At 67.4% G+C, this 112,449-nt stretch carries 107 protein-coding genes and 1 tRNA gene (2 of these 108 cut by a window edge); 54 read left to right on the top strand and 54 right to left on the bottom strand.

Annotation, left to right across the window (positions count from 1 at the left end; all coding sequences use genetic code 11):
- Positions 1-27: the end of a S1 family peptidase gene (locus E2F49_RS03060; RefSeq protein ID WP_165971103.1), read on the top strand. It extends 1,149 nt beyond the left edge of the window; 27 of the gene's 1,176 nt are visible here — the last part of the coding sequence; its start codon lies off the left edge, out of view; its stop codon occupies positions 25-27.
- 63 nt (positions 28-90) lie between these two features.
- Here E2F49_RS03060 and E2F49_RS03055 read toward each other — a convergent pair whose 3' ends face one another.
- From E2F49_RS03055 to E2F49_RS03010, 10 genes are all read right to left on the bottom strand, one after another.
- A complete protein-coding gene (locus E2F49_RS03055; protein WP_133392552.1) occupies positions 91-1,005 on the bottom strand; it encodes an alpha/beta hydrolase family protein in 915 nt (304 codons plus the stop codon).
- Positions 1,006-1,241: 236 nt separating this feature from the next.
- Positions 1,242-3,344, bottom strand: a complete 2,103-nt coding sequence (locus tag E2F49_RS03050) for a CHASE2 domain-containing protein (protein WP_208004786.1) — start codon at positions 3,342-3,344, stop codon at positions 1,242-1,244.
- 43 nt (positions 3,345-3,387) lie between these two features.
- Complete coding sequence (locus E2F49_RS03045) at positions 3,388-3,993, bottom strand: OmpA family protein (RefSeq protein WP_133392551.1); 606 nt, start codon at positions 3,991-3,993, stop codon at positions 3,388-3,390.
- 1 nt (position 3,994) lies between these two features.
- Positions 3,995-4,438, bottom strand: coding sequence for a FecR family protein (locus E2F49_RS03040; protein WP_133392550.1), 444 nt, complete (start codon positions 4,436-4,438; stop codon positions 3,995-3,997).
- Between the two features lie 233 nt (positions 4,439-4,671).
- Positions 4,672-5,430, bottom strand: coding sequence for a class I SAM-dependent methyltransferase (locus tag E2F49_RS03035; RefSeq protein ID WP_208004784.1), 759 nt, complete (start codon positions 5,428-5,430; stop codon positions 4,672-4,674).
- 83 nt (positions 5,431-5,513) lie between these two features.
- Entirely contained in the window at positions 5,514-6,356 is an 843-nt protein-coding gene (locus E2F49_RS03030; protein ID WP_133392549.1) for an amidohydrolase family protein, read from the bottom strand.
- 379 nt (positions 6,357-6,735) lie between these two features.
- A complete protein-coding gene (locus E2F49_RS03025; protein WP_133392548.1) occupies positions 6,736-8,358 on the bottom strand; it encodes a diguanylate cyclase domain-containing protein in 1,623 nt (540 codons plus the stop codon).
- 121 nt (positions 8,359-8,479) lie between these two features.
- Positions 8,480-9,289, bottom strand: a complete 810-nt coding sequence (locus tag E2F49_RS03020; RefSeq protein ID WP_133392547.1) for a DUF5694 domain-containing protein — start codon at positions 9,287-9,289, stop codon at positions 8,480-8,482.
- Positions 9,290-9,458: 169 nt separating this feature from the next.
- Positions 9,459-9,737, bottom strand: coding sequence for a hypothetical protein (locus tag E2F49_RS03015; protein WP_133392546.1), 279 nt, complete (start codon positions 9,735-9,737; stop codon positions 9,459-9,461).
- Between the two features lie 118 nt (positions 9,738-9,855).
- Positions 9,856-10,227 carry a YajD family HNH nuclease gene (locus tag E2F49_RS03010; protein WP_133392545.1) on the bottom strand — a complete coding sequence of 124 codons (372 nt, stop codon included), beginning with the start codon at positions 10,225-10,227 and terminating at the stop codon, positions 9,856-9,858.
- Between the two features lie 236 nt (positions 10,228-10,463).
- Between E2F49_RS03010 and E2F49_RS03005 the strand changes: the two genes are divergently transcribed.
- The 3 genes from E2F49_RS03005 to E2F49_RS03000 all read left to right on the top strand — a co-directional run bounded on the left by E2F49_RS03005 (position 10,464) and on the right by E2F49_RS03000 (position 12,762).
- A complete protein-coding gene (locus E2F49_RS03005; protein WP_133392544.1) occupies positions 10,464-11,897 on the top strand; it encodes a hypothetical protein in 1,434 nt (477 codons plus the stop codon).
- 220 nt (positions 11,898-12,117) lie between these two features.
- Complete coding sequence (locus E2F49_RS16850) at positions 12,118-12,204, top strand: small membrane protein YohP (RefSeq protein WP_484496907.1); 87 nt, start codon at positions 12,118-12,120, stop codon at positions 12,202-12,204.
- A 207-nt stretch (positions 12,205-12,411) separates the two neighbouring features.
- Entirely contained in the window at positions 12,412-12,762 is a 351-nt protein-coding gene (locus E2F49_RS03000; RefSeq protein ID WP_133392543.1) for a nuclear transport factor 2 family protein, read from the top strand.
- 53 nt (positions 12,763-12,815) lie between these two features.
- Here E2F49_RS03000 and E2F49_RS02995 read toward each other — a convergent pair whose 3' ends face one another.
- The 3 genes from E2F49_RS02995 to sigJ form a co-directional block, all read right to left on the bottom strand.
- Positions 12,816-13,436 (bottom strand): hypothetical protein, encoded by a 621-nt coding sequence (locus E2F49_RS02995; protein WP_133393428.1) that lies wholly within the window; start codon positions 13,434-13,436, stop codon positions 12,816-12,818.
- Positions 13,437-13,597: 161 nt separating this feature from the next.
- Positions 13,598-13,867 carry a hypothetical protein gene (locus E2F49_RS02990; RefSeq protein ID WP_133392542.1) on the bottom strand — a complete coding sequence of 90 codons (270 nt, stop codon included), beginning with the start codon at positions 13,865-13,867 and terminating at the stop codon, positions 13,598-13,600.
- Positions 13,868-14,194: 327 nt separating this feature from the next.
- Positions 14,195-15,091: an RNA polymerase sigma factor SigJ gene (sigJ, locus tag E2F49_RS02985; protein ID WP_133392541.1), complete on the bottom strand. Its 897-nt coding sequence runs from the start codon at positions 15,089-15,091 to the stop codon at positions 14,195-14,197.
- A 242-nt stretch (positions 15,092-15,333) separates the two neighbouring features.
- Between sigJ and E2F49_RS02980 the strand changes: the two genes are divergently transcribed.
- Positions 15,334-15,789 carry a carboxymuconolactone decarboxylase family protein gene (locus E2F49_RS02980; protein ID WP_133392540.1) on the top strand — a complete coding sequence of 152 codons (456 nt, stop codon included), beginning with the start codon at positions 15,334-15,336 and terminating at the stop codon, positions 15,787-15,789.
- A 290-nt stretch (positions 15,790-16,079) separates the two neighbouring features.
- On the opposite strand, the gene E2F49_RS16295 is transcribed toward E2F49_RS02980, so the two are convergent.
- The 6 genes from E2F49_RS16295 to E2F49_RS02950 form a co-directional block, all read right to left on the bottom strand.
- Positions 16,080-16,424 carry a ribonuclease E inhibitor RraB gene (locus E2F49_RS16295; RefSeq protein WP_165971102.1) on the bottom strand — a complete coding sequence of 115 codons (345 nt, stop codon included), beginning with the start codon at positions 16,422-16,424 and terminating at the stop codon, positions 16,080-16,082.
- Between the two features lie 339 nt (positions 16,425-16,763).
- Positions 16,764-17,090: a hypothetical protein gene (locus tag E2F49_RS02970; RefSeq protein WP_133392538.1), complete on the bottom strand. Its 327-nt coding sequence runs from the start codon at positions 17,088-17,090 to the stop codon at positions 16,764-16,766.
- Between the two features lie 60 nt (positions 17,091-17,150).
- Positions 17,151-17,996 (bottom strand): restriction endonuclease, encoded by an 846-nt coding sequence (locus E2F49_RS02965; RefSeq protein WP_165971101.1) that lies wholly within the window; start codon positions 17,994-17,996, stop codon positions 17,151-17,153.
- Between the two features lie 184 nt (positions 17,997-18,180).
- Positions 18,181-18,780: a hypothetical protein gene (locus tag E2F49_RS02960; RefSeq protein ID WP_133392536.1), complete on the bottom strand. Its 600-nt coding sequence runs from the start codon at positions 18,778-18,780 to the stop codon at positions 18,181-18,183.
- 252 nt (positions 18,781-19,032) lie between these two features.
- Entirely contained in the window at positions 19,033-21,993 is a 2,961-nt protein-coding gene (locus E2F49_RS02955) for an RNA-directed DNA polymerase (protein WP_165971100.1), read from the bottom strand.
- A gap of 107 nt (positions 21,994-22,100) precedes the next feature.
- Positions 22,101-25,754, bottom strand: coding sequence for a methylmalonyl-CoA mutase family protein (locus tag E2F49_RS02950; RefSeq protein WP_133392534.1), 3,654 nt, complete (start codon positions 25,752-25,754; stop codon positions 22,101-22,103).
- Between the two features lie 620 nt (positions 25,755-26,374).
- On the opposite strand from E2F49_RS02950, the gene E2F49_RS02945 reads away from it, so the two are divergent.
- The gene (locus E2F49_RS02945; protein ID WP_133392533.1) at positions 26,375-26,569 is read left to right on the top strand and encodes a hypothetical protein; all 195 of its coding nucleotides are present in this window, start codon (positions 26,375-26,377) and stop codon (positions 26,567-26,569) included.
- A 3-nt stretch (positions 26,570-26,572) separates the two neighbouring features.
- On the opposite strand, the gene E2F49_RS02940 is transcribed toward E2F49_RS02945, so the two are convergent.
- Together E2F49_RS02940 and E2F49_RS02935 are read right to left on the bottom strand one after the other, a co-directional pair.
- A complete protein-coding gene (locus E2F49_RS02940; protein WP_133392532.1) occupies positions 26,573-27,163 on the bottom strand; it encodes a DUF488 domain-containing protein in 591 nt (196 codons plus the stop codon).
- Between the two features lie 475 nt (positions 27,164-27,638).
- Positions 27,639-29,717: a C1 family peptidase gene (locus tag E2F49_RS02935; RefSeq protein WP_133392531.1), complete on the bottom strand. Its 2,079-nt coding sequence runs from the start codon at positions 29,715-29,717 to the stop codon at positions 27,639-27,641.
- Between the two features lie 438 nt (positions 29,718-30,155).
- On the opposite strand from E2F49_RS02935, the gene E2F49_RS02930 reads away from it, so the two are divergent.
- The 3 genes from E2F49_RS02930 (at position 30,156) to E2F49_RS02920 (ending at position 34,291) form a co-directional block, all read left to right on the top strand.
- Positions 30,156-31,718: a phospholipase D family protein gene (locus E2F49_RS02930; protein WP_243713390.1), complete on the top strand. Its 1,563-nt coding sequence runs from the start codon at positions 30,156-30,158 to the stop codon at positions 31,716-31,718.
- 597 nt (positions 31,719-32,315) lie between these two features.
- The gene (locus E2F49_RS02925) at positions 32,316-33,416 is read left to right on the top strand and encodes a Glu/Leu/Phe/Val dehydrogenase dimerization domain-containing protein (RefSeq protein WP_055247796.1); all 1,101 of its coding nucleotides are present in this window, start codon (positions 32,316-32,318) and stop codon (positions 33,414-33,416) included.
- A 158-nt stretch (positions 33,417-33,574) separates the two neighbouring features.
- Positions 33,575-34,291: a carbonic anhydrase family protein gene (locus E2F49_RS02920; RefSeq protein WP_055247794.1), complete on the top strand. Its 717-nt coding sequence runs from the start codon at positions 33,575-33,577 to the stop codon at positions 34,289-34,291.
- A 119-nt stretch (positions 34,292-34,410) separates the two neighbouring features.
- Here the strand turns inward: E2F49_RS02920 and E2F49_RS02915 are convergent, their stop codons facing one another.
- Positions 34,411-37,242: an autotransporter serine protease gene (locus tag E2F49_RS02915; protein WP_243713389.1), complete on the bottom strand. Its 2,832-nt coding sequence runs from the start codon at positions 37,240-37,242 to the stop codon at positions 34,411-34,413.
- Positions 37,243-37,428: 186 nt separating this feature from the next.
- Here E2F49_RS02915 and E2F49_RS02910 point away from each other — a divergent pair, with 186 nt between their 5' ends.
- From E2F49_RS02910 to yeiP, 9 genes are all read left to right on the top strand, one after another.
- Positions 37,429-38,604, top strand: coding sequence for a thiolase family protein (locus tag E2F49_RS02910; protein WP_133392529.1), 1,176 nt, complete (start codon positions 37,429-37,431; stop codon positions 38,602-38,604).
- 126 nt (positions 38,605-38,730) lie between these two features.
- Entirely contained in the window at positions 38,731-39,066 is a 336-nt protein-coding gene (locus E2F49_RS02905; RefSeq protein WP_055247787.1) for a hypothetical protein, read from the top strand.
- Between the two features lie 225 nt (positions 39,067-39,291).
- Complete coding sequence (locus E2F49_RS02900; protein WP_055247785.1) at positions 39,292-39,651, top strand: hypothetical protein; 360 nt, start codon at positions 39,292-39,294, stop codon at positions 39,649-39,651.
- A 474-nt stretch (positions 39,652-40,125) separates the two neighbouring features.
- Entirely contained in the window at positions 40,126-40,710 is a 585-nt protein-coding gene (locus tag E2F49_RS02895; protein ID WP_055247783.1) for a bactofilin family protein, read from the top strand.
- Positions 40,711-40,712: 2 nt separating this feature from the next.
- The gene (locus E2F49_RS02890; RefSeq protein ID WP_055247782.1) at positions 40,713-41,117 is read left to right on the top strand and encodes a hypothetical protein; all 405 of its coding nucleotides are present in this window, start codon (positions 40,713-40,715) and stop codon (positions 41,115-41,117) included.
- A 285-nt stretch (positions 41,118-41,402) separates the two neighbouring features.
- Positions 41,403-43,979 (top strand): sensor domain-containing protein, encoded by a 2,577-nt coding sequence (locus E2F49_RS02885; RefSeq protein WP_133392528.1) that lies wholly within the window; start codon positions 41,403-41,405, stop codon positions 43,977-43,979.
- 79 nt (positions 43,980-44,058) lie between these two features.
- Complete coding sequence (locus E2F49_RS02880; RefSeq protein WP_133392527.1) at positions 44,059-44,829, top strand: SDR family oxidoreductase; 771 nt, start codon at positions 44,059-44,061, stop codon at positions 44,827-44,829.
- A gap of 120 nt (positions 44,830-44,949) precedes the next feature.
- Positions 44,950-45,618, top strand: coding sequence for a retropepsin-like aspartic protease (locus tag E2F49_RS02875; RefSeq protein ID WP_165971099.1), 669 nt, complete (start codon positions 44,950-44,952; stop codon positions 45,616-45,618).
- Positions 45,615-46,181, top strand: a complete 567-nt coding sequence (gene yeiP / locus E2F49_RS02870) for an elongation factor P-like protein YeiP (RefSeq protein ID WP_055247774.1) — start codon at positions 45,615-45,617, stop codon at positions 46,179-46,181. The genes E2F49_RS02875 and yeiP overlap by 4 nt, the downstream gene beginning before the upstream one ends.
- 147 nt (positions 46,182-46,328) lie before the next feature.
- Here yeiP and E2F49_RS02865 read toward each other — a convergent pair whose 3' ends face one another.
- The 3 genes from E2F49_RS02865 to E2F49_RS02855 form a co-directional block, all read right to left on the bottom strand.
- Positions 46,329-48,128, bottom strand: a complete 1,800-nt coding sequence (locus E2F49_RS02865; RefSeq protein ID WP_425481350.1) for a DUF7844 domain-containing protein — start codon at positions 48,126-48,128, stop codon at positions 46,329-46,331.
- A gap of 20 nt (positions 48,129-48,148) precedes the next feature.
- Positions 48,149-48,448, bottom strand: a complete 300-nt coding sequence (locus E2F49_RS02860; protein ID WP_133393425.1) for a DUF2388 domain-containing protein — start codon at positions 48,446-48,448, stop codon at positions 48,149-48,151.
- Between the two features lie 77 nt (positions 48,449-48,525).
- A complete protein-coding gene (locus E2F49_RS02855) occupies positions 48,526-49,911 on the bottom strand; it encodes an FAD-binding oxidoreductase (protein ID WP_133392525.1) in 1,386 nt (461 codons plus the stop codon).
- A 130-nt stretch (positions 49,912-50,041) separates the two neighbouring features.
- Here E2F49_RS02855 and serA point away from each other — a divergent pair, with 130 nt between their 5' ends.
- Entirely contained in the window at positions 50,042-51,274 is a 1,233-nt protein-coding gene (gene serA, locus E2F49_RS02850; RefSeq protein ID WP_133392524.1) for a phosphoglycerate dehydrogenase, read from the top strand.
- Between the two features lie 172 nt (positions 51,275-51,446).
- Here the strand turns inward: serA and E2F49_RS02845 are convergent, their stop codons facing one another.
- The gene (locus tag E2F49_RS02845) at positions 51,447-52,043 is read right to left on the bottom strand and encodes an NUDIX hydrolase (protein ID WP_133392523.1); all 597 of its coding nucleotides are present in this window, start codon (positions 52,041-52,043) and stop codon (positions 51,447-51,449) included.
- Between the two features lie 197 nt (positions 52,044-52,240).
- Between E2F49_RS02845 and E2F49_RS02840 the strand changes: the two genes are divergently transcribed.
- The 7 genes from E2F49_RS02840 (at position 52,241) to E2F49_RS02810 (ending at position 58,517) form a co-directional block, all read left to right on the top strand.
- Complete coding sequence (locus E2F49_RS02840; RefSeq protein ID WP_133392522.1) at positions 52,241-53,713, top strand: amino acid permease; 1,473 nt, start codon at positions 52,241-52,243, stop codon at positions 53,711-53,713.
- Between the two features lie 87 nt (positions 53,714-53,800).
- Positions 53,801-55,105 carry an amino acid permease gene (locus E2F49_RS02835; RefSeq protein WP_133392521.1) on the top strand — a complete coding sequence of 435 codons (1,305 nt, stop codon included), beginning with the start codon at positions 53,801-53,803 and terminating at the stop codon, positions 55,103-55,105.
- Positions 55,102-55,347 carry a hypothetical protein gene (locus E2F49_RS02830; protein WP_133392520.1) on the top strand — a complete coding sequence of 82 codons (246 nt, stop codon included), beginning with the start codon at positions 55,102-55,104 and terminating at the stop codon, positions 55,345-55,347. Before E2F49_RS02835 ends, E2F49_RS02830 begins: the two co-directional genes overlap by 4 nt.
- Positions 55,348-55,376: 29 nt before the next feature.
- A complete protein-coding gene (locus tag E2F49_RS02825; protein ID WP_133392519.1) occupies positions 55,377-56,024 on the top strand; it encodes a methylthioribulose 1-phosphate dehydratase in 648 nt (215 codons plus the stop codon).
- Positions 56,025-56,138: 114 nt separating this feature from the next.
- Positions 56,139-56,693 carry a 1,2-dihydroxy-3-keto-5-methylthiopentene dioxygenase gene (locus tag E2F49_RS02820; protein WP_133392518.1) on the top strand — a complete coding sequence of 185 codons (555 nt, stop codon included), beginning with the start codon at positions 56,139-56,141 and terminating at the stop codon, positions 56,691-56,693.
- Positions 56,694-56,926: 233 nt separating this feature from the next.
- Positions 56,927-57,616, top strand: a complete 690-nt coding sequence (mtnC, locus tag E2F49_RS02815; RefSeq protein ID WP_133392517.1) for an acireductone synthase — start codon at positions 56,927-56,929, stop codon at positions 57,614-57,616.
- A 1-nt stretch (position 57,617) separates the two neighbouring features.
- On the top strand, positions 57,618-58,517 hold the full coding sequence (locus tag E2F49_RS02810; protein WP_133392516.1) for a C13 family peptidase: 900 nt from the start codon (positions 57,618-57,620) through the stop codon (positions 58,515-58,517).
- Between the two features lie 316 nt (positions 58,518-58,833).
- Here E2F49_RS02810 and E2F49_RS02805 read toward each other — a convergent pair whose 3' ends face one another.
- Positions 58,834-59,394 (bottom strand): YdeI/OmpD-associated family protein, encoded by a 561-nt coding sequence (locus E2F49_RS02805; protein WP_208004782.1) that lies wholly within the window; start codon positions 59,392-59,394, stop codon positions 58,834-58,836.
- A 29-nt stretch (positions 59,395-59,423) separates the two neighbouring features.
- Positions 59,424-60,977, bottom strand: coding sequence for a calcineurin-like phosphoesterase family protein (locus E2F49_RS02800; RefSeq protein WP_133392514.1), 1,554 nt, complete (start codon positions 60,975-60,977; stop codon positions 59,424-59,426).
- Between the two features lie 132 nt (positions 60,978-61,109).
- On the opposite strand from E2F49_RS02800, the gene E2F49_RS02795 reads away from it, so the two are divergent.
- The 7 genes from E2F49_RS02795 (at position 61,110) to E2F49_RS02765 (ending at position 68,443) form a co-directional block, all read left to right on the top strand.
- The gene (locus E2F49_RS02795) at positions 61,110-62,942 is read left to right on the top strand and encodes a sensor domain-containing diguanylate cyclase (protein ID WP_165971098.1); all 1,833 of its coding nucleotides are present in this window, start codon (positions 61,110-61,112) and stop codon (positions 62,940-62,942) included.
- Positions 62,943-63,099: 157 nt separating this feature from the next.
- Positions 63,100-63,176 (top strand) — tRNA-Arg (locus tag E2F49_RS02790).
- Between the two features lie 93 nt (positions 63,177-63,269).
- Complete coding sequence (gene amaB / locus E2F49_RS02785) at positions 63,270-64,805, top strand: L-piperidine-6-carboxylate dehydrogenase (protein WP_133392512.1); 1,536 nt, start codon at positions 63,270-63,272, stop codon at positions 64,803-64,805.
- A 336-nt stretch (positions 64,806-65,141) separates the two neighbouring features.
- Positions 65,142-65,432, top strand: coding sequence for a DUF4190 domain-containing protein (locus E2F49_RS02780; RefSeq protein WP_133392511.1), 291 nt, complete (start codon positions 65,142-65,144; stop codon positions 65,430-65,432).
- Positions 65,432-66,484 carry a quinone-dependent dihydroorotate dehydrogenase gene (locus E2F49_RS02775; protein ID WP_133392510.1) on the top strand — a complete coding sequence of 351 codons (1,053 nt, stop codon included), beginning with the start codon at positions 65,432-65,434 and terminating at the stop codon, positions 66,482-66,484. Before E2F49_RS02780 ends, E2F49_RS02775 begins: the two co-directional genes overlap by 1 nt.
- Before the next feature lie 7 nt (positions 66,485-66,491).
- Positions 66,492-67,520 carry a UDP-N-acetylmuramate dehydrogenase gene (gene murB / locus E2F49_RS02770; protein ID WP_133392509.1) on the top strand — a complete coding sequence of 343 codons (1,029 nt, stop codon included), beginning with the start codon at positions 66,492-66,494 and terminating at the stop codon, positions 67,518-67,520.
- Between the two features lie 56 nt (positions 67,521-67,576).
- Complete coding sequence (locus tag E2F49_RS02765; RefSeq protein WP_133393424.1) at positions 67,577-68,443, top strand: DMT family transporter; 867 nt, start codon at positions 67,577-67,579, stop codon at positions 68,441-68,443.
- A gap of 31 nt (positions 68,444-68,474) precedes the next feature.
- Here E2F49_RS02765 and lolD read toward each other — a convergent pair whose 3' ends face one another.
- From lolD to E2F49_RS02720, 9 genes are all read right to left on the bottom strand, one after another.
- Complete coding sequence (gene lolD / locus E2F49_RS02760) at positions 68,475-69,194, bottom strand: lipoprotein-releasing ABC transporter ATP-binding protein LolD (RefSeq protein ID WP_133392508.1); 720 nt, start codon at positions 69,192-69,194, stop codon at positions 68,475-68,477.
- On the bottom strand, positions 69,187-70,428 hold the full coding sequence (locus tag E2F49_RS02755; RefSeq protein ID WP_055247735.1) for a lipoprotein-releasing ABC transporter permease subunit: 1,242 nt from the start codon (positions 70,426-70,428) through the stop codon (positions 69,187-69,189). Before E2F49_RS02755 ends, lolD begins: the two co-directional genes overlap by 8 nt.
- 66 nt (positions 70,429-70,494) lie before the next feature.
- Entirely contained in the window at positions 70,495-70,968 is a 474-nt protein-coding gene (locus E2F49_RS02750) for a protein YgfX (protein ID WP_165971097.1), read from the bottom strand.
- Positions 70,913-71,170, bottom strand: coding sequence for an FAD assembly factor SdhE (locus tag E2F49_RS02745; protein ID WP_055247732.1), 258 nt, complete (start codon positions 71,168-71,170; stop codon positions 70,913-70,915). The genes E2F49_RS02750 and E2F49_RS02745 overlap by 56 nt, the downstream gene beginning before the upstream one ends.
- A 183-nt stretch (positions 71,171-71,353) precedes the next feature.
- A complete protein-coding gene (locus E2F49_RS02740; protein WP_055247731.1) occupies positions 71,354-72,136 on the bottom strand; it encodes a succinate dehydrogenase iron-sulfur subunit in 783 nt (260 codons plus the stop codon).
- 15 nt (positions 72,137-72,151) lie between these two features.
- A complete protein-coding gene (gene sdhA, locus E2F49_RS02735) occupies positions 72,152-73,942 on the bottom strand; it encodes a succinate dehydrogenase flavoprotein subunit (protein WP_133392506.1) in 1,791 nt (596 codons plus the stop codon).
- Between the two features lie 7 nt (positions 73,943-73,949).
- On the bottom strand, positions 73,950-74,369 hold the full coding sequence (sdhD, locus tag E2F49_RS02730) for a succinate dehydrogenase, hydrophobic membrane anchor protein (RefSeq protein WP_055247728.1): 420 nt from the start codon (positions 74,367-74,369) through the stop codon (positions 73,950-73,952).
- The gene (sdhC, locus tag E2F49_RS02725) at positions 74,366-74,740 is read right to left on the bottom strand and encodes a succinate dehydrogenase, cytochrome b556 subunit (protein WP_243713531.1); all 375 of its coding nucleotides are present in this window, start codon (positions 74,738-74,740) and stop codon (positions 74,366-74,368) included. The genes sdhD and sdhC overlap by 4 nt, the downstream gene beginning before the upstream one ends.
- A gap of 102 nt (positions 74,741-74,842) precedes the next feature.
- Positions 74,843-74,950 carry a DUF1674 domain-containing protein gene (locus tag E2F49_RS02720; RefSeq protein ID WP_133393423.1) on the bottom strand — a complete coding sequence of 36 codons (108 nt, stop codon included), beginning with the start codon at positions 74,948-74,950 and terminating at the stop codon, positions 74,843-74,845.
- Between the two features lie 40 nt (positions 74,951-74,990).
- Here E2F49_RS02720 and ygfZ point away from each other — a divergent pair, with 40 nt between their 5' ends.
- Together ygfZ and E2F49_RS02710 are read left to right on the top strand one after the other, a co-directional pair.
- A complete protein-coding gene (gene ygfZ / locus E2F49_RS02715) occupies positions 74,991-75,896 on the top strand; it encodes a CAF17-like 4Fe-4S cluster assembly/insertion protein YgfZ (protein ID WP_341777500.1) in 906 nt (301 codons plus the stop codon).
- Positions 75,897-76,125: 229 nt separating this feature from the next.
- Positions 76,126-76,548, top strand: coding sequence for an OmpA family protein (locus E2F49_RS02710; RefSeq protein WP_165971096.1), 423 nt, complete (start codon positions 76,126-76,128; stop codon positions 76,546-76,548).
- 204 nt (positions 76,549-76,752) lie between these two features.
- Here E2F49_RS02710 and E2F49_RS02705 read toward each other — a convergent pair whose 3' ends face one another.
- The 5 genes from E2F49_RS02705 to E2F49_RS02685 form a co-directional block, all read right to left on the bottom strand.
- A complete protein-coding gene (locus E2F49_RS02705) occupies positions 76,753-79,023 on the bottom strand; it encodes a thiamine pyrophosphate-dependent enzyme (protein ID WP_133392502.1) in 2,271 nt (756 codons plus the stop codon).
- Positions 79,024-79,036: 13 nt separating this feature from the next.
- A complete protein-coding gene (locus tag E2F49_RS02700) occupies positions 79,037-79,681 on the bottom strand; it encodes a glutathione S-transferase family protein (RefSeq protein WP_055249797.1) in 645 nt (214 codons plus the stop codon).
- Positions 79,678-80,232 carry a GNAT family N-acetyltransferase gene (locus E2F49_RS02695; protein WP_133392501.1) on the bottom strand — a complete coding sequence of 185 codons (555 nt, stop codon included), beginning with the start codon at positions 80,230-80,232 and terminating at the stop codon, positions 79,678-79,680. Before E2F49_RS02695 ends, E2F49_RS02700 begins: the two co-directional genes overlap by 4 nt.
- A gap of 37 nt (positions 80,233-80,269) precedes the next feature.
- Positions 80,270-81,433 (bottom strand): acyl-CoA dehydrogenase family protein, encoded by a 1,164-nt coding sequence (locus E2F49_RS02690; RefSeq protein ID WP_133392500.1) that lies wholly within the window; start codon positions 81,431-81,433, stop codon positions 80,270-80,272.
- Positions 81,434-81,558: 125 nt separating this feature from the next.
- Positions 81,559-82,356 (bottom strand): glycine zipper 2TM domain-containing protein, encoded by a 798-nt coding sequence (locus E2F49_RS02685; RefSeq protein ID WP_133392499.1) that lies wholly within the window; start codon positions 82,354-82,356, stop codon positions 81,559-81,561.
- A 180-nt stretch (positions 82,357-82,536) separates the two neighbouring features.
- Here E2F49_RS02685 and E2F49_RS02680 point away from each other — a divergent pair, with 180 nt between their 5' ends.
- Both E2F49_RS02680 and E2F49_RS02675 read left to right on the top strand, forming a co-directional pair.
- Complete coding sequence (locus E2F49_RS02680) at positions 82,537-82,782, top strand: DUF6116 family protein (RefSeq protein WP_133392498.1); 246 nt, start codon at positions 82,537-82,539, stop codon at positions 82,780-82,782.
- An 11-nt stretch (positions 82,783-82,793) separates the two neighbouring features.
- Complete coding sequence (locus E2F49_RS02675; protein ID WP_133393422.1) at positions 82,794-83,558, top strand: TatD family hydrolase; 765 nt, start codon at positions 82,794-82,796, stop codon at positions 83,556-83,558.
- A 9-nt stretch (positions 83,559-83,567) separates the two neighbouring features.
- On the opposite strand, the gene E2F49_RS02670 is transcribed toward E2F49_RS02675, so the two are convergent.
- The gene (locus tag E2F49_RS02670; protein ID WP_133392497.1) at positions 83,568-84,371 is read right to left on the bottom strand and encodes a tRNA threonylcarbamoyladenosine dehydratase; all 804 of its coding nucleotides are present in this window, start codon (positions 84,369-84,371) and stop codon (positions 83,568-83,570) included.
- A gap of 69 nt (positions 84,372-84,440) precedes the next feature.
- Here E2F49_RS02670 and E2F49_RS02665 point away from each other — a divergent pair, with 69 nt between their 5' ends.
- Both E2F49_RS02665 and E2F49_RS02660 read left to right on the top strand, forming a co-directional pair.
- On the top strand, positions 84,441-84,905 hold the full coding sequence (locus E2F49_RS02665) for a hypothetical protein (RefSeq protein WP_133392496.1): 465 nt from the start codon (positions 84,441-84,443) through the stop codon (positions 84,903-84,905).
- Between the two features lie 160 nt (positions 84,906-85,065).
- On the top strand, positions 85,066-85,563 hold the full coding sequence (locus tag E2F49_RS02660) for a peptidoglycan-associated outer membrane lipoprotein precursor (RefSeq protein WP_133392495.1): 498 nt from the start codon (positions 85,066-85,068) through the stop codon (positions 85,561-85,563).
- Positions 85,564-85,635: 72 nt separating this feature from the next.
- On the opposite strand, the gene E2F49_RS02655 is transcribed toward E2F49_RS02660, so the two are convergent.
- Positions 85,636-85,845, bottom strand: a complete 210-nt coding sequence (locus E2F49_RS02655; RefSeq protein WP_055247705.1) for a cold-shock protein — start codon at positions 85,843-85,845, stop codon at positions 85,636-85,638.
- Positions 85,846-86,118: 273 nt separating this feature from the next.
- Here E2F49_RS02655 and E2F49_RS02650 point away from each other — a divergent pair, with 273 nt between their 5' ends.
- The 5 genes from E2F49_RS02650 to E2F49_RS02630 all read left to right on the top strand — a co-directional run bounded on the left by E2F49_RS02650 (position 86,119) and on the right by E2F49_RS02630 (position 90,585).
- Positions 86,119-86,619 (top strand): DUF456 domain-containing protein, encoded by a 501-nt coding sequence (locus E2F49_RS02650; protein WP_133392494.1) that lies wholly within the window; start codon positions 86,119-86,121, stop codon positions 86,617-86,619.
- Positions 86,620-86,664: 45 nt separating this feature from the next.
- On the top strand, positions 86,665-87,843 hold the full coding sequence (locus tag E2F49_RS02645) for a mechanosensitive ion channel family protein (RefSeq protein ID WP_133392493.1): 1,179 nt from the start codon (positions 86,665-86,667) through the stop codon (positions 87,841-87,843).
- 1 nt (position 87,844) lies between these two features.
- Positions 87,845-88,999 carry a phospholipase A gene (locus E2F49_RS02640; RefSeq protein WP_133392492.1) on the top strand — a complete coding sequence of 385 codons (1,155 nt, stop codon included), beginning with the start codon at positions 87,845-87,847 and terminating at the stop codon, positions 88,997-88,999.
- 86 nt (positions 89,000-89,085) lie between these two features.
- A complete protein-coding gene (locus tag E2F49_RS02635) occupies positions 89,086-90,207 on the top strand; it encodes a sterol desaturase family protein (protein ID WP_208004779.1) in 1,122 nt (373 codons plus the stop codon).
- A gap of 12 nt (positions 90,208-90,219) precedes the next feature.
- Entirely contained in the window at positions 90,220-90,585 is a 366-nt protein-coding gene (locus tag E2F49_RS02630; protein WP_165971095.1) for a hypothetical protein, read from the top strand.
- A gap of 49 nt (positions 90,586-90,634) precedes the next feature.
- On the opposite strand, the gene E2F49_RS02625 is transcribed toward E2F49_RS02630, so the two are convergent.
- Entirely contained in the window at positions 90,635-92,152 is a 1,518-nt protein-coding gene (locus tag E2F49_RS02625; RefSeq protein ID WP_133393421.1) for a fumarate hydratase, read from the bottom strand.
- Positions 92,153-92,313: 161 nt separating this feature from the next.
- On the opposite strand from E2F49_RS02625, the gene E2F49_RS02620 reads away from it, so the two are divergent.
- From E2F49_RS02620 to E2F49_RS02605, 4 genes are all read left to right on the top strand, one after another.
- Entirely contained in the window at positions 92,314-92,958 is a 645-nt protein-coding gene (locus E2F49_RS02620) for a trimeric intracellular cation channel family protein (RefSeq protein WP_133392489.1), read from the top strand.
- Positions 92,959-92,988: 30 nt separating this feature from the next.
- Positions 92,989-94,860, top strand: a complete 1,872-nt coding sequence (locus E2F49_RS02615) for an ABC transporter ATP-binding protein (RefSeq protein ID WP_133392488.1) — start codon at positions 92,989-92,991, stop codon at positions 94,858-94,860.
- A gap of 86 nt (positions 94,861-94,946) precedes the next feature.
- Positions 94,947-96,623 carry an ABC1 kinase family protein gene (locus E2F49_RS02610; protein WP_133392487.1) on the top strand — a complete coding sequence of 559 codons (1,677 nt, stop codon included), beginning with the start codon at positions 94,947-94,949 and terminating at the stop codon, positions 96,621-96,623.
- Between the two features lie 116 nt (positions 96,624-96,739).
- A complete protein-coding gene (locus E2F49_RS02605; RefSeq protein WP_133392486.1) occupies positions 96,740-97,534 on the top strand; it encodes a ferredoxin--NADP reductase in 795 nt (264 codons plus the stop codon).
- A 163-nt stretch (positions 97,535-97,697) separates the two neighbouring features.
- Here E2F49_RS02605 and E2F49_RS02600 read toward each other — a convergent pair whose 3' ends face one another.
- Positions 97,698-98,180, bottom strand: a complete 483-nt coding sequence (locus E2F49_RS02600) for a glutathione peroxidase (RefSeq protein WP_133392485.1) — start codon at positions 98,178-98,180, stop codon at positions 97,698-97,700.
- A gap of 209 nt (positions 98,181-98,389) precedes the next feature.
- Between E2F49_RS02600 and E2F49_RS02595 the strand changes: the two genes are divergently transcribed.
- Together E2F49_RS02595 and E2F49_RS02590 are read left to right on the top strand one after the other, a co-directional pair.
- Positions 98,390-100,588 (top strand): M3 family metallopeptidase, encoded by a 2,199-nt coding sequence (locus tag E2F49_RS02595; RefSeq protein WP_133392484.1) that lies wholly within the window; start codon positions 98,390-98,392, stop codon positions 100,586-100,588.
- Positions 100,589-100,813: 225 nt separating this feature from the next.
- Positions 100,814-101,650: an NAD-dependent protein deacetylase gene (locus tag E2F49_RS02590; RefSeq protein ID WP_133392483.1), complete on the top strand. Its 837-nt coding sequence runs from the start codon at positions 100,814-100,816 to the stop codon at positions 101,648-101,650.
- Between the two features lie 9 nt (positions 101,651-101,659).
- Here E2F49_RS02590 and E2F49_RS02585 read toward each other — a convergent pair whose 3' ends face one another.
- The 3 genes from E2F49_RS02585 to E2F49_RS02575 all read right to left on the bottom strand — a co-directional run bounded on the left by E2F49_RS02585 (position 101,660) and on the right by E2F49_RS02575 (position 103,372).
- Positions 101,660-102,493 carry a DUF3298 and DUF4163 domain-containing protein gene (locus tag E2F49_RS02585; protein WP_133392482.1) on the bottom strand — a complete coding sequence of 278 codons (834 nt, stop codon included), beginning with the start codon at positions 102,491-102,493 and terminating at the stop codon, positions 101,660-101,662.
- Positions 102,494-102,634: 141 nt separating this feature from the next.
- The gene (locus E2F49_RS02580) at positions 102,635-102,844 is read right to left on the bottom strand and encodes a cold-shock protein (protein ID WP_055247679.1); all 210 of its coding nucleotides are present in this window, start codon (positions 102,842-102,844) and stop codon (positions 102,635-102,637) included.
- Between the two features lie 243 nt (positions 102,845-103,087).
- Positions 103,088-103,372, bottom strand: coding sequence for a GNAT family N-acetyltransferase (locus E2F49_RS02575; protein WP_133392481.1), 285 nt, complete (start codon positions 103,370-103,372; stop codon positions 103,088-103,090).
- 227 nt (positions 103,373-103,599) lie between these two features.
- Here E2F49_RS02575 and E2F49_RS16290 point away from each other — a divergent pair, with 227 nt between their 5' ends.
- Positions 103,600-103,770 carry a hypothetical protein gene (locus tag E2F49_RS16290; RefSeq protein ID WP_165971094.1) on the top strand — a complete coding sequence of 57 codons (171 nt, stop codon included), beginning with the start codon at positions 103,600-103,602 and terminating at the stop codon, positions 103,768-103,770.
- A 39-nt stretch (positions 103,771-103,809) separates the two neighbouring features.
- Here the strand turns inward: E2F49_RS16290 and E2F49_RS02570 are convergent, their stop codons facing one another.
- The 3 genes from E2F49_RS02570 to E2F49_RS02560 form a co-directional block, all read right to left on the bottom strand.
- Entirely contained in the window at positions 103,810-104,778 is a 969-nt protein-coding gene (locus tag E2F49_RS02570) for a hypothetical protein (RefSeq protein ID WP_133392480.1), read from the bottom strand.
- Between the two features lie 90 nt (positions 104,779-104,868).
- Entirely contained in the window at positions 104,869-105,483 is a 615-nt protein-coding gene (locus E2F49_RS02565) for a rhomboid family intramembrane serine protease (protein WP_133392479.1), read from the bottom strand.
- 15 nt (positions 105,484-105,498) lie between these two features.
- Positions 105,499-107,121: a POT-type proton-dependent oligopeptide transporter gene (locus tag E2F49_RS02560; RefSeq protein WP_133392478.1), complete on the bottom strand. Its 1,623-nt coding sequence runs from the start codon at positions 107,119-107,121 to the stop codon at positions 105,499-105,501.
- 180 nt (positions 107,122-107,301) lie between these two features.
- Here E2F49_RS02560 and E2F49_RS02555 point away from each other — a divergent pair, with 180 nt between their 5' ends.
- Genes E2F49_RS02555 through E2F49_RS02545 form a run of 3 tightly spaced genes read left to right on the top strand, consistent with a single transcriptional unit; the run spans position 107,302 to position 110,434 of the window.
- Positions 107,302-109,089, top strand: a complete 1,788-nt coding sequence (locus E2F49_RS02555; RefSeq protein WP_133392477.1) for a M14 family metallopeptidase — start codon at positions 107,302-107,304, stop codon at positions 109,087-109,089.
- Positions 109,086-109,922: an endonuclease/exonuclease/phosphatase family protein gene (locus E2F49_RS02550; RefSeq protein ID WP_133392476.1), complete on the top strand. Its 837-nt coding sequence runs from the start codon at positions 109,086-109,088 to the stop codon at positions 109,920-109,922. The genes E2F49_RS02555 and E2F49_RS02550 overlap by 4 nt, the downstream gene beginning before the upstream one ends.
- Positions 109,923-109,978: 56 nt before the next feature.
- Positions 109,979-110,434 carry a YbaY family lipoprotein gene (locus E2F49_RS02545; RefSeq protein WP_082387407.1) on the top strand — a complete coding sequence of 152 codons (456 nt, stop codon included), beginning with the start codon at positions 109,979-109,981 and terminating at the stop codon, positions 110,432-110,434.
- Positions 110,435-110,437: 3 nt separating this feature from the next.
- On the opposite strand, the gene alr is transcribed toward E2F49_RS02545, so the two are convergent.
- Positions 110,438-111,526, bottom strand: coding sequence for an alanine racemase (alr, locus tag E2F49_RS02540; protein WP_133392475.1), 1,089 nt, complete (start codon positions 111,524-111,526; stop codon positions 110,438-110,440).
- Between the two features lie 81 nt (positions 111,527-111,607).
- Positions 111,608-112,449, bottom strand: the 3' portion of a protein-coding gene (locus tag E2F49_RS02535) for a replicative DNA helicase (protein WP_133392474.1). 580 nt of this gene lie beyond the right edge of the window; the window shows 842 of its 1,422 coding nt (coding positions 581-1,422); its start codon lies beyond the right edge, outside the window; its stop codon occupies positions 111,608-111,610.

The following is a 112,449-nucleotide window of genomic DNA, read 5'->3' as shown; positions in this document are numbered from 1 at the left end:
TACGGCGTCAACCTGGTCACCAACTGACCGGAGCGGCGTCCACGCGTGCGCGCCGTCCCGGTTCGCCGGGATGGCGCGTGCGTCTGCGTGCTACGCGATGGCCGCGCCGGTGTCTGCACTGGCGCGGTCCACCAGCCAGTCGACGATCGCGTCGAAGCGCTCCCGGTCCAGCGCGTGTCCGCGCGCGACGCGCAGGCTGGTGATGAAATCGCCTCCGACACGCGCCACGACCGCATCGGCATCGCGCGCGTATTTGTCTTCGCTGCCCGACACCACGAGCGTCGGGCGCGGACAGATCGCCGCCAGCACGTCGTGCGTTTCCAGATGCTGCGCAAGTCCGGGCACGGCCTCGAACAGCACGATGCCGGTCTGCGCCCGGCGCCGGGTCTCGAAGCTGCAGACCGACCCGCTGATGCACGCGAAGCGGCAGCGCGCATCCACCGCGGCGTGGTACAGCGCGGTGTAGCCGCCGTACGAGTGGCCGGCCACGCCCACGCGCTGCGGGTCGAGTCCGGTGGCCTGCAGCAGCACGCTCAGCGCACGCTGCGCGTCGTCGAGGCATTTGCGCATCAGCGTGTCGCCATCGAGCAGGCGCCAGCTCATCGCGCTGTAGTGCTGCAGCCAGTCGTAGTGATCCGGCTCGACGCCGCTGACCGCCGCGCGCCGGTCCTCGAACGTGATCGCATCCGGTGCCAGCACGGCCAGACCGCGCCGCGCGAGCGCCGGCCCGAAGGCCTGGAACGGGTCGCCGACCAGGCCTGCCACCTCGCTCTTGCCGAAGTGGAACTGCCCGTTGTGCTGGTGGAAGACCACGACCCCGCCGCTCGGCTCGCGACCCTGCGGCGTGAACAGGAACGCGGGAATGTCGTCGCCTTCGAGGCCCGTGTAACCGATGCGCGTCCGGTCGTAGCCATCGGCGCTGTGGATCTCGTGCCGGTCGAACGCCACCGGCGCTGGTGTGGCGAGTCCGAGGCGTTCCCTGAGCCAGCGTGCGGTGTCCGTCATTGATGCTGAGGATAACCGCGCGACACGATCCGAAGCTCGGCTTTCGAGCTTGAGGCCCTCCCCCGCTTGCGGGGGAGGGTTGGGTGGGGGCAAAGAGTCAGGCGCAAGCAACAGCTCGAATCCAGGCTTGCCTGCGTCAAACGCCGCCCTATTCCACTTCAGTCGGATCGTTCGCCCCCATCCCCGCCTCCCCCCGCGCGCGGGGGAAGGCGCAAATCTGGACGCCGATCAGACCTTCAGGACGGTTGCACCACCACCGGCGCCGCGAAACGCGGGCCGAGGTTGGCGGGGCCGTAGACCGAGTCGTCGAGGTCGTGCGCACTGCCTGAAGACGCGGCTTCCTCGTCGCGGAACTCGCCGACGATGCGCACGATCTCGTCCTCGATCGCGAAGAACGCGTCGAGCACCGTCGGGTCGAAGTTGATGCCGCGCAGGTCGCGCATCATCGCCATCGCCTGTGCATGCGGGAACGCAGGCTTGTAGCAGCGCCGGTTGATGAGCGCGTCGTAGACGTCGGCCACGGCCATGATGCGGCCCGACAGCGGAATCGCGTGGCCCTTCAGCCCGGCCGGATACCCGCTGCCGTCCCACTTCTCGTGATGGGTCGCAGCGATCTCCGCGGCCACCGAAAGGAAGTTGTCGCCGTCAATGTGGCGCGAGGTGCTGAGGATGATGGTCCGGCCGAACTCGGCATGCCGGCGCATCTGCACCCACTCGTCTTCGGTCAGCGGGCCGGGCTTGAGCAGGATGTGGTCCGGCACGCCGACTTTGCCGATGTCGTGCAGCGGCGCGGACAGGAACAGCAGGTCGATGTAGGCATCGGTGAGCACGTCGGCGTACTGGCCGCTGTCGCGCAGACGGCGCGCGATCGCGCGCACGTAGTGCTGGGTGCGCTTGATGTGGGCGCCGGTTTCCGGGTCGCGCGTTTCGGCGACCGCCGACATCGATTCGATGGTCACCTGTCGCGCGTTTTCCAGCTGCCGCCGCCAGCGGCGCGCATGACGCTGCTGCATCGCGAAGCGCACCGCGAACGCGGCGACGAACACGGCCGAGACCACCAGGGCCGGCGCGGCGACCGGCAGCACCAGACCGCTGTGGACGAACGCGGCGTACGCCAGCAGGCCCAGACCCAGCACCACGCCCAGTGTCGTGAGCGCCAGGGTCAACAGACTGCGACCGGCGATCAGCAGGCCACCCTGTACCAGCGCGAGCAGCAGTCCCAGCATCAGCGCCGCCGCGGTGCCCCATTCGGGTGCGCGCAGCGTGCGGTTGTCGAGGATGTTCTGCATCAGCGCCGACTGCACTTTCGAGCCCGAGAACGCACGACCGAGCGCAGTCGCGTGCCGGTCGCCGAGACCCACCGCCGACGAGCCGATGACAACGATGCGCCCCTGCAGATCCTGCGCGGCGTGCCGGCCCGCCAGCACGTCGACCGCCGGGATGCTGGGGTAACGCTCGGGCGCGCCGTCGAAGCGCAGCAGTGCGCGGCCCTTGCGATCGAGCGGCACGGTATGGGGCCCGATCACCAGCGAGGCGCCGTCACGATCGGCCCGGATCTCGCCCGCGGGCACGCCCAGCGCACGCATCGTCGTGGCCAGGGCGAGACTCGGTTGCAGCACGCCGCGGTACTCGACCAGCAGCGGCAGACGCCGCAGCATGCCGTCGTCGTCGACGCGCATGTTGACGAAGCCACTGGCACGGGTCTGTTCGCCGATCGGGCCGACGTTCTCCAGCACGCCGTGCGCGCTGTCGAGCTGCAGCGCCTCGAGCGCGCCCTCGAAGCCGACGCCGGGACGCGTGGGCGCGGCTTCAGCGGTGGCGTGATCGAAATAGAAATAACGCGCGCCCACCACCCCGGCCTGCGCCATCGCGTGGCCCAGGTAGCCGTCGTTGTCGAGCAGCCCCTCGGGCACACCGGTGATGGCGACATCGAGGCCGAAATCGCGCTGGAAGGTCTTCTGGATGTCGGCCAGCGACACGCGGTCCGCCTCGGGCAGCAGTACGTCCAGCGCGATGGCCTTCGGCTGCCCCGCCGCGATGCGCTCGATCAGTCCGGCCAGCCGGTAGCGCGGCCACGGCCACTGGCCGACGGCCGCCAGACTGACGTCGTCGATGTCGACGACCAAGGTCGCCGGCGCCGGCACGTCGCCGGCGGTCGCACGCATCAGGCCGTCGAGCACGGCGTTGTCGAGTCGCTCGATCGGCGCGACACGCAGCAGGCCCGCGATGCCGATCACCACCGCCAGCACCAGCCCGATCGCCAACACCAGCAGGTCCTGCCGGCGGCTCTGTCCGGCCGCCAGTCCCGGTGGCTGCGCGCGTGCGTCTACGCGCGGCATGCATCGCACTCCGCGTCTGTCGAGAGCCGCGCGGCGGCGGGCCTCACAGGATCTGGATCTCCGCGCGTCGGTTGCGCGGCTCGGGTTTGCCGGGCGGCGTGGGCACCAGCGGCGACTTGTCGCCGAACCAGTCCAGCTGCATCGGCAGGTCCGGGTCGATCTTGCGCAGCATCGCCGCGACCGCGCGGGCCCGCTCGGCCGACAGCTGCAGGTTGTAGGCCGGCGCGCCCGCGGAATCGGCGTAGCCGAACACCGTCACTTCGGTCGGCAGACGCTCGCGCACCGCGGCCAGCACCTCGGGCAGCTTGCGCCGCGATTCGGGGGTGAGTTCCATGCTGTCGAACAGGAAGTTCAGCACGAAGCTCAGCGGCGGCTTGGGTTGCGCGTCCAGCAGAGTGCGGTGCCGCGCTTCGAACGCATCGCGCGTTTCCGCGCGCGTGGCCTGCGCCGGTGCGCCCGAGGTCCCGGCATCCACCCGGCCGTAGGCCTGGTCGAGCCGCTGCTCGCCGTGGGCGTTGTGCACGACCACCGCGCCCACCTTGCCGTCGTGATCGGGCAGCAGCGTCACGCGCGTCGGCGCGGCCGAACAGGCCGACAGCAACGCTGCCGCGAGCACCAGCGCGACCGCGCGCCAGGACACCGTCGTCATGTCAGTCGGCCTCGATCAGGAAGCGCGTGCCGCGCACGCCGACCGTGGCCTGCGGCGTCTCGACCTTGACCGATTCCGGTGCGAGCCGGCCGATCTTGCCGGACTCGTAGATCGCCGAGCCCTTGTCCATGTACATCGAGAACGCGTAGCGGTTGGCCTTCGGTTCGAACACGTAGTCGCGCACGCGCACGTCCGCACTGCCGCCCAGCGTGAGCATGGTGCCGTCGCGGAACACGATCGATGCGGTGGCACCGGGTGCGGTCACGATGCGATCGGCGACCTGCAACTGCGTGCCCGCCTCGGCCGTGCGCGTGGCCGAGGCCTGCACGATGCTCACGGTGCCCGAGACGCCCTTCACCAGTCCCACGTGCGACTCCGTCGCGGCCGCCGGCCACGCGCAGCACGCCAGCCAGACGGCTGCGAGCAGCGCCAGAATCTTGGACATCGGATGTTCCCCTGTTGGTGTTCTGCCGGCCGGACCGCGCGGCGCAGCTCCGCTGCGTCCCACCTCCGGCGCCCCCTGTTGCCGCTCTCGATCACGATAACGGCAGCGCGCCGGGATACTACAGAGAAGCGCCGTGATGGCCGCTTCACCTGCCGCGCCGCCCGACGGACGGCATCGCGTGCGAGACGACGGTCACAGATAAGTGCGCAGCGCGCTTCGCGGGCCCAGCCCCCTCAACGCTTGCGGAACACCACCACGTGCTGCCAAGGCAGGCTGGCCGCCGTGCGTTCCCAGACCAGCGGATGCAGCGCCGCCTCCTTGCGGATCTGCGCCTCGCTCATCTTGTGCAGCGGCTTGATCGGGACCGTCTCGTCTTCCGCCCGGTACTCGACGAACACCAGCCGCCCACCCGGCTTCAACGCGCGGACCAGCGCCTGCAGCACCTCGTGCGGATATTCCAGCTCGTGGTAGACGTCGACCATCAGGGCCAGGTCCACCGATTCGGGCGCCAGCTTCGGATCGGCGACCTGCGCCTGCACCGGCACGATGCCCGCCAGTCCGGGTTGCGCAGCCAGCTCCCGCAGCATCGCGACCATCTGCGGCTGCACATCCACCGCATAGACCTTGCCGCCTGGCGCGACCAGCGGCGCCATGCGCCGTGCGTAGTAGCCGGTGCCCGCGCCGACGTCGGCGACGGCCATGCCCGGCTGCAGACCGAGCTCCTCCAGCAACACGCTGCCGCGCTCTTCGCGCTCGCGTTCCTCGCGCTCCAGCCACGCCGCGCCCTGCCAGCCCATGACCGCGGAGATCTCGCGGCCCTGGTAGACCTTGCCGATGCCGTCTGCGCTGCGCCGGACGGTCGTGTAGACCGACGCGTCGGCCGACACCTGCTCGGCCGCAGGTGCCGCCGCGACCGACGACGGCGGCGCGGAGCACGCGGCGCCCGTGGTCAGCAACAGTCCGAGAACGGCGAGTGACAGCATCTGGCGCATGACCGGCTCCGCATCGACCGCAGAAAGCGCGGCCTGTCCACGCTAAGTGGCCCGGCGCCAGCAGGCGGTGACGGCCGCCGCGTTCATCGTCCGAACAGACGCAGCGCGTTGGCGCTGCGGATCTTCGCCTTCTCCTCGTCCGTCAGCGCCAACCGTTCCAGCGCCTCGACCGTGGCGCCAAGGCCGATCTGCGGATAGTCCGATCCCAGCAGCACGTGATCGATACCGACATTGCGCAGGGTCCACAGGAATTCCGCTTCCATCGGCGAGCCGGCCACGACGAGCACCGTCGCCGAGATGTCGAAGTACAGATTCTCGAAGCCGAAGCCATCGGCCGTGCGCGCCAGCGCCAGCACGTTCCAGAAGCGGAAGTTCAGCCCGCCGATGTGGGCGAGGATGAAACGCGTCTTTGGCACGCGCACGACCAGGTTGAACAGCTTTTCGCTGTCGCCCGGCAGGATGTTCGCGTTGTCGAGCAGCACCGTCATGTCGAGTTCGCCGGCACGACGCACCAGCGCCTCGACGCGGGAATCGGACACGTCGAAGCCCTGCGTGTGCGCGTGCAGCTTGAGCACGCGCACACCGGCCGCGGCCACCCGCGCCAGTTCGGCCATCGCGGCGTCGCCCTCGTAGGGATGGACCGTCGCGATCGGCACCACATCGGCATGCGCGGCCGCCAGCGCGATGATCCGGTCATTGCCGGCGCGCACCTCTGCCAGCTGCCCGACGCGCGCCTGATGCGGACCGCCGAACCACATCGCACCCACGCCCGACAGCTGCAGCCCCGCGGCGCGCACATCGTCGCGGTACTGCTGCAACGACGTCTCGCCTTCGCGCAGGTGCACGTGGACGTCGAACACGGGACCGGCCGACCAGACCGGCGACGCGGCAAGCAGACAGAGCGTCAGGGCGAGTGTGCGCAGCATGTGGAGTCTCGGTGGCAGGCGGCCGGGTCATGGCAGGGTGCCATGAATTGGCGGTGGACGTGGTTAGGCCCCGCGCTTATGGAACGGGCATTCGACTCGCACTGCCCTCACCGGTCGCGAAGGTCGATGCACATGCTTGTCTGAGCCCTCCCCCGAGTGCGGGGGAGGGTTGGGTGGGGGCAAAGGGTCCGATCGCGGCTTGGTTCGCGCTCCGACACTCCCAACTCTTGCGGCAGCTCGTTCCCGCTGCGAACTGACCGTCTGCCCCCATCCCGGCCTTCCCCCGCAAGCAGGGGAAGGAGCAAAGCGCCGGGTCTCAATCACCACACGCGCGCGCTTGAAGCCCTCCCGACATGCGGGAAACGAGCAGTGCGCCCGGCTACGCCTCCACCGCGAACACACTCAACCCCGACGGCAGACTCTTCGCCTCGTACATCGCCGCATCCGCGGCGCGCAGGTAGTCGTCGCTTGTTCTCAGCTGCGGATGACTGCTCACCAGGCCGATGCTCGCGCCGGTGAGCACGGTGTGCGTGCCGATGCGGTACGGCGCCGACAACGCGGCGGCAATCTGCCGGGCGCGTTCGGCCGCGTCGACGGGGCCCACCGATTCCAAGAGCACATTGAACTCGTCGCCGCTCATGCGCGCGACCAGATCGACCGCACGCACGCTGCTTTCGAGCCTCCGTGCGACCTGCTGCAGCAACTGGTCGCCGACGTGGTGACCCCAGGTGTCGTTGACCAGCTTGAAACCGTCGAGGTCCAGCATCAGCACGGCGAACATCGTGGGATCGCCTGCGACCGATGCGCCCTCCCCCGCTTTGCGATGCAGCGCGATGGCGTGTTCCAGGCGGTCGCGGAACAGCGGCCGGCCCGGCAGATTGGTCAGCGCGTCATAGGAACTGCCGCGCTCGGCGAGGTCGCTCAGCGAGCCCGCCATGCGCACCGCGATGCCATCCTCGAACTGCGCGACGCCGCGCCAGTTCACCCACACCAGTCGTCCCGACCCGTGCCAGGCGCGGAAATCGACCGAAAAATTCGGGCTTTCGCCCGACAGGTGCCGGCGGTACGCCGATTGCACGCGCGCATGGTCGTCCGGGTCGATCAGCTGCTGCAGGAACTGCCAGCCGTCCGCATGCACATCGCCGGTCCCGGCCAGTCCGAGGATTGCGTAGAAGCGCGCCGACACGTGCAGCACACCGGTGCGCAGATCCCAATCCCAGATGCCGTCGTTGGAGCCGCGCGTGGCCAGCGCGTAGCGCTCGTCGGAACGCAGCAGCTCGAGTTCGGCGGCCTTCTGCCGGGTCACGTCGATCATCAGGCCGATCATGCGGTTGGGCCGTCCCGGCTCGACCACCGTGCGGCACAGGTCGCGCACCCAGACCACGTCGCCGGAACGCGCGATCAACCGATAGCTCATCTCGTAGGCGTAGCTGTGCGTCGCGTTGTACGCCGCATCGTCGATGACCAGCGCGGCCTGCAGATCGTCCGGATGCACGCGCGAGCGCCAGAAGCCCGGATCGGCGCGCCATTCCTCCACGGTGAAACCGAACAGGCGCTCGACCTGCGGACTGAGGAAGGTGTTGCCCACGCCGCGTTCGGCTTCCCAGACCACGCCGTCGATGGTCTCCAGCAGCCGCAGGAAGCGCTGGCGCACTTCCACCAGCACCTGTTCGGTGACATCGGCCACTTCCAGCAGCACACCCTGACGGCTGAGCACGCGATCGGCCGCGTCGGTCTCGGGCTGCAGCTGCAGGCGCATCCAGCGGTAGTCGCCATCGGCGAACCGCAAGCGGAACACCGGCATGCCCGAGCGCAATGTCGGGTTGTCGTCGGGATGCACGAAGTCCAGCAGCGACCGGCCCAGCGCGTCGTCGACGGCGTGGCCGGTCAGCCTCTGCCACGCGGGATTGAGATACGTGACCGTCCACAGCGCGTCCGTCTGCACCACCGCGTCCGGCAGCAACTGCAGCAGGTGTGCCGATGGCGTGGGATGGGCGGGCATGGGGGCGATATGGTCGCGCAAGCGCGCGCGCCCGGCCAGCACGGGGAACGCGCGGCGTCGACGGACCGCGCCGGGACGATCCGCGCGCTACGCGGTGATCTCGCCAAACGTATCGAGCACCTCAGGGCATCAGGTACGGACCGACGTCCTGCGCTTGACGCTGCCGATCGGTGGCCAGCAGTTCCTTGAGGATGGCCGTGTGCCCCTGCCCGGCTAGGACCAGCACCCGCTTTCCGGGCGTCGCGACGCGTTGCACGTTGGCATACATGCGGAAGTTGCGGTGCCACCAGCTCGCCGCGGCATCGGCGCCGGCGAAGCTGCCGCCGGCGTCCAGATCGTTGGTGACGAGATAGAGGTCGCGGTTTTCGCGGTCGCGCGACGGATCGTTCGTCAGCTGCAGCAGTTCGCCCAGCGACAGCGTCGCCTGCTCGCGGTTCTCGCGCGTCGTCAGGCCGGCGAAGGTCGCATCGAGCGCGCGCTTGCGCTCGGGCGCATGCGTGCCGAGGTACGCGAACATCGGTTCCGAGTTCCACTGCACCTCGCCCTCGTCGAAACAGGTGACCTGCGACAGACCGGCGGCCTTGGCCACGCGGAATCCGATCTGCTGGGTCTCGTTGACGTCCAGCGGCGCGCGACCGGCGCGCCAGGCCTGGAAGGCGCCGTCGTAGCGCGCCTGCATCGCGGGCGTGCACTCCACCAGCACGTGCGTGGGCGCGAACGCGGCGAGCCGCGATGCAAGCCCTTCGAGGTAGGCCTGGTTGGCGGGCGTCGTGACATCGGCCACGTCCGACTTCACCACGTCCAGTCCCGGGTTGGCGAAGTGGAAGGTGCCCAGCAGCATCACCTGCGCCGGCGGCGCGGGCTCGGCCGCCATGGCCTGCGCTGCGAGGCACAACAGCAGCAACGCGGAGGCGATTCGAGTGGACTTCATGGCAACGGGGCCCCTTGGCAACGCGGCCCGCGACGCAGTGCCGCAGGCTCGGCGGAAGCGACGTTAGATGGGCCGGCCACGCAGCGGCACGTGCCGGAAGTGGGGCCGACTTCTCACCGGACGCGTTGCAGTCCGACGCCGCCGGTGGACTCCCGCGCGCGTCAAGACCTCAGACGCGCCCGAGCCGACGCGCCGTTTCGGCCGCCGTCTGCAGCACGCCGACGTAGTCCGTCTGTGCGCGTGGCGCCCGGTCTGCGGCGTTTTCCAGTCCTTCGACATAGGCCGCGGCCAGCGTGGACGCGTTGAACTGGTCGGCCAGTTCGGCCATCGAACGCGTCACCGCGTCCTGCAGGTGGAACCGCACGTTGACGCCCTTCTGCGCTTCGTGGGCGAGATCGACGACGCGCAGCAGGTGCGGCGTCACGAGGCCGACGACGGTGGTTCTCATGGTGCAAACCCAAATCCGGAAGCTCGGAAGACTAGCCGGCGCGCCGTCGCAAAAACTGCGCGTCCGCGCACATTCCGGAATCCGCGCGATGACGTGCGCAGCGCGGCCCGCAAACAGGTCAGTCGCGAGCCTTCTGCAGCCGCGCCTTCAGATCCGCGAACGGGTTGGACGTGGCCGCGGCCGGCCGGTCCTCGGCATCGCGCGCACTGACGCCGGTGTGGTCGAGCTGGCGGGAATGCTCGTTGTCGTGGCAGTACACGCACAGCAATTCCCAGTTGCTGCCGTCGGCCGGGTTGTCGTCGTGATTGTGGTTACGGTGGTGCACCGTCAGCTCGCGCAGATTGGCCCGCGTGAACTCGCGCGCGCAGCGGCCGCAGATCCACGGATACATCTGCAAGGCCCGCTCGCGATAGCCGCTGTTGCGCTGCTCGGCCGCGCGCCGCGCGTCGGCGACGATGCGGTCGAGTCTGGTCGGGTCCGGGATGGTCATCGCCGCAGTCTAAGGCCGCGCGCCGATTTGAGGCCGGATCGTGGGTGCCCCCAGAGCGCGGAGACATGCCACGTGTGGGAGCAACAGACTGGCTGTTCCGGCCGCGGCGATGAACGGCAGCTCGCCAAGCGTCGGCCCAAGCGCATCGCCTCGGGCGCACCCCAGTAGTGCGCTCACACGGCAGCCCCTAGCCTCGCGCACGAAGCTCCGCGCCACGCGGATCACCGGGAATTGCGATGACCATTGACGCCACGCGGGCCACCAACATCCTGAGCGAGCACTACGCTCTCTTCACCCAGGCCTCGAACGACAACGGCCTGCTGCCGGACACGAAGATCAGCATGGACGATCTGCGCGCGGTGGCCGAGAACAGCCAAGGCCAGTTCCCCGCCGAGGTCGTCGAGGCGGCGCAGTTCCTGCTGTCCAGCACTGCGGCGCGCAGCTTCCTGGATGTCGGCGCGGGCAAGGGCGACGTCGATGGCACGATCAGCCGAGCGGACATCGACGGCGCCCTGGTCACCATCGAGGCAGGCGGCCTGGAGCAAGCGTTGCTGGATACCGCAGCCGGGCGCGGCGGTGCCGACGGCTATGTCGGCGGCATCGACCTGCAGGCGGCTCAGACGGATCCCGGCATTCCGCAATCGCTCAAGGACGCATTGCAGCAGCTGCCGCCGGACCTTCCGCTGCAGACCCAGCTGCGCACCGTCTTCGCCCTGCGCAACCACGCGGACGATCCTCTGGCGACCGAGCAGCTGACCACGCTCACCGGTTCGCAGGCCTTCCAGAATCTCGACGAATCGCGCCAGGCGCAGGTGCTGGCCCTGTTCGGCGGCACCAATGCGGTCTCGGCCGCCGCACGCCTCGATCTGATCACCGGTGGCATCGATCTCAACAGCGCCGCCTCGCTGGAACGCTATCTGCTGACCGAAGCCCGACCGGTGGACAAGTGGCGCGATGCGATGCCGACGTCCGGCGTGCCCGATGCGCAGCGCATGGACTACACGGTCGGCGGCCCGGAGACGATCGAATACGACTTCCCGTCGGGCACCCAGCCGAACACGACCGAGCGCCTGCCGGCGCTGCGCTACACGGTGGAAGTGGATGGCCAGTCGATCGAAGTGATCGTGCCGCGTGAACTCGACACGGGCACGTATTCGTACCCGACCGTCGAGCAGATCGCCAAGGGTCTGGCTGCGCAGCCCTCGGCATCGCTCGAGGCCACCGACCGTGTGGTGGTCAACCCCGCGACACCGCAGGAAACGGACGCCAACGGCAACGTGGTCGACTCCGGCGCCGACATGTACGCCGGCGGCGGCACCATCGGCATCAATCCGCACGACACGAGCAATCCGCGCGAGCAGCGCGATTTCGACTTCACCTTCCTGCACGAGACCGCGCACCTGGTCGACCAGCCGTGGCAGGTCGCCGGTCTTGCCATCGAATGGAACCTGGCCGTGCAGCGCGACAGCGTTTTTTCGACCCACTACGCCGACGATCGCTACGTGACCTCGGGCGGGTCCACCATCGATCCTTCGCTGGCCGTCGATCCGGGCGAGGACTTCGCCGAGACCTACATGATCTACCACCTGGTCAAGGGCACACCGGACGAAGCGCAGATGCGCGCATTGATGCCGGAGCGGTTCGAGATCCTCGACCGGATGTACGGCTGAGGGCGTGACGCGTGACGGCGTCAGACCGTCGCGCGTGACGCAGCAGCTGATCGCGGTGGCTCCACCCGACACGTCATTCGCCTGATGGCGCGGGCTCGATGCCTGACGGCGAAGGTCACCCGCCATGTGCAATGCGGTGCCCGGCGCGCATCCGCTTCACGGCGCCTGGGCGGTTGCGCACCTAACGTGAGGTCACTTCCTCACGCACTAGGTCATCCCCATGCTCAAGTTTCTCGCCTCCACCGCTGGCGTCATCTTCCTCATCGGTCTGATCGTCGTGATCGGTCTGTTGATGCTGATCTTCTGACGTCGCGTGTGGCGCGGCGCGGCTGCACAGGTTGGTGCAGCACGCCGCTTTAGCGCGCATCGATCCAAGGAACCAACCTGCAGCGCGTCGCCGCGCTGCAGGTTCTTCTTTGGCACGCACCGTCATCGAACTTCCAAGGCGCGCGAGACTCACGCGAGTCGACAGCCCCAGGCGCTACCGTTGCGGGCATCTGACCGGAGACGCGCCATGTCGAGTGATGCCGCAAACGTTCTGCTCGAAGCCAATGCTGCCGTGTCGCGCGGCGACCATGCCGGCTTCCTCGCCCATTGCACCGACGACGTGGTCTGGCATTTCGTCGGCGATCGCACGATCACCGGCAAGGAGGCGATCCGGCGCTTCATGGACGAGACCTACGTCAATCCGCCGGAGGTGGTGGTGGACCGGCTGATCGCCGATGGCGAACATCTGGTCGCGATCGGCACGATCACCTTCATCGCTGCCGACGGCACGCGCACCACATCGGACTACAGCGACGCCTGGCGTCTGCGCGACGGCAAGCTCGCCGAGTTGCATGCCTTCGTCATCGAGCGGACGTGATCGGTCCGATTGGTTGAGCGGTACCGGCCAACGCACGTGGCACCGCAAATCGATCAGTCCCCGCCCTTCGCCGCGCGGCTTGCCGCGAACTCGGGGAAGGTGTCCTCGAGCGAATCCTTGTCCGGCAGGATGTAGAACACGCCGCCCTTCGCGAAGGTGGGCTGGACGACCAGCTCGTAGAAGCCGGTGTCGACGTTGATGCAGCCGTGGGTGACACGGTTGTCGTCGGGCGTGGGGGATGCCAGACGCTCCGCGCGACGCTCGGCCGGCGTCCCGCTTGCCGTGGGGTGCAGCGAGACCGCGGAGTCGTAGTCCACCCAGAGCACGCGCCCGGCGTCGATCGACGGGCCGTAGCCGCCCACGAAACGACCGGCCGGCGTGGTGCGGTCCCGTCCCGGAATCTCGCGCAGCGCAAGTCCGGCGATGCCGGGCGCCGCATGGTCGCCGACCGCCGAGCCGAACAGTCCCGGCGCGGCGCCACGCAGTTTGCCGTCGCCGCCGAACACCAGCACCTGCGCAGCGGCCTTGTCCATCACCATGAAGGGGTAGCCGTGGTTGTCATCGGCGGCGATGACCCAGCCGGCCAGCTCGATCACCGTGTCGGAGACATCCTGGCCGGGCGGCAGCTGATTGGCCGACGCGCCGACCGGTTGCGCCACGGCGTCGTCGGCCATGGCCGTGCCGACGCTGGCGGACGAGAACGCGAGCAGCAGAGCGGTGTGGAAGACCCGCATCGCAGGGTGTGTGGACGTGGCGATGGGACAACTCCTCATCAAGACGGGTGGAACACCGGGACCCGCGGCCAGGGATGCCGACGGGTCCCGGTTCGATCAGATCAACCGCGCGGCGTGCGACGCGGCGCCGTTTCGAGCTGCTGGACGCGACGTTCCATCTGATCCAGGCGCTGGTTGGCCTGCGTCGCGGACTGGTTGGCGGCTTCGGCACTCTGCGCGGCGCCCTGCACGCGCGAGTCAAGCGAATCCAGGCGCGAATCGATGCGTGCGAAGTCTTCCTTGTAGGTGGCGCAGCCACCGAGGCCCACGGCGGCGACGAGTGCCAAGCCGATCATCTGTGCCGTCTTCTTCTGCATGTGTGTCAGCGACATTGCGGTTCTCCTGCTTCGGGGGAGACCGGAATATAGCGGCGTTTTCACGAACTGAATTGTGCGCCTTCAGGCGGAATTGGAGTACGTGCACGGCGCGTGAAAGCGCGTGGAATCCAGCTGCTTTCCATCATTTCGGCGAACAGGAAAAAACAACTGGGGCGCGCCCTAGGTGTGGCTAATTTGAATCCGTGTTTGGACCGTAGCGGGCCTGTCGCAACGGTGCAATTGGACATGGGCCGGCTCGCCCGACACACACCCTGCACCGCACCCTTGAGGTGACGCCAGGTGAACACAGTACGTTCGCACCGTCGTGGCCCTTGCTGATCGCTATGGCGCGAGCGTGTTGCTGGATCCGAAGGCCTGCGCCGACAGCCGTGCGAGCTTCGCTGGATGACGGATCGCGTAGATGCCGGTGATGTGGGACCCGTCGGTATCGATCCACAAGGCGCCCGCGAGCGCATCACCCTCTCTCCAGAGCAGAGCCGGCATCCCGTTGAGTGTTCCAGGCTCGTACCTGGTAGTGGCGGGCAGTTGCTGAGCGATCTGCAGATAAAGACGTGCCAGGCGATCAGCGCCTACAAATGGGCGCAGCGATGCGCGCACCACGCCTCCGCCGTCACTGATGTGGACGGCGTCCTCCGAGAACAGGGCCCGAAGACGTTCGAGCGTGGGCTGCGCCATCGCCTCCATGAAGCGATCGAGCATTCGCACGTGTGCACCTGGCGCCACGTCGAAGCGCGGACGGCCTTCGCGCATGCGGGTCTTGGCGCGATGCGCACGCTGTCTGCATGCGTCTTCGGCGATGCCCAGGATGTCCGCTGCCTCCCTGTGGCTGTAATCGAAAACGTCATGCAACAGGAACGCTGCGCGCTCCTCGGGACTCAGACGCTCCAGAAGCAAAAGGAAGGACAGCCTGAGTGACTCGTCGCGCTCCTGAGCCAGGTCGGGCTGATCAGCCTCGGAAGCCAGGGGCTCGGGCAACCAGGGACCGACGTACTGCGCCCGTTCGGCCTTCGCACGACGCAGGCGGTCGAGCGACAGCCGTGTCGTCACCGTCACCAGCCACGCCTCCGGATCCTCGATGGCTCCCGGATCTTGGGACGCAAGCCGGATCCACGTGTCGTGGATCACGTCTTCGGCGTCTGCGTGGGCCCCCAGCATCCGGTACGCGATGCCGAAGAGACGCTCACGGTGATGTTGAAAGGTGGTGGTGGTCGTGTCCATCCGGCTCTCCTGTATCCAGCAAGGACGCAGATCCATGCCACAACGTGACAGCGCCCCAACCCGCACGTGGATGCTGATCATCGAGGCCGGTTGGGCGGTCGGCAACAGCTGCAGAACATTCCGCTCCCGAAGCCATCAGGGCAGTCATATGGCCTGTCACGGAATGGAACCCTCGCGCGTCTTCTCGATGAAAGGCACGCACTCCGCATGCCTCTTACAACAACAAGCAGGAGTTTTATCTTATGAAGCGTGCTAACTGGTTCGCAGCCTCTCCCGAAGGTGCCAAGGCTGTCGCCTCGCTGCACCACTTCATTACAAACGGCACGTCACTGCCGGAAAAGCTGATCCACCTGGTGTTCCTGCGGGTGTCGCAGATCAACGGCTGCGCGCACTGCATCGACGTTCACACCCGCGACCTGCTCAAGACGGGCATGTCCGTAGAGACAGCCGTGCTGATCCCGGTCTGGCATGAGGCGCAGTACTTGTTCACTGAACGAGAGCGCGCGGCCCTTGCGTGGAGTGAAGAGATCACGAGGATCGGCGATACACATGCGTCGGACGAAGCGTATGCCGCAGCATCCGCGGTCTTCTCTGAAAAGGAACTGGTTGAACTCACACTTACGATCGCGACGATGAACGCGCTCAATCGTATGGGAGCGACCTTCCGTATGAAGCCACACGCGAAGCCCGACTTCTGAGCTGCAGTTTCATCTCGCACAGCCGGATTGCCGGAAAGCCGGAAGTACAGAACGGTGCCAGATCCACCTTTTTTTCCTGGCACCGTTGTCTTTCATCAGGCAATCAGCGCAAGCGTTTAGAGCGAGGCATCGTGCACCCGGGGCAAATGACGCTGCATTCTTGTCCGCAATGCCGCCTCGCGGATCTGCTCGCTTCACCTTCGGAGTCCGGACGTTAAGCCCAAGCGCTTCTTCTATAGCCGGAAACAACAGCCGCACATCACGGACGCTCACGCGACCAGCAGGTGCTCTCAGGCAGCGACCACGTTCATGCCATCGTAGTCGGCGATCTCGAACTGCTCGGCGATCGCATAGAGCGCTTCCACCCTCGCCTGCAGCGATTCCGGAGTGTGCTGCTCCAGCTTGTCCACCTGCAGGTAGAAGAACGGATCCTCGTCGCCATCCGGCTCGGTCACGCCGACCACCGTATAGCCCAGCGACTCCATGTGCCGCGCCACCGGAAGCAGCGCACTGCCATCCTCGTCGACGAAGAAAAACGACCAGCGACAGACCTCGTCGATGCTCCAGTCCTTGCCCGCCTCGATGTTCTTCTGCCGCGTATCGGAGAAGAACGCCTGCATCATTTCCAGTGTCATCATGAAACCGGGCACGCCGTGTTGGCGCCTGGATCTGGCGCAGGGCGAGTATCGGACATCAGCTGATGCCTGCCTACCGAGGGCGTCACGGGTGACATTGTCGTAACCGGCTGGGGCTCCACCGTCCCTTGAGCCCGGGAAGCAGGGGTGACTCACAACCGACCGGACAAGTGAGCCTGACCCGGTTAGCCGCATGTCGCATCCCGCCCCCTTGACTGGCCGACGTCGCGACTTCCGCAGCGTCAGCCTGAGTAAGTGAACCTGGCACCGTTAATCCTGGCACCGTTATCCCTCCTGCTCATCGACCAAACAAGACCTCCGGTTACTCCCGTTACTCGCTCATCGGGGCAACCGCAACGACTGCGCTCGAAGAGGCCGTCGACCACCGTCTTCATCGATAATCGTCCATCCGTCGACCGGGGAGGCCTCCAGCACCGTAGTCTTGGGCTGCAATCCCCACCACCGGTCTTGCTTGACCGTCAATCGGTTGGTGCCGTCGAATTCAAGCGTGGTCGACTGCCATGTCACGGTCAGTGCGATAAGCCCGGCCGCCAGCAGCACGAGGAAGACCGTGCCGAACAGAGTGTCAAAAAACCTTCCGATTACGCTCTGACCGCCCGCCACTGGCGTGTTCGCGATGGCGCCTTGATCAACGTGTGCGTTCATTCATTTTTTCCTGAGTGGATTTCCGTGGTGCGCCGCTTCGACGGCGCGCGTAGCGCTCGCTCACATCTCGGGTGTGGAATGCCGCAGCACCTCCATCGCGGCATCTGCCTTGCGCTGGGACTCGCGGACTTCGGCGATCGTCGGCTTGGGGCGTGTGGCGTGCTCGACGCAGCGATCGACGCTCATGCCCGTACGCGGATCGCGTTCGATACAGAAGTTGTGGACCGCCGGAGTTGCCGAAACGACCGCGCGTGAAGGCGCCAATTGAGTGGTCGGTGTCGAGCGCTGCGACGCAGAGACGGTCGGCTTGCCGATGTCCTTCAGGCTTTCGCCCAGATTGCGGAAGCTGGCCTGGATGACCTGATAGCCAATCAGCATGATTGCAACGAAGGCGAACGCCTTCAGCAGCAGCGCTGTTGCGGTCGCCTTGGCATACGACTTCGCGGCCTTGCGCCCGGCAGGCACGGCGCGACTGATCGCGGCGTTCAACTGGTGTTCGCCGACCTGGGCGGCCAGTGTGTCGGCGGTGCGCGTTGCGACGGGCGGCGCGTCCGGCAGCGGGCCGAGCATGGCGCGGAGCTCGTCGCCGTCGATCAGTTGGACCTGAGCGTTCCTGGCGGCGGCTTCGATGGCTGCGCGGGTGAACTCGCCGCTGGTCACGACGATCGCGCCATCGGCCCTGGCATTGACCATCACGCCGATCAGTTGATGCACGTCGTTGTGCGGCACTTGGCACGCGTTCCAGTGCTTGACCTGCACCAGCACCAGCCGTCCGTCGCGCCGCAGCTCCAGATCGACACCGCCGTCGAATCGACCGGCCGTCGCGCCCGTCCCCACGTGTGTGACCTGATACCCCGCATCCCGGTAATACGCGGCGAGCAGATGCTCCAGCCGGTCCCACCGCACCGCTGTCAGCGCATCGTCCCCGACGATGCGCCACCCGCTTCAATCCTTGTCGCATGCCGTCCCCCTGACTGGCCTACGTCGCCGCTCGCGCGGCGTCATCCTAGATAAGTGAACCTGGCACCGTTAGCTTGCCGCACCGTTAGTCGTCACCCCAGATAAGTGAATCTAGCACCGTTAGCTACGATCATCGAATCAGATTGCGTTGAGCAAGCACGTACTGCTGCGTCACAGCACGGAACTTCAGCTCAAGCCGATCCAAGGTGCGTTCTATAGCGAAAAGGAGGTCTCCGCGAGCGTCGTTGCCAAAAACATCTTGCACCCAACAATCGCCTGGCATGTACTTTGAGCTCACTTCAACAAAATTGATGTACTCGGTGTACCACGAGGTTGCTGCAGGTGCAGTAGCACCATACAAGTAGTCCTTACAAGACTCGTAAAATGGCCTCACCGACGACCATCCAGCAGGAAGGCCACTAGTTGACGCCTCGCTCTCGTCAAGCAAATTATCAAGAGCAACTAGCGCTTGCCCTCGACTCATCAGCGCTCCACGCCGGATATCTTTTAAGAACTTCAAGACGTCATCAGGCTTGTCTGAAGTAATGATCTTTTCTCTAGTAGCACGGAATCCAGCAATGTAATCCGTGTGCGCCACCTCGACCCACGCATAAACAGGCGCAACGTGATTCTCAAATGTCAGCCGCTTCCGAGCCCGCGTTTCCTTATGAAAACTGGCGAGAGCCCGCAATGCACCGGTAACTAGCGCTTTTCCGGAAACCACCTCCATCTCGCCCCCTAAATATCAAAAACACTCATGAAATCCAAAAGGAAAAATTGCGCCCGGAAATAATCTCTGCCCACCTTTTCCTGCTTCATTTCAAGTTAAATTTTATCTGAGCCTTTTTTTGCATCGTCGTAACGATGCGCCACCCGCTTCAATCCCTATCGCATGCCGCCCCCCTGACTGGCCTAAGTCACCATTCACGCGGCGTCACCCTGGATAAGTAAACCTGACCCCGTGAGTTTCTACGCGCAGAACTCAGCCTCCTTTTCGCCTGTCTGACATTCTATATCCAATAGGAACCGGTTTAAACTTAGGCTTATCATCCTTCTTGGACTTTTCTCGCTTGACGACGCTCTTCCTCCTCTGAAAACGCCGCAGCTCCGCCACATCAATTGAGCAGTGGACGAAGAAATCGCTATCACCACCTTTCACCTTAACCACATCACGCTTAAAACCTTCAGCGAAAGGCATTCTAACTCTGCTGTCTCCGAATCTCCGATTGTTCACTTGGACCACAGCGGCATGCAAATCATGAGCTGCTGATTCCACCAAAAAATCAAATGTTTCGATGTCTTTATTCCACTCAATGACGAATAACGCGTCTACGCAACCTTGAAATCTGGACCTATTCTGAATTGTTGTCAGATCGCTACAGATAAGAACGCCCATGGCAAACTCGCCATGACAGTAAACTGGCCGCCTAGACCCGGCATCGCCAGCTAATAAATACTTCTTTCCTAAATGCTTTACATTTGCAGACTCTTCATGGGAAAGATCAATCTTTGGCTGTAGAAAGCAAACATTTCCTCTACGTCCGTAGAAATCTGTTGCGAGAGAGACAAGCACATCATTTCTATACTCATCACCGTTGCCACGAGTCTCCACACCTGCTACGAATGAGATTCCTGCTCTTGAGAGCTTGGCTGCGATATCCAAAGCCCACCAATAAGGAATCGACAGCTCCGGAAAAACAATGTAGTTCAAATCCAAAGAGCCGCGAATCATGTCGTTAACAATTTTTCGCGTTGCAAGATACCTATCAAGCGAGTGATCCGGCATCCCTTTAACTGCGGAAGCCCATTGATCGTCTGTGACTTTGATACTTGGCACAGCAATCTTCGCTTGCAGCCCTTGCTCACTTGGAACATTCCAAACTCGCTCTCCAGCTTCATCTTCAGAAAGGAAACGGTAGTTCCTATAATCTGATCTGACGTAGCCACCCCTAACGGCCCACAACAAGCTCTCAAGGCCGCCCGACTCTTCAAGAGCTTTTGGCACACTCAAAGACAGTTGCCAAAGCGCTGGAGGCCTTGTTGGGAAGGCGATTGCGGGCCAATAAGGCGCACTCAGAGACTTTTTAGCCTTATTCCGGTAGCTCCTAATGCGAGCCAGCGCCTTTTTAACGGAAATACTTGCTGGAAGCGGAGGCTGCACTTCCTTAGGAGACTCTGCGTACCAATAATCTTGGTAGCAGCGCCTACCTAGGTCAGAGAGCAAGAGTCTCTTGGAAATCTCCTTAATATGCTTTCCGTCAACAACCTCGACATCGGCTTCTGCAGCAAGCCCTTTCAAAAAATTAGTAAATTTTGAATTAAACTCAAAGGCGGCGACGGTGGAGCTCTCCAAAGCCGCCTGCACAAAGCCACGATAGTAATTCCGCCTAGCATGGAAGTACTTTGACAAATTTCTAGTTCCGGCGGTGGTCGTAGACTGCAGAACCTCCCCAATTCTTTCAAGCTGCCCGAGGATTAATCGAGCATCTGCGAAATCACGGCACGCAACCATCAATCCAAAAACCCTAACTATATAAGTATAGTAGTCAAAAAAACCGACAGGAGTGACCAAATACCTGCCCACAACTGCATAGAACTTTTTCCTCGCAAGTGTCCACTTCGGATCTTTATAGTCCAGATCACGAGCGTAAGCTTCAAAATCGCTAAGCAGCATTGAAAAGCCAAGACGCCTCAAGGAAACAGCTTCCGCTTTTCTTAAAGCATCCGCTTCCAATCTCGCATCTGGAGTAGCCAGCAGCGCAGACGCAAGCATCTCGGAATCATTATCTGGCAACTCTGGAAGCAACCTATACTCACTTGATTGCTTTCTTATCTGCTCTTCTACCTGCCCTACCAAATCCAAACCGTGCTCACCACTCAGAAAGAATATTTTCTGCTTTTTCGCTGAAAATATTATCTCACTATCTGTCGAATAGTTTAGCTTTAGCTTAAGTCCAGCCGGATTCGAAGTCTGGTCTAGCACCAAGTACTCATCCAAGGACCATCGCAACCACTTGATGTAGTCTTGGCCAGTAGAAATACCGGGATCTTCTGTAACGAGAATAATGTCGTCAGCATAGCGTCCGTAATGGATTGTCGATGGTAAAGAGCTGACTGCCTTGTCGAAATCGGCGAGAAGCACGTTGGATACTAACTTTGATATCGACAAGCCGACGGGGAGTGAGCCTTCCGGTCGATCTTTAGCCTCAGGGGTGCTTCGGTGCCACGTCTGCATGCTTTCGACAATAGCCTTACTGAAAGCAAGCTCATCTGGGTCAAGCTCTATCTCAAGCTTTTTAAAGAATGCGCTCTTTACCAAAAAATTAGGGGACACCTGGTGGTAAAAGGATTTTATGTCCATCGTAATTGCTACGATGGAGCGGCCATCGTTCAGTGAGCTTCTCATGGCCTCTAAAGCTTTTGACCGCCAAGCCCTGTAGCCCGAAAAGTAAGGCGCGAAAAGCTGATGAGAATCCTCGTTAAGCCTCCCTCGGCGACCGACGCGCTTCAAAGCGTGCGCAAAAGCCAACTTCCGATCAATTCTATCGTCGAACTTATGGCCGACTTTAATTATCCATAGTGCGCATACGACCTGATAATTTATCGAAGCAACAATGACGACTCTAAAATTCGCGGATAGCAACTTCCTCCCTTTATTCGAATTTATCCAGTCCCTGACAGGATCGAGAGTGGCAAAATGTATCTCTTGAGCTGAATTAGAAGCGGGGACATCGACGCTTTTGGGCTGGTAAGAGAAGACTCCTAAGAACGACTTGGACTGTGCCCAAGAGAAGTCCTTCTTTAGCGATGCCAGAAGCGACTTTAGATTGGCTTCAAGGTTGATCTCATACTCGGCATAAGCAAGTGAATGAAAGTGCCCTCGGTCATAGTAAGCATCAGCCTTTGATTTTCGATAAGCCTTATACAGATCTCCGAGACTCACGCCCTGCAATCCATTGACCGCCACTCTTCCTCCCTGAGCTTGGGCTCGACTTTAGTGTTAACTAGACGCAGTCTAAAATTGAAATCAGCTAAACTTTATGCGACAACCTACATATTTCGCCGATATTCTCCACCCACGTCATACAACGCATGACTGATCTGCCCCAGACTGTGCGTCTTGACCGCTTCCATCAGCGCCGCGAACACATTCTTGCGCTCGCGGGCGGTGCGCTGAAGATACGACAGGTGCTCGGTCTCTGACACGTCGCTTGAGTCTGCGCCAAGGGCGCCCCCATCCCGGCCTTCCCCCGCTTGCGGGGGAAGGGGCAGAACAACGGCATTGCGGGTGGTCTGCCAAGCCTGCACGTTGGCGATCTGCTGCCCTTTCTCCTCCTCGGTGCTGCGGATCAGTTCGATTTCGGTGGCGACTTCGCCGCCGCCTTCCTTGGGCAGGAACATGTTCACGCCCACCAGGGGCAACGAGCCGTCGTGCTTCTTGTGCTCGTAGTACATGGACTCTTCCTGGATCTTGCCGCGCTGGTACATGGTGTCCATGGCGCCCAGCACGCCGCCGCGCTCGCTGATGGCTTCGAACTCCTTGTAGACGGCCTCTTCGACGATGTCGGTGAGGTAGTCGACGGCGAAGCTGCCCTGCCAGGGGTTCTCGATGAAGTTGAGCCCCATTTCCTTGTTGATGATCATCTGGATGGCAACGGCGCGGCGCACGCTTTCTTCGGTCGGCGTGGTGATGGCTTCGTCGTAGGCGTTGGTGTGCAGGCTGTTGCAGTTGTCGAACAGGGCGTAGAGCGCCTGCAGAGTGGTGCGGATGTCGTTGAACTGGATCTCCTGCGCGTGTAGGGACCGGCCGCTGGTCTGGATGTGGTACTTCATCATCTGGCTGCGTTCGTTGGCGCCGTAGCGCTCGCGCATGGCGCGGGCCCAGATGCGGCGGGCGACGCGGCCGATGACGGTGTACTCGGGGTCCATGCCGTTGGAGAAGAAGAACGACAGGTTGGGCGCGAAGTCGTCCACCTTCATGCCGCGCGCGAGGTAGTACTCGACGATGGTGAAGCCGTTGCTCAGGGTGAAGGCGAGCTGGCTGATCGGGTTCGCGCCGGCTTCGGCGATGTGATAGCCGGAGATGGAGACCGAGTAGAAGTTGCGGACCTTCTGGTCCACGAAGTACTGCTGGATGTCGCCCATCATCCGCAGCGCGAACTCGGTGCTGAAGATGCAGGTGTTCTGGGCCTGGTCCTCTTTCAGGATGTCGGCCTGCACGGTGCCGCGCACGGTGGCGAGGGTCTCGGCCTTGATGCGGGCGTAGGTCTCGGCATCGACGAGCTGGTCGCCGGAGACGCCCAGCAGGCCGAGGCCGAGGCCGTCGTTCGTGGGCGGCAGTTCGCCGTGGTAGCGCGGACGCTCGCGACCTTCGAAGAAGGCGTCCATCGCCTTCTGCGCCTCGGCCCAGCGGGCGTCGTCGGCCTTGAGGTATTTCTCCACCTGCTGGTCGACGGCGCAGTTCATGAACATCGCCAGAATCATCGGCGCCGGGCCGTTGATGGTCATCGAGACGCTGGTGGTGGGCGCGCACAGGTCGAAGCCGGAATAGAGCTTCTTCATGTCGTCGAGCGTGGGGATGTTGACGCCCGAGTTGCCGATCTTGCCGTAGATGTCCGGGCGCGGCGCCGGGTCTTCGCCGTACAGCGTGACGCTGTCGAAGGCGGTGGACAGGCGCGCGGCCGGCTGGCCGACGGACAGGTAATGGAAGCGGCGGTTGGTGCGCTCGGGCGTGCCCTCGCCCGCGAACATGCGGATGGGGTCTTCGCCGGTGCGGCGATATGGGTACACGCCGCCGGTGTAGGGATAGCTGCCCGGCAGGTTCTCCTTGCCGAGGAAGGTCAGCAGCTCGCCCCAGCTCTTGTAGGTGGGCGCGGCGATCTTGGGGATCTTCTGGTGGCTCAGCGAGTCGCGGTAGTTGTCGACCTTGATCGACTTGCTGCGCACCTGGTACTCGGTGAATTCGTCGGTGATGGATTTCAGGCGCTGGGGCCAGTCGCGCAGGAGCTTGAGCGATTCGCTGCTGAGGGACTGGATGGCGTCGTTGTAGCGCTGGCGCAGGGTGAGCAGCGAACGGTCGGCGGCGGGCGCGGTGCCAGCCTGGACGGGTTCTGCGGGGACGGCCGGGGACGGGCTGTCGACGACGGCCGCTGCCCCCTCTCCCGGCGCGCTGTGCGCGCCGACCTCTCCCGCAGGGGGAGAGGTGCCAAGCAGATGGTCGGCGCTGTAGAGGTCCAAGGCCTTCGGAAGCTGGGGATCGGCGAGTTCGTTCAGGGCCTGCCACATCGCTTGCGCGCGGTCGGCGGCTTCGGCCTGGCGGCCGATGTCGGTGTTGATGCGGCGCCCCTGCTCGGCGATTTCCGCCAGATAGCGCACGCGGCTGCCGGGGATCAGCACCGTGGCGCGCGGTTCCTTGAGGGTGGTGTCGATGCGCGGGGTGAAGTCGCAGCGCTCGCTGCTGCCGGCGCCGGTCTTCTCGCGCAGCAGGCGGCACAGGTTCTCGAACATCCAGCTCACGCCGGGATCGTTGAACTGGCTGGCGATGGTGGGATACACCGGCACGTCGGCGTCGGCGGTCTGGAACGCGACGCGGTTGCGCTTCCACTGCTTGCGGATGTCGCGCAATGCGTCCTCGGCGCCGCGGCGGTCGTACTTGTTGAGCACGATCAGCTCGGCGTAGTCGATCATGTCGATCTTCTCGAGCTGGCTGGCCGCGCCGTAGTCGCTGGTCATGACGTACACGGGGAAGTCGACGAGGTCGACGATTTCCGAGTCCGACTGGCCGATGCCAGCGGTTTCCACGATCACCAGATCGAAGGCCAGACCCTTGAGGAAGCCGATGCAGTCCTTGAGCACCGCATTGGTGGCGACGTTCTGGCGGCGCGTGGCCATCGAGCGCATGTAGACGCGGTGGCTGCGCAGCGAGTTCATGCGGATGCGGTCGCCCAGCAGCGCGCCACCGGTGCGGCGACGCGTGGGATCGACGGAGATCACCGCGATGCGCATCTCGGGGAAGCTGGCGAGGAAGCGGTTGAGCAGTTCGTCGGTGACCGAGGACTTGCCCGCGCCGCCGGTGCCGGTGATGCCGATGACCGGCGTGCGGCCACCGGCGAGCTGCCAGGTCTTGCGCAGCCTGGAGAGTTCGGCTTCGTTGAGATCGCCGGCTTCGATCTGCGACAGCACGCGGCCAATGCCGATCTCGTCGTCGATGCCGGGCGTGGTGCCGGCGGCGTCGCGGTTGGCGGCGTCGCGACCGTTGCGGGCGCGCTGGACGACGTCCTCGATCATCTCGACGAGGCCCATCTTCATGCCGTCGTTGGGGTGATAGATGCGCTCGACGCCGTAACCCTGCAGCTCGCGGATTTCCTCGGGCGTGATCGTGCCGCCACCGCCGCCGAACACGCGGATATGGCCGGCGCCGCGCTCTTTCAGCATGTCGACCATGTACTTGAAGTACTCGACGTGCCCGCCCTGGTAGCTCGACAGCGCGATGCCGTCGGCGTCTTCCTGCAGCGCCGCGCGCACCACGTCTTCGACGCTGCGGTTGTGGCCCAGATGCACCACTTCGGCGCCCTGCGACTGGATGAGCCTGCGCATGATGTTGATGGCGGCGTCGTGCCCGTCGAACAGGCTGGCGGCGGTGACGAAACGCAGCGGCGCGGTGTCGGTATCGCGCTCGGGCATCTGGTTGGCTGGCGTGCTCATCGCGCGCTCCTGTGGTGCTGGAAAAGATGCGCCGATTGTAGCGGTGAGGGCCTTGACAATTTCAGTTGGAATTATGCTGCGGTGCGGCAAATGCAGTGGCCGCGCGTTGGTGTTTTCAGACGGTAGAGGTCTGGTTTCGTGCGACGTTCCAGCTCGTCAGATCCAGCGAGATCCGAGTAAAACGCAGAAGCACTGGGACCCTGCGTTCGTCGGGACGACGGAAGTTCTGCTAGTCATTCTTCGCCGGCATCTGATGCTTTGCGCGCAAAGTCAAAATGGATCCCAGCCTTCGCTGGGATGACGGGGCCGAGGGCGATCAGGTCGTCACTCCCCCCACCATCGTCGCCCCAGCGAAAGCTGGGGGCCATTTTGATTCTTGCGCGTCATCAACAGGTCTCGCCGAATCACCACGGGTTGCGCGCTGTGACCGATCCCGACGCCGTCGCTCCGGCGGCGTTCAACAGACGCATGTCTGGTCACGCCGGGGCCCAGCGACTTCCGCCAAGTCGCGCAAATCGCGTCGTCCGCCTGCTGTTCCCGCACCGCTCGCGCTCCCATTTCACGCCCTTGACATCCGCCAACGCAGCATCCGCCGCATCTCCCCACTGCCCCCGCCCGCCATGACGCCCCTCGACAAATCCCTCAAACGCGAAGTCCGGATCGACGAAGCGCCCTACGTGCTCACGATCGATCCCACCGGTCTGAAACTCGTGCCCAAGGGCAAGCGCAAGGGACTGGAACTGCGCTGGACCGATCTGGTCAGTGGCGACGCGGCGCTGGCGACCGCGCTGCAGGCGTCGCTGGAGACGCGCTGAGCTTCAGAACAGGTCGGTCTGCGCCGGCGGATAGATGACGTGATCGCCCGAGCGCTGCGCATCCGGGTGCAGCACGTGCGGCTGCACCTTGCCCGGCGCGAGGATGTGGCAGACCTGCGTGCCGCGAACGGTGAGCAGGTCCGAGATCAAGCGGCGATGACAACGCCACCACACGGCTTCGGCGCACATCAGCGCGGTGCGCCGGGACGCGGCCAGTGCGAGCGCGGCGTCCAGCCCTTCGGCGAACTCGGCGCTGGTCATGTGATCGGCGTAGCCCTGGAAGGCGGCGCTGCGCCACGCACCGTTCGGCGATCCGGGTTGCGCGCGGCGCCGGCCGCCGAGTTGTGGCAGCCAGCGGTAGTCGATGCCGGCCTCGGGCAGGTGCGCGGCCATGGCCTCGCTGGCGAACCACGGATAGCGACGCGAACCGGGGAAGCGGCGCACGTCGACGATGGCTTCGATGTGCTCGCCTTCGAGCAGGGTCAGGAATTCGTCCCACTCGCGGGTGGAATGGCCGATGGTCCAGAGCGTGGGGACGGCGGTGGTGTCGTGCACGGTGCAAACCGGTACGGGCGTGCCGGCATTCCAATGCATTGGGTGTCTGGCAGACGTCGCGTTCGAGAGATCGATGGAGGCCGGCGCGCTGGACTGGCGTGACCGCTCGAATGCGATCAGCGCGGGTGCTGGCGCACGATCAAGACGGGTCCAGCGTGACCAGACCTGCGCTTATTGGAAGCCGCTGCGGCGACGGCTCGGCAAACGATGACCTATCGTACGGGTCTCAGCCTCTGGGTGCGACATCAAAATGGGTCCCAGCGTGCGCTGGGACGACGGTAGTGGGTCTGGCAACGATCGGATCGCCCCCGGGGCACCGTCGTTCCAGCGAAAGCTGGAGCCCATTTTGATCTTGAAGATGCGTCAAGACATGCCACTTGAGACGCAGCCGCAAACGCTGCTACCCCGGCGGCGCTCGACAGACATATGTCCGATCAAGCCGGCGCCAAATGCCTTTCGCGTCGCCCGGCCCGGGCGACCCGCTACAGCCCCCGCCCGACCCGATCACCTTCGATTACCCCCGCCCACCCACCGGCGCCAACGCTTCACTCAAGCGCGCCCTGCAGTCATCCAGACCTGACTCCGACCGATGAATGCGCACCGGCACCGCCGTGCTCCGCTCGCCGAGAATCCGGCACAGCGTCGCCTGCAGCGTCGCGGCATCGTCGTCGAAGCCGCCGTGGGTCGTTGCGGCGCTGCCGTCGGCCGCATTCGCCGGCTCGCCCTGGACCGGCGCCTGGATCCAGTCGAGCTTGCCAATCGCCAGCAGGTCCCGGATGGCGCCGTTCGATTCGATGAAGCGCGCCATGCCCAGCAGCGGCGTGCCGTTGCGGTGTTCGCGCCGCACCCAGCTGCGCGCACGTGCCTCGAAGGCATGCGCGACGAGATACAGCAACGACTTGTTGTAGACGCGGGCGCAGTGGTCGTCCTGCTCGGCGCGATCGGTCAGGGTGAACAACGCGGCGCGGTCGATCTTCCTGCTCGCGAGCGCGGGCGCGTAGCTCTGTTCGAACAGCGCCATCGTCATCGCCGGCGCCCACAGGTTGAGGCTGGCGATGCGCTGGCCGATCCCCTGCATGCTGGCGGCCGGGCCGGATGACACAAGGCCATCGGCCGTCAGCAGTTGCGCCAGCGGTGCGAGCAGGATGGAACCGGCGCTGTGCCCGACCAGATGCAATTCGACATCCGGATCGGCCAGCATCCATTCGCCCAGCAGGCGCGCGACCTGCGCAGCGCCGCCGGCTTCTGTGAGTTGGTCGCCGTTGCGGACGACGGCGGTCGTCGCGAGCAGTGCGTTCTCCTTCATCTCGTCCCACATGGCCTTGCCGCCGAGTGCGCGTGCGAGCGGCTCGATGGTGTCGTCGACGCGGTCCAGCAGCACGCCCTTGGCTTTGTCCATCAGGCCCTCGCTGCGTGGGCGCACGGCATCGCGCAGCACGTTGCCGAGCGTGCTCCAGAAGTCGGTCTTCCAGACGAAGCACAGCGGGTAGACCTGCCGCGGCAGCATGAGTTCGCGCAGGTCGGCGACGCGCTGGATCGCCGCCTGCTCCGGCACGAGGCCGCCATGCGCGTAGAGCATGACCCGCTTCTTCGGCCAGTCGCGCGTGATGCGCGGCAGGTCCTGGCGGATCAGGTTGCGCACGTCGTCCTGGCCGGTGCCGAAGCGCCCGGTCGTGCGCAGGCGGCCGTCGTTGCCGAGACTGACGATGTGCGGGCGCAGATCGGCCTGCGAGTAACTGTTGGCCTGACGCGCGAGGAAGGAGTTGCTGGTCGACACCGCTTCGACACGCTGCAGGCGCACGGGCACCGCGAGCCGCGCCACCCAGACGTCGGTCCCGCGCTGCAGCCACTCGTCGTAGCTGATCCAACCGTAGCCGCGCTTGCCCCAACGCGTGCCCCAGGAATTCTGGATCCAGAAGCCGTCGCGGTCGTAGCCGACGATCGCGAAGGCGTGGTAGCCGGCGACGGGCTGCTCGGACCATTCGATGACGCCGTTCGACGGCGGCGCCAGCCAGTCGGCATGCACCGCCGCAGATGCGTAGAGCACGCCGACTTCGGCGAACGCGGCGTGCATGGCCACGAGATCCTTGTGGTTGACCCGGTAGTAGGCGCCGAGCGGATGTTCCTGCGCGGCGCGGGCGCGTTCTTCGGTGTAGACCTCGTGCAGCGGCCGGCCGGGCGTGTCGGGCCAGCATTCCTCGGCGCACACGCCGTGCCGGTGCCAGCCCTTCATCGCACCGCGGCAGCTGGAGCCGTCGTAGTCCTCGCCTTCCCACTCGTCGTAGCGGCGCGCCATGTCGTAGAGCATCCGCGTGCTGACGCGTCCGGTGACGGCATCGGGCTGGCGGCGGCGCAGCAGCGTGTGCGCGACGGTCGCCAGGCCGTAGGCGGTGCAGGCGCCCTCCTCGCCCTGGTCGAGCACGGGCACGCCAAGTTTCGTGAAGCGCGCAAGTGGCATCTCGCTGGGCACGTCGACGAGGGTGGGTTCGAACATGCGGTCGCGGAAATCCGCGGTATCAGGTCGGGCGTCGAGCAGTCGCTGCGTCGTCGCCGTTGCGCGGGCGCGTCGTGCGCCGGTCTTCTTCGTCGCCATGGAGCCTCCGTGATCGCAGATATCGAACGCGCCCGGGCCTGCCGGCCGGACAGTGATGCGACGGATCTCCCCCAGGCGCAGTGTGCTACGGATGGGTGACTGTCGTGATGCAGTCAGGGTGCTGCGCGGGTGTCGCAGTGGACGCGACTCGTCCACTCCGTCATTTCCGCTGATGAACCCGTCATTCCCGCGCAGGCGGGAATCCAGTGCCTTGGCTCTTTCCGAAAGCGTGAAGACGCTGGACTCCCGCTTTCGCGGGAATGACGGCCTGAAGGTTGGCGGACGACAGACCATATCTGTTGCCCACTGACGCTCTCAGGCACTGACGCCTTTGCACACTGACGCCTCACCACTGACGCCCCCGCCAACTGACGCGCCGCGATGACGCCCGCACGCGCCTTCTGCGATGCTTGTGCGGATGACCACCGGCGACCGCCCATGAAGAAACGCGTCAAGAGAATCATCGGCTGGGGCCTGTTCACCCTGCTGGTCATGGCGGTCAGCAGCATTTTCGTCGCCGATCACCTGCTGCCGCCGGCGACGGGCCGTCCCAGCCACGCCCTGCCGCTGTCGGACAGCGACACCGCGCTGGACCGCGAGCTGGCCCCGCTGCTCGCGCGGCACGAGGGCCAGACCGGCGCGATCATGCTGCCTGACGGGATCGACGCCTACGCCGCGCGCGCGATTTCCGCGCGCCAGGCCGGGCGCAGCCTGGACCTGCAGTACTACATCTGGCACGACGACCTGACCGGACGGATGCTCGCCAACGAGGCCTGGATGGCCGCCGAGCGCGGCGTGCGCGTGCGCATCCTGCTCGACGACATGGGCATCGGGAAGATGGACGCCACGCTGCTGGCGATGGACTCGCACCCCAACATCGAGCTGCGCGTCTACAACCCGTTCCGCAACCGCACGGGACTGATGCGGCTGCTGGAAATGGTGCAGCGCGCTTGGGGCGTAAACCACCGCATGCACAACAAGGCATGGATCGCCGACGGCCGCGTGGCGGTGGTGGGCGGGCGCAACGTGGGCGTGGAGTATTTCAGCGCGGCCGAGGAGTTCAATTTCCACGACCTCGACATGGTGCTGTTCGGCCCCGCGGTGGCCGATGCCAGCAAGATCTTCGACGACTTCTGGAACAGCGAGGCGGCGATTCCGATCGAGGCGCTGAACCGCAAGCCCCAGTCGACGATCCGCGCGGTGCTGGCGCAGATCCAGGAAGAAGCCAAGAGCGAGGAAGCCCGACGCTTCCTCGACCGCATGGACACGTCGCCGAGCGTGCGCGGCTATTTCTCGCAGTCGCTCACGCCGATCTGGAGCGAGGGCGTGCGCATCCTGTCCGACCCCCCGATCAAGTGGCGCGGCGACGAGCGGGAGAACTGGCTGGTCGAACATCTGGTTGGCGACATCGCCCAGGCCGAACGCGCCGCGCTGCTGATCTCGCCCTACTTCGTGCCCGGCGTGGACGGCACCGAACGCCTGGTCGGCCTGTCGCAACGCGGCGTGCACGTGGCAGTGGTGACCAATTCGCTGGCGGCCAACGACGTAGTCGCGGTGCACGGCGGCTACGTGCGTTATCGCAAGACGCTGCTCGAGGGCGGCGTGCGCCTGTTCGAGACGCGCAGCCAGTCGGACGTCAAGGCTGGCAGCAGCCTCTTCGGCAGCAGCGGCGCCAGCCTCCACACCAAGGCGGTGCTGATCGACGGGCGGCGCGGCTTCGTGGGCTCGTTCAACCTCGACCCGCGCTCGGCCAATCTCAATACGGAGATGGGCGTGCTGTTCGACGACCCGGAACTGGGCGCGGCGCTGTTCAAGGAATACCGCCACCTCACCGCGCCGGGCCTGAGCTACTGGGTGTATCTCAACGACGACGGCGACGTGCGCTGGGTGGACCGCGACACCGATCCGCCGGAGGCGCTGAAAGTGGAACCCGACAGCACGCGCATGCAGCGCGTGGTCGCGAATGTCGTGCGGTGGCTGCCGGTGGAGTCGCAGTTGTAACCGATTCAAGTCCTCCCCTGCTTTTTGAAGCCCTCCCCCGCGCGCGGGGGAGGGTTGGGTGGGGGCAAGCCATCAGCTCGCAGGAGAGCCTGAAATCAGGTATCGCTTGAAGCGGCTTTCACCGCGACCGGACCCTTCGCCCCCATCCCGGCCTTCCCCCGCCGCGCGGGGGAAGGCGTGAAGCGGCCAGGCCGCCGGATCTGTGCCTGGTCAGACAGTTCGACTCCGGCTTCCGTCATCCCGGCACACGCCGGGGTCCATTCTGACTTCGGGCTCCGCGAGCGGTGCGAGGCCTCCAGGGAACATCAGGATGGATCCCGGCTTTCGCCGGGATGACGGCCGTGGAAGTCGAGAGGCGCCAGCGGGCCAAGCAAGGCCTCCCCACGTGAAAGCCACCCCCAAACCCTTGATCCTGAAGCCCTACCCGCCGGTCAGTTGCACCTTCAACCTTTCGTCAATCGACGGGCGTAAAATGCCCCGCTCACCCGACACCTGCGGCCCTGCCGGATCGAACCGGTCGCCAAGACCGACCCGCACAGCCCCCTCGCCGCCTTCTGCCACCTGACGTCGGGCCTCCCGCCCGTGACGGAGTTTTGAATGATTTTCGAGCACCTCGATACCTACGGCCACGAGCAGGTCGTGTTCTGCCACAACAAGGACGTGGGTCTGAAGGCGATCATCGCGATCCACAACACCGTCCTGGGCCCGGCGCTGGGCGGCACCCGCATGTGGCCGTACGCATCGGAGCAGGAAGCGCTCAACGACGTGCTGCGCCTGTCGCGCGGCATGACCTACAAGAACGCGGTCGCCGGTCTGAATCTTGGCGGCGGCAAGGCGGTGATCATCGGTGACCCGGCGACGGACAAGTCCGAGGGCCTGTTCCGCGCGTTCGGCCAGTTCGTCGAGTCGCTGGGCGGCCGCTACATCACCGCCGAAGACGTCGGCATCGACGTCAACGACATGGAGTTCGTCTACCGCGAGACCCAGTTCGTGACCGGCGTGCACCAGGTCCACGGCGGTTCGGGCGACCCCTCGCCGTTCACCGCCTACGGCACCATGCAGGGCCTGCTGGCGTCGCTGAACCGCAAGTTCGGCAACGAGGACGTGGGCAACTACAGCTATGCCGTGCAGGGCTTGGGCCATGTCGGCATCGAGTTCGTGAAGCTGCTCAAGGAGCGCGGCGCGAAGGTCTACGTGACCGACATCAACAAGGACCGTGTGGCCCGCGCCGTCGACGAGTTCGGCGCCGAGGCCGTCGGCCTGGACGAGATCTACGACGTGGACGTCGACGTCTATTCGCCGTGCGCGCTCGGCGGCACGGTCAACGAGAAGACGCTGCCGCGCCTGAAGGCGAAGATCATCTGCGGCGCGGCGAACAACCAGCTGGCCAACAACGCGATCGGCGACGAAGTCGAGAAGCGCGGCATCCTTTACGCGCCCGACTACGCGGTCAACGCCGGCGGCGTGATGAACATCTCGCTGGAGATCGACGGCTACAACCGCGAGCGTGCGATGCGCATGATGCGCACGATCTACCACAACCTCACGCGCATCTTCGAGATCTCCGAGCGCGACGGCGTGCCGACGTACATGGCCGCCGATCGCCTCGCCGAAGAACGCATCGAGACCATCGGCAAGCTCAAGCTGCCGCTGGGCCGTGCGCAGCCGCGATTCCAGGGCCGCGTGCGCGGCGGCTGATCGTCCGCAACACGCCGTGACACGCAGAACGCCACCTCCGGGTGGCGTTCTGCGTTGCGGGCGGACATTCCGCCGGGATCCGCACAGCGGCCACCCCGGGACAGGCGTAGCGTATGGCTGCCCCGGACGTCGGGGCACGACCCTTCTCGGAGCCCCGCATGATCCGCACGTTCCGCCGTTCCGTGCTCTGCTTCGCGCTCGCCGCCGTCGCGACGACCGCCGCCGCCCAGAAACTCGACTACGACCACCAGGAACGCTGGGAATTTCCGGCCGCGCTCGCGCAGTCGCCGATCGACATCCAGCGCAGCGTCGCCGTGGACGGCGATCTCGAGGAGGCCCAGTCGATCGAACTGCGCGACACCATCGCCACGCTGCGCATCGTCGACAACGGCCACGCGGTGGAGGTCGAGGCCCACGGCCCGGACGCGCTGATCCGCGGCCGTCATTTCGAACTGATGCAGTTCCACTTCCACGCCGCCAGCGAGCACACCATCGACGGCGAGTCGTTCCCGCTCGAGGGCCACTTCGTGTTCAAGGCCAAGGACGGGCGTCTGGCCGTGGTGGGCGTGATGTACCGCGAGGGCGATTCGAACCGGCTGGCCGGCGAGGTGCTCGAGGCGCTGGGCGATGCGAGCGAAGGCGAGATCGAACGCGAGGACATCGCGATGATGCTGCCGCGCGACAAGAGCTATCACCACTACCTCGGCTCGCTGACGACGCCGCCGCTGACCGAGAACGTGGAGTGGTATGTGCTTGATACGCCGGTGACGCTGTCTTCGGCGCAGATCGCCGGCTTCAACGCACGCTACAGCCACAACAATCGCAAGGTGCAGCCGCTCAACGACCGGGCGCTGATCCATTTCGCCGCGCACTGAGATTGCGGCGACCGTCCTGGACGATCCGGGGTGGCCTGAGCGTCGACCAAAGCTTGCGCGTTCCACCAGACAGAAAGGCCGCCCTCGGGCGGCCTTTCTGCACTCCGGCATCGACGCGATCAGAACCCGTAGGCGAACCGCAGCGAGGCCATGCGATCGTGACCACGCGGCCCGAAGCGCTGGTCGAGTCCCAGCATCAGCTGCGAGCGCGGCGTCAGCCACGAGGTCATGCCTACGCCGAACAGGCCGCCCGAACGTGCCGGCTCGAGACCTGCGATCGGCGCCCAGGCTTCAATGCCGGTGAAGCTGGCCTGCAGATCGAACCCGCTCGCCGACAGGGTCTGCTGCCACTCACCGTAACCGTGCAGCGAGAAGCCCGGCGCGTCCCAGCGCGCGCGTATGCCCGCGATGGCCTGGCTGCGCTCGACGTCCCAGCCGCTGCTGCGCAGCCCGAAGCCGTTGCCGCCGAGCTCGTCGAAACCGTCGCTGCGCAGTCGCACCTGCTCGGCGCCCACGTACGGCCCGAATGCGGTCGAACCGAGACGCCACTGGTGCCCCGCCTCGACCGCCGCCTGCGTGTAGCTGCCGGCATAGCGCGTGGACACGCCCTGCCAGTCGGCACCCGCGAACAGCTGCCGCTGCATGTCGCGATCGAAGCGACCGCTGCCGATCTGCGCCATGACGTAGGTGTCGCCGAAGGTCTGCGCGAGATAGGCCTGCGCCTGCGTCTGCCGGTCGCGGTTGCGGTCGCCGCGCGCCTGCGCGATGCCATCGCCGCGCAGTTCGCCGAACGCGAAGCCCGCCACCAGCCCGTTGCCCAGCTGATGGTCGCGGCCGATGCTCCAGCCTTCGACGCTGAAGCCGTCACGCGCGAAGCCGCCGTTGCCGCCCTGCCCCAGCGCTTCCTTCCACACGCCGACCTGCGCATCGGCCGAGGCGAGCGCGCCCACGCGCGACGCCACCGAACGCCGCCCCATGTCGACATTGTCGAAGGTCGCCGTCAGCGCGGCGGCGTGCTGCGCACCGGACATGCTGTCGAGGGCGGCCAACGCCGCGGACTCGCCCTGGATGCTCTGGAAGGCGCCCGCGGTCCGGAAGAAGTCGTCGGGCACGACGACGCTGGATTGGCCGTCGATCTGCGCGAATGCGCCTTCGACGCGCTCCGCCGACCCGAGCGACTGCGCGGTGATGCCGCTGAACGAGGCAGCCGCGGCGGTGACGTTGAGGCGGATGACGTCGATCCACGCCAGATTGGTGTCGTAGCGCAGATTGCCCTCGAGAAACACGTTCGACGGCGTCGTCAGGCTGGCGAACGTGCCACTGATGCCGCCCGCCGCTTCGACCACGTTCTCGCGGCGCTGGTGGGTGTATTCGCTGACGATACCGGTCACGTGCAGTTCGCCGCCCAGCGTGGCGCTGCCACTGACCTGCAGCGGGGCACCGATCTGCCAGGCAAGCCGCGCATTCGACGCCTGCTGGAAGTTGCCGGCAATCGTGCGTGCACGCGTGTTGCCGGTCACGGCGAACGTGCCGTTGTTGACCAGATTGCCGCCCACGCGCGCGCCACCCAGCTGCAACGTCGCACCCTGCGCCACGCTCGCCGAGCCGGGAATCGACGACTCGACGAACGCGAGCGTGCCGCCCTGCGCGGCGGTGCTGCCGCCGTAGCCGGCAGTGCCGGTCAGGCGCAGCGTGCCGCTGCCACTCTTGACCAGTCCGCCGGCGCCCGTGATGTCGTTGCCCCAGGTCGAGGTGCCGTTATTGAAGTTCGCGGTGACATTGCCCCAGTCGAACTTCGCCGGCCCCCGCACGGCCTTGCCGACATTGAGCACGCCGTAGCCGAAGACCGGGTCCACGCCCGGCGCGCCGATATCGGTCGCGGTGCCGAGAATGGTCTGGCGTACCAGATCGTTGTCGAAATACGGAAAGGCTTCCCAGACCAGCGCCGCGGCGCCCGACACCAGCGGTGCGGCCAGCGACGTCCCGCTGTACTTCCAGTACTCGGGCCTGTTGTAGGCGTCGTTGGTGCCGGTGACGATCACGGTACCGGGCGCCACCAGGCAATAGCGCATGGCCACGCCGCAGGCATTGGAGTAACTCGCGAGCTGCGTGGTGCTGCCTTCCGCCAGCGCGGACACGGTCAGCCAGCCACGTTCGAGATCCGCAGCCGGTGTGGTCCCGTTGGGTCCCGGCTTGCTCGGAAGCGCGGCCGTGTCGGACGGATTCGAAAAGCCCGAGTTGCCCGACGCGAAGACGACCAGGCCGCGATGCGAATTGACGAACGGCCGGTACTCGTCGGCGATCCGGTTGGTCAGGCTGAGATCGGTCCAGTACAGACCACCCCACGAGTTGTTCATGACCTTGACGCCGCGATCGATGAGATCACGATGGATCGGCGTGAGCCCGAGCGGACCGTCGATCTCGTTGCCGCCGCCCGTGCCGTCGTCCTCCGGCGGCTTGTCGCTGATGATGCGCGCCGAGATGATCTCCGCATTCTGGGCGACCCCGCCCGGCCAGGCGCCGAACGGACGTCCTGCCGCCGTTTGCGCGACCGCGGTGCCGTGGCCGACCACGTCGTCGACCGACAGGTTGTTGCCTGTCGAACTGATGTAGGTCAGGTTCGCCGTGACGCGTCCCTGCAGCGCCGGGTGCCTGCGGTTGACGCCGCTGTCGAGAAACCCGATGCGTACGCCCTGCCCGGTGAAGCCGGCCTGCTGCGCCGCATACGTGTTGGTGTCGGCGAGATGCCGGCTGTATTCGGGGTTCGGCGTGCCGACGACCGGCGGCTGCGGCGTCGTCGGCGGCGGCGCGACCGGGGGCGGCGGTGTGGGCACCACCAGCCCGCCGCCCGAGCCTCCGCCGCACGCGGCCAGCGCGGTTCCCAGCGCACACGCCAGCAGCGTGCGGTTCGCGACTCGCGTGCCGCCGCGCGTCTTCATTCCGTTCGACATCGTTGCCCTCTCCCGATCCGTGCAGGCCGGACTCCATGTCCAGCGTTCGATACCCCTGTAGGCCCATCTATACGCGCAATCGGCGCACTTCGCCATTCGGGAAAGCACGTACAAATCGCGACGTGACCGGGCGCGGATGCGATACTCGACGGACTGTGCAGTTCACTTTCCGGAGTCACCTCCCCCATGACTGACATCGTCATCCTCGGTGCCAAGCGCACCGCCATCGGTTCCATGCTCGGCCAGTTCACCGGCGTACCCACCACCACCCTCGGCGCGACCGCCATCAAGGCCGCACTCGACCATGCCGGCGTGTCCGCGGATGTGATCGACGAGGCCATCATCGGCTGCGTGCTGCCGGCCGGCCTCGGCCAGGCGCCGGCCCGCCAGGCCTCGCGCGCGGCGGGCATTCCCGACAGCGCCGGCTGCGTGACCATCAACAAGGTCTGTGGCTCGGGCATGCAGGCGGTGATGTTCGGCGCCGATCTCATCAAGGCCGGCACCGCCAAGTACGTCGTCGCCGGCGGCATGGAGTCGATGACCAATGCACCGCACCTGCTCAACGGGTCGCGCACCGGCATCCGCTACGGCAGCACCGAGATGCTCGACCACATGGCGTGGGACGGCCTGACCAACCCCTACGACGGCAAGTCGATGGGCGTGTTCGGCGACATCGCCAGCCAGAAGTACGGTTTCAGCCGCGAAGACCTCGACGCCTACGCGGTCGAAAGCGCCACGCGCGCCAAGCAGGCCATCGAGTCGGGCGCGTTCAAGGACGAGATCGTTCCGGTGACCGTCGCCTCGCGCAAGGGCGACGTGTCCTTCGACACCGACGAGCAGCCCGGCCGCATCCAGACCGACAAGATTCCCACCCTGCGCGCCGCGTTCGGCAAGGAAGGCCTGCTGACTGCCGCCAGTTCGTCGAGCATCTCCGACGGTGCGGCCGCGCTGGTGCTGACCTCGGCCGACGAGGCGACCGCGAAGGGGCTCAAGCCGCTCGCGAGGATCGTGGCGCACGCGCGCCATTCGCACGAACCCGAATGGTTCACCACCGCCCCGGTCACCGCGATCCGCAACGTGCTCGACAAGGCCGGATGGAAGGTCGAGGATGTCGACCTGTTCGAGGTCAACGAGGCGTTCGCGAACGTCGCGATGGCGCCGATGAAGGATCTGGGCATCCCGCATGACCGCCTCAATGTGAATGGAGGCGCACTGGCGCTCGGCCATCCGATCGGCGCCAGCGGCGCGCGGCTCATCGTCACGCTGGTTCACGCACTCAAGGCGCGTGGCCTAAGTCGCGGAGTTGCCTCGCTTTGTATCGGGGGCGGAGAAGCGACCGCAATTGCAGTCGAAATGGCGTGAACTTCGGATAACGTGATTTTTACGAAATCACCACGCGCGTCCCGCTTGACAGCCGTAAACGGCTTGTCATCATGTCGGCGGCGCGCATTAAGCGCGTTGCCCAAACTTTCAGACGAGGAAGACACAATGACGATCAACAAGGCTCTGCTTGCCCTGGCTCTGGGTGTTGCGCTGGCCGCATGCAGCAACGCCGAGCAGGCCAACAGCTCGGCTGAAGGCGCTGCCGAGGCTGCTGCCGACGCACAGGCTGCCGCCAACGAGACGACCGATCCGGCCGTTGCCGAAACCGCGCAGACCGCTGCGAACGACGCCGCTGCTGCCGCTGACGCCGCTGCCGACGCCGCTGCCGACGCTTCGGCTGCCGGCACCGACGCCGCTGCCGAGCAGGCTGCCGACGCTGCCGACCACGCTGAGACCGCGGCGGAAGACGCCAAGGACGCTGCGGAAGAAGTCAAGCCGTAATTCCCTCGATGGCTTGATGCCATCCAGAGCGAATGCGAAGGCCGCCGGGGCAACCCGGCGGCCTTTTTCGTGTCTGCGCCCTTCGCCAATCGCATACGCGATACACGTATGCCCGCCGACTGCACGTTCAGCGACGCGTCGGTTCTGCGCTCGCGCCTTTGCACGCCGATCACATCGCCGCATTCATGCTGCGCGCCGTCCATTCGACACCACAGGAGACCTGCCATGCATTCCAAGCCGATGACCGTGATCGCCGCCGCGCTGCTGTTGGGCCTGGCTGCCTGCAGCAACTCGAATGAAGCCGAGCGCGAGCGCGCCGAAGCCGCTGCCGCGACCGAGAACGCCGGCGAGGCGATCTCCAACGCCGCGTCCGCGACCGCCGACGCCGCACGCGCCACCGCCGATGCCGCGGCCGACCACACCCGCGCAGCCGCGCAGGAAGCCGAAGTCGCCGCGCAGGATGCCGCGCGTCGCGCCGACGCTGCAGCCGACGACGCCGCCCGCGCTGCGGGTCAGGCGACGCAGGAAGCCGGTCAGGCGATCGAGAACGCGGGCGAGCGCGTCGAAGAGCGCGCGGACAACTGATCGCGTTTTCTCATTGATCCAGATAAGCCCGCCGCAAGGCGGGCTTTTTTTATGGCCGCTTGTGGACGGTTGGCAACGGCGCCCGGTTTATTTCGAGCGCATCTCACGCTGCTCTCTGCAGCGTGGTTTCGAAACGCGCACGCTTGCCACGCGGGAGACCCGGTCGACGCGACGCCGGGGCTCCGCGGCCTGTGCCGGCGACGCTTAAGTCATCGTGATGAAGAAGCGCCAGCGAAACGCCGGGGCAGCGCTGCACGCCTCCCCGGGAGCGGGCACCTGACGCACCTCGCGTAACGCTTCTTGAACATGCGGCAAGTCCTTGCCCGTTCTCGATTCCGCAGGGCGGGTCACAGTTGGCATGTCGCGCGTGCGTGCTAGTCTCGACCTCCGCGCCTGCCGACCGCGGCGGCGTGGATTCCCCCGTTCCGAGCGGTCGATTCCGCTCCCCTGTCCATTTCCGAGGTAACGCGCGACATGGCCATTTTCCAGCAGTCCGGCACCGCCAAGAAGGATTCCCCCGCTTTCGGCTCCGACGCGCCGCCGCCCGCACCGGCCCGTGAGACGCCGCCGCCTGCGGCTGCGGACTTCGCACCGGCGACGCCGCCCGTCGCGCAGCCGTCCACACCGCCGCAGACCGTTGCGCCGCCGCAGGCTGCGCCGCGCGCCGCGACGCCGACGGTCAAGGAATCGATCATCGCCGCCGATCTCACCATCGAGGGCAAGATCGAAGGCTCGGGCGATGTCCGGATCGCCGGCCGCTTCAAGGGCGACGTCAATGTCCAGGGCAACCTCACCATCGAACAGGGCGCCAAGCTCAACGGTGGCGTACGTGCCAAGCAGGTGCTGGTCTCGGGCGAGCTGGAAGGCAATATCGAGTCCGCCTCGCTGGTGGAGCTGCGCGATTCGGCCGTGCTGATCGGCGATCTCAAGGCCGGCTCGCTGACCGTGGCCGCCGGGTCCAAGATCCGCGGGCACATCGAGTGCGGCTGGGGCGACGTCAAGGCACCGGCTGCCGGCAACGGCAAGGACAAGGCCGCCAACGACAAATCCAGCGACTGACCGTGAGCAGCCGCCCGGGCGCGGCAGGTGCCACGCGCACCTGCCCGCACTGCAAGACCACGATCCTGGAGAGCGCCTCGCGCTGTCCGGCGTGCCAGCAGTCCCTCAAGGTCGACAACGCGCCCGGCTCGCCGATCGTCGCGCGCAACACCGTGCAGCGCGAAGAAGCGACGACGGCGCTGCAGGTCGAGGGCCGCATCCGGCACCCGTCGGAGGGCGGCGCCTGGGAGTATTCGGTGGTGCTGGTGATCCGCGACGAGGACGGCAAGGAGATCAACCGGCAGGTCGTCGGCGTGGGCGCGTTGCTGGTCGGCGACGAGCGCACCTTCAGCCTGTCGGTGGAGGTCACACCGACCAGCGACATGCGCAGGCCGACGCGTTCGCCCCTGAGCCGCGGGCGGCACTGACGGCCTTCCTGTCGCACGCGTGTGGAGCGGCGCGTTTCGCCCCGTTCCATGCGGCTACCGTCGTCGCGGAACGTTTGCTGGAGGTGCGTGGATGGCGTGCACGTCCGTGGCCGAATCGTCCAGCATCACACGTTCTTCCCGGTACATGGCCCGATCCGGACACTCGCGCGGTCACAGCCTCGGCACCGGCGGGCGCCTTCCCGCGTGCGCGGGTGTTGTGATGCCCATGGGCCTTGCGGCCAGCGACGACTGCGTCCGCTGCGGACAGGCATCGGCCAGGCACGCATGAGCCGACCGACGGGCAGCGCTGACGCCGGACTCCTGGAACCCGGGGCGGACGCCGCATCGTTGCCCGATGCACTGCAGCGCGCCGCCGACGACCCCGACCTGCCCGGAGACCTCCGCGCCCTGCTCCTCCGCTCACGCGAGGCACTGTTCGCTTTGCGCACCGAGGCCGACGCCGCCCATCTGCGCTACCAGGCGCTGTTCGATGCGGTGCCCGACCCGGTCAGCATCCTCGATACCGACGGCATCGTGCTCGACCTCAACCATGCCGGCGCCCGCGCCTACGGCCGTCCGCGCGAGGACATCGTCGGCCAGCCGATCGAGGTCCTGAATCCGGACCTGCCGCGCGACCACCTCGTGCCGGTGTGGGACGCCGTGCATCGCGGGCGCACCTACGTCATCGAAGTCACCAACATGCGCGGTGACGGGTCGCGCTTTCCGGTGGAAGTGCACACCGCCGGCTTCGAGCATGAGGGGCGGCCATGTCTGGTCGCGGTCGCGCGCGATCTGAGCGAGCGTCGCGAGGCCGAGGTGCGCTATCGCGAACTGATGGACGTCATGGACCGTGGCATCGCCATCCACGATGTCGACGGGCGCTTCGTCTACGGCAACCCGGCGGCGCTGCGGCTGCTGGGCATCCGCCAGGGCACGTCGCTCGGCGACACGTCCAACCTCGGCGACTGGGTCGCCATCGCGCCCGATGGCGAGGAGATGCCGTGGGACGCGCTGCCGCCCGTGCGTGCGCTGCGCGAGGGCCGCATCGTCGAGAGCACCCTGGTCGGCCTCTACCATCGCATGCGCCGCGAGCTGTACTGGCTGATGGTGACGGCCGTACCGCAGTACCCGCCGGGAGGCGACCGTCCGCATCAGGTCCTGTCGCTGTTCTCCGACGTCAGCGCGCTCAAGCGCGACAGCGCCATGTTCGACCGCGTGCAGGCGCTGGCGCACATCGGTGGCTGGGAACTCGACTGCGGTACCGACCGGCTGTACCTCACCGCCGAGGCGGCACATATCCTCGGCCCGGCCGGAGCGCCGCAGACGATGGAAGCGCTGATCGAACTGCTGCTGCCGCTCGATCGCGGCCGGCTGCGCGAGGCGCTGGGCGCGGCGATGCTCGAGGCCCGCGGCTTCGATCTCGAACTGCAGGGCACGCGCGAAACGGGCGGCGATTTCTGGGTGCGCGCGATCGGCGGCCCGCGCCAAGGCGACCCGGCGATCTCGCGCCTCAACGGCACGCTGCAGGACATCGCCCGCGACAAGCACGACGAGGCGATCCTGCGCGCGCAGGCGCGGACCGACCCGCTCACCGGCCTGCTCAACCGCGACGCGATCCTCGAAGAGCTCGACGCCCGCATGCGCGACCCGGCACGCGCGGGCGTCGCCGTGCTGTACATCGATCTGGACCGCTTCAAGTTCGTCAACGACGCGCTGGGCCACGCCGCCGGCGACGAGCTGCTGATCGCCGCCGCGCACCGCATCCGCATGGCGGTCGGCTGCGCGGGCAGCATCGCGCGCTTCGGCGGCGACGAGTTCCTCGTCGTCTGCGACGCGGGCGTGCGCGCGAGTCACGCGGAAAAGGTTGCCAACACGATCCTCGATGCGTTCGGCGACGGCTTCCGGTTCGATGCCGAGGAATTCTCGATCACCGCGAGCATCGGCATCGCGCGCGCGCCCGACGACGGCGATCGCCCGCAGACGCTGATCCAGAATGCCGACGCGGCGATGTACGAGAGCAAGCGCCGCATCCGCAACGGCTGGCTGCTGTTCACGCCGGAACTGGCGCAGAGCCAGCAGGACCGGCTGCGCGTGGAAACTCACCTGCGCCGGGCGATCGACAACGCCGAGTTCCACCTCGTCTATCAGCCGCAGGTGGATCTGCGCAGTCGCCGGGTGATCGCCGCCGAGGCGCTGATCCGCTGGCACAACCGGCAGCTGGGCGAAATGCGGCCCGACCACTTCATCGACCACGCCGAGAGCACCGGCGATATCGTGCGCATCGGTGCATGGGTGCTGCGCGAGGCCTGCCGCCAGGCCGCCGCCTGGCGCGACGAGGGCCTGGGGCTGGTGCGCGTGGCGGTCAACGTGTCCTACCGGCAGTTCCTCGGCGACGATCTCGCCGCGCACGTGCGCGGCGTGCTCGCCGAATTCGCGCTGCCGGGCTCGGCACTGGAACTTGAATTCACCGAGCGCGTGCTGATCGAGGACGCGCCCGACACGCTGCGTACCTTCGCCGCGCTGCGCGACATGGGCGTGCAACTGAGCATCGACGATTTCGGCGAGGGCTACAGCGGCCTGAACTATCTGCGGCGACTGCCGATCCACGGCCTCAAGCTCAGCCAGTTGTTCGTCGGCGGCGTGCCCGACGACCGCTCCGACGTCGCCGTGTGCCAGGCGGTCGCCGGCATCGCCCGCAGTCTGGGGCTGGGCCTGGTGGCCGAAGGCATCGAGTCCGAAGCGCAGCGCCGGTTCCTGATCGATCTCGGCGTGCCGGTGGGCCAGGGCTTCCTGTTCGCGCCGGGGCTGGCGCCCGACGACTTCGCGCGCCGCCTGCGCGAAGGCCGCGACCAGGGCCTGTGAACCGCCCGGACTGAACACGCCGGTCGGCGCGGGACACGCGCCGGTTTAAACTGCGGGTTTTCCGTCCAAGGACCCGCTTATGACGCCCGATTCCGTCCGCGCCCTCATCACCGGCGGCGTCTCCGGCCTCGGCCTGGCCGTGGCCCGCCACCTCGTCGCCGGTGGCGGCAAGGTCGTGCTGTTCGACGTCAACGACGACAAGGGCGCCGAGGCGGTCGACGCACTTGGCGCGGCCAATGCGCGTTATCTGCGCACCGACGTCACCGACGAGGCCGGCGTGGTCGCGAACGTCGCCGCCGCGCGCGAATTCCTCGGCGGCCTCAATGCGGCGATCAACTGCGCCGGCATTCTCGGTGCCGGCCGCGTGCTGGGCCGCGAAGCACCCATGCCGCTGGAGACCTTCAGCCGCACGGTCATGGTCAACCTGGTCGGCAGCTTCAATGTCGCCAAGGCCGCGGCGGCCGTGATGCAGGGCAACGACGCGGGCGAGGACGGCGAGCGCGGCGTGATCGTCAACACCGCATCGGTCGCGGCCTATGAGGGCCAGATCGGCCAGGCCGCGTACTCGGCCTCGAAGGGCGGCGTGGTCGGCATGACCCTGCCGATGGCGCGCGAACTCGCCCGCTTCGGCATCCGCGTCAACACCATCGCGCCGGGCATCTTCTGGACGCCGATGGTCGACGGCATGCCCGACGAGGTGCAGCAGTCGCTGTCGGCCTCGATCCCGTTCCCGTCGCGCCTGGGTCGCCCGGAGGAGTTTGCCGACCTCGTCGCCTACATCCTCGGCAACCGTTATCTCAACGGCGAAACCATCCGTCTGGATGGTGGCGTGCGGCTGGCGCCGAAGTAAGCGATGGGGGTATTGGCGCCCAATACGCGGACTCCGCCCGCTCTGCCCCTTCCCCCGCATTGCGGGGGAAGGCTTGGATGGGGGCGAACGTTTCCGTCGCGGAAGCAACAGACGCGCGCATTGGATCGTGAGCGTGCACCCACGTTCGACTTTGATCTGACCGTTCGCCCCCACCCAACCCTCCCCCGCCCTGCGGGGGAGGGCTTCGGCTCACTGCGAGCATTCCGCTTTCTTGCGACTGCGCTGCTGTGCATTTCGGCGCTTCTGCCCGCGGCCGCGCAGAACGCCGTCCCGACTCGTCTCGCCTCCACACTCGAAGCTGCGGGCTACTCGGCCATCCCGATGACCCGCCACGGCGATGCGCATCTGACAGTCGAAGCCCGTATCAACGGCGTCGCCGGCACCTTCATCCTCGACACCGGCGCCGGCCGGACCGTCATCGATCGCGCGGCACAGTCGCGCTTCGATGAGGGACGGGCCACGGTTGCCGCCGGACGGGCGACGGGCGCCGGCAGCGGTGGCCTCGCGATCGCCGCCCTGCCCGGCAACCGGCTCGCGATCGGCGACTACCGGGACGATGCGTTCACTGCGCACTTCCTCGCGCTCGACCACGTCAATGCGGCCTTCGCCAATCGCGGCGAGGCGCCGGTGGCCGGTGTGCTCGGCGCCGACGTGCTCGAACGCGGCGGCGCGGTGATCGACTACCCCAATCTGCGGCTCTATCTCCGCAACCCCGATGCCGACGGCGGTGCCGTGGCGTCTCCATCCAACAGCAGCGAACAACGATGAAAGCCTACGACGTCAAGAAAGGAAACGTGGTCGAGCACAACAACGGCGTGTACCAGGTGCGCGACATCGAGCGCAGTTCGCCGCAGGGTCGCGGCGGCAACGTGCGCTTCCGCTTCACCATGTACAGCGTGCCGGGCGGCAACAAGACCGACGCCAGCTTCGACGGCGACGACGAGCTGCGCGAGGTCGACTTGGCCCGCCGCCAGGCCAGCTTCTCGTACAAGGACGGCGAGGCCTTCGTCTTCATGGACGACGAGGATTTCACCCAGTACACGCTGGACGCGAACGTCGTCGGCGACGGCGCCGGCTACATCACCGACGGCCTGAGCGGCTGCTTCGTGCAGGTCATCGACGATGCGCCGGTCGGCCTGCAGCTGCCGCAGAGCGTGGTGCTGGAAGTCGTCGACACTCCGCCGGAACTGAAGGGCGGCACTGCGACCAAGCGCCCGAAGCCGGCCGTGCTCAACACCGGCATCGAGATCCAGGTGCCCGAGTACATCACCAACGGCGAGCGCGTGTGGGTCAACACGACCACCGGCGAGTTCGGCGGTCGCGCGGACTGAGTGCAGCCTGGGAGCGCGCTTGCGCGCGAGGGGCTTTGCCGGGAAGGCCTCTCGCGCGCAAGCGCGCTCCCACGGCGTCATGTCGCGCGATGTCGAATCCCGCTCAACGCGGGAGGGCTCGCGCCTAGCAAAGCCCGTCGCTTCGCATCAATCGAGCTGCAACCCGCCCGCCTCAAGATGCAGCGCCCGCAGCCGTGCGCCGAGCATCTCGACGTTGCGATCCAGCGCCGCGACCCGCGCCTGTTCCCCGGCTGTCATCGCCGCATGCGCTTCGCCTTCCAGCTGGCTGCGCAGGCCGCGCAAGTGCAGGACCCGCGCATCCACGCCGTTGCGCAGCAGCGCCTGCTCGGCAGCCTGCGGCAGCCCGTAGCCACCGTCGATCAACTGCGCGGGGCGGCTGAGTCCGTCGCCGGCCGCGAGCAGCGCGCGCAGCGTGGCCACGGCAGGCGCCACGCTCGCCGCCTGCCGCGGATCGAGCAGCCGGCGCTTGAGCGCGTCGCGCAGCTCCAGTTCGTTGCGACGTCGCGCCGCGTGTTCGAGCACCAGCAGGGCCGCGCCGTCGCGCTGCCCCGCGATCGCGAGCCAGGGCGCACGGCTGTCCGGCGCGGACGCCAACCAGTCTTCGACCGTCGTTCCCGGCAACGCCCGGGCTGCGCGGGCGATGTCGAACAGCGCCTGGTACTCGGCGTCCGCGGACGGGAAGTAGAAGCCTGCGCGCACCGCGTCCTCGCGCTCGAGCACGGACATGTCGGCATTGCCGCTGCGCGCGAGCTTCCGCAGCAGGCCGTTCGGCGTGACGCTGCGCAGGCGCGCATCGGCAAGCCGCGGCACGCCGGTGTGCAGCAGCTTCCAGGTTTCCACCGCACAGTTGTTACCGACGAACCAATAACGCCCGTCGTAGCTCCAATGCAGCGTCGCCGCGCGTTCCAGCAGCGAGGCGATCTCGTGAGGCGACAGTCGCAGCGGCAGCGACTGCAGGCCGCGCAGTTCGACACGCGTGTATTCGTCGATGACCTGGTCGAGCGGCAGCACGAACAGCCGCGAGGGATAGCGCCCGGTCAGCCCGCGCAGGTTGGAGATCTGCACGTCGTCGACGAAGGCGCGGAACGACAGCACGCGGTGATGCTGCAGATCGAGCCGGCAGTCCGGACCGGGCGGCCGTCCGGGCGCGCAGATCACCAGCCGCAGCATGCTGTGGCCCCAAGCGCTCATCGGCCGCGCGTTGCCTTCGGCCAGCAGATAGTCGACCGCGTAGACGCGCGCCGGGTCAAGCGGCAGCAGCGGCGACTCGCGTCCGCTGGCCTCGGCCTCGACGAACGGCAGCGACGGGACGCATGCGGCGGCGGTGGGCGCCCAGTCGAAGTGCGCAGCAAAGTACGCGTGCAGCGCCGGACGCCGACAGGCGTAATCCGGATCGGTGAGGAAGTGTTCGAGATTCACCGCGACGAATTCCGCCGGCGACGTCAGCTCGTAGGCGTCCGGGCTGCGGTCGCGCATCGCGTTCTCGCGCACGCGCGTGCCGAAGCGCAACGGACGTTCTGGCCAGCCGGCCAGATCGCGCAGGCGCGGGTCGCGCGACAGGCCGCCGTGCGTCGAGCGGTCGTAGCGGTGCGCGAGTTCGTGCAGCAGCGCCGACGTCAGCGCGTGCGCATCGCCTGCCGTCAGCAGCGCGCGCCGCAGTCGCAGATGCGGCCCGAAGGTGCGGCCGTGCACGGCGTCGGGCAGATCGTTGCGCCAGTCGATCGCGACGTCGAGACCATCCGCCTCGCGCCAGCGGAGCGGCAGGCGTTCGCGCACGGCCTCGACGGCCTCGCGCGCGGCCGCCGACTCTGTCGCGTCAAGTGGCGCGCCCTGTGCGGTCTGCGTGACCGACCAGCCCGACGCCGCCGCCGGTGTCGCGAGCAGGCACGTCAGAACGGCAGGCGCCGCGCGCCGGAAGATGCGCAGCGGCACCCGTGTCGTGCCGGTCAGCGCGCCAGGATTGCCTGGGCGATCTCGAGATCGGACGCGTCGCGCGCGGCCGCGTTCGATTCGCGCAGATGGCGCAGCGCCGCCTCGAGGCGCGCGCCGCGGATGCGGCCATCGCTGGCAACGAAACCGGCCGCGTCTTCGCGCGCCTGCAGCACCACCTTGTCGTCGCCGGAGGTACTGCCCGACGACCCCGAGGATCCGGCGGACGAGGCGCCCGCGCTGGTGCCGGCGAAACTGCCAGCGAATGCCGACGCGGACAGGCCGCTCAGCAGAAGGACGAGTGCGGTGCGGACCATCATGCGGGGGATCTCCGGGACGGGAACGGCAGCCGACACTCTAGCGTCGGTCGGCTGCGGCGGCCTGAACCGCCGGCTCAATCGAACAGCTTGCCTGGATTGAGGATGCCGGCCGGATCCAGCGCGCGCCGGATGCCGCGCATCACCGCGATCTCCTCCGCACTGCGGGTCGAACCCAGATACGGCTTCTTGACCAGGCCGATGCCGTGCTCGGCCGAAATGCTGCCGCCGTGTTCGGCCAGCGCCGCGGCCAGCAGCTTGGTCACGCGCTCGCACTCGATCACGAAATCCGCATTGGCCATGTCGGACGGCTTGAGCACGTTGATGTGCAGGTTGCCGTCGCCGATGTGGCCGAACCAGACCACGTCGAACTGCGGATACTCGGCCGCCAGCAGGGCCTGCGTGTGCGCGAGGAAAGCCGGCATCTCCGACACCCGGACCGACACGTCGTTCTTGTAAGGCACATGCGGCGCGAGGCTCTCGGTGATGCCCTCGCGCAGCCGCCACAGTGCCGCCGCCTGCGCGTCGCCGTGGCTGATCACGCCATCCTCGACCCAGCCCTGCTCCATGCAGTACTCGAACGCCGACAGCAGCGCGACTTCACCGGCTTCGCCTGCGCTGGCGAACTCGGCGACCACGTAATACAGATACACGCTCTCGAAAGGCGCTTGCGCGCCGTGGGCGACGGTGTGGTGCAAAGCGCGATCGGTGAAGAACTCGAAGGCTTCCAGCGGCAGGCGCGCGCGCAGGGCCTGGAAGACTTCCATCAGCACGTCGAACGACGGCAGCGCCAGCAGCATGACGCGCGTGTCCGGCGGCGGATCGGTCAGGCGCAACGTGGCCTCGACGATGACGCCCAGCGTGCCTTCCGAGGCCACCACCAGATGCCGCAGGTCGTAGCCGCTGGAATTCTTGACCAGACCGCGATTGAGGTCGAGCAGCTCGCCGGTCGCGGTGACCAGCTTGACGCCGGCGACCCACTCGCGCGTGTTGCCATAGCGCACCACGCGGATGCCGCCGGCATTGGTCGCGATGTTGCCGCCGATCGAACACGAGCCGCGCGCGGCGAAGTCCACCGGATACTGCAGGCCGTGTTCGCGAGCAGCCTCGTGCACTGCTTCGAGCGCAATACCGGCCTCCACGGTCAGCAGGCGGTCGGCGGCGGTGAAGCCCAGCACGCGGTTCATGCGCTGGAGGCTCAGCACCAGCTCACCGTTCGCGGCGACCGCGCCACCCGACAGGCCGGTGCGTCCGCCCGAAGGCACGACCGCGACGCCTTGCGCGTATGCCCAGCGCATCGTCGCCTGCACCTCTTCGATGCTGGCCGGCAGCGCGATCGCCAGCGGCGCGGGCGTCCAGCGCCGGGTCCAGTCCCCACCGTAGTGCGCCAGATCCGCAGGATCGTTCAGCACCCGCAGCGTCGGCACGGCGGACTGGAGACTGGCGACTCGGGCGTCGGACATGGTCGAAGAGGCATCGGAAGCGGGCCGCCAGCGTGCCAGCGCGCCCCGGACGCGTCCAGCGCTGCGGCGCAACACGCCGCCGGCCGTTCTGGCACCATGACCGGCGCTGTCCCCACACGCGAAGCCACCGATGAAGACCTCGTTTCCGAAGCAGGACATCCGCGTCCTGCTGCTCGAAGGCGTCAGCCAGAGCGCTGTCGACACCTTCCACGCCGCCGGCTACACCCAGGTCGAGGTGCACCCCAAGTCGCTGCCGGACGAGCAGCTGCGGGCCAAGATCGCCGACGCCCATATCATCGGCATCCGCTCGCGTACGCACCTGAGCGCCGATGTGCTGGGCGAGGCGCGCCGGCTGATGGCGATCGGCTGCTTCTGCATCGGCACCAACCAGGTCGATCTGGATGCCGCCGAGTTGGCCGGCATTCCGGTATTCAACGCGCCCTACTCGAACACGCGTTCGGTCGCCGAGCTGGTCGTCGCCGAGGCGATCATGCTGCTGCGGGGCATCCCGCAGAAGAACGCGCAATGCCATCGCGGCGGCTGGAGCAAGTCGGCGCTGGGCAGCCACGAGGCGCGCGGCAAGACGCTGGGCATCGTGGGCTACGGCCACATCGGCACCCAGGTCGGCGTGCTCGCCGAGGCACTGGGCATGCAGGTGCTCTTCCACGACATTGAAACCAAGCTTTCGCTGGGTAACGCGCGCGCCGCCGCGAGCCTGGAGGATCTGCTGGCGCGCAGCGACGTGGTCACCCTCCACGTGCCGGAGACGCCGGCGACGAAGTCGATGTTCGGCCAGCCCGAGATCGCGGCGATGCGCCCCGGTGCGCACCTGATCAACGCCTCGCGCGGCAATGTGGTCGACATCGACGCGCTCGATGCCGCGTTGCGCAGCGGCCATGTCGGCGGCGCCGCCGTGGACGTGTTTCCGGTCGAGCCGCAGGGCAACGACGACGCGTTCGAGTCGCCCCTGCTGGACCACGACAACGTGCTGCTGACGCCGCACGTGGGCGGCAGCACGCTCGAAGCCCAGGACAACATCGGTGTCGAAGTCGCGGCCAAGCTGGTGCGCTACAGCGACAACGGCAGCACGCTGTCGGCGGTGAACTTCCCCGAGGTCACCCTGCCCGAACACATCGGCAGCCATCGCATCCTGCACCTGCATCGCAACGTGCCCGGCGTGCTGTCGAAGATCAACGAAGTGTTTTCGCGCGAGGCGATCAATATCGACGGCCAGTACCTGCGCACGAACGCCAATGTCGGCTACGTGGTCATCGACGTGGCCGCGAGCGAGGACCAAGCGGCGCATCTGCGCAGCGAGTTGTCGAAGATCGACGGCACACTGCGGACGCGGGTTCTGTACTGACGTCGTACTGCGCGCAGCGATGGGTCTCGCTGCGCGCTACCCATGCTGCGGCTGCATCTCTGCGCGCCAGGACTGCATCCGCTGATTGTCGTGGGAGCGCGCTTGCGCGCGATTCCGGAACTGCTTGGGCGGATGCGATACCTGGATCGCGCGCAAGCGCGCTCCCAAAGAGTCAGCCCGACGGGACTTCCAGCCAGCGGCGCGCCATGCGCCGCAGCGACGCATCATAGGCATCGCCCTCGGCCACCTCCTCGATCGCACGCCACGCCAGCGCGTGCGACTCCTCGCTGACCGCGAAGGTCTCGTTCGCGCCTGCGCGCACCACATAGCGCACGTCGTAGTGCCAGTGCCCCGGAATGCCCTTGTGTTCGGGAATCCAGTGCCGGTCCAGATCGAAGACGCCCGGCTGCACGGTCACGCCGACCAGCGCGGTTTCCTCCTCGGTTTCGCGCAAGGCGACGCGCGCCAGGTCGCGGTCGCCGTCGGCATGACCACCGGGCTGCAGCCACAGACCGAGCTTGCGGTGATGGGTCAGCAGCGTGCGCTGCCCGTCGCCGCTGACCACCAGCGCCGACGCGGTGAAATGTCCCGCCAGACGGGCGCGTTCGAACGGATCGTCCGCATCGCCGAGCAGTGCAATGAACGCGTCCGCGACAGCCTGCTGCCCCGGATGCAGCACGCCGAAATCGGTGAAGGCGCGCGCCAGTGGATCGACGGTGGCGGGCGGGTCGGCGACAGGCGCGAACGGAGGGACGGCGGGATTCGACATCGGCGTTTTGCTGCGTTGCGGCGTGACGGGAACGGCAGGATCGGCGTTCGCGGGGACGCGCACAAGCCGCCCTTTCCGGACGTTCCGGTTGCTTGTGCCCGAAGGCCGCGTTTGGCATGGTACGGCGATTACCGCGCGCCCCACCGCGCGTTCCAGCACCCGCGCAAGCGGCCGCACGACCAGTAGGGGATCACCTCATGTTGAAGTCTCTGTTCCGGGTGAAGCCCGTGGCACCCGCGCCGCACGTCGATGCCGGCGAGCCCGTCGAGGGCAGCCTCCAGGGCGAAGGTTCGCTCAAGCGCACCCTCACCGCCCGTCACCTGGTCCTGCTCGGCATGGGCGCGGTCATCGGCGCCGGCATCTTCGTGCTGACCGGCCAGGCCGCCGCGAATCACGCCGGTCCGGCGATCATGCTCAGCTTCGTGCTGGCCGGCCTGGCCTGCGCGTTCGCCGGCCTGTGCTACGCCGAGTTCTCGGCGCTGCTGCCGGTGTCGGGCAGCGCGTATTCGTACTCGTACGCCACGCTCGGCGAGTTCACCGCCTGGTTCATCGGCTGGTGTCTGGTGCTCGAGTACCTGTTCGCCTCGTCGACGGTCGCGGTCGGCTGGTCGGGTTACTTCGTCAGCTTCATCACCACGACGCTCGGCCTGCCCTTCCCCGCGGAGCTCGCCGGCGCACCCATCGCCTGGGAAGACGGCGGCTTCGTGCGCACGGCCAACATCTTCAATCTGCCGGCGGTGCTGATCGTCGCCGCGGTCAGCGGCCTGTGTTACGTCGGCATCACCCAGTCGGCCTTCATCAACGGCATCGTGGTGGCGATCAAGACCGCGGTCATCGCGGCTTTCGTCGGCTTCGGCATGTTCTACGTCGACCCGGCCAACTGGACGCCCTTCATCCCTGAGAACACCGGCCCGGGCCAGTTCGGCATGGACGGCGTGTTCCGCGCCGCGACGATCGTGTTCTTCGCCTACATCGGCTTCGACGCGGTCTCCACCGCAGCCGGCGAAGCCAAGAACCCGCAGCGCGACATGCCGATCGGCATCCTCGGTTCGCTGGCGATCTGCACGATCATCTACATCATCGTCTGCGCCGTGCTGACCGGCATGGTGCCCTACACGATGCTGGGCACGGCCAAGCCGGTCGCGACCGCGCTGGAGGCCTACCCGAACCTCGCCTGGCTGAAGACCGCGGTCGAAATCGGCGCGATCGCCGGCCTGTCGTCGGTGGTGCTGGTGATGCTGATGGCGCAGCCGCGCATCTTCTACACGATGTCGCGCGACGGCCTGCTGCCGAAGATCTTCGGTCGCGTGCACCCGAAGTACCAGACGCCCTACGTCGGCACCATCATGGTCGGCATCGCCGCGTGCCTGCTCGCCGGCCTGATGCCGCTGAGCGTGCTGGGCGAGCTGGTGTCGATGGGCACGCTGATCGCGTTCGCCACGGTGTGCCTGGGCGTGTTGGTGCTGCGCCGCACGCGCCCCGAACTGCACCGCCCGTTCCGCGTGCCGTTCGCAACCATCATCTGCCCGCTCGGCTTCCTGTCGTGCATGTTCCTGTTCGTGCAGTCGTTCAAGGAACACTGGCACCTGTTCGTCGGCTGGACGATCGTCGGCATGATCATCTACTTCTGCTACGGACGCCGGCACAGCAAGCTCAACACGAGCCCCTGATCCGACCGCACGGCCCGCCTCGCGCGGGCCGTGTGCCGTCCAGGCTTCCTTCGCGGCGCAGGCCGCACCTTCACACCGGATTGCACGATGTCCACGACCTCCACGGCCAAGAAGATCGGTCCGGTGCTGGCGACCTTCATGGTGGCCAACAACATGATCGGCTCGGGCTTCTTCCTGCTGCCGTCCACGCTCGCGCGCTCGGGCGCGGTGACCGCGTTCTCGTGGCTGCTGGGCACCCTGCTCGCGGTGGCACTGGGCGCAGCCTTCGCGCGGCTCGCGCGGCAGTACCCGGATCTCAACTCGCCCGACGACTACATCCGCCCGAGCCTCGGCCGCGACATGGGGTTCCTGGCGACCACGCTGTACTGGCTGTCGTCGTGGGTCGGCAACAACGCGATCGCCGTGGCTGCCGTAGGCTACCTGGTGGTGCTGCTGCCGGTGTCCGACGCGCCGGCCGTGCAGCTGGTCGGACAGATCCTGCTGATCTGGTCGATGTTCGCGCTGAACCTGCTGGGTCCGCGCAACATCGCGCGCTTCCAGTCGTTCTGCGTGGTGTTCGGCCTGCTGCCGGTCGCCGCGATCCTGATCGCCGGCTGGAGCTATTTCGACCCCGACATCTACCGCGCCGGCTGGAACGTCAGTGGCCAGTCCGATGCGGCCGTGGCGATCGGGTCGCTGGCCACGGTGTTCTGGGCCTTCATCGGCCTGGAGACCGGCGCGATGGTCGCCGGCGTGGTGCGCAATCCCGAGCGCAACGTGCCGATCGCGACCCTCGGCGGCATCCTGCTCGCCGGCGTCGTGTACCTGATTTCCTCGGTGCTGATGATGGGCATCGTGCCGGTCGACCAGCTGGCTGCCTCCAGCGCGCCGTTCGCACTCGTCGCGGGACAGATGTTCGGCGCCTGGGCGATTCCGGTGATCGCCGCGGCCGCTGCGCTCAAGGCCACCGGCACGCTCGGCGGCTGGATGCTGGTGACCGGCGAATCGGGCGCGCGCGCCGCGCAGCGCGGCTTCCTGCCGAAGATCTTCGGCCGCCTGCTGAAGAACGGCGCCGCGGGCCCCGGCCTGCTGATCGTGGTGTCGTCGATGACGTTGATCGCGTTCACCACGCTGTCGGACTCGGTGGGCAGCCAGTTCGAAACGATCATCAACATGGCGGTGACGCTGGTGGTGATGGCCTACGCCGCCGCCGGCCTGAGCCTGCTGCTGGGCAATCCCGCGCATCCGGCCGGCACGCGCGAACGCCTGCTGGGCATGGGCGCGCTGGTCGCCTGCGGTCTGCTGGTCTGGTCGACGCCGGTCGATACGCTGATGGGCGCGGCGATCATCGCCCTGCTCGCCTGGGCCGCGTATCGCGGCTTCGGACGTCGTACGGCGACGCCGGCGCGATGAGCGAGCGCGACGATGACTGGTTTCCGGCCAAGCGTTTCGGCTACGGCTGGGGCTTGCCGCGTCGCTGGCAGGGCTGGGTGGTGCTGCTGGTCTACGTCGGCACGCTGATCGGTTGCGCCGCACGCTTTCCGCCGAGCGATGCGCCGCTGGCCTTCGGCATCTGCGTCGCGGTGGCGACCGCGCTGCTGATCACGGTCTGCGCCCTGAAGGGTGAGGCCCCGTCCTGGCGCGGCAAACGCTGAGTCCACGCGGGCGCGCTAGAATCCGCGCCATGTCCGATACGCCCCCGCCCTACGACGTCCACCGCCTGCGCGAGCTCGCCGGCGAGCTGATCGTCAACATCCGCGAACTCGCCCAGTCCGGCTGGACGCCCGCCACCAGCAGCAACTTCTCGCGCCGCCTCGACGACCGCCATGCCGCGATCACCGTCTCCGGCCGCGACAAGGGCAAGCTGAAGGAAGGCGACATCATGGTCGTCGATTTCGATGGCCTGGCCGTCGGCAGCGATCACCGCCCGTCCGCCGAGACACTGCTGCACACGCAGCTCTACCGGCGTTTCCCCGACATCGGCTGCATCCTGCACACGCATTCGCCGACCCAGACCATCGCCTCGCGGCTGTTCGCCGCCGACGGTCATGTCCGCCTGGAAGGCTACGAACTGCTGAAGGCCTTCGCCGGCAACAGCACGCACGAAATGGCGGTCGACGTACCGGTGCTGCCCAACAGCCAGGACATGACCGTGCTGTCGGCGCAGGTCGAATCCCTGCTCGATGCCGGCCCGATGTGGGGCTATCTGATCGACGGTCACGGCCTCTACGCCTGGGGCCGCGACATGGCCGAGGCGCGTCGCCACCTCGAAGCTTTCGAGTTCCTGCTGCACTGCGAACTCGAGCTCCGCCGCCTGCGCGCGCGGCACTGACGAAGCGCCTGGCGTCGCCAGCTGTGGAACGACGGCGTTCCGCCGCGGTCAACGTTGCGCGCCTGGCGCTTTGCTAGGCTGGACGACCCCCGCCACGCGCCGAGCCAGACCGCCATGAGCCGCCTCCGCATCTTCGACGACACCGCCCCCGAGACGCCGCTGTTCGACAGCCGCGACGGCGACGCGATCGCCCGCGAACTGCAGGCCATCGGCGTGACATTCGAGCGCTGGCAGGCCGCCAAGCCGGTCGCCGCCGGCGCATCGCAGGACGAGGTCATCGCCGCCTACAAGGCCGACATCGACCGCATCAGCGCCGAGCGCGGCTTCAACACCGTCGACGTGATCAGCATCGCGCCCGACAACCCCAAGCGCGACGAACTGCGCGCCAAGTTCCTCGAGGAACACTTCCACAAGGAAGACGAGGTGCGCTTCTTCGTCGACGGCTCGGGGCTGTTCACCCTGCACGTCGAGGGCAAGGTCTACGAGATCGAATGCGTCAAGGACGATCTGATCGGCGTGCCCGACGGCATCACGCACTGGTTCGACATGGGCAGCGAACCACGCTTCGTGGCGATCCGCTTCTTCGAGCAGCCGGACGGCTGGGTCGGGCACTTCACCGGTTCGGATATCGCGCAGAAGTTTCCGCGGTACGAGCCGGATCTGCGCTGAGGGTCAGCCTTGTGTCGCTGTTTAGCCTCTCGCTTCAAGCTGCTCCAGCGAAGATCACTCGACCGTCGCCCCAGCGAAAGCTGGGGCCCATCTTGATCTTGCTTCACTGCGAAAATGGATCCCAGCGTCCGCTGGGATGACAGTAGCGGGCGCCTTGCGCCGAGCTGGTCCGCTCTGATCGCCGACACTTCGACGCCTTACACTGCACCGCCCCACCACCGGCTGACGCGCGGATGATCCTCACCGACATCGAAGGCACCACCAGCAGCATCTCCTTCGTCAAGGACGTGCTGTTTCCGTATGCGCGTCGCGCCCTGCCCGGCTTCGTCGCCGCCCACAAGGACGATCCCGAGGTCCGCCGCTGGCTGGATGTCGTCGCGACCGAACACGGCGCCATGTGCGACGACGCGATGATCGTCGAGACGCTGCAGGGCTGGATCGACGCCGACCGCAAGCACACCGCGCTCAAGGCGCTGCAGGGCATGATCTGGTCGGCCGGCTACCACGATGCCGACTTCACCGCGCACATCTATCCCGACGCCGCGCAAGCGCTGCCGCGCTGGCATGCGGCAGGCGAAACCCTGGCGGTGTATTCGTCGGGTTCGGTGCCGGCGCAGAAACTGTTCTTCGGTCACAGCGATGCCGGCGATCTGACCGGTCTGGTGTCGGCCTGGTTCGACACCGAGGTCGGCGGCAAGCGCGAGGCCGACAGCTACGCGCGCATTGCCGATGCGCTGGATGCCGCGCCGGCCGAGATCCTGTTCCTGTCCGATGTCGTCGAGGAACTCGATGCCGCCCGCGAGGCCGGCCTGCGCACGGTGCTGGTCGACCGGCGCGAGGACTATCCGACACCGCGCGATGCGTCGGCCGCGAACGGCCACACGCGCGTGACCACGTTCGACCAGATCGACGCGCTCCGCTGACATGCGGCCGGCATCGGGTCGGCTTCCGCGTCTCCGATGGCTGCACGCCGGCGTGTGGCTGTGCCTGCTTGCCGCCGGCGCCGCGCACGCGAATGATGGCGCCGGCCCGACCGCGCGCGATGCCGCGCTGATCGATGCCCGCGTCGCGGCCATGCTGCCGACCGGCGTCGACGCGCCACAGCTCTATGTCGTCGGCGTGGCCGGCGACGCGAGCGAGGACGTGTTCCGCAACGAAGTGGAGTTTCTCGTCGACTCGGTCGCACCGCGACTCGGCGCTGGTGCGCACGTGCTCGCCCTGATCAACCATGCCGACAGCCTGCGCGGCGCCGGCACGCCGCTGGCGACCGAGGCGACGCTGCGTCACGCATTGGCGGCGCTTGGCGGCCGGATGGACCGGGAACGCGACATCGTGCTGCTGTATCTGACGATGCACGGCTCGCCCGAACATGCGCTCGGCCTGCACCTGCCCGATGGCAGCGAGGCGAGTCTCGCGCCGGAGACGCTCCGCGATGCACTGGACGATGCCGGCATCGTGCATCGCGTCGTGGTGATCTCGGCGTGCTTCTCGGGCGGCTTCATTCCCGCGCTCGAAGGCCCGGACACGCTGGTGCTGACCGCCGCGCGGGCCGATCGGCCATCGTTCGGCTGCGGCAGCGAGTCGACGATCACCTTCTTCGGACACGCCTGGCTGCTCGACGGGCTCAACGCGGACCGTGATTTCGCCGGGGCGTATCGCCTGGCCGCGCGGGCGATCAAGCAGCGCGAGCGCAAGCTCGGTTACGAACGGTCCAGCCCGCGCATCGCGCAGGGTGCGCGCATCGGTGCGACGCTTGCCCGCTGGCAGGCCACGCTGCCTGCCGATCCGGCGCCGGCGGTGTATCCGTATCCGATCGCGCCCTGACCGGATCGGCGCGACTTCTCTCGACTAGGCGCGCTTGCGCGCGACGCCGACGACGTTGCCAGGCCCGCAGCCGCATCACGCGCAAGCGCGCTCCCACCTCCGACTTGCGTAGCCGGCACACCCCCGGTCGGCAACCCGTAGTCTCGCGAGACTGATTCTCGTTCCGACAGCGATGCGGGGCGCTGGCTAGACTGCCCGCGCGCCGCCAGCCCGCCATCGCCAGCCCGCGACGCGCACGACCCGCCCGCCAGCCATCGCGCGCCAGCCGGTCACCTTCGCAAACGCCCGCCATGTGCGGGCGTTGTGTCGTCTACGGTCAGGCTCGGTCGTGGATCCGGCCACCGGCCGCCAGCAGGTCCGCCAATGCCTGCGCGCGCCGTTCGCGCCCCGCGGCGGTCTTCAGCGTCGCCACCCGGAAACACACCGCGTAGCGGTTGCTCCGGTCCAGCGCGTCGAACGCGGCCTGTGCGCCCGCCGTCCTCCCGAGTGCCGCAACCAGTTCCGGCGGTGGCGCCATCGTCGACGCACCGGCATAGGCCGCGTCCCAGCGTCCGTCCGCACGCGCGGCTTCGATCTCCCGCAGGCCTGCCTCACGGATCCGACCCGCCGCCTGCAGCCGCGTCACATGCGCGACATTGCGCGCGGACCACAGACTGCGCGGGCGGCGCGGCGTGAACCGCTGCAGGAACCACTCCTCGTCGAACCCACGCTTCTGGCCGTCGATCCAGCCGTGGCACAACGCCACATCCAGCGCCTGCGCGTAGGTTACCGACGGCGTCGCATTGCCCTGCTTGGCGATCTTCAGCCACACGCCCGCGCCCTTGGCATGGGCCGTCAGCCAGGTCTCCCACGCCGCCTCGTCGGCGAACGCCAGCACCGGCAGACCGTCGGAAGGCGCAGCGCCGGTCATGGCGAAGCGTCACCGTCGAACCGGTCGAGACGATAGGTCGTCCGCGCGCGTTGCTCGCCCTGCCACGCGTCGAAGGCGCGGACCTCGACGGTATGCGTGCCGACGTCGCGCCGGGTCGGCAACGCGCCTCGCCACAGATGCATCGACGGCGTGGCTTCCGGCGAGCGGTCACGGCCGCGCAGCGTGTCGGCGAGATCGTCGCGTGCGTTTTCCAGCAGCAGGCGCGGGTCGGGCTGCTCGACGCGCCGCATCGGCGCCCAGTCGCCGTCGCCGACGCGGAACTCGACGCGCGTGTCGGGCTGCCCCATGTAGACGTTGGCATAGACGCCCCAGGCGGGATACGCGCCCTGGCGCAACACGCGCGGTGCGTGCAGCGACATCGCCTGCGTCGTCGCCGGGTTGTCCGCCGGCGCGCGTGCCGGCTGCCAGGACAGTCGGTACGCGCCGCCCGCCTCGACCTGCACCACCGCGAACCCGTTCGGCGTGCCGTCGGCCATCGTCGCGTCCGGAATGCCGGCGGCATCCGCCGCGCCGCTCCAGAACGCGCCGCTGGAGGCACCGACGTTGTACTCGTGCAGCGGCGTCAAACCATGCCAGCCGGTGCCGGCGTCGTGGCGGACGTGCTGCTGGGTGTGGCGATGCCCGGTCAGCAGCAACACGTGCGGGAACGGCTGCAACGCCGCGAACAGACGCGCGCGATCGGCGCTGCGCACCGTCTCGGGCGCGCCCGACGATGCGGTGTCGAACCACGGAATATGCGCGGCGACGACCAGCAACCGGTCGCGTGGCGCCGATGCCAGATATGCCTCGACGAAGGCGAACTGGTCCTCGCGCAGCCCTCCGACATAGGTCGGCTTCTGCGCCGGCTGCCAGATGACGTTGTCGAGCACGAGCACGTTCGCCTGCGCCGTTTCCCAGGCATAGGTCTCCGGGCCGTAGGCGGCGCGGAACGAGGCCGTCGACCCGACATCGTCGCGCGCGTCGAAGTCCAGATCGTGGTTGCCCGGCGCGTGCAGCCATGGCGTGTCGAGACGCGCGGTCGCGCGGTCGATCAGCGGATACAGCGCGGGGTCGTCGTTGGTCACGTCGCCCAGCATCAGGCCGAGATCGTAGGGCGCGCCCGCCAGCGCCGCCTCGACGATCGCGCGATCGTAATAGCCCACTTCTTCGGTCGTGCCGGTCTGCGGGTCGGCGAACACCGCGACCCGCAGGGTGTCCTGCGCGCGGTCGCCGGCCGGCAGCGTGAACGTGCAGGCCGCGCCACTGGCGCCGGCCGCGCGCCAGAACGCGGGATGGGCACCCTCGCGCGGCAGCGAGCGGTCCGCCGGGCGGATCACGAACACCGGCGCGTCGCCACCACGCAGGCCCGAGAAGCGGCCGTCGGCAGCGGACACGACGATCCGCGTGCCATCCGACACCCGGATGCCCGCCAGGCCCTGCCCGTCCGCATCGACGACGCGCCCGGTCTCGCAGGCCGAGGCCGCGCCGGACGACAGCGCCAGCAGGACGGCTGCCAGCGGCAGGAACGCGCGTGGACTCTGGGACGGCATGGGAGATCCTGTTGCGAACGGGCGGCCGATTATGCCGCCGGATGATTTCGGCAGGCCGCTGGTCTACGCTTCCTGCGTTCGCAGGCCAAGGACGAGGCCGATGCGGGGATGCATGGAATACGGGGCGGCAGGATGACGCGGATCGACGGGGCGACGCCGTGGTGGCGATGCTGGCTGCTGCTGGTCTGTCTGTGGGCTCTGCCCGCAACGGCCGCCGAACGCGCGGGCGTGCAGCTCGCGCCCGGCACCGACAGCGTCTCGCTGTCGCCCTATCTGCGCTACCACCACGATGCCGGCGACGGCGACGATCTCGCCGCGGCCTGGCAGCGGGTCGATCTGCGCGGCATGCGCCCGTTGCCGGACGGCAACGACGCCTTCGGCTTCCAGCGCGGCACGTTCTGGTTCCATGCGCGGGTGATCAACCGCGATCCGCGCGAGCCGCGCTGGATGCTGGTGCAGGAGTATCCGCTCAGCGACGAGGTCGACGTGCACGTCCGCTACGCCGACGGGCACGTCGTCCACCACGCCGGCGGCGACCATCGACCGTTCGCTTCGCGCAGCGTGCGCTACCGCCATCCGAACTTCAGCCTCGACCTGCCGCCGGGCGAATCGGTCGACGTGCTGGTGCGCGTGCGCAGCCAGAGTTCGATGCAGGTGCCACTGCAGCTCTACACGCCCAAGGCGTTCACCGAGGTCTCGCGCGACGCGCAGCTGGCAATCGGCCTGTACTACGGAATCATGCTGGCGCTGTTCTTCTACAACCTGGTGCTGTGGCTGTCGCTGCGCGATGCCAGCTATTTCTGGTACCTGTGCCACGTCACCGCCTTCGGGCTGGTGCTGTTCACGCTCAACGGCCTGGGCTTCGAATACCTGTGGCCGGGCTCGTCGTGGATGGCCGACCACATGGTGCCGATCTCGATCTGCCTGGCGCTGGTGGCGATGCTGCAGTTCTCGCGCACCTTCCTCGAACTGCCCAGGCGCTGGCCGCGCGGCAACCTGTTGCTGCTGGCGCTGATGGGCTTCTTCGTGCTGTTCGGCGTGGCCTCGGTGTGGCTGCCGCTGCGGATCTCCACGCCGGTCGCCTCGCGCGCGGTGCTGCTGGGCGTGGTCGGCATCGTCATCGCGACGGTCGTGGTGCTGCGCCGCGGCTATGCGCCGGCGCGGCTGCTCCTGCTCGCGTGGTCGATGTTCCTGCTCGGCACCGCGGTGTTCACCCTGCTCGCGTTCGGGGTGCTGCCCAAGAACTTCGCCACCGAATACGGCGTGCAGATCGGCTCGGCCCTGGAAATGCTGCTGCTGTCGATCGCACTCGGGCATCGCTACGCGGCGCTGCGCAACGAGAACCAGCGCATCACCGCCGAGGCCAACCAGAAGCTCGAACGCAAGGTCGCCCAGCGCACGCAGGAAGTGCGCAGCACCCTGCTGCAGCTCGAGGAGGCGCACGCGCGCCTGCGCGATTCCAGCCGCCGCGACGGGTTGACCGGCCTCTACAATCGCGCCTGGTTCCACGAAGCTTTCCGCGATCTCGCGCGCCAGGCGCGCGATGACGGCGCGCCGCTGGCGGTGCTGATGATCGATCTCGACCACTTCAAGTCGATCAACGACCGCTACGGCCATCTGGTCGGCGACGACTGCCTGCGTTGGGCGGCGCGGCGCATCGGCCGCACCCTGCGGCCGCACGACGCCCTGCTGGCACGCTTCGGCGGCGAGGAGTTCATCGTCGCGATTCCCGGCCGCGACATGGCCGAGGCCGGCCGCATCGGCGAGGCCATCCGCCACGCGCTGGGAGACGAACCCTGCCTCAGCGGGGACGTGCGCATCCGCGTGACCGCCAGCATCGGCGTGCACGTGATCGAGGCCTGCGCCGCCGACAGCGTCGACGCCGCGCTCTGCATCGCGGATCGCGCGCTCTATGCCGCCAAGGCCAACGGCCGCGACTGCGTGGAACTGGCGGAGTCGCCCTGAGCGCGGCCCGCCGCGACATCCAACGTCATCGTGTAGTGCGCGTCGGCGCGCCCCGCCCCCCCGCGACACACGGGCCGATCCGCCCTGCCGACAATCCGCCGCCGCCCCGGCTGTCGCACGTGCGGCGGGGCGGTCGGATATCATGGGCGGCCAATTCGGCCCCGTAGCTCAGCTGGATAGAGCGTCCCCCTCCTAAGGGGAAGGTCGCCCGTTCGAATCGGGCCGGGGTCACCACACGCACGCGAGCGGTCCCCCGCGCCGTTCCGCGTTGTCCCCCGCCGCCGCCGGCTTCACGCCGTCCGGCCGCACGCACAAGGAGTTTCCGCGATGTCCCATCCCGTCCTCACCGCGCTCGGCCTCAAGGCCACCGAATCGGGCACCTATCTGGGCAACGGCGAATGGGCCACCGGCCGCGGCGCCGGCATCATCGAGCCGGTCAACCCGACCGATGGCGAAGTGCTGGGCCAGGTGCTGGCCTCGTCGGAAGCCGACTACGAACAGATCGTGACCCGCGCCCAGGCCGCGTTCCGCGAATGGCGCAAGACCCCGGCCCCGCGCCGCGGCGAGGCGATCCGCCTGTGCGCCGAGGCGCTGCGCACCCACAAGGACGCGCTGGGCTCGCTGGTCGCGCTGGAGATGGGCAAGTCCAAGCCGGAAGGCGACGGCGAAGTGCAGGAGATGATCGACATCGGCGAGTTCGCCGTCGGCCTCTCGCGCCAGCTCTACGGCCTGACCATGCACTCCGAGCGTCCCGGCCACCGCATGTACGAGCAGTGGCATCCGCTGGGCATCGTCGGCGTGATCAGCGCCTTCAACTTCCCGGTTGCGGTCTGGGCCTGGAACAGCTTCGTCGCCGCCATCTGCGGCAACATCACCATCTGGAAGCCGTCGCCGAAGACGCCGCTGTCGGCGATCGCGTCGATGAAGATCTGCAACGACGCGCTGAAGGCCGGCGGTTTCCCGGACATCTTCTTCCTGTTCAACGACGCCGGCAGCGATCTCGCCCAGGCCTTCGTCGACGACAAGCGCATCAACCTGGTCAGCTTCACCGGTTCGACCAAGGTCGGCCGCCACGTCGGCGAGCGCGTCGCGCGCCGCATGGGCCGCTCCTTGCTGGAACTCGGCGGCAACAACGCGATCATCGTCGACCCCTCGGCCGACCTGAAACTGGCGATCCCGGCGATCGTGTTCGGCGCCGTCGGCACCGCCGGCCAGCGCTGCACCACCACGCGCCGCCTGTTCGTGCACGAGTCGATCTTCGACGAGGTGCTGGGCAAGCTCAAAGCGGGCTACGCGCAGGTCGAGAAAAAGATCGGCGATCCGACCGACGCCGCCAACCTGATGGGCCCGCTGAACTCGCGCGATGGCGTGCAGGCGTTCCTCTCCGCGGTCGAGAAGGCCAAGGCCGCCGGCGGCACCGTCGAAAGCGGCGGCAAGGCACTCGACGACCGCAAGGGCAACTTCGTGCTGCCGACCATCATCAGCGGCCTGACCAACGATGCCGAGGTCGTGCAGACCGAGACCTTCGCGCCGATCCTCTACGTCATGAAGTACAGCGATCTCGACGACGCGATCGAGCAGCAGAACGACGTGCCGCAGGGCCTGTCGTCGGCGATCTTCACCACCAACCTCAAGGCGTCCGAGCAGTTCCTCGCCGCCTGGGGTTCGGACTGCGGCATCGCCAACGTCAACATCGGCACCTCCGGCGCCGAGATCGGTGGCGCGTTCGGTGGCGAGAAGGAGACCGGCGGTGGTCGCGAGTCGGGTTCGGACGCGTGGCGCGCCTACATGCGCCGCCAGACCAACACCATCAACTACTCCGACGCGTTGCCGCTGGCGCAGGGCATCAAGTTCGACCTCTGACCCGCCCAATGTCCTGCTGCGCTTGCCGGCTGACGCGCGTGCGGTGCTCGGAATGCTCACGTACTACACGTACGCTGCGCTTCCTGTGCTCCGCCACGCGCCATCCGGCGGCGCTCGCGACGGACCTTGGACGGGTGACGCATGCGCATGTCGGCGCCGCAGCACACGCTGCGGCGCCTCCCGCGCTTGCGCGCGCCGCCCCGGGTTCTGAATAATCGTGTCTTCCCCCGTTCTCCCTGGACCGCCGCCGATGGCGCTGCGAAATCCGGTTTCCTTGCACGCTGCGTCGTATCGCGACGCGGCGCGGGCGGGCATCCTGACGCGGGCACCACGCGCATGAGCGCACCTGTCGCCTTCCGTCGCACCAGCACGCTGGCGATCGTCAGCCTGGTGTCGGGTCTGCTCGGCTGGTCGATGCTGCCCTTCATCGGCAGCCTCGTCGCAATCGTCACCGGCCACCTCGCACGGTCCGAGATCCGTCGTCGTCCCGATGCGTTCGAAGGCGACGGACTGGCGGTCACCGGCCTCGTGCTCGGCTACGCGATGGTCGCGATGAGCATCCTCGGCCTGTTGTTCGTGTTCCTGGTCTTCGGCGGCGTGATGGCCGCCATCGCGGCGTACGCCTGATGTACGGCAGTCTCCGGCCGCTGCTGTTCCGGCTCGACCCCGAGCGCGCGCACGGTCTGACCCTCGGCGGCCTCGACGCCCTGCATCGCGCCGGCCTGTCGTCGCTGATCGCCAAGCCGCCGCAGCCCCTGCCGACCGAAGCCTTCGGCCTGCAGTTTCCCAATCCCGTGGGCCTGGCGGCCGGCCTGGACAAGAACGGCGACCACATCGATGCGCTGTTCGCGCTGGGCTTCGGCTTCGTCGAGATCGGCACGACCACACCGCGCCCGCAGGACGGCAATTCGAAGCCGCGCATGTTCCGCCTGCCGCGGCATCGCGCGCTGATCAACCGGCTCGGCTTCAACAATGCCGGCGTCGATGCGCTGGTCGCCAACGTCAACCGTGCCAAGCGCGCCGGCATCCTCGGCATCAACATCGGCAAGAACAAGGACACGCCCAACGAGTCGGCGGCCGACGATTACCTGTTCTGCCTCAAACGCGTGTATCCGCTGGCCGACTACATCACCGTCAACATCTCCTCGCCCAATACCGCCGGCCTGCGCGAACTGCAGGAAGAACAGGCGTTGCGGCGCCTGATCGGCACGCTGCGCGAGGCGCAGGAACGTCTGGCCGCGCAGCACGGCAAGCGCGTGCCGGTGCTGGTCAAGGTGGCACCCGATCTCAGCGACGACGACATCGAGGCCGCGGCACGCGTGCTTTCGGACCTGCACGTCGACGGCGTCATCGCCACCAACACCACGATCTCGCGCATCAGCGTGCAGGACGATCCGCGCGCCGAGGAAACCGGCGGCCTGTCCGGCGAGCCGCTGATGAACAAGGCCACCACCGTGCTGCGCATGCTGCGCACGCGCCTGCCGACCGAGATTCCGCTGGTCGGCGTGGGCGGCATCGTCTCGGGCGCGGACGCGGTCAAGAAGATGGCGGCCGGTGCGTCGCTGGTGCAGGTCTATTCGGGTCTGGTGTACCGCGGGCCGGCGCTGATCGGCGATTGCGTCGATGCCATCCGCCGCAGGCGCGAGGCCCCGAGCCGCGGCAATCTGCCCAGCCTCTGACCCGTCGATGTCCGCACCTTTCCGTCTGCTGCAGCCGGCCGACCTGCGCCCGCGCAATACCTTCGGCGTGGCCGCATCCGCGCGCCGGCTCGTCGAAGTGGCCGATGCCGGCGCCTTGCCGCGCGCGCTCGACGCGCTCGACGGCGCCCGTCCGCTGGTCATCGGCGGCGGCAGCAACCTGCTGTTCGCCGGCGATGCCGAGGATGCGCTGGCGATCACCGATGCGCGTCGCGCGGTGGTGTCCGACGACGGCGACCGCGTCGTCGTGCGCGCGAGTGCCGGCGCCGACTGGCATGGCTTCGTACTGTGGACGCTGGCGCAGGAGCTCGGCGGCCTGGAGAACCTCGCGCTCATTCCAGGCACCGTCGGCGCCGCGCCCATCCAGAACATCGGTGCCTACGGCGTCGAGGTCGGTGAGCGCGTGGTCGCGGTCGAGGCCTTCGATCAGGACGCGCGTGCATTCGTGCGGCTCGGGACCGCCGACTGCCGCTTCGGCTACCGCGACAGCGTGTTCAAGCAGATGCCCGACCGCTGGATCGTCACCGCGGTCGAGTTCGCATTGCAGCGCTTCGCAACGCCCGTGCTCGACTACGCCGGCCTGCGCGACACGCTGGCCGCCCGCGGCATCACCGCGCCCCGCCCGCTCGACGTGGCCGAAGCGGTCATCGACATCCGCCGCAGCAAGCTGCCGGACCCGGCGGTGATCGGCAATGCGGGCAGCTTCTTCAAGAATCCGATCGTCCCGGCCGCGCAGGCCGCGGCGCTGGTTGCCGCACACGCGGGCATCCCGGTGTTCGCGGTGGACGACGGCCTGCGCAAGCTCTCGGCCGCGTGGCTGATCGACCAGTGCGGCTGGAAGGGCAAGCGCGACGGCGATGCCGGCGTCTCGGCCGGACATGCGCTGGTGCTGGTCAACCACGGCCGCGCGAGCGGCGCCGACCTGCTCGGTCTGGCGCGCCGGATCGCCGCGGCCGTGCAGATGCGTTTCGGCGTGCGCCTGGAACCGGAGCCGAGGATCATCGGAGCACGCTGGTGAGCGGCGAATTGCGGCGCTGGAAGCCGGCGACCGTGCACGGCCAGGCCGCGCTGCTGATGCTCGGCAGCACCTCGGCGTTCGCGCTGATGGCGATCGCGATCCGCTTCGCTTCGGCGACCATCCCGACGACCGAGGTCGCGTTCTTCCGCAACTTCTTCGGACTGCTCGCGCTGCTGCCGATCCTGATGCACGCGGGCAACGGCATCCCGCGCACGCGGCATCTGGGCCGCTATCTGGTCCGCACGCTGGTCGGCCTGGGTTCGATGCTGTGCGCGTTCTGGGCGATCGGCCATCTGCCGCTGTCGCAGGCGATCTCGCTGTCCTACGCCGCGCCGCTGTTCGCGACGATCGCGGCGGTGCTGTGGCTGGGCGAGATCGTGCGCGTGCGCCGCTGGATCGCGGTGTCGGCCGGTTTCATCGGGGTGCTGGTGATCCTGCGGCCCGGCGTGGCGTTCTCGCTGCCGATGCTGGTCCCGGTGTTCGGCGCCCTGCTCGCGGCGCTGGTCGCGATCCAGATGAAGCAGCTGTCGAAGATCGACCCGCCCGACACGATCGTCTTCTACACCTATCTGCTGTGGGTGCCGCTGTCGCTGGCACCCGCCCTGTTCCAGTGGGTCTGGCCCGGCCCGGTGGCCTGGCTGTGGCTGATCGCCACCGGCGTGCTGGGCACGCTTGGCCAGTGGCTGTGGACGCGCGCGCTGCGGCTGGGCGAAGTGTCGGCGCTGCAGCCGATCAGCTTCGTGCAGCTGCCCATCGTCGTGCTGTTCGGCTGGTGGCTGTTCGGCGAAACGTTGGACATCTGGACGGCGGCCGGCGCGGCGATCGTGTTCGGCGCCAACGGCTACATCGCGCATCGCGAAGCGGTGCTGTCGCGAAGGGCTGCATCGCAGCGGCCGACCGAGGCCGCGAAACCCGCCGAATAGGGCGTCCTGCGAGGCCTGCGGCACCTTGCCCTCAGACGTCGTCCTTCGCGACCTCGCGCAGTTTGCCCTGGTGCAGTTCCATGACCCGGTCGAGCTTGCCCGCCAGACGACGGTCGTGGGTGACCAGCACCAGGCTCGTGCGCTGCGCGCGGTTCATCTCGAGCATCAGCTCGAACACCGTCGCCGCGGTGCGTTCGTCGAGATTGCCGGTGGGCTCGTCGCCGAGCACGCAGGCCGGCTTGTTGACCAGGGCACGCGCGACCGCGGCGCGCTGACGCTCGCCACCCGACAGCTCCCCCGGCTTGTGGCCGAGGCGATGTCCCAGCCCCACCGTCTCCAGCAATCCGCGCGCACGCGCCGTGGCATCGCTGTCGCTGGCACCGCTGAGCAATGCGGGCAGCATCACATTCTCCAGTGCGGTGAACTCGGGCAACAGGTGGTGGAACTGGTAGACGAAACCGAGCGCACGGTTGCGCAGCGTGCCGCGCGCGGCATTCGACAGCGCGCTCATCTTCTGTCCGGCGACGAATACCTCGCCCGCGCTCGGCGTGTCCAGTCCGCCCAGCAGGTGCAGCAGCGTGCTCTTGCCCGCGCCCGACGCGCCGAGGATGGCGACCGTCTCGCCGGCGCGCACCGCGAAGTCCAGCCCGTCGAATACCGGCGTGTGCAGCTTGCCTTCGGCATAGGTCTTGCCGAGGCCTTCGGCCGCCAGCACCACGGTGTCGGTCGTGTCCAATGCGATCTCACTCATAGCGCAGCGCCTCCGCCGGTGCGGTGCGCGCCGCGCGCCAGGCCGGATACAGCGTCGCCAGGAACGCCATCGCCAGCGCGACCACGCCGATCATCACCACATCGCTGCTCTGCAGATCGATCGGCAGACCGGTCACGTAGTAGACGTCCTCGGGCATCAGCACCACGCCGAACAGGCGCTCGAGCCCGCGCAGGATGTGTTCGAGATTGAATGTCAGCAGCAGTCCGCCGCACACGCCCAGCACCGTGCCGATCACACCGATCATCGTGCCCTGCACCATGAACACCTGCATCACCCCGCGCGGCGTGAGGCCGAGCGTGCGCAGGATGGCGATGTCGGCGTGCTTGTCGGTGACCAGCATGACCTGCGAATTGAGCAGCGAGAACGCGCCCATGAGGATGATCAACGACAGCAGGATGCCGATCATCGTCTTCTCGAGCTTGAGCGCGCGGAACATGTTGGCGTTCTCGCTGCTCCAGTCGCTGACCCGGTAGACGCCGCCGAGCTTGTGCACCAGGTCGTAGGTGACCTGCTGCGCGCGATCCATGTCGTGCAGCTTCAGGCGTACGCCGGTCACGCCGTCGCCGATGCGCAGCAGACGCTGCGCGTCCTGCAGGTTGACCACCGCCAGGCGCCGGTCGAAATCCTGGTAGCCGACCTCGAAGATGCCGCTGACGGTGAAGCGTTTGAGTTGGGGCACCGCGCCCATCGGCGTGACCTGGAAATCGGTGGTCACGATGACGCTGTCGCCGACGCCCACGCCCAGCCACACCGCGAGCTCGCGTCCGAGCACGATGTTGAACGTGCCCGGCTGCAGATCGTCGAGCTTGCCGATCACCATCGAGGTCGCCAGTTCGGACACCTGCGCCTCGTCCTCCGGCACGATCGCGCGCACCGCGGCCGGCTCGTTGCGACGACCGCGCAGCAGCGCCTGGGTGTCGACGTACGGCGCCGCACCGGCGACGCGGGGATCCTCACGCGCGACATCCACCGCACGCGCCCAGTTCGACAGCACTTCGCCATCGGCGCTGATCGTCGCGTGCGCGACCATGCCGAGCATGCGGTCGCGGATTTCCTTCTGGAAACCGCTCATCACCGCGAGCGTGGTGATCAGCACGGTCACGCCGATCGCGATTGCGAAGATCGACGCCAGCGAGATGAAGGAAATGAAGCCGTTGCGGCGTTTGGCCCGGAGATAACGCAGGCCGATCGCGGCAGGAATGGGTTTGAGCATGGACGTCCGGTCATGGGGGCCGCGGCCGCGACGGCCGCGCCGTCGAACCGCCCGCCCGGGGCGCCGCTATGGTGCCATCGAATCGGCTGATGGTCGCGTCACGAAGGCCGACGCGGCCAGACGGAGTTCACGTCGCGCGGCCGCCGGCAAGGTGTCCGGCCACCACACCAGCCAGCGTGTGCGCCGACCCTCGCGCCAGCACAGGAACGCGATCGGGCCACGCCAGTGCAGACGCGGCGCGTCCAGACGTCGCCCGTCGAGAGACGCGACACCACTGGCGTCGACGACGAGGTCGCAATGTGGGCTGCGGCGCTCGCGGCGGATGTGATGGGCGCTGGCGACCAGCACCAGCGGCGTCGCGACGATCATTATTCCGGTCGGCATCTCCGACAACCACAGGCCTACGCATCCACCGATGCCGATCAGGGCGAGCATGCCCTGCAGCAGGCGGGAGGGCCGCCATGCGAGCCGCAACGGCAGCGGCTCAGTCCGGCGGAAGCTGCCGGATGGACTGGACGAGGGCGTCGAGCTGCGCGTCATCGGAACGCTCATGGCCGAGGAACCACTTCCAGAGCCTATCGTCCTCGCAATCGAGCAGCCGTCGGAAAACCTCGCGCTCGGCGTCGGTGGACGTCGTCCAGCAGCGGTCGAGCCAGCGCTCGAACAACCGGTCGAGCTCACGCATGCCGCGCCGGCTGCGCCAGCGCAGTCGACGGAGTTCGGTGGTGTCGTCGTGGGTCATGTCCGTCGCAGCGTCTGGGCGATGGTGAGACTGCACTCGTCGTCCCAGCAGCTTTCAACAGACGGATGTCTGGTCAAGCTGGGACCCATTTTCGCGGCCATCATGAGGGTCAAGATGGGCCCCAGCTTCCGCTGGGGCGACGAGCACGATGCGATCGCTGCGAAACAACGACGAGGGGCGCGATCAGCCCCGGCGCGCCAGCATCAGCTGCTTGATCTCGCCGATCGCCTTCGCCGGATTCAGGCCCTTCGGGCAGGTCCGCGCGCAGTTCATGATCGTGTGGCAGCGGTAGAGCTTGAACGGATCTTCCAGATCGTCCAGGCGCGCACCGGTGTCTTCGTCGCGGCTGTCGATGATCCAGCGATAGGCCTGCAGCAGGATCGCCGGGCCCAGATAGCGTTCGCCGTTCCACCAGTAGCTCGGGCAGCTGGTCGAACAGCACGCGCACAGGATGCACTCGTACAGGCCGTCGATCTTGGCGCGGTCTTCCTTGGACTGCAGGCGCTCGCGATCCGGCGGGGCCACGCTCTGGGTGCGGATCCACGGCTGGATCGAGGCGTACTGCGCGTAGAAGTGCGTCAGGTCGGGCACCAGATCCTTGATCACTTCCATGTGCGGAAGCGGATAGATCGGCACTTCGGCCTTCTTGCAATCCTCGATCGCGCGCGTGCATGCCAGCGTGTTCGTGCCATCGATGTTCATCGCGCACGAACCGCAGATGCCCTCGCGGCACGAGCGGCGGAAGGTCAGCGTCGGATCGATCTCGTTCTTGATCTTGATCAGCGCGTCGAGAACCATCGGGCCGCACTTGTCGAGATCGATCTCGTAGGTATCCGTCGACGGATTGCGGCCGTCATCGGGATTCCAGCGATAGACCTTGAAGGTGCGCGTTCGCTTGGCGCCGGTGGCCGGGAAGTGCCGGCCCTGCTGCACCTTGGAGTTCTTCGGGAGCGAAAATTCTGCCATCTGGGGTCTCCCGGCTCAGTAGACGCGTGCTTTCGGCGGCACGACTTCGACTTCGTCGTCGAGTGTGTACATGTGCACCGGGCGGTAATCGATGGTGGTGTTGCCGGCCTCGTCGACCGAGCACAGCGTGTGCTTGTGCCAGTTGACGTCGTCGCGGTCCGGGAAGTCCTCGTGCGCGTGCGCGCCGCGGGATTCCTTGCGGTTCTCGGCCGAGACGATGGTCACCAGTGCCTGGCCCAGCAGGTTCTGCAGTTCCAGGGTTTCGATGAGGTCGGAGTTCCAGACCAGCGAACGGTCGCTGACCTTGACGTCGGCGAACGACGCGTGGATCTCGCGGATCTTCTCCACGCCCTCGGCCAGCGTCTTGCTGGTGCGGAACACGGCGGCGTCGTTCTGCATCGTGCGCTGCATGTTGTCGCGAATGACCGAAGTCGGCGTGCTGCCGCTGGCGTGGCGCAGCCCGTCGAGGTTGGCCAGCGCCTTGTCGCAGGCATCCTTGGCGAGCGGCTTGTGCCGTGCGTTCGGGGTGATGGTCTCGGCGCAGCGGTTGGCGACCGCGCGGCCGAACACCACCAGATCGAGCAGCGAGTTCGAACCCAGGCGGTTGGCGCCGTGCACCGACACGCAGGCGGCTTCGCCGATCGCGTACAGGCCCGGGACGACCGCATCCGGGTTGCCGTTCTTCAACTGCACGACTTCGCCGTGGTAGTTGGTCGGAATGCCGCCCATGTTGTAGTGGACGGTCGGGAGGACCGGGATCGGCTGCTTCTCGACGTCGACGCCGGCGAAGATCTTCGCGCTCTCGGCGATGCCCGGCAGCTTCTCGTGGATTTCCTTCGGGTCGAGATGGGTCAGATCCAGGTGGATGTGATCCTTGTGCTCGCCGACACCGCGGCCTTCGCGGATTTCCATCGTCATCGAACGCGAGACCACGTCGCGCGAGGCGAGGTCCTTGGCGTTGGGCGCGTAGCGCTCCATGAAACGCTCGCCCGACGCGTTACGCAGGATGCCGCCTTCACCGCGGACACCTTCGGTGATCAGGCAGCCAGCGCCGTAGATGCCGGTCGGGTGGAACTGCACGAACTCCATGTCCTGCAGGCCCAGGCCCGCGCGCAGGGCCATGCCGCCGCCGTCGCCGGTGCAGGTGTGGGCCGAGGTCGCGGAGAAGTACGCGCGGCCGTAACCGCCGGTGGCCAGCACCACGCCCTGGGCGCGGAACAGATGCAGCGTGCCCTCGGCCATGTCGATGGCGAGTACGCCGCGGCAGGCGCCCTCCTCGTCCATGATCAGGTCGAGCGCGAAGTACTCGATGAAGAAGCGCGCGTCGTGCTTGAGCGACTGCTGGTAGAGCGTGTGCAGGATCGCGTGGCCGGTGCGGTCGGCCGCGGCGCAGGTGCGCTGGGCGATGCCCTTGCCGTATTCGGTGGTCATGCCGCCGAACGGACGCTGGTAGATCTTGCCTTCCTCGGTCCGCGAGAACGGCACGCCCTGGTGCTCGAGCTCGATGATCGCCGGGATGGCCTCGCGGCACATGTACTGGATGGCGTCCTGGTCGCCCAGCCAGTCGGAGCCCTTGATCGTGTCGTAGAAGTGGTAACGCCAGTCGTCGTCGCCCATGTTGCCGAGCGCGGCGGAAATGCCGCCCTGCGCCGCGACGGTGTGCGAGCGCGTCGGGAAGACCTTGGTCAGGCAGGCGGTCTGCAGACCCTTGTGGGCCAGGCCGAAGGTCGCGCGCAGGCCGGCGCCGCCGGCGCCGACGACGATCATGTCGTACTTGTGTTCGGTGATCTTGTAGGCAGTGGTCATGAGGTTCTCAGCCCAGCAGTGCGATGCGCGCGATCGCATAGAGCGACGCGAGCGCGCCGGCGGCGCAGGCGAATGTGACGAGCAGCTGCAGGGCGATCTCCAGCCCGCGCTGGTGGATGTAGTCCTCGATCACCACCTGCAGGCCCAGCTTGGCGTGCCAGAACGTGGTGATGGCGAACAGCGCGAACGCGATCGCGTTGAACGGACGGGCAAGCACGGTCTGCACGGTCGCCAGGTCGGCGCCGACCAGCGACACCAGCGTGCCGATGAACCATGCGAACAGCGGGACCAGGGCGACCGAGGTCACGCGCAGCCACCAGAAGTGGTCGGTACCGGTCTTGCCCGACCCCAGGCCGCGGGCGCGTGCGACGGGCGTGCGGAAATCGCGCGGACGCGACGCGGCGTCCGGAGTCTTGGTCTCGCTCATGCGCCACCCCGCAGTGCAATGAACCAGATCGCGGCGGTCAGCACGACCGACAGCACGATCACGGTATAGCCGGAGCGGTAGACCTCCGGCAGCTCGAAGCCCATGCCCACATCCCACATCAGGTGGCGGATGCCGTTGAGCAGGTGATAGACGAGCGAGAACGTGAACGCGGCCAGCGCCAGCATGCCGAGCGGCGAGCCCAGGCAGGCCGCGGCGGACGCGTAGGCCTCGCCGCCTGCGGCGACCGCGAGCAGCCACCAGGCGAGACCGAAGGCACCCACCGACGCGGCGATGCCGGTCGCGCGGTGCAGGAAGGACATCACCGATGTGATCTGCAGGCGATACGCCGTGCCGAGCATGAACGGTGACAAGGGACGGTTGCGGTTTGCCATCGTTGTAGTGCTCTCCTCGCTGGCGGCGTCACGCCGCGTGGCTGGTATTGCGGACCTGTCCGCCAGTCACGACGTGACAGATCAGAAATCGATACAACGACCGTTCTTTTCCCAGTCGCCATATCGCGTCGGTTCGGGACCGTCGCGGCCTCCGATTTCCTCGGCGGGCGGCGATGCCGGAACAGGCATTTCCGCCGGCGCGGGCGACGGGGTGTCCGTCTCCTCGCCTATGATGTCGGGGGTGGTCATCCGTTCAATTTTAGTTCCCGCAGGCATGACAGACAAGCTGCAATCCGCGTCGAATCCGCAGTTCGCGCTCTCCGACATCGCGGTTTTCACGTTGTCCGGACGCGATTGCATCGCATTCGCGCAGGCGCAATTCATGAGCGACGTCGCTGCGCTGGGCGATGGACAGTGGCAGTGGAGCGGCTGGCTGACCCCGAAAGGCCGTGTCGTGGCGCTGTTCGCGGTGGTGCGCCACAGCGCGGAGCGCCTGGATCTGGTCGTACTCGATGGCGACGTCGACGCATTGGCGGCATCGCTGAAACGCTACGTCTTCCGCAGCAAGGTCGCGATCGAAACCCGTGGCGAGCTGCAGGTCTCGGGCGGCTTCTTCCTTCCTGCCCAGGCACGCGGTGCGCAGGCAACCCTCGATGGGGATGGCTTCGAGCTTGATGTCGGATCGCCGGCGCAGCCGCGCACCTTGTGCGTACGCGCGATCGATCCCGTTCTCACGCATGACGCGGACGCGCACCACGCTTGGCGCGCCTTCGATCTCGCCCACGGACTGCCGCGCCTGCCCGACGACCAGCACGAGCAATGGACGCCGCAGCAGCTGTCGCTGGAACGGCTGCGCGCTTTCAGCGTCGCCAAGGGGTGTTATCCCGGGCAGGAAATCGTCGCGCGCACCCATTTCCTCGGCCAGGCCAAGCGTGGTCTCGCCGCCTTGCGCGGCGCCCCGCAGGCCGCGCCCGGCAACGAGATCGTCGCCGGCGACCAGGCCATCGGCCGCGTGGTCTGCACGACAGGCGATCTGCTGCTTGCCGTGCTGCCGATCGACGGGGTCGCAGACACGCTGTCGGTCGACGGCGTGCAGGTGACGCCCACCCCGCTGCTGGACGGTCTCGCCCGCTGACCCCGTAGGCCGGAAACCCCGCCACACCGCCATTCGACTGTCGCAATCGGACTGCTATGCTCGGTCGCGACAGGGGGATGCAAGGGAGTCGTCGCTGCGATCACGGTCGCTGCGACGGCGGGGAACTCGAACCATCCAAGGGGATTTCATGAAGCATCGTGCGTCGTGGGCGGCAGTGGCCGCCTCGTTGGTCGTGTGTGGTCTCACCGCCTGCGCCAGTCAGGCTCCCGTGCCGGAGGCCGCGCCGCCGCCCCCGCCACCGCCCCCCAGCGCCTTCGTCGAGCAACTGGACGCGGACGGACTGTTCGCGTTCGGCAAGGCCACCATCGGCGACATCAGCCCGGCCGGTCGCGCCGCGCTGGACGGGCTGGCCGCGCAGCTGTCATCGGGCCCTGCGCTGGATGTGGTGCACGTGATCGGCCACAGCGATCGCATTGGCAATCCGCAAGGCAATCTGCGCCTCTCCACGCGTCGTGCCGAAGCCGTCCGCGGCTACCTCGTCGAACACGGCGTCGCCGCCGATCGCATCACCGCGGTGGGCCGCGGCGACGTCGAGCCGGTCGCCGAGTGCAAGACCGAACGCGGCCAGGCGCTGATCGCCTGCCTGGCACCGAACCGTCGCGTCGAGGTGCGGGTGCGTTTCGCGGACTGAGGGGTTCCCCTCCCCCCTCGCGCGGCGAGGGAGGAGGGGGATCCAGGATGTTTGCGACGGGACGCCAGCCATCCTTCCTCCGTCATTCCGGCGAAAGCCGGAATCCATTTGGCCGTTCGCTCCGTCCGCGGCAAGTCGGATCGAACTAAAGATCAAAATGGATTCCGGCTTTCGCTGGAATGACGGCAATGAGGCGCCTGACCCTCACCGCATCGTCAACGCCGCCGCGACGATGTCGGCCTCCGACGGAATCACCAGCAGCGCCGCACCGGCCAGCGGCGTGAACGTGTCCGCGCCGACCACGCGCCGCATCGGCCTGTCGCCCAGGCCCGCCTCGGCGATCGCGGTGATGATGCCCTCGCCCACGCCGGCACTGCGGCGCCCCTCGTCGACGACCAGCACGCGCGCGCATTCGCCGACGTGGCGCGCGATCTCGCCTTCGTTGAGGGGCAGCAACCAGCGCAGGTCGACCACGCGCACCTTCCAGCCGCGCTCGGCCTCGATCGTGCGGGCGGCACGCAGGCTCATCGGCACGCCGTTGCCGAAGGTCAGCACGACCAGATCCGTGGCTTCGGCGTTGTAAACGCGTGCCTCGCCGAAGGTCATCGCCTGGTCGGGCGCCGGATACGCCGTCGACCACGCGCCGTCGCCGGGCGCATGGAGATCCTTGGTCATGTACAGCGCGATGGGCTCGAGAAACAGACAGACGCGGCCGTCGACCTGCGCCATCGCAGCGAGCGTACGCAGCATCGTCGCCGCGTCGTCGCCGCGCGACGGGCAGCCGATCACGATGCCCGGGATGTCGCGCAAGGCGGTGATCGAGTTGTCGTTGTGGAAGTGCCCGCCGAATCCGCGCTGGTAGCCCAGCGAGGCAATGCGCACGACCATCGGGTTGCGGTACTGGCCATTGCTGAAGAATTGCAGGCTCGCCGCCTCGCCGCGGATCTGGTCGCCGGCATTGTGGAAGTACGCCAGGTACTGGATTTCCGGCAGCGCGAGCATGCCCATGTTGGCGAAGCCCTGCGCCAGCCCGAGGATCGTGGTCTCGTCGAGCAGCGTGTTGAACACGCGACGTCCGCCGAACGCCTTCTGCAAGCCCTTGGTCACCGTGTAGACGCCGCCCTTCTGCGCGACGTCCTCGCCGAAAAGCAGCGCCTGCGGATACTTCGCGAACAGGTCGTGCAGCGCCTGGTTGATCTGCACCGCGAGATGCCTGGGGGCCTGTCGCTCCGGCAACGCGGCCTCGCTGCCGAACGCCGCGATGCGCGCGGCGGTATCGGGCGCGCGCGTCGCCTCGGCGCGCACCGCATCGGGCGAAAACGGTGCGAGCGGCGCCACGACATCGGCCAGCTGCGTCAGGCGTGGACGCCGATCGGCGTCCTCGGCCGCGGCGAAGCAGCGCGCGCGCGTGATCTCGTAAAGCGCCAGCACCTCGTCCTTCGACATCAGACCGGATTCGAGCGCGATGGCCGCGCTGCGCAGCAGCGGATCGCTGGCCTCGACCGCGCACAGTTCGTCGAGATTGCGCCACTCGATCTCGAAGTCGGTGCCGGCGTGGCCCATGATCCGCGTCGTGCGCAGATGCAGGAAGGTGGGCCGACGCGTGCGTCGACAATGCGCGACCGCACGTTGCACATCGCCGTAGCCCGTGGCGAGGTCGAGACCATCGGCCGCGAAGTAGTCCAGGTCCGGCCGATGCGCGAAGTTGCGCGCGATCCAGCCGTCCGGCGTCTTGACCGAGATGCCGATGCCGTTGTCCTCGCAGATGAACAGCACCGGCGCCGGCAGACGCTGGTAGGCCGTGAACGCCGCGGTGTTGAACGCGGCCTGCGCGGTGGCGTGATTGCTCGACGCATCGCCGAACGAGCACACCACGATGCTGTCGTCCGGCACCGGCAGCGCATGGCCGATGCGGGGACCATGCGCAATGGCGATCGCCGTGCCCACGGCCTTGGGCAAGTGCGAGGCAATCGTCGAGGTCTGCGGCAGCACCCACAGCGGCTTGCTGCCCCAGACCTTGTGTCGACCGCCACTGGCGGGATCGTCGGCACTGGCGGCGAAGGACAGCGCCGAATCCATCACCGGATCCATGCCCGGCAGCTTGCGAAAGCGCTCGGCCATGAAGCCGCCGCTGCGGTAGTGGAGGAACGCCGGATCGGTGTGCCGCGTGGCACGCGCGACCATCGCATTGCCTTCGTGGCCGCTGGAACCGATGGTGTAGAAGACCTTGTTCTGCACGCGCAGCACGCGCGCCATCAGATCGAGATGACGGCTGATCAGCTGCGATTCGAACAGCTCGCGAAAACCGTGCGCGTCGAGCGCGCTGCCTTCGAGGATCGGCGCGTGCGCCGCCGGTGCGGCAGTGCGCGGCCCGTCGAAGTCGCGGACGAACTGCTGGAAGTTCGCGTCGCAGATCTCGGCGCGGTTGAGGCCCTTCATGCGGGCGGGAATCGGATCGGGAACGACTGCGAACATCGACGACACCCTCTCAGTCCGTGGCCGCGAGCCTCGCGGCGTGCGCCGGCGCGGGCGCCGGCATGGGGATGAAACCCGGCGTCCGCCGCACGCGCGCAAGCCAGTCGCGCACGGCCGGATACCGCTCGAGATCGAAACCGCCATCGGGCGCGACGGCGCTGTAGGCGAACAACGCGATGTCGGCCACGCCGTAGTGCGCGCCGGAGAACCAGCGCGCATCACCGGCCAGATGGCCTTCCATCACCGCGAGCGCGCGATGGCCGCGCACCTGCAACGCCGGCAGTTCCGCGCGACGCGGCGAATCGGCGTCGGTCCAGCCGCGGATGAACCGCGCGACCGCGATCGCCGGCTCGTGGCTGTACTGCTCGAAGAACATCCAGCGCAGCGTCTGCGCGTGCTGCCAGGGATCGGTCGGCAACAGGGGCGTGCCGGCCGCGAGGAAACACAGGATGGCGTTGGACTCGACGAGGATGCGGCCGTCGTCGAGCTCCAGCATCGGCACCTGGCCGTTCGGATTCCGCGCCAGAAAGTCCGGCGTGCGCGTCTCGCCGCGGCTGCTGTCGGTCTCGATCCAGGTGTACGGCCTGCCCAGCTGTTCGAGCAGCAGGCGGACCTTGTGGCAATTGCCGGACGGCGAATAGCCGTGGACGACCGTCATCCGCGCGCCGCCCTGCCCGCGGCCCACTGCGCACGGGTCTGACCCCACAGTTCGACGTCCGCGGTCTCACTCGGCGGCGGCAGCAGACGACCGGTCCGCAGCAGGTGCGAACCCAGACGCTCGGCGACGCGCTTGGAGGCGAAGTTTTCCGGCGCGATGCAATGGACGATGTCGTCCCAGCCCAGCGTGTCGAAGGCCCAGTCGATCGCGGCGACCGCCGACTCGTGGGCGTACCCGCGCCCCCAGGCATCGGGATGGAAGGCGTAGCCGATCTCGTTGCCCGGCCAGCCCTCCGGCTTCCAGGGCCCCATCTGGCCGACCCAACGACCGCTGGATTTCTCGATCACCGAGAACATCGCGAAGCCCTGCAACAGCCACGCGCCCGGCATCTGCAGGAACTTGCGCCAAGCAGCGCCGCGCGGCAGATGCCCGCCGATGTAGCGACAGGCGTCTGCATCGGCCATCAGCTCGGCATAGCGCTCGAAGTCGCCGGCCTGCGGCAGGCGCAGGACCAGCCGCTCGGTTTCCAGCCGGATGTCGGCAACCGTCATCCCGTCCCTCCCCGGATCCGCTGTCGTGTGCTGCGGATCAGAACGCGTTGATGCCGGTCAGTTCGCGGCCGACGACGAGCTGGTGCACGGTCTCGGTGCCCTCGTAGGTGATCACCGATTCCAGATTGAGCGCGTGGCGGATGGGACTGTGCTCGGTGGTGATGCCCGCGCCGCCGAGCAGGTCGCGCGCCTCGCGGGCGATGTCGATCGCCATGCGGCAGTTGTTCCACTTCGCCAGCGACACCTGCGTGGGCTGCATGGTGCCGGCATCCTTCAGACGCCCGAGTTGCAGCGACAGCAGCTGCGCCGAGGTGATGCGGCGCGCCCAGTCGGCCATCCTGATCTGCGCGCTCTGCGTCGCCGCGACCGGGCGATCGAACAGGATGCGCTCCTTGGTATAGCCCAGCGCCTCGTCGAGGCAGGCGATCGCCGCGCCGATCGGGCCCCAGGTGATGCCGTAGCGCGCCTGCGTCAGGCAGCCCAGCGGCCCCTTCAGGCCCTTGACGTTCGGCAGGCGATTGGCCTCCGGCACGCGCACGCCGTCGAAGTACAACGCACTGGTGACCGACGCGCGCAGGCTCATCTTGTGCTTGATCTCCTGCGCGGTGAAACCGGCGAACTCCTTCTCGACGAGGAAGCCTTGGATGCCGTCGTCGGTCTGCGCCCAGACGATGGCGATGTGCGCGAGGTTGCCGTTGGTGATCCACATCTTCGACCCGTTGAGCACCCAGTCGTCGCCGTCGCGCTTGGCGTGGGTCTTCATGTTCGCCGGGTCGGAACCGCCATGTGCCTCGGTGAGGCCGAAGCAGCCGATCACTTCGCCTGCAGCCATGTCCGGCAGCCAGCGGCGCTTCTGTTCTTCGGAGCCATACGCGTAGATCGGATACATGCACAGCGAGGACTGCACGCTGGCGAAGCTGCGCAGGCCGGAGTCGCCGCGCTCGAGCTCCTGGCAGATCAGCCCGTAACTGACCGAATTGAGGCCGGCGCAGCCGTACTCTTCGGGCAGGGTCGCGCCGAGCAGGCCCAGCGAGGCCATTTCGGGAATCAGCTCGGCGGGAAAACGGCCCTGGTCGAAGCAGTCGCCGATGATCGGCAGCACGCGCTCGTCGGTGAAGCGCGCCACGGCGTCCTGCACGGCCCGCTCCTCCTCGCTGAGCAGCGAGCGCACGTCGTACAGATCACAAGGATGCAAGGCCATCGGCAGATCGTCCCGGACGGTGATCGGCCGATTGTATCGGGGGCGACGGGGGCGTGCCGACCGTAGCGCGGACACGCGGAGGGCCGGCAGACGCCGGCCCTCCGGTCACGCGTGAAGCGGCGCGATTACTGGCGGTCGTACTGGGGTTCGGCCGCAGCGGAGGTGTCCAGCGCGGCGGTCATGATGCGGCCGTTGATGACCGGCAGACGCTCGTCCGGGCGCTCGTCCATGCGGATGGTGCGCTCGCTGCCGTCGTAGACGTAGGTCACGTCGTAGCCGACGGTGCGCTGCTCGTCGCCAAGCAGAATGCGGTTGCCCGGCTTGCTGTCGGTGCGCATCGAACCGGTCGTGCCATCGGGGTTGCGATAGGTCACGTTGTAGGCGACCACGCGGGAGGACTGCGACGAATCCTGCACGGTCCGGCACTGGCGATCGACGCGTTCGACGACGCGCCCGCCCACGTGGTTGCGGTCGACGCGGTTGCCGATGAATCCGCCCGCGGTCGCACCGGCCGCGGTGGCCAGCTTGCGGCCGTTGCCGCTGCCGACCTGGTTGCCGACGAGGCCACCGACCAGTGCACCGACGACGGTGCCGCCGACGTTGCCGTCGCGCTCGGGCAGACGTTCCTGCACCACGACGTCCTGACAGACTTCGCGCGGCGAGCTGCTGGTCATCGTCTCGCGGATCGGCTCGCTGCCGAGCACCGTCGCGTAGAGCTGTCCGGTCTCGGTGACCGGGCGCACGTCGACCACGTCGGCATAGTCCAGCGCGTCACGCGTCTGGCCGAGCGGCGCGCCGGTGCGTGCGTCGAACGCGCCCGCGACCTCCGGGCCCGCCGCGTCCCGGCTGTTGTGATACGCGCCGACGGCCACACCGCCAACGAGCAGGGATGCCAGCGCAATTGCGATCGTGTTGCTCTTCATCGCTCTCTCCTCCGGCCTGTCGCGGCCTTGTCGTTCTTGGTGCCGATTGCAGCACCCGCATGCTGAACAGCCGCCGGAAATCGAGCTGCGGAACTGACGATCCGCTAAACCGGGGTTGGGAAACCGCGTGCTAGCGTCCATCTTCGACGCATCTGCCGCGCCCACCTGACGGAGTCCGCCGTGCCCAATCCGCTGTCCGCCCCGCTCGTCGCCTGGCTGTCGCGGCTGAGCTATCCCCGTCTGTTCATGGTGTCTGCCGTGCTGTTCGGCGTGAACCTGCTGATCCCCGATCCGATCCTGCTGGTCGACGAGGTGTTGCTGGGCGTGGCGACCGTGATGCTCGCCAAACGCAAACGCAAGCGCACGCCAAAGCGCGATGACGAGCGCACGCGCCCGCCGATCAACGGCCAGGCCCGGCGCTCCTGAGCGCAGCGGTGCTGATCGACAGCCACTGTCATCTCGATGCGTCCGAGTTCGATGCCGACCGCGACGCGGTCATCGCGCGGGCACGGGCAGCAGGTGTGCGTCACCAGATCGTGCCCGCCACGCACGCGGACGCCTGGCCGAAGCTGCGCGAGGTCTGCGCGTCAGCGCCCGGTCTGCACGCGGCCTACGGCCTGCACCCGACGTTTCTCGAGTACCACCGCCCCGTCGATCTGGATGCGCTGTCGGACTGGATCGAACGCGAACGGCCGGTCGCAGTGGGCGAATGCGGACTCGATCATTTCGTCGACGGCCTGGACCCCGATGCCCAGCTGCACTTCTTCAAGGGCCAACTGGCGCTGGCGCAGCGCTTCGATCTGCCGGTGATCGTGCATGCACGGCGGGCGGTCGAGGAGACGATCGTGCTGTTGCGCAAGTACGACGGGCTGCGCGGCGTGGTGCACAGCTTCAGCGGCAGTCCCGAGCAGGCCAAGCAATTGTGGAAAGCCGGCTTTCTGATCGGCCTGGGCGGCCCGCTGACCTACGACCGCGCCAAGCGCCTGCACCGCGTGGCGGCGGAGATTCCGCTCGAGCAACTCCTGCTCGAGACCGATGCGCCCGACCAGCCGGATGCCGACCACCGTGGCATGCGCAACGAGCCTGCGCGCCTGACGCGGATCCGCGACGTCGTCGCCGACCTGCGCGGCATTCCTGCGGACGAAGTCGCCGCGCAGACCACACGCAACGCGATCGCCCTGTTCGGGCTGCCCGTCGACTGAGCGGCAGGCTCAGGCGGCCGCGTCGGCCGTCGGTTTGAGCAGCAGTTCCAGCGCGCGACCCACTGCCGCGAACGCGAACGCGCCGGTGATATGCGTGGCGGCTCCCAGACCACTGCCGCAGTCGAGGCTCAAGGCCGCATCGGGCCCGAGCTGGGGGCGGATGCCGCACACCGTGCCGTCAGCCTGTGGATAGCGCACGTTCTCCAGCGAATAGATCGCCGATACGCCGAAATAGCGCTTGGCGGTCTTGGGAAAGTTGAACTCCGCGCGCAGCTTCTTGCGGATGAGCGCCAGCATCGCGTCGTGCTCGGTGCGCGACAGGTCGCGAACGCGCACCAGCGTCGGGTCGATGCGTCCACCGGCGGCACCGACCGTGATCACGGGCAGCTTGCGGCGTCGGCACCAGGCGATCAGCTCGACCTTCGCGCGAAAACTGTCGCAGGCGTCGATGACCAGGTCGTAGCCGCGGCCGAGCATTTCGTCCAGATTCGACGGCGTCACGAACGCCTGCAGCGCATGGATGTCGATCGAGGGGTTGATCGCCCGGCAACGTTCGGCCATCGCCTCGGCCTTGTTGCGTCCGTACTGGCCTTCCAGCGCGGGCAGCTGGCGGTTGGTGTTGGACACGCAGATGTCGTCGGCGTCGATCAGCGTCAGTGTGCCGACGCCGGTCCGCGCCAATGCTTCGGCCACCCACGAACCTACGCCGCCCAGACCGACCACCGCGACGTGCCGTCGCAGCAGGCGATCGACGCTGCCCACGCCGTAGAGACGTTCGATGCCGGAAAAGCGTGCGTGTGCGGTGTCGTCCATGCGCGTATTCTAGCGAGCCGCGCCCGGCGCAGCCTCGCGCTGTCGCCGGCGGCCCCACTGGAATCGCGCATGTCCGCACCGCCGCCCGTCACCACGCCGCCGCATTCCGAGCCCTCCGCGGCCGCCCGCTACCTCGTGGTGTTCGTCGTCGGCCTGGTCGTGGGCATCGTGTTGATCGTGGTACTGCTGCGCGCACTCGAAGGCCGCAAGACCTGGCAGGACCGCTACCCGGCCGCGCTGATGCAGTTGTACATGGCGCAGTCGGCGCAGTTGTCGGCTGACCTCGAGGCCAACCGCTGCGCGGCCACCGACACGCTCGCCCGTCTGCAGACGCTGCGCGCGTTGTCGAACGATCTGGAACCGGCCTTTGCGGACCTGCGCGACCACGCGGGTTTCGCTTCGCATGCGAGCCGGATGCGCGGCACGCTGGATGCCGCGCTCGCCTCGCCGCCGAACGATTGTGCGGGCCTGCGCCGGACGATCGACGCGATCGGCGAGGCCTGCAGCGGCTGCCACCAGGACATGCGCGGCTGATCCGCAAGGCCGCGCCGCGGGTCTGAACCAACGCTGCACGCAGCACCGCGACGCAGCGCAATTGCTGCGGCATTCACGTCGTCGCGTCTAGCGTCGGCACGTCGGGCGCTCTGGCCCGCGCTCCCAACAGAATGCTGCGAAAGCACCGGAGGATAGCCCCATGAAGACTGGTCTCATCGGAACCGCGGTCATCGCCGCCTCGGTCGCCCTCGCCGGCTGTGCCACCTCGCCCGGCTACGGGTCCGGCTACGGCAATAGCGGCTATGGCAACAGTGGTTACGGCAACGGTGGCTACAACCGCCCCGCCAACTGCTACGACTGCGGCACCGTGACGCGCATCGAAACCGTCCGCGGCAACAGCAATCCCAACATCGCCGGCCCGCTGATCGGCGGCGTGGTGGGTGCGGTCGCCGCCAAGGAACTCGCACGTCGCAACACCGACAGCGAAGGCCGTCGCAACGTCGCGATTGGCGCAGGCGCGGTGGGCGGTGCGATCGCCGGCAACGCGATCCAGAACCGCACCGAGGGCGGCAACTACTACAACGTCCACGTGCGTATGCAGGACGGCCGTACGACCGTGTTGTCGCAGAGCGACATCGGCGGACTGCGCGAAGGATCGAACGTCCGTGTGCAGAACGGGCAGGCCTACGCCTACTGAGTCCGGTCGCCCGATCGACCCCAAAAAAAACCCGGCGCAAGCCGGGTTTTTTTTGGCTCGGATCCAGGGGGATCAGAGCGGGGTGACGGCGTCCGCCTGCAGACCCTTCTGGCCCTGCACGACTTCGAACGAAACCTTCTGGCCTTCCTGCAGGGACTTGAAGCCCGTGCCCTGGATGGCGCGGAAATGGACGAACACGTCCTCGCCGCTCTCACGGCTGATGAAGCCGAAGCCCTTCGCATCGTTGAACCACTTCACGGTACCGTTTTCGCGCGTTGCCATGTTGCTCTCTCTCCCTGGAACGATTCGATTGTTGATCGATGGAACGCCTGTCTTGGCGGCTGGTTGCACAAGGAGAACACGGAGCGACGATGCAGCGGGACGGGTGGGACGAGCCGACACGAACCTCTTCATACAGGGTCACGGTTCACGGTGACCTTGACAAACACAGCGCCTGCAAAGTACCCCGCTGTTTATGAAAATGCAATCCGGGTACGCCCCATCTTTTCGACCCTTCCCGAACCCCGTTCCGACCCGCTGCGGCGAGGCTTCCACATGGACATGACAGGCCTGTTCTACGTGCTCGCGGGGCTGCTGGTCATGGTCGGTCTGGCAGGTGTGATCCTGCCGGCCCTGCCCGGTCTGCCGCTGGTGTTCGCCGGCATGCTGCTCGCCGCGTGGGCAGACGGTTTCGAACGCATCGGCGTCTGGTCGCTGATCGCGCTCGGCGTGCTCACGGCGATCTCGTTCGTCGTCGATTTCTGGGCCACCGCGGTCGGTGCCAAACGTGTCGGCGCAAGCCGGCTCGCGCTGGTCGGCACGGTCGTCGGTACCTTCGTCGGCCTGTTCTTCGGCCTGCCCGGGCTGTTCGCCGGACCCTTCGTCGGCGCCGTGGTCGGCGAGCTGATCGCGCGACGCAATCTGCGTCCCGGAGGACTCGGCCAGGCCACGCGCGTGGGCATCGGCACCTGGGTCGGCATCGCACTGGGCGTCGCACTGAAGCTCGCGCTGGCGGTGCTGATGCTCGCGGTCTTCGCATTCGCATGGTGGTGGTGAGTGCACTATCGTCGCGCTCCGATCCGGACCACGCCGTTCCGTCCCATGCCCGATACCGATCTTCTGCGCACGCGCTGGCGCAGCCTGCTGCTCGCGAGCGCACTCGCGTTGTCCGCAATTCTTTCCCTGCCCGTTTCTGCGGCACACGTCGCACCAGCCCCCACAGCTCCAGCCGCGGATGCACCGGCGCAGGCGTCGGCCGCACCTGCCACGGCGCCGGCCGTCGAGGAGGTCGATGTCCGGGGTCGCCTGGACGCGGTCTACGACGAGGCCGAGGCCCGCGTGCTGCGTCTGGTCGCGAACCTGCCCTTGCTGCTGGCCGCCGCCCTCATCGTCTTTCTGGCCTCGTGGCTCGGCGGCTTCGTTTCGCAGCGCCTGCACTGGCTGCGTCTGCGCACGCGCAATCCGTATCTCGACGGATTGATCCGGCGCGTCGTGCGCGCGGTGATCCTGCTGATCGGCATCCTCGTCGCACTCGACCTGCTCAACGCCACGGCGCTGGTCGGCGCGATGCTGGGCTCGGCCGGCGTGCTGGGTCTGGCGCTGGGTTTCGCGTTCAAGGACATCGCCGAGAACTACATCGCCGGCGTGCTGCTGAGCCTGCGCCGGCCGTTCGAGCCGGGCGACATGGTCAAGATCGACAGCTACGAGGGCAAGGTCGCCTCGCTCAGCGCGCGTGCGATGGCGCTGGTCACGCTAGAAGGCAACGAGCTGCGTCTGCCCAATGCGCTGGTGTTCAAGGCGGTGATCCTCAACTACACCAGCAACCCCCGGCGACGGTTCGATTTCACCTTCAACATCGATGCCAGCCAGTCGATCAGCCGTGCGCACGCGCTGGCGATGGCGGAGATCGCGAGCATCGACGGCGTGCTGGCCGACCCCGCACCGTCGTGGACGGTGGTGGAGTTCGGCGCCAATGGCACCGCGCTGCGCTTTTTCGGCTGGGTGGACCAGCGCCGGAGCGACCTCGGCAAGACCCGCAGCGAGGCGATCCGCCGTGTGAAGGGCGCGTTCTGGCGCGACGGGATACAAAGCCCGAAGACCACGACGCACGTGGTGCTGGCGAAGGAGGAGGACGCGGCTGCGATGCCGGTCGCCGATCACGAACCGGCCACCAGCGTCGGCGTCGACACCTCGGTCAACCGCGACATCGACCGGCAGGTCGCCGAGGTCCAGAACACCGACGACGGCAACCTTCTTCTCACTCCCAAGGACGCGACCTGACATGCGCCCCACCCTTCTGCTCCCGGCCGCACTCGCGACCGCCCTGCCGTTCGCCACGCATGCGCAGGAGACCGCGCCGCCGACCACCGCGCCCAGCGCACCCGCCAGCCTCGATGCCTGCGTCGCACTCGAACAGGATGCGCAGCGCCTCGCCTGTTTCGACACGATGACCGGGCGCGCCACGCGCACTCCGGCGCAGGCAGACACCGAAGCGGCGGTCGCACGCGAACTGCGCAACAACCCGGCGGTCCGCGCCGATGCGATGGCTGAAGCCCCGGTCGCGCACGGCCTGTACGCCCATGACGGCAGCAGCCGTCTCGAGGCCGCCATCGCCAACGCCGGCCAGGGCTCGCTGCTCGACAGCCGCTGGGAACTGGCCCGCGACTCCAAGCTGGGGCTGTTCAATCTGCGCGCCTACAAGCCCGTCTACCTGCTGCCCGCGTTCTGGACCTCGGACAAGAACGAGACGCCGTCCTCGCCGAATCCCGAGAACACGGTGACCACGCCGCAGACGCTCGACAGCCTGGAGGCGAAGTTCCAGCTCAGCTTCAAGACCAAGGCCGTGGAGAACCTCTTCGACACCAACGGCGACATCTGGATGGGCTACACCCAGAGCTCGCGCTGGCAGGTCTACAACACCGAGGATTCGCGGCCGTTCCGCGAGACCAATTACGAACCCGAAGTGCTGATGGTGTTCCGCAACAACTACAGCATCGGTGGCTGGAACGGGCGCATGGCGGCGATCGGCGTCAACCACCAGTCCAACGGCCGGGGCGACCCGCTGTCGCGCAGCTGGAACCGGGTGATGTTCAACGTCGGCCTGGACCGCGAGAACTGGGCCGTGATGATCCGGCCGTGGGTGCGGATCTCCGATGGCAACGAGGACGACAATCCCGACATCGAGGACTACATGGGCCGCGGCGACCTCACGCTGACCCACGTGCGCGGCGGTCACGAGTTCTCGCTGATGGCGCGCCATTCGCTGCGTGGTGGCGACCGGTCGCACGGTGCGCTGCAGTTCGACTGGGGCTTTCCGATCCACAAGAATTTCCGCGGTCACCTGCAGATCTTCGACGGCTACGGCGAAAGCCTGATCGACTACAACCACAAGGCGACCTACGTCGGCCTGGGCATCTCGCTGCTCGAGTGGTTCTGAGGTCGCGGCGCCGGGCCTGATGCGCCCGGCGCCGGTGCGGCGGCGATTGGCTTATGCTCGCGGCGGGCCCACCGCAGGACCGTCGCATGGATGCCGCCGCACCGCGTTTCCGCCGTTCGTTCTTCGCCTATGCCTCGGCCCTGCTGGGCCTGCTCAGCGTCATGGGCGTGGCGTGCTTCCACTATCCCGAACTGCTGACCAGTCGCGAGTTCCGCGCGGTCTATGACGAAGGCTTCGCCCGGAATCTGCTGCTGGTCGGACTGATCGCGGCCTTCATCCTCGGTACGCTGGCGATCCTGCGCGACCGCAACAAGCGCGTGGCGATGATCGGCGTGTGCAGCGCGACGCTGGCGGTGCTGCTCGGCGGCACCAACGTCCAGTTCGACGCAATCGGCCATACGCCCTATGCGCTGGGCCTGGACTGGTTCGTGATCTCGCTGTTCTTCTCGGCGCTGGTTTTCGTGCCGCTGGAGCGCTACTTCGGCAAGCGTCGCGTGTCGCCGCTGCGCACCGGCTGGCGCACCGACATCGCCTACTTCTTCATGAGCCACGTGCTCGTGCAGTTCATCCTGATCCTTGTGACCGCGTCGACATCGACCATCGCCAGCATCGCCGCGTTTCCGGCTTTGAAGGACGCGATCCAGTCGTTGCCGGTCTGGGCGCAGTTCCTGATCGCGGTCTTCGTCGCCGATCTGGCGCAGGCGCTGCTGCACCGGGCGTATCACAACATTCCCTGGCTGTGGCGCTTCCACGCCGTGCACCACTCCAGCCGCGAGATGGACTGGCTGGCCGGCTCGCGCATCCATTTCGTCGAGATCGTGCTGACCCGCAGCTTCGTGCTGCTGCCGCTGCTGGTGCTGGGCTTCTCGACGCCGGCGGTCAACGCCTACGTCATTCTCGTGGGCCTGCAGGCGGTAATCGCCCATGCCAACATCGGTGTGCGCTTCGGCTGGCTGGAGTACCTGCTGGTGCTGCCGCGCTATCACCACTGGCACCACGCGCGGCAGCAGGACTACATCGACGTCAACTACGCGATCCACCTGCCACTGGTCGACATGCTGATGGGCACGTTCAAGCTGCCGCGCGACCAGGCCGCGTGGCCGCAGGAGTACGGCGTGATGAAGCTCGAGACCGTGCCGCGCGGCATCCTCCGGCAGCATCTGATGCCGTTCCGGCGCAGGAAGACGTTCGACGAGTTCGTGGACTGAGGGCGCGCGATGATGCGCACGATCCGGATCGGGCTGGCACTGGTGCTGATGGCGCTTGCCGGCTGTGCAAGCGAGCCGCGCCTGCTGATGCCGACCTCGCCCGAGGGCATGGCCTGCGTCGCGGCCTGTGACGCGGTGCGTTCGCGCTGCATCACCTCCGAGAACTTCCGCGCCCAGGGCGCCGCCAGCGGATGCGACAACAGCCATGAGGTGCAGACCTGCGTCGACCGCGCCGTCGACGACCGGACCATGCTCGCCTGCCAGGCGAAGCAGAACACGGGCTTCTGTCCGGATTCGGTCGCCGACCACACGCCCTGCAACGAGGAACGCCTGATGTGCGCCCTGCGCTGCGGCGCGCGGATGCTCGACACCGAATAGGCCAACGGGACACGGCGCCCGAGGGCGCCGTGTCCGTGAATCGATCGCGTCAGGCGATCTCGACCACGGGAATCCCGCCGATCTTCGCCTTCCACTTGCGCGGGCCGGTCTCGTGCACGGATTCGCCGGTCGAATCGACCGCGACGGTCACCGGCATGTCCTGGACCTCGAACTCGTAGATCGCCTCCATGCCCAGATCCTCGAACGCCAGCACGCGCGCGGCCTTGATCGCCTTCGAGACGAGATACGCCGAGCCGCCGACGGCCATCAGGTACACCGACTTGTGCTGGCGGATGGCCTCGATCGCGGTCGGGCCGCGCTCGGCCTTGCCGACCATGCCCAGCAGGCCGGTCTGCTCGAGCACCTGGCCGGTGAACTTGTCCATGCGCGTGGCCGTGGTCGGACCGGCCGGGCCCACCACCTCGCCCTGCACCGGATCGACCGGACCGACGTAGTAGATGAAGCGGCCCTTGAGGTCGACCGGCAGCATCTCGCCCTTGTTGAGCATGTCGACGATGCGCTTGTGCGCGGCGTCGCGGCCGGTCAGCAGCTTGCCGTTGAGCAGCAGCACTTCGCCCGGCTTGAAGGTCGTGACCTCTTCGGGCGTGATCGTGTCCAGATCGACGCGGCGCGCGCCGGTCGGGTTGTAGGTCAGCTCCGGCCAGTCGGCCAGCGACGGCGGGTCGAGCATCACCGGGCCGCTGCCGTCGAGGGTGAAATGCGCATGGCGCGTGGCGGCGCAGTTGGGAATCATCGCCACCGGCAGGTTGGCCGCGTGGGTCGGGAAATCCTTGACCTTGATGTCGAGCACCGTGGTCAGGCCGCCGAGACCCTGCGCGCCGATGCCCAGCGCGTTGACCTTGTCGTAGAGCTCCAGACGCAGCTCTTCGGCGCGGTTGGAGGCACCGCGGGCCTTGAGATCGACGATGTCGATCGGCTCCATCAGCGATTCCTTGGCCAGCAGCATCGCCTTTTCGGCAGTGCCGCCGATGCCGATGCCGAGCATGCCCGGCGGGCACCAGCCGGCGCCCATCGTCGGCACGGTCTTGAGCACCCAGTCGACGATCGAATCGGAGGGGTTGAGCATCGCGAACTTGGACTTGGCCTCCGAGCCGCCGCCCTTGGCCGCGACGATCACGTCGACCGTATTGCCCGGCACGATCTTGACGTTGACCACGCCCGGCGTGTTGTCCTTCGTGTTCTGGCGCTTGCCGGCCGGATCGGCCAGCACGCTGGCGCGCAGCTTGTTGTCGGGATGGTTGTAGGCCCGGCGCACACCCTCGTTGACCATGTCCTCGACCGACATCGTGGCGTCGTCCCACCGCACCGACATGCCCACTTCCAGGAACACGGTGACGATGCCGGTGTCCTGGCAGATCGGCCGGTGGCCCTCGGCGCACATGCGCGAATTGATCAGGATCTGCGCGATCGCATCCTTCGCGGCCGGCGATTCCTCGCGCTCGTAAGCGGCGGTGAGATTCCGGATGTAGTCGACCGGGTGGTAGTAGCTGATGTATTGCAGGGCATCGGCGACGGACTGGATCAGGTCGTCCTGGCGGATCGACACCGGCGGCGCGGACACGAAGCCCGGCGACGGGGAAGCGGAATGGCTGGCGGTCACGGCTGGCTCGAAGGCTGGCGGAAAACCCGCCCATTCTAGGCCATGCCGGCCACGCGCCGGTCCGCTGCGCCGTGCCGGAGCGTTGCAGCGGGGCGCACAATACGCGCATGGAAACCCTCGTTCTGGTGCTCGACCTCGTCGGTACGTTCGTGTTCGCGCTCAGCGGCGCGACGCTGGGCGTGCGTCGGCGGTTGGACCTGTTCGGCGTGCTGGTGCTGTCGCTCGCGGCCGCCACGGCCGGCGGCATGACGCGCGACGTGCTGATCGGCGCGACACCGGTGGCCGCGCTCAGCGACTGGCGCTACCCGGCGATCGCATTGTCCGCCGGCCTCATCACCTTCGTCTGGGCGCCCGCGATCGAGCGGCTGCAGCAGCCGGTGCGGATGTTCGACGCGATGGGCCTGGCGTTGTTCGCAGTCGCGGGCACGCAGAAAGCGCTGGCCTTCGGCGTGCCGCCCCCGATGGCGGCGGGCCTGGGGATGTTGACCGGCATCGGCGGCGGCATCGCGCGCGACGTGCTGCTGGCGCAGGTGCCGCTGGTGCTGCGCGCGGATCTCTACGCGGTCGCCGCCCTCGCCGGCGGCGCGGTGGTCGCGCTCGGCCACTGGCTGCAGTGGCCTGCGACGCCCTGCGCGATCGCCGGGGCGCTGCTGTGCTTCGGCCTGCGGATGATGGCCCTGCGCTTCGGCTGGCAATTGCCCATCGCGCTGCAGTCGGGCGGCGACGGTGAGCCGCCCGACGCGATGCGCTGACGCACACGCGCCCTGACCGATACTCGCTGCATGAGTGCCGCCCCACCCCGCGCGTCGACCGACGCCCGCCAGCCCAGCCTGCGCGAGCGCTTCGACGCGATGCGCAACATCCCGCCGTTCCTGCGGATGATCTGGTCGGTCAGTCCGCTGCTGACCTGCATCAGCGTCGGCCTGCGCATCGTGCGTGCGCTGCTGCCGGTGGCGATGCTCTTTGTGGGCAAGCTGATCATCGACGAAGTCGTGCGGCTGGTCGGCGCCGGCGCGATCGACGACGGCTTTTCGGGCGCCTGGCAGGCCGGCACCCTCGACCCTCTGCTGGTGCTGCTGGCGGCGGAGTTCGCGCTGGCGATCGGTTCGGACCTGATCGGCCGCCTGACCACCTATTCCGACGGACTGCTGTCGGAGCTGTTCTCCAACGCCACCAGCGTGCGGCTGATGGAGCACGCGGCCGTGCTGGATCTGGAGGATTTCGAAGACCCGGACCTGCAGGACCGCCTCGACCGCGCACGTCGCCAGACCATCGGCCGCTCGACGCTGATGGCACAACTGTTCGGACAGATGCAGGACACGATCACCGTGGCCAGTCTGGCCGTCGGCCTGATCGTCTACGCGCCCTGGCTGATCGCACTGCTGGCACTGGCGCTGGTGCCGGCGTTTCTGGGCGAATCGCACTTCAACGCGCTGCGTTATGCGCTCGATTCGCGCTGGACGCCCGAGCGCCGCCAGCTCGAATACATCCGCATGGCCGGTGCCAGCGTGGAGACGGCCAAGGAGGTCAAGATCTTCGGCCTCCACCGGTTCCTGATCGCGCGCTACCGCACGCTGGCCGAACGCTTCTTCATCGCAAATCGCGGTCTCGCCCGGCGACGCATGCTCTGGGGCACGCTCTTCGCGGCACTGGGCACGCTGGGCTATTACGCCGCCTACGCCTACATCTGCTGGCGCACGGTGCGCGGCGATTTCAGCATCGGCGATCTGACCTTTCTCGCCGCGAGCTTCCTGCGCCTGCGCCAGCTGCTCGAAGGCCTGCTGATCGGCGTGTCGCAGGTCGCCGGCCAGGCGCTGTATCTGGACGATCTGTTCTCGTTCTTCCGGATCGAGCCCGAGATCCGCTCGCCCGCCGATCCCGCGCCGTTCCCGCGCCCGATCACCCAGGGCTTCGTGTTCGAGAACGTCGGCTTCCGCTATCCCGATGCGACGGCGTGGGCGGTGCGGCATCTCGACTTCGAACTGCGCGCCGGCGAAGTGCTGGCCCTGGTCGGCGAGAACGGCGCCGGCAAGACCACCCTGGTCAAGCTGCTGGCACGGCTCTACGACCCCGACGAGGGCCGGATCCTGCTCGACGGCCGCGATCTGCGCGACTACGACCTCGACGAAGTGCACGCCAACGTCGGCGTGATCTTCCAGGACTTCGTGCGCTACAGCCTCAGCGCCGGCGAGAACATCGGGGTCGGCCAGCCCGAGGCCATGGACGACGATGCGCGCATCCGCGAGGCCGCGCGCCGCGGCATGGCCGATGCGGTGATCGCCGGGCTCGCCGGCGGCTTCGACCAGCCCGTCGGCCGCCGCTTCAAGTACGGCGTGGACCTGTCGGGCGGCCAGTGGCAGAAGATCGCGATCTCGCGTGCCTACATGCGCGACGCACAGGTGATGATCCTCGACGAGCCCACCGCCGCGCTCGACGCGCGCAGCGAGTTCGAGGTGTTCCAGCGCTTCAAGGAACTCTCCGAAGACCGCACCGCGGTGCTGATCTCGCACCGGTTCTCCAGCGTGCGCATGGCCGACCGCATCCTGGTGCTGGAACAGGGCCGCATCGAAGCCAGCGGCACGCACGATGCCCTGATGGCGCAGGGCGGGCGCTACGCTGAACTGTTCGAACTGCAGGCGGCGGGCTACCGCTGAGCCGGACGGCGCGCACACGCGCCATTGCGATGAATCGGCGTTGACGCCGCGCTGGGTACGCTGGGCGCCTCGAACGGAGACACCCGATGCCCGACACCAGCCGCGCGCTCGCACGCCATGCGCAGATCCTGCGCTTCCTGATGAAATATCGCAGCGCGGGTGTCCTGTCGGGGTTCGAACTCGATCCGGCCGGTTCGGAAACGCCGCCCGATGCGGTCGACGGCAAGCCCGAGGCCTTCGTCGACGATCTCGAAGCGCTGGGACCGACCTTCATCAAGATCGGCCAGGCGCTGTCGACGCGCCCGGACATGGTGCCGCCCGCCTACCTCGTCGCGCTGGAGCGCATGCAGGACGATGTCGCGCCGCTGCCCTTCGAGGTGATCCACGACGCGGTCGAGGATGCGCTGGGCGTGCGCATCAGCAAGATCTTCGAGACCTTCGACGAAACGCCGCTGGGCAGCGCCTCGCTGGCGCAGGTGCACCGGGCGACGCTGCGCGACGGCCGCAAGGTCGCGGTGAAGGTGCAGCGGCCGGGCATCGCCGAACAGATCCGCGACGATCTCGACACGCTCGCCCGCCTGGCCGGCGGCGTCGATCGGGTGACCGAGGTCGGTCGCCGCGTCCGCTTCGCCGACTGGGTGCACGAGTTCCGCCGCACCCTGCTGGCCGAACTGGACTATCGCGTCGAAGCCGAGAACCTTGATCGCTTCGATGCGCACTTCGAGAGCTATCCCGCGCTGTTCGTGCCGCGTCCGGTCTGGGACCTCACCCGTCCGCGCGTGCTGACCATGGAACTGGTCGAAGGCACCAAGGTCACCGACATCTCGGGGCTGATGCGCACCGAGCGCGATCTGGGGCCGCTGGCGAAGTCGCTGCTGCACGGCTATCTCGACCAGGTGTTCGTGCACGGCGAGATCCACGCCGACCCGCATCCGGGCAACCTGCTCTACACGCGCGACGGCCGTCTGGCGCTGCTGGACCTGGGCATGGTGGCGCACGTGCCGCCGCGCACCCGCGAGCGCCTGCTCAAGCTGCTGTTCGCGGCCGTCGATGGCCGCGGCGAACACGTCGCGGCCGAGAGCATCGCCATGGGCACCCGGCTCGAGGATTTCGACGAGGCCCGCTACTACCGCGATGTCGGCCAGCTGGTCGCACGCTACGCCGCGCAATCCGGCGCGACCGGTCAGACCGAAGGCCGCCTGATGCTGGACCTGGTGCGCCTGGCCACCGCCTGCGGCCTGCGCACGCCGCCGGAGATGAGCCTGCTCGGCAAGACGCTGCTGCACCTGGAATCGGTGGTGCACGCGCTCGACCCCGAGCTGGACATGAAGCGCGTGGTCGAGGACCACCTCAACGAGATGATGCGACAGCGCCTGCGCAAATCGCTGTCGCCGGCCAACCTCGCCAGCGAACTGATGGACATGCAGGAGCTGGTGCGCGACGCACCGCGCAAGGTGTCCAACGTGCTCTCGCTGCTGTCGGAGAACCGTCTGCGCGTGCGGCTGACGGGGCTGGAGGAATCGCACCTGCTCGAGAGCCTGCACAAGATCGCCAACCGCATCGCCGCCGGCGTCGTCACCGCCGCGCTGATCCTCGCCTCGGCGATGATGATGGACAACCCGGGCGGACCGCGGCTGTTCGGCTATCCGGCGATCGCGCTGCTGCTGTTCCTCACCGGCGCGGGCCTGGGTATCGCGATCGTGCTCAGCGCGTTGCTGAGCGACAAGCGCGCCCGGCCCAACGAGGAACGCGGACCCAACTAGCTGATCGACGCGCCGAGGGGCTGGAACGGCGTGTCCCTGGCGGGATTCAGCAGCGAGACGAGAACGGCTCTCATCGCTGGTAGAATGTGCGGTTTCCCGCGTCGCCCTTTCCGCATATGTCAGCCGCCTATGGCACCGAGACGGTGCTGGATGTCCGTCACTGGACGGACGCCTACTTCAGCTTCACCACCACCCGCGACGACGGCTTCCGCTTCGAGAACGGCCAGTTCGTGATGATCGGGCTGGAGACCGAAGGCAAGCCGATCCTGCGCGCGTATTCGATCGCGAGTGCGAACTGGGAAGAGCAGCTGGAGTTCTTCAGCATCAAGGTCGACAACGGCCCGCTGACCTCGCGCCTGCAGCACATCAAACCGGGCGACCGGGTGCTGATCGGCCGCAAGCCGACCGGCACGCTGCTGATCCACGATCTGCACCCGGGCCGGAACCTGTATCTGCTGGGGACCGGCACGGGCTTCGCGCCATGGCTGTCGGTGATCAAGGATCCCGAAACCTACGAGCGCTTCGACAAGGTCATCGTGACCCACGGCGTGCGCACCGCGCAGGACCTCGCCTACCGCGACTACATCGTCAACGAGCTGCCGCACCACGAGTTTCTGGGTGAGCAGATGTCGAGGCAGCTGCTGTACTACCCGGCAGTGTCGCGCGAAGCCTTCGACTTCGACGGGCGCGACCATCGCGGCCGCCTGACCGACCTGCTCGACAGTGGCCGCATGGCGTCCGATCTCGGCTTGCCGCCGCTCGATCCCGAACACGACCGCGCGATGATCTGCGGCAGTCCGCAGATGCTGGCCGATTTCCGCAGCCTGCTCGACGCCCGCGGTTTCGAAGCCGCGCCGCGCATCGGCACGCCCGGCCAGTACGTCTTCGAGCGCGCCTTCGTCGAGAAATAAGTCCCGCAGGGCGAACGCAGGATCGGTCGAGCATCAGCGCAACCCGTCATTGCCGCGTGCGCGCACGCTGATCACAGCGCGCGGAATCGCGCTCAGCGCATGACCCTGTCGCGCACCGATACGGCAATGGGTTTCGCTGCGCTCTGACCTTTCTGTGAAAGCGTCAGCCCAGCGCCGCCTCGATCGGCTTGCGCAGTGCATCGGGCGTGGTCGTGGGCGCGAACCGGTCGATGACCTGCCCATCGCGCCCGACCAGGAACTTGGTGAAGTTCCACTTGATCCGGCGCGAGCCCAGCAGACCGGACTTCTGCGTGCGCAGCCACGCCCAGAGCGGATGCGCCGTGTCGCCGTTGACGTCGACCTTGGCGAACATCGGAAAATCGACCGCGTAGTTCAGCGCGCAGAAGTCGCGGATGTCCGCCTCGCTGCCCGGCTCCTGGTGACCGAACTGGTCGCATGGAAAGCCCAGCACCACCAGTCCCCGATCGCGGTAGTCGCGCCAGAGCTGCTGCAGCCCGGTGTACTGGGGCGTGAATCCGCACCTGGACGCGACGTTGACGATCAGCAGCACGCGATCGGCGTAATCGGACAGCGGCTGCGGGGAACCGTCGAGGCTGGTCGCCTGGAACTCGAATGCACTGGTCATCGCGGCGTCCGTGAATGGATGAGGCCGCCAGTCTGACCGATCACGCTGCGCATGCACCGCGAACGCGCTTCGAACGCCTGCCGGAAGTGTGCCTGCGCCGTCGGACATGAACCGGCGAATCGCTCCGTTCCGGCCACGCGGACTTCCGGCATGGGTCACGCCGGCGCCCGATCGGCTAGGCTTGGGGGTCCTGTCACCGGAGAGTCACCTTGCTCAAGCACCCGCTCGCTGTCGCCCTGTGCGCGGCCCTCGCCGTGTCCGCCCTGCCCGCCTTCGCCCAGACGCGTGGCACCGCCAACGCCGCGCCCGCTGCCAGCGCCCAGGTGCCGGCCGACAACCCGCTGTTCGTCGAGAGCACGCTGGACCTGCGCTACCCGCGTTTCGACCTGATCCAGGACGCCCACTTCGGCCCCGCATTCGACGCCGGCATGGCCGAGAACCTGCGCGAAGTCGAGGCGATCGCGAACAATCCCGAAGCGCCGACGTTCGAGAACACCATCATCGCGATGGAGAAGTCGGGCGAGGTGCTCTCGCGCGCGCGCACGATCTTCAGCAGCCTCAACGGCACCGACACCAACGACGCACGCAAGAAGATCGACGCCGACTACGCGCCGAAGTTCGCCGTGCATCGCGATGCGATCATGCTGAACCCGAAGCTGTTCGCGCGCATCGATACGCTCTACAAGAACGTCGACTCGCTGGGCCTCGACGCCGAAGGCAAGCGCCTGGTCGAGCGCTACCACACCATGTTCGTCCGCGCCGGCGCCAATCTGACCGAAGCGCAGAAGAACGAGATGCGCCGCATCAATGCCGAATCGGCGAAGCTCGGCACGACCTTCAGCCAGAACGTGCTCAACGAGGTCAACGATTCGGCCGTGGTCGTCGACACCGTCGAGGAACTCGACGGCATGAGCGAGGCGCAGATCGCCGCGGCCGCCAACGAGGCCAAGTCGCGTGGTCTGGATGGCAAGTACGTCATCACCCTGCTCAACACCACCGGCCAGCCGCCGCTGCCGCAGATCAACAACCGTGAACTGCGCGAGCGCATCCACAAGGCCTCGGTCGCACGCGGCAGCCGTGGCAACCAGTTCGACAACACCGGCGTGATCGCGCAGATCCTGAAACTTCGCGCCGAACGCGCCAACCTCATGGGCTACCCCAACCAGGCGACCTTCATCCTCGAAGACTCGACCGCGGGCACCGTGCAGGCCGTCAACGACATGCTGGGCCAGCTGGCACCGGCCGCCGTTGCCAACGCCAAGCTCGAAGCCGCCGAACTGCAGGCCATGATCGACCGCGAACAGGCCGCCAAGGGCGAGCCGACGTTCCAGCTCGAGCCGTGGGACTGGGCCTACTACTCGGAGAAGGTCCGCCAGGACAAGTACAGCTTCGACGACGCGCAGCTCAAGCCCTACTTCGAGATGAAGAACGTGCTGGAGAACGGCGTGTTCTTCGCCGCGACCAAGCTCTACGGCATCACCTTCAAGGAGCGCACCGACCTGCCCAAGTACCACCCCGACACCTGGACCTACGAGGTCAAGAACGAGGACGGCAGCGATCTGGCGATCTTCATCTTCGATCCCTATGCGCGTGGCTCCAAGCGCGGCGGTGCGTGGATGAACTCCTACGTCTCGCAGTCGGAGCTCGACGGCACGCTGACGGTCACCGCCAACCACCAGAATATTCCCAAGCCGCAGGCCGGCCAGCCGACGCTGCTGACCTGGGATGAAGTGACAACGATGTTCCACGAGTTCGGCCACTCGCTGCACGGCATGTTTTCGGACGTGAAGTACCCCTTCTTCAGCGGCACCAGCGTGCCGCGCGACTTCGTCGAGTTCCCCTCGCAGGTCAACGAGATGTGGGCCGACTGGCCGGAAATCCTCGCCAACTACGCCAAGCACTACCAGACCGGCGCAGCCATGCCGGCCGAACTGCTGGAGAAGGTGCAGGCCGCGGCGAAGTTCAACCAGGGCTTTGCGACCACCGAGTACCTCGGCTCGGCGATGCTCGACCAGTATCTGCACCAGTTGCCGGCCGACCAGCTGCCCGACGCCGACGAGGTCATGGCGACCGAAGCCGCTGCGCTGAAGGCCGCCGGCCTCGACTACGCCCCGGTGCCGCCGCGCTACCGCACGCCCTACTTCAGCCACATCAACGGTGGCTACGCGGCGGGCTATTACGCCTACATCTGGTCGGAAGTGCTGGACGCGAACACGGTCCAGTGGATCGAGCAGAACGGCGGCCTGACCCGCGCCAACGGCGACCGCTTCCGCAGCACCCTGCTCTCGCGCGGCGGCAGCAAGGACGCCAAGCAGCTGTTCGTCGATTTCACCGGCCACGAGCCGAAGATCGAGCCGCTGCTGATCAAGCGTGGCCTGGCGCCGGATCCGAAGGACGCGGCGCAGTAAGCCCTCGCCTCAAGTGCTGCATCGAAACGCCCGGCCACGCGCCGGGCGTTTCGTTTGGCCGGTCACCAGTTCCTGCGCGGAACGGCCACGCCGGAAGCGCAGGGGCGCAGCGCCCCTTGGAAGCACCCTCGCGCGAGCGGTCGATACCGATGCCGCTGCCGCGTTCCCCGTATCGCGCCCGGGTCGCACCACGAGCCGCCGACACCCGCGCGGTAGCATGGGGGAATGGCCGCCATCGCTCCCGACATCCTCGACGCCACGTCGCAGCTGCGCGCATGGCTTGCGCGCTACGAGCGCGTCTTCGTCCTGACCGGCGCCGGCATCAGTACCGGCTCGGGCATCCCCGACTACCGCGACGCGAATGGCGAATGGAAGCGGCCGGCGCCGGTGACCTGGCAGGCCTTCACCGGCGACCCCGCGGTCTATCGCCGCTACTGGGCACGCAGCTTCACCGGCTGGCCGAAGTTCTCGGTCGCGCGGCCCAATGCGGCGCACACGGCGCTGGCGATGCTCGAACGCGACGGGCCGGTCACCACATTGCTCACCCAGAACGTCGACGGCCTGCACCAGGCCGCGGGCAGCCGGCGCGTCATCGATCTGCACGGCCGCCTGGATACCGTGATCTGCCTGTCCTGCGGCGCGCGGATGACGCGCGACGCCCTGCAGCCACGTCTGGCGGCCGGCAATCCTGGCTGGCATCCGGGCGATGCGGCCATGGCGCCAGATGGCGATGCCGACATCGCATCGGCGGCGGAAGCCCGCTTCGTACCGCCGCGCTGCGAACGTTGCGACGGCCTGCTCAAGCCCGACGTGGTGTTCTTCGGCGAGAATGTGCCGCGCGCCCGCGTGCAGGATGCGCAGACGGCATTGGGCGCGAGCGACGCGATGCTCGTCGTCGGCTCGTCGCTGATGGTATTTTCCGGGTTCCGCTTCGCGAAGATGGCGTCCGACGCCGGCCTGCCGCTGGCGATCCTCAACGGCGGTACCACGCGCGCCGATGCGCTGGCGACGCTGCGACTGGATGCGGAGATCGGCGCGACGCTGGGCGCCCTGGTCCGCTGAGCGCCGGCGTCAGCCGGCGACGAACAGCGCCCGGTACGCCGGTGCGATGTGCGGCAGGAGCACCTGCGCCGGCACATCGACGGTCTGCACGCCGTCCGAGTAAGGGCCGACCTGGTACGGCGGAAACACGAAACGCAGGCCCGACAGCTTGCCGCCGGCGCCTAGAATCGGCTCGAACTGCTGGTAGTTGGCGACGTCGGGGCTCGAGCCCTCGTCGATCATCTTGCCGGCCGAGCGCATCAGCCGGCTGCGCTCGTCTGGCTCGAGCTCGTCGGCATCGATCCGCTGCGACAGCGCAGCATGCAGCTGTTCGCGCACATAGCCCGAGATCGCTTTCCAGTCGCCCGCATTGCCGACGAGCTCTTCGGCGGTCAGCAGCTTCTGCTCGCGCACCAGCCACACGAAACGCTCGATCAGCGGGCTGTCGTGGGCACCGCCGGTGTAGCTGCTGCCATCGGCGGCGATCGCCAGCATGTCGGGCGTATCGACGAGGGTGCTGAAATTCAGCGACAGGTCGTACATCGTGCCGGGCTGCAGTTCGGCGCCGCGCACCGCTTCCATAAGTTCGTCGCGCGCGGCCTGCGCGTAGCGGTGCAGCTCGGCCGCCAGGCCCGGGTACTTGTTGGCTTCGGGCGGATAGCTGATGCCGACGATGAACTTCGGGTCCATCTCCACCACGTCCTTGAGTTCGGCGGGCGCCTGATCGATCGGCTGCACGTGCTCCACCGGTGCCGGCGCACCCTCCGCCGACTGGGTCGGCGCCGGCGGCACATCACGCTGGCACGCGACAAGCGCCAGGGCGAGCAGCGGCAGGCAGTACAGGGACCGGTTCGGTGCGGACATCGGGGTTCCAGAGGCGTGGCGAAACGAAAAACTAATAGGGATGTCGTGCGAGTCCCGTGACGGGACGAACCGCGGACTCCACATGCGAAAAGCCCCGGACGTTTCCGTCCGGGGCCCTGGTCTTTCGAACTGCGGGGCGTCTTAGACGGCCTGCACTTCGTCAGCCTGCAGGCCCTTCTGGCCCTGCACGACCTTGAAGGTCACCTTCTGGCCTTCCTGCAGCGACTTGAAGCCGGTGCCCTGGATCGAACGGAAGTGGACGAACAGGTCCTGGCCGCTTTCCGGGGTGATGAAGCCGAAGCCCTTGGCATCGTTGAACCACTTGACGGTGCCGGTCTGACGATCGCTCATTGTGTTACTCCTTGAATCAGTTTGATGGGAACACGACACCCGCTGACGCTTTGGCTTCGGATGTCGCGACTGTCGAGCAAGGGGTAACGCGAAAGCGATGGAGCGGATCGTCCCGTCCGGCGAACCGGGCGTTCAACTTGGATCTACCGCATCGGAGCCACGATGTACCGTGATCCCGCCTTGAACAGTGCGCGCACGATACCGCAATTGCCGCGGAAAAGGTGAACAGGCCGGCGGGCGGCCTCAGGCGAGCGGCGGGCCCTCCCCGGCAGCCCGGAGCGCCTCGATCCGGCGGCTGGCGTACCAGCATTCGGACGCGACCTTGAGCCCGACCGATGACGCGTGGGCCAACGCCGCATCGACGAGCACGGTGCCCAGTCCGCGACCGCCCAGCGGGGTCGGCACGATGGTGTGCAGGATGGTCATCAGGCCTTGTTTTTCGCGGTATTCGAGGTGCGCCACCTGTCCTTCGAGGCTGATCTCGAACAGGTGGCGGACGGGATCATGGTGCACATGCTGCGCGCTCATCAGCCAGAACTCCGACAGTGGTCGAGGGGAAAACCTTACCCATCCTGCCATGCCATTCGGCTGCGGCCCGCGAGCGCTCCGACTGCCAGCGCATGACGCACCGCGTCACGATTCCGCGCCGAACGCGTCAGGCGGACTGACGCGGCCGGTCCATGAAAACGGGCGCACCGTCACAGTCGGACGTGGCACGGCCCGTGCTGTCGTCAGCGGAACGACAGGGGAATCGCATGGATACTCGCCGCACCGATCTGCGTGAAGCGATCGAACGTCTCTACGAACTGAGCATGCTGGACCAGACCGGCAGCAGCGAGTTCGAACAGCTGGACCATTTCATCCAGCAGCGTCTGCTCGACACCTACACCGAAAGCGCGGACCCGGCGCTGCGCGCGGTCGCCTGACCACGCAAGGCGCGCCCGACCGGGCGCGCCTGCAATGCGTCACTCGTCGTTGCGGTGATCGCGCTTGCCCTGGTTGCGGCGGTCGCGCGTGCTGATGCTGCCCTGGATCGGGGTCTGCCGGGTCTCGGCCTCATGCAGACGCAAGGCTTTCGAACGGGCCTGCTCGGATTGGAACCCCGGCGCCCCCTGATTGGCGCCATCGACGAGCGTTTCCCAGGGCTGGCCGGTCTTGGCTTCGCGCTTGCGCGCATCGAGCAGCTTGCGGGTGTTCTTGAGTGCCTTCTGCGGCGTGATGCCGTCCGCCTTGCCCGATGCAGCCGGACCCGCAGCGCGTTTCGGCGACTTGGCCGCCTTTTTGGATGCGGTGCTGACGCGCGATGCACCCTCCGCCCTGGGCTGTGCCTTGGCACGCGCCGTCGTGCCGGCCTTCGGTTTCGGTGCGCCCTTGCCCGCGGTGGACTTGGCGACCCGAGCACCCGTGCTGGCGTAAGCGGTCTTGCCGGTGCCCGTACCGCGCTTCGCCTGCGCGGACTTCGTCGACGGTGTGGACGCGCGCTTGGTCCTGGTGTCAGCAGCCTTGTCCGCAGTCGAGGTCTTCTTCGTTGCGGCCCCCTTGGCGACCTTGGCGGTCTTCGCAGGCGTTGTCGCCTTGGTCGCCTTGGCGGCCTTCGTCGTCTTGCTGGCCTTGGTGGTCTTTGTGGACTTCGCGACCTGTGCCTGCTGCGTCTCGAAACGCTTGAGAATGTCGCCCAGCAGCTCCGCCTTTTCGCCGGTGCGTGCGTTGGCCTGTCCGCTGCGTCCCGACTTGCTGCCCGTGGCGCCACGCGATGCGAGACGCTGACGCTTTTCCAGGTCACGTGCGCGATCGCGCGCGGTGCGCGCGCGTCCGATCAGTTGGGCGAGACGCGCATCGCTGTGGCCGCGGACGGCGTTGCTGCGACTGTCGTCGAACAGCCCCATCTCGGTCTTGTTGAGCAGGGCGGTGGCTTTGGCTCGCGTGATCGCCATGAAAGCACTCCTTGTGGATGTGCCCCGAGAACTAACATGCACGCGATGCAGATGCGGTGAGCGGTGCGCCCGCGAGACGACGCGACTGCGTCAGAAGGACGGCGAGGTGAGGCGTTGCAGGAACGCGCCGATGACGCGCGGTTCCATCATCACGGTGAAGAGCATGCCGTAACCGGCGCCCCACAGATGCGCGCTGTGGTTGATGTTGTCGCCACCGCGCCGGTCCATCCAGATGCTGTAGCCGATGTAGCAGACGCCGAACACGATCGCCGGCATCGGAATGAACAACACCAGCAGCAGCTGCCAGGGATTGATCAGGATCGAGGCGAACAGCACTGCCGATACCGCGCCCGATGCGCCGAGGCTCCGGTAGTGCGGATCGTGCCGATGCCGCAGATAGGTCGGCAGGATCGCGACCAGGATCGCCGAAAGATAGAAGAGCAGAAAGCCGACCGGCCCGATGTACGGTGCGAACGCGCGCTCGATGCCGGCGCCGAAGAAGAACAGCGTGATCATGTTGAAGATCAGGTGCTGCCAGTCGGCGTGGATGAAGCCGTGACCGATCAACCGGTCGTACTGCTTGTGGCGATCGATCGCCGGCGGCCACAGGATCAGGCGGCCGGCCAGCTTCGGCTTCTCGAAGGCCTGCCACGACACCAGCACGGTGATCGCGATCAGGAACAGGGTCACGGGACCGAAATTCATGGGTGTGCTCCCGCGTCACGCGACGCGGTAGTGGTCCTGCATCGGGTAGCGGCGCGCGTACAGGCCGAACGCCAGCGCGGCGACGAAGGCGAAGCCGGCGAAGAAGAACATCAGAAACGCGTTCTCGCTCAGCCCGGTGGATGCGATGTAGGAAGTCACCGCCTCGTTGCGCACGCCGGCGTTGGTCAGCAGCACCCACAGGCTGCCGAAGGTGCTGGTGAGGTACCAGAACGCCATGATCACGCCCTTCATCGCCTGCGGCGCCTGGCTGTAGGCGAACTCGAGCGCCGTCGCCGACACCAGCACTTCGCCGAAGGTCAGCAGCAGGTACGGCAGCGACTGCCAGGCCAGCGAGACTTCCTGCCCGCCGTCGAGCCAGATCTGCAGACCGCCGGCGACGATCCACGAGGTGCCCGAGATCGCGATGCCCCAGCCCATGCGGCGCAATGCGGTCGGCTCGAAGCCCATGCGGCGCAGCGCCGGATACAGCATCAGGTTGTTGAACGGGATCAGCAGCATCACCAGCAGCGGATTGAGCGCCTGCATCTGCGCCGGGTTGTCGATCAGCCAGCTCGGCCACCACCATGCGGCGTGCGGGACGACCATCTCGCGGCCCTGGATGATCCAGGTCGAGGCCTTCTGGTCGAACAGCGACCAGAACGGCGTGACCAGCGCGAAGACGATCAGGATGCGCAGCACGGCGCGCACGCCGTCGACCGCCGCATCGGGATGCAGGCCGCGCGCGCGTTCGATCTGCATCGATGCGCCCCAGCCGCCCAGCGCGATGATCACCCCGAGCGCAAGACAGGCGGTGATGACGAAGCCGAAGTCGGTCGGCCACCACGACAGCCCCACCGTCGCCGACAGCGCCCACAGCAGCAGCATCACCACCGCCGTCGTCACGCCGGTCATCGCGACCAGCAGGCCCAGCCGCATCCGGCCTGCGCTGTGCGCGCGCAGCGCGGTCTTGACCACCTCGGAGAATCCGTGCGGATCGCGGCGTGACGGCGGCACGTTGGTGTACTGCTTGCGCCCGAGCCAGAACACGAACGTCGCGATGAACATCAGCACGCCCGGCACGCCGAATGCCACTGCCGGGCCGTAACTGTCGAGCAGGCGCGGGGCCAGCAGCGATGCGAAGAAGGAGCCGAAGTTGATGATCCAGTAGAACGCGTCGAAGACCACCTTGGCCTTGGACTTGTTGGTCTGGTCGAACTGGTCGCCGCAGAACGAGACCACCAGCGGCTTGATGCCGCCCGAGCCGAGCGCGATCAGGAACAGGCCGGTGTAGAAGCCGTTGGCGTTGTTCTCGAACATCGCCAGGCACGCATGACCGGCGCAGTAGATCAGCGAGAACCAAAGGATCGTGTGGTACTTGCCGAAGAACCGGTCGGCCAGCCATCCGCCCAGCAACGGGAAGAAGTACACGCCGATCACGAACATGTGGAAGATGTCCTTGGCCTGCGCTTCCCGGTCGCCCTCGCTTGGCAGATAGCCGAGCAGGATGGAGCTGATCAGGAACGGCACCAGGATGTTGCGCATGCCGTAAAAGCTGAAGCGCTCGCACGCCTCGTTGCCGATGATGTAGGAGATCTGGCGGGGCATCGGCCCGTTGCCGGTCTGGGCAGTCGTCGTCATCGGCGGCGCAGGCGTTCGGAAAGGTCGCACAGCCTACCCGATCCGGCGCCGGGGGCCGCGCCTGGCACGCGGCCGGCCGGTGCGGCAAGTGCCGGGCGCTGGCCCCGCCACTGCGACGGGATGCCTTGGGCGGGCTGGTGCCGCGCGGCATCATGGGCGACTGCCCGCCCGGACCCTGCCATGTCGCCTGCCCGCCTTCCGTTCGCCCTCGCCCTGCTGCTGTCCGCCACCGCGGCCTGGGCATCCGACGATCCCCGCATGACCGTCGCCGAGCGCAGCGGTTTCGTCGAGACTGGCCGCTACGACGAGGTGATCGCGCTGTGCGACACCTTCGCCCGCCTGCACCCGGATGCCGTGCGCTGCATTCGCTTCGGCACATCGCCCGAAGGCCGGCCGATGCAGGCGCTGATCGCCAGCCGCAGCGGCGCGCTCGACCCCGCGGCGGCCCGCAAGGCCGGCGTGCCGGTGGTGCTGGTCCAGGGCGGCATCCACGCCGGCGAGATCGACGGCAAGGACGCGGGCTTCCTCGCCCTGCGCGAGCTGCTCGACGGCACGGCGGCGCCGGGCGCGCTCGAGGATGTCGTGCTGGTGTTCGTACCGGTGTTCAGCGTCGACGGCCACGAGCGTTTCGGCGCCTGGAACCGCCCCAACCAGCGCGGGCCGCGCGAGATGGGCTGGCGCACCACCGCGCAGAACCTCAACCTCAACCGCGACTACGCCAAGGCCGATGCGCCGGAGATGCAGGCGATGCTGGCGCTGGTCGAGGCCTGGGATCCGATCGCCTACGTCGATCTGCACGCCACCAATGGCGCGCAGTTCGAGCACGACATCTCGATCCAGGTCGAACCGGTGCATGCCGGCGATGCCGCGCTGCGCGAAGTCGGGCGCACGTTCCGCGACGCGGTGATGGCCGATCTCGCCGCGCAGGGCTCGCTGCCGCTGCCCTACTACCCGTCCTTCGTCGAACACGACAATCCGGCCTCGGGTTTCGAGGACGGCGTCTCGCCGCCGCGTTTCTCGACCGGCTATTTCCTGCTGCGCAACCGCATCGCCATGCTGGTCGAAACGCACTCGTGGAAGGAATACCCGGTGCGCGTGCGCATCACCCGCAGCACGGTGGTGTCGGTGGTCGAGCAGATCGCCCGGCATGGCCGCGACTGGATGCGGGTCGCACGCGAGGCGGATGCCCGCGCCGCGGCGCTCGGCGGCACACGCGCACCGCTCGCGTGGAAGGCGACCGATGCCAGCCACACCGTCGACTTCCGCGGCTACGCGTACACGCGCACACCGTCGGAGATATCGGGGCAGCTGATGACCCGCTACGACGAGCGCACGCCGCAGCTGTGGCGGGTGCCGATGCGCGACACGCTGCAACCGTCGCTGGAGGTCACGCTGCCGCGCGGCGGCTATCTGGTCCCCGCCGCGCATGCCGCGTGGGTGGGAGAGAAGCTGGCACAACACGGCATCGCCTTCCGGACCCTGACGAAGCCGCAGAAAAATGTCACGACCGACGCGTTCCGCGCGACGCAGGCGAGCCCGGGCGCAACCTCCGTCGAAGGCCATCAGCGCCTCGATCTGCAGGGCGCCTGGGTGCGCGAACCGCACGATATCGGCGCCGGCGCCCTGTTCGTGCCGATCGCCCAGCCGAAAGCCCGCCTCGTCGCCGCCCTGCTCGAACCGCAGGCGCCCGATGCACTCGCCGCATGGGGCCGCTTCAACACCCACTTCGAGCGCAAGGAATACATGGAGGACTACGTGGCCGAACAGGTCGCGCGCGAGATGCTGGCGACCGATCCCGCGCTCCGCGCCGAGTTCGAGGCGAAGCTGCGCGACGACGCGGCGTTCGCCGCGAGTGCCGACGCGCGCCTGGACTTCTTCTATCGCCGCCACAGCGCCTGGGACGCGCGCTACAACCTCTACCCTGTGTTGCGTACCGACACTGTTCCGACCGGAGACGCTGCGCCATGAAGCACCTGCTGACCGCCCTGCTCACCTTCGTGCTCGCTGCGTGCAGCGCGCCGCACACGCGTCCCGATGTCGCGACCACGGCCGGCCCGTCCGACCTGCGGGTCGTCACGCTGAACATCTATCACGACAAGGCCGAGTGGCCGAAGCGCCTGCCGCTGATCATCGAACAGCTGCGCGCGCTCGATGCCGACGTCATCGCACTGCAGGAGGTGCTGCAGTTCGACGGTCTGCCGAACCAGGCGCAGACCATTGGCGACGCGCTCGGCTACCCGGTGCAGTTCGTCTCCACCGATCCGGAAGGCCAGGCGCACCGCTACGGCAATGCGCTGCTGACCCGCTTGCCGGTGCAGTCGCGCGACTGGACGGCGCTCGAGCCCCGCGCGGACTCGCGCACGATGGGGCACGCGCGCCTGCAGTTCGCGGGTCACCCGATCGACGTCTATTTCACCCACCTGCACCACACGCCCGAGGGCGAAGCGCTGCGCCGTCGCCAGCTGCAGGACGGGCGGACCTTCATGGGCCGCCACGACGACGGCGCACCTGCGCTCGTCCTGGGTGACTTCAATGCACCGGCCAGTGCGCCGGAACTCGATGCGCTGGACGGCTTCGTCGACGTGTACGGGGCGCTGCACCCCGACGCGGATGCCCGCGGCGTGACCACGCTCAATCCGCATTTCTTCGAGGTGCGCCGCCGCATCGACCACGTATTTGCCGAGGCCGGCCGGTTCGACCTGGTCGAGGCGCGTGTCGTGCTGGACACGCCCGGTGCGGACGGGACCTGGCCCTCCGACCACTTCGGCACGCTGGTGGTGCTGCGTCCGAACGGACATTGATCCACCATTCCCGTGGTCGGGCGCATGCTCGGCCCGTCGCCTCCGGAGTTCCCGCCATGCCACGTGCCCTGCGCCACCTCGCCGCCCTGCCCCTGTGCGCCGCTCTGTCGCTGGCTGCCTGCCAGTCCTCGCCGCCCACGACCGGAGACACCCCGATGCAGGAATCCACCGCCACCGTGCGCATCCAGGGCGAAGCGCTGTACTTCGAGAAGATCCTGATGCCCGAGGGCTCGCAGTTGCGGGTGCAGATTCTCGACAACCAGTTGGCCGACACGCAGCGCGCCGTACTCGCCGAACAGGTCACGACGGTCGGCGCCGGTCCCTACGAATTCGCGATCGACGTGCCGCGCGCGAAGCTGCGCCCGGGCGGCCAGTTCGGATTGCATGCCTCGGTGTCGGCGCCAGACGGCAGCGTGCGCTTCCTCACCGACACGCGCGTACCGGTCAGCATCGGCGACGGCGCGCTGGACGTGCACGTCGGGCAGGTGCGCCTGCGCCACGTGCAGCCCTGACGCTCAGGCATTGACGAATCGCACCCGCCGGGTGATGCCGCAGGTCAGCGCGTAGGAGATCGTGCCGGCCGCATCGGCGACCGTCTCGACCGGGAGCGCGTCGCCCCAGAGCAGCACCGGATCCCCGGCGCGCACGTCGGTCTGGCCGCGCAGGTCGATCGTCATCAGATCCATCGAGACGCGCCCCGCGACGGCCGCCATGCGGCCGTTCACCAGCACCGGCGTGCCGGCGGGCGCGAGGCGCGGATAACCGTCGCCGTAACCGACCGCGGCCACGCCGACCGCCATGTCTTCCGGCGCTTCCCAGGTGGCCGAATACCCGATGCGCTCGCCCTTGCCGACGTGATTCACCGCGAGCAGGCGCGTTTCAAAGGTCATCGCCGGCCGCAGGCCGAACGAGGCGCCGCTGCGCCCGGCGACGACCGACATGCCGTACAGCGCACCGCCTGGCCGGATCCAGTCGCCACAGGCATCCGGCCAGCCGAGCACGGCGGCGGAATTGGACAGCGAGCGAGGCCCGTCGAGTCCTTCGGTCGCGGCGGCGAACACGCGCATCTGCGCCGGTGTCTGCGCGCCATTGCGCGCATGCACGTCGAACTCGTCGGAACTGGCGAAGTGCGTCATCAGCACGATGTCGCCAGTGACGCCGCGCGCCGCGCGCAGGCGCGCATAGGCCTCGCGCACCTGCTCGGGCGGAAAGCCGAGACGATGCATGCCGGTGTCGATCTTGAGCCAGACACGGATCGGCGCGCCTTCGGTCTGTTCGAGCAGATCGAGCTGGGCGGCGTGGTGCACGATCGCCTCGGCGCGCAGCGCGCGCAGCTGGTCGAGATCGTCGGGATTGTCGAAACCCGACAGCACGAGAATCGGCTGTTCGAGACCCACAGCGCGGATGCGGGCCGCATCCTCGATCGCGGCGACGCCGAAGGCATCGGCCTCGCGCAGGCCGCGCGCGACGGTTTCAAGACCATGGCCATAGCCATCGGCTTTGACCATCGCCATCAGACGCCGGCCCGGCGCCCGCGCGCGCATCGCCGCCAGATTGTGGCGCAGCGCGTCGGCGTGGATGGTGGCGGTGATCGGACGGGCCATGCGGGCAGGACAGGCGACGGAACGGTCGTCTATTGTGCGCGTTCCGCGCGCGGCGCGCGGCCGCGCGGGTGAACCGCAGCGTTACTCGAAGCTGCCGATCGAATCGTGCGAGAGATTGTCGAAGCGCGTGTACTCGCCGAAGAACTTCAGCTTCACCGAGCCGGTCGGGCCGCTACGCTGCTTGCCGATGATGATCTCGGCCAGGCCTTTGTCCGGCGACGTCTCCTTGTTGTAGTAGTCGTCACGGTAGATGAAGATGATGATGTCGGCGTCCTGCTCGATCGCGCCCGATTCGCGCAGGTCGGCCATCACCGGGCGCTTGTCGGCACGCGTTTCCAGCGAGCGGTTGAGCTGCGACAGTGCGATCACCGGCACGTTCAATTCCTTGGCCAGGCCCTTGAGCGAGCGCGAGATCTCCGAGATCTCGGTCGCGCGGTTCTCGCTGTTGCCCGGCACGCTCATCAGCTGCAGGTAGTCGATGACCACCAGGCCCAGATCGTGCTCGCGCTTGAGACGGCGGCACTTCGCGCGCAGCACGTCGGGCCCCAGGCCCGGCGTGTCGTCGATGAAGATCTTGGTTTCCTTGAGCATGCGGATCGCGCTGCTGACGCGGCTCCAGTCCTCGTCCTCCAGCTGGCCGGTGCGCAGGCGCGTGGCATTGATGCGACCGTTCGATGAAATCAGGCGCAGCGCGAGCTGGCTGGCCGACATTTCCATCGAGAACACGCCCACGGCCTTCTTGGTCTTGATCGCCGCGTATTCGGCGATGTTGAGCGCGAAGGTCGTCTTGCCCATCGCCGGACGCGCGGCGAGGATGATCAGGTCGGTCGGCTGCAGGCCGGCGGTCATCTCGTCGAACTCGGTATAGCCGGTCGGCAGACCGGTGACGCCGCCGCCGTTGTTGAAGCGCGTCTGCAGCACGT

This window comes from Luteimonas terrae (assembly GCF_004358165.1).
Classification (GTDB): Bacteria; Pseudomonadota; Gammaproteobacteria; order Xanthomonadales; family Xanthomonadaceae; genus Luteimonas; species Luteimonas terrae.
The sequence above is the reverse complement of the archived record's forward strand: the minus strand, read 5'-3'. Positions and strand labels throughout refer to the sequence as shown.

What these genes read in the sequence shown, in the direction of transcription:
- E2F49_RS03055 (WP_133392552.1), bottom strand. Translation starts at nt 1,005, where the DNA reads ATGACGGACACCGCACGCTGGCTCAGGGAACGCCTCGGACTCGCCACA.
- E2F49_RS03050 (WP_208004786.1), bottom strand. Translation starts at nt 3,344, where the DNA reads ATGCCGCGCGTAGACGCACGCGCGCAGCCACCGGGACTGGCGGCCGGA.
- E2F49_RS03045 (WP_133392551.1), bottom strand. Translation starts at nt 3,993, where the DNA reads ATGACGACGGTGTCCTGGCGCGCGGTCGCGCTGGTGCTCGCGGCAGCG.
- E2F49_RS03040 (WP_133392550.1), bottom strand. Translation starts at nt 4,438, where the DNA reads ATGTCCAAGATTCTGGCGCTGCTCGCAGCCGTCTGGCTGGCGTGCTGC.
- E2F49_RS03035 (WP_208004784.1), bottom strand. Translation starts at nt 5,430, where the DNA reads ATGCGCCAGATGCTGTCACTCGCCGTTCTCGGACTGTTGCTGACCACG.
- E2F49_RS03030 (WP_133392549.1), bottom strand. Translation starts at nt 6,356, where the DNA reads ATGCTGCGCACACTCGCCCTGACGCTCTGTCTGCTTGCCGCGTCGCCG.
- E2F49_RS03025 (WP_133392548.1), bottom strand. Translation starts at nt 8,358, where the DNA reads ATGCCCGCCCATCCCACGCCATCGGCACACCTGCTGCAGTTGCTGCCG.
- E2F49_RS03020 (WP_133392547.1), bottom strand. Translation starts at nt 9,289, where the DNA reads ATGAAGTCCACTCGAATCGCCTCCGCGTTGCTGCTGTTGTGCCTCGCA.
- E2F49_RS03015 (WP_133392546.1), bottom strand. Translation starts at nt 9,737, where the DNA reads ATGAGAACCACCGTCGTCGGCCTCGTGACGCCGCACCTGCTGCGCGTC.
- E2F49_RS03010 (WP_133392545.1), bottom strand. Translation starts at nt 10,227, where the DNA reads ATGACCATCCCGGACCCGACCAGACTCGACCGCATCGTCGCCGACGCG.
- E2F49_RS03005 (WP_133392544.1), top strand. Translation starts at nt 10,464, where the DNA reads ATGACCATTGACGCCACGCGGGCCACCAACATCCTGAGCGAGCACTAC.
- E2F49_RS16850 (WP_484496907.1), top strand. Translation starts at nt 12,118, where the DNA reads ATGCTCAAGTTTCTCGCCTCCACCGCTGGCGTCATCTTCCTCATCGGT.
- E2F49_RS03000 (WP_133392543.1), top strand. Translation starts at nt 12,412, where the DNA reads ATGTCGAGTGATGCCGCAAACGTTCTGCTCGAAGCCAATGCTGCCGTG.
- E2F49_RS02995 (WP_133393428.1), bottom strand. Translation starts at nt 13,436, where the DNA reads ATGGCCGACGACGCCGTGGCGCAACCGGTCGGCGCGTCGGCCAATCAG.
- E2F49_RS02990 (WP_133392542.1), bottom strand. Translation starts at nt 13,867, where the DNA reads ATGTCGCTGACACACATGCAGAAGAAGACGGCACAGATGATCGGCTTG.
- sigJ (WP_133392541.1), bottom strand. Translation starts at nt 15,091, where the DNA reads ATGGACACGACCACCACCACCTTTCAACATCACCGTGAGCGTCTCTTC.
- E2F49_RS02980 (WP_133392540.1), top strand. Translation starts at nt 15,334, where the DNA reads ATGAAGCGTGCTAACTGGTTCGCAGCCTCTCCCGAAGGTGCCAAGGCT.
- E2F49_RS16295 (WP_165971102.1), bottom strand. Translation starts at nt 16,424, where the DNA reads ATGACACTGGAAATGATGCAGGCGTTCTTCTCCGATACGCGGCAGAAG.
- E2F49_RS02970 (WP_133392538.1), bottom strand. Translation starts at nt 17,090, where the DNA reads ATGAACGCACACGTTGATCAAGGCGCCATCGCGAACACGCCAGTGGCG.
- E2F49_RS02960 (WP_133392536.1), bottom strand. Translation starts at nt 18,780, where the DNA reads ATGGAGGTGGTTTCCGGAAAAGCGCTAGTTACCGGTGCATTGCGGGCT.
- E2F49_RS02950 (WP_133392534.1), bottom strand. Translation starts at nt 25,754, where the DNA reads ATGAGCACGCCAGCCAACCAGATGCCCGAGCGCGATACCGACACCGCG.
- E2F49_RS02945 (WP_133392533.1), top strand. Translation starts at nt 26,375, where the DNA reads ATGACGCCCCTCGACAAATCCCTCAAACGCGAAGTCCGGATCGACGAA.
- E2F49_RS02940 (WP_133392532.1), bottom strand. Translation starts at nt 27,163, where the DNA reads ATGCATTGGAATGCCGGCACGCCCGTACCGGTTTGCACCGTGCACGAC.
- E2F49_RS02935 (WP_133392531.1), bottom strand. Translation starts at nt 29,717, where the DNA reads ATGGCGACGAAGAAGACCGGCGCACGACGCGCCCGCGCAACGGCGACG.
- E2F49_RS02930 (WP_243713390.1), top strand. Translation starts at nt 30,156, where the DNA reads ATGAAGAAACGCGTCAAGAGAATCATCGGCTGGGGCCTGTTCACCCTG.
- E2F49_RS02925 (WP_055247796.1), top strand. Translation starts at nt 32,316, where the DNA reads ATGATTTTCGAGCACCTCGATACCTACGGCCACGAGCAGGTCGTGTTC.
- E2F49_RS02920 (WP_055247794.1), top strand. Translation starts at nt 33,575, where the DNA reads ATGATCCGCACGTTCCGCCGTTCCGTGCTCTGCTTCGCGCTCGCCGCC.
- E2F49_RS02915 (WP_243713389.1), bottom strand. Translation starts at nt 37,242, where the DNA reads ATGTCGAACGGAATGAAGACGCGCGGCGGCACGCGAGTCGCGAACCGC.
- E2F49_RS02910 (WP_133392529.1), top strand. Translation starts at nt 37,429, where the DNA reads ATGACTGACATCGTCATCCTCGGTGCCAAGCGCACCGCCATCGGTTCC.
- E2F49_RS02905 (WP_055247787.1), top strand. Translation starts at nt 38,731, where the DNA reads ATGACGATCAACAAGGCTCTGCTTGCCCTGGCTCTGGGTGTTGCGCTG.
- E2F49_RS02900 (WP_055247785.1), top strand. Translation starts at nt 39,292, where the DNA reads ATGCATTCCAAGCCGATGACCGTGATCGCCGCCGCGCTGCTGTTGGGC.
- E2F49_RS02895 (WP_055247783.1), top strand. Translation starts at nt 40,126, where the DNA reads ATGGCCATTTTCCAGCAGTCCGGCACCGCCAAGAAGGATTCCCCCGCT.
- E2F49_RS02885 (WP_133392528.1), top strand. Translation starts at nt 41,403, where the DNA reads ATGAGCCGACCGACGGGCAGCGCTGACGCCGGACTCCTGGAACCCGGG.
- E2F49_RS02880 (WP_133392527.1), top strand. Translation starts at nt 44,059, where the DNA reads ATGACGCCCGATTCCGTCCGCGCCCTCATCACCGGCGGCGTCTCCGGC.
- yeiP (WP_055247774.1), top strand. Translation starts at nt 45,615, where the DNA reads ATGAAAGCCTACGACGTCAAGAAAGGAAACGTGGTCGAGCACAACAAC.
- E2F49_RS02860 (WP_133393425.1), bottom strand. Translation starts at nt 48,448, where the DNA reads ATGGTCCGCACCGCACTCGTCCTTCTGCTGAGCGGCCTGTCCGCGTCG.
- E2F49_RS02855 (WP_133392525.1), bottom strand. Translation starts at nt 49,911, where the DNA reads ATGTCCGACGCCCGAGTCGCCAGTCTCCAGTCCGCCGTGCCGACGCTG.
- serA (WP_133392524.1), top strand. Translation starts at nt 50,042, where the DNA reads ATGAAGACCTCGTTTCCGAAGCAGGACATCCGCGTCCTGCTGCTCGAA.
- E2F49_RS02845 (WP_133392523.1), bottom strand. Translation starts at nt 52,043, where the DNA reads ATGTCGAATCCCGCCGTCCCTCCGTTCGCGCCTGTCGCCGACCCGCCC.
- E2F49_RS02840 (WP_133392522.1), top strand. Translation starts at nt 52,241, where the DNA reads ATGTTGAAGTCTCTGTTCCGGGTGAAGCCCGTGGCACCCGCGCCGCAC.
- E2F49_RS02835 (WP_133392521.1), top strand. Translation starts at nt 53,801, where the DNA reads ATGTCCACGACCTCCACGGCCAAGAAGATCGGTCCGGTGCTGGCGACC.
- E2F49_RS02830 (WP_133392520.1), top strand. Translation starts at nt 55,102, where the DNA reads ATGAGCGAGCGCGACGATGACTGGTTTCCGGCCAAGCGTTTCGGCTAC.
- E2F49_RS02825 (WP_133392519.1), top strand. Translation starts at nt 55,377, where the DNA reads ATGTCCGATACGCCCCCGCCCTACGACGTCCACCGCCTGCGCGAGCTC.
- E2F49_RS02820 (WP_133392518.1), top strand. Translation starts at nt 56,139, where the DNA reads ATGAGCCGCCTCCGCATCTTCGACGACACCGCCCCCGAGACGCCGCTG.
- mtnC (WP_133392517.1), top strand. Translation starts at nt 56,927, where the DNA reads ATGATCCTCACCGACATCGAAGGCACCACCAGCAGCATCTCCTTCGTC.
- E2F49_RS02810 (WP_133392516.1), top strand. Translation starts at nt 57,618, where the DNA reads ATGCGGCCGGCATCGGGTCGGCTTCCGCGTCTCCGATGGCTGCACGCC.
- E2F49_RS02800 (WP_133392514.1), bottom strand. Translation starts at nt 60,977, where the DNA reads ATGCCGTCCCAGAGTCCACGCGCGTTCCTGCCGCTGGCAGCCGTCCTG.
- E2F49_RS02795 (WP_165971098.1), top strand. Translation starts at nt 61,110, where the DNA reads ATGACGCGGATCGACGGGGCGACGCCGTGGTGGCGATGCTGGCTGCTG.
- amaB (WP_133392512.1), top strand. Translation starts at nt 63,270, where the DNA reads ATGTCCCATCCCGTCCTCACCGCGCTCGGCCTCAAGGCCACCGAATCG.
- E2F49_RS02780 (WP_133392511.1), top strand. Translation starts at nt 65,142, where the DNA reads ATGAGCGCACCTGTCGCCTTCCGTCGCACCAGCACGCTGGCGATCGTC.
- E2F49_RS02775 (WP_133392510.1), top strand. Translation starts at nt 65,432, where the DNA reads ATGTACGGCAGTCTCCGGCCGCTGCTGTTCCGGCTCGACCCCGAGCGC.
- murB (WP_133392509.1), top strand. Translation starts at nt 66,492, where the DNA reads ATGTCCGCACCTTTCCGTCTGCTGCAGCCGGCCGACCTGCGCCCGCGC.
- E2F49_RS02765 (WP_133393424.1), top strand. Translation starts at nt 67,577, where the DNA reads ATGCTCGGCAGCACCTCGGCGTTCGCGCTGATGGCGATCGCGATCCGC.
- lolD (WP_133392508.1), bottom strand. Translation starts at nt 69,194, where the DNA reads ATGAGTGAGATCGCATTGGACACGACCGACACCGTGGTGCTGGCGGCC.
- E2F49_RS02755 (WP_055247735.1), bottom strand. Translation starts at nt 70,428, where the DNA reads ATGCTCAAACCCATTCCTGCCGCGATCGGCCTGCGTTATCTCCGGGCC.
- E2F49_RS02750 (WP_165971097.1), bottom strand. Translation starts at nt 70,968, where the DNA reads ATGACGCGCAGCTCGACGCCCTCGTCCAGTCCATCCGGCAGCTTCCGC.
- E2F49_RS02745 (WP_055247732.1), bottom strand. Translation starts at nt 71,170, where the DNA reads ATGACCCACGACGACACCACCGAACTCCGTCGACTGCGCTGGCGCAGC.
- E2F49_RS02740 (WP_055247731.1), bottom strand. Translation starts at nt 72,136, where the DNA reads ATGGCAGAATTTTCGCTCCCGAAGAACTCCAAGGTGCAGCAGGGCCGG.
- sdhA (WP_133392506.1), bottom strand. Translation starts at nt 73,942, where the DNA reads ATGACCACTGCCTACAAGATCACCGAACACAAGTACGACATGATCGTC.
- sdhD (WP_055247728.1), bottom strand. Translation starts at nt 74,369, where the DNA reads ATGAGCGAGACCAAGACTCCGGACGCCGCGTCGCGTCCGCGCGATTTC.
- E2F49_RS02720 (WP_133393423.1), bottom strand. Translation starts at nt 74,950, where the DNA reads ATGCCTGTTCCGGCATCGCCGCCCGCCGAGGAAATCGGAGGCCGCGAC.
- ygfZ (WP_341777500.1), top strand. Translation starts at nt 74,991, where the DNA reads ATGATGTCGGGGGTGGTCATCCGTTCAATTTTAGTTCCCGCAGGCATG.
- E2F49_RS02705 (WP_133392502.1), bottom strand. Translation starts at nt 79,023, where the DNA reads ATGTTCGCAGTCGTTCCCGATCCGATTCCCGCCCGCATGAAGGGCCTC.
- E2F49_RS02700 (WP_055249797.1), bottom strand. Translation starts at nt 79,681, where the DNA reads ATGACGGTCGTCCACGGCTATTCGCCGTCCGGCAATTGCCACAAGGTC.
- E2F49_RS02695 (WP_133392501.1), bottom strand. Translation starts at nt 80,232, where the DNA reads ATGACGGTTGCCGACATCCGGCTGGAAACCGAGCGGCTGGTCCTGCGC.
- E2F49_RS02690 (WP_133392500.1), bottom strand. Translation starts at nt 81,433, where the DNA reads ATGGCCTTGCATCCTTGTGATCTGTACGACGTGCGCTCGCTGCTCAGC.
- E2F49_RS02685 (WP_133392499.1), bottom strand. Translation starts at nt 82,356, where the DNA reads ATGAAGAGCAACACGATCGCAATTGCGCTGGCATCCCTGCTCGTTGGC.
- E2F49_RS02670 (WP_133392497.1), bottom strand. Translation starts at nt 84,371, where the DNA reads ATGGACGACACCGCACACGCACGCTTTTCCGGCATCGAACGTCTCTAC.
- E2F49_RS02665 (WP_133392496.1), top strand. Translation starts at nt 84,441, where the DNA reads ATGTCCGCACCGCCGCCCGTCACCACGCCGCCGCATTCCGAGCCCTCC.
- E2F49_RS02660 (WP_133392495.1), top strand. Translation starts at nt 85,066, where the DNA reads ATGAAGACTGGTCTCATCGGAACCGCGGTCATCGCCGCCTCGGTCGCC.
- E2F49_RS02655 (WP_055247705.1), bottom strand. Translation starts at nt 85,845, where the DNA reads ATGGCAACGCGCGAAAACGGTACCGTGAAGTGGTTCAACGATGCGAAG.
- E2F49_RS02650 (WP_133392494.1), top strand. Translation starts at nt 86,119, where the DNA reads ATGGACATGACAGGCCTGTTCTACGTGCTCGCGGGGCTGCTGGTCATG.
- E2F49_RS02645 (WP_133392493.1), top strand. Translation starts at nt 86,665, where the DNA reads ATGCCCGATACCGATCTTCTGCGCACGCGCTGGCGCAGCCTGCTGCTC.
- E2F49_RS02640 (WP_133392492.1), top strand. Translation starts at nt 87,845, where the DNA reads ATGCGCCCCACCCTTCTGCTCCCGGCCGCACTCGCGACCGCCCTGCCG.
- E2F49_RS02635 (WP_208004779.1), top strand. Translation starts at nt 89,086, where the DNA reads ATGGATGCCGCCGCACCGCGTTTCCGCCGTTCGTTCTTCGCCTATGCC.
- E2F49_RS02630 (WP_165971095.1), top strand. Translation starts at nt 90,220, where the DNA reads ATGCGCACGATCCGGATCGGGCTGGCACTGGTGCTGATGGCGCTTGCC.
- E2F49_RS02620 (WP_133392489.1), top strand. Translation starts at nt 92,314, where the DNA reads ATGGAAACCCTCGTTCTGGTGCTCGACCTCGTCGGTACGTTCGTGTTC.
- E2F49_RS02615 (WP_133392488.1), top strand. Translation starts at nt 92,989, where the DNA reads ATGAGTGCCGCCCCACCCCGCGCGTCGACCGACGCCCGCCAGCCCAGC.
- E2F49_RS02610 (WP_133392487.1), top strand. Translation starts at nt 94,947, where the DNA reads ATGCCCGACACCAGCCGCGCGCTCGCACGCCATGCGCAGATCCTGCGC.
- E2F49_RS02605 (WP_133392486.1), top strand. Translation starts at nt 96,740, where the DNA reads ATGTCAGCCGCCTATGGCACCGAGACGGTGCTGGATGTCCGTCACTGG.
- E2F49_RS02600 (WP_133392485.1), bottom strand. Translation starts at nt 98,180, where the DNA reads ATGACCAGTGCATTCGAGTTCCAGGCGACCAGCCTCGACGGTTCCCCG.
- E2F49_RS02590 (WP_133392483.1), top strand. Translation starts at nt 100,814, where the DNA reads ATGGCCGCCATCGCTCCCGACATCCTCGACGCCACGTCGCAGCTGCGC.
- E2F49_RS02585 (WP_133392482.1), bottom strand. Translation starts at nt 102,493, where the DNA reads ATGTCCGCACCGAACCGGTCCCTGTACTGCCTGCCGCTGCTCGCCCTG.
- E2F49_RS02580 (WP_055247679.1), bottom strand. Translation starts at nt 102,844, where the DNA reads ATGAGCGATCGTCAGACCGGCACCGTCAAGTGGTTCAACGATGCCAAG.
- E2F49_RS02575 (WP_133392481.1), bottom strand. Translation starts at nt 103,372, where the DNA reads ATGAGCGCGCAGCATGTGCACCATGATCCCGTCCGCCACCTGTTCGAG.
- E2F49_RS16290 (WP_165971094.1), top strand. Translation starts at nt 103,600, where the DNA reads ATGGATACTCGCCGCACCGATCTGCGTGAAGCGATCGAACGTCTCTAC.
- E2F49_RS02570 (WP_133392480.1), bottom strand. Translation starts at nt 104,778, where the DNA reads ATGGCGATCACGCGAGCCAAAGCCACCGCCCTGCTCAACAAGACCGAG.
- E2F49_RS02565 (WP_133392479.1), bottom strand. Translation starts at nt 105,483, where the DNA reads ATGAATTTCGGTCCCGTGACCCTGTTCCTGATCGCGATCACCGTGCTG.
- E2F49_RS02560 (WP_133392478.1), bottom strand. Translation starts at nt 107,121, where the DNA reads ATGACGACGACTGCCCAGACCGGCAACGGGCCGATGCCCCGCCAGATC.
- E2F49_RS02555 (WP_133392477.1), top strand. Translation starts at nt 107,302, where the DNA reads ATGTCGCCTGCCCGCCTTCCGTTCGCCCTCGCCCTGCTGCTGTCCGCC.
- E2F49_RS02550 (WP_133392476.1), top strand. Translation starts at nt 109,086, where the DNA reads ATGAAGCACCTGCTGACCGCCCTGCTCACCTTCGTGCTCGCTGCGTGC.
- E2F49_RS02545 (WP_082387407.1), top strand. Translation starts at nt 109,979, where the DNA reads ATGCCACGTGCCCTGCGCCACCTCGCCGCCCTGCCCCTGTGCGCCGCT.
- alr (WP_133392475.1), bottom strand. Translation starts at nt 111,526, where the DNA reads ATGGCCCGTCCGATCACCGCCACCATCCACGCCGACGCGCTGCGCCAC.